This window comes from Pontibacter silvestris, assembly GCF_020907275.1.
Classification (GTDB): Bacteria; Bacteroidota; Bacteroidia; order Cytophagales; family Hymenobacteraceae; genus Pontibacter; species Pontibacter silvestris.
The window spans coordinates 57672-173014 of sequence record NZ_JAJJWI010000004.1; the positions used below are offsets into that span (position 1 = coordinate 57672).

Genomic DNA, 115343 nt, shown 5'->3' on the forward strand with positions numbered 1-115343 from the left:
ACTGGAGTGCCTTTATGTTTAATGTAGGATGAAGGCCTTGCTTTCTACATCTTAGAGTAAGGGAACTGGCGCGAGGCTTTACGCATAATAGTATTTATTACTGAGTTTGTATCGCTGCCTAAGCTTCTGGATAGCGTTTTTTCGTATTTCCAGAGAAGCTCACCTGTAAGGCCATCATAAATGTTGATACTTGCCTTACCAGAGTTGGTGGAGCCGTAAAAGCCTACTGCTAAACCTAATGCCAGAGAGGCTCCTTCAGACATAGGTTTATCCGTACTGAAAATGCCGGTAATAATTCCATCCACTTCCAATAGTTTTGCTAACTCTTCAGGAGTAAAAGATTTAATGCTTTCCGCATCAATATCGTTCTTTAGGAGCAGCGCATTAGTTTTGTTTGCATCCTGAAACGATACCGTAAAACCATCTTTGCCCTTTTCTTTAAGAAAATAAGTTTGTAAAGCACTCTGCACGGCTAAACCCTGATTTACCTCCATTTCACGGTGTTGCTCCGGCGTAATACTCTTCATCTGGTTTGGCCGTAAACCAATGCTGGCATTAAATGGAAGAATAGCCACTACCTTATGGTTTTGTGCGAGGCTACTGAAGTTGGGGTTGGTGTAGATTTCGCGTGTCTGGGCATAACCATAAACACATAACAGCAGAGCTGCCAACGTCATTAAAACGCGGTAATTTTTCATAGTTTTAAATATTTATTTGCATAATGTAATTCTATGCAAAAATTATATTATAGTAAATAAAGGTTATAACATACTTTTAGAAGAAGCTAAAACTTTTGCTTCATCCAATAGTTGATTAATAAAGTTTCTGAACCAGCAATGATATTACATCTAAAAACTACCATAACACAGAACTTTATAACTGTCTTTGAGGCGTTTGATGAGCAATTGTTTTTAAAGCTTTCTCCGCCCTATCCGCGCCTGCGCCTGCTACAGTTCGATGGAAGTGAGCCGGGAGATACGGTAGCCGTAGAAATGTTTACAGGACTTACGCGACACCGCTGGACAAGCCTTATCACAGAAAGAAAAGTTACAGCATCAGAAGCTTATTTTGTAGACGAAGGACAAGAGCTGCCCTCTCCCCTGCGGCGTTGGCGGCACAAGCACCTGATTACAAAACATGGTCATGGAGCAATCGTTCATGACATAGTTGAGTACAGTACAGGCTTGTTAATATTAGACCTGCTGCTTTACCCCCTTATGCTGGCGCAGTTCAGTATGCGTAAACCTATTTATAAAAAAGTGTTTGGGTGATTTGTCAAAATGTTGAAAACCTTTCCCCTACCTTGGCAGTTAAGTGCTCAAAAGAGAAAATAGTAATAGAATAAGAATGGCAGAAGCAGCTATAGTAGGAGCAGGTATTGGAGGAATAGCCGCAGCTATACGTCTGGCTGTGAAAGGCTATGAAGTAACTGTGTTTGAAGCCAACCATACCTTTGGAGGTAAAATGCAAGAGTTTTGGCTCGGAGATTACCGCTTCGATGCTGGCCCATCGTTGTTCACGTTGCCGCATCTGGTAGATGAGCTGTTCACACTGGCGGGCCGTACCCCTTCTGACTATTTTACCTATATTCGCCTGGACCCAGTCACACACTACTTCTGGCCCGATGGTAGCCGGTTAAAAGCCTATGCCGACGCAGCCCAATTTGCAAAGGAGGCAGAACAGCAACTGGGAGTGCCTAAGCAGGCGGTGCAAAATGCTCTAGCTAAAAGCAGCCGTTTGTACAAAGGCACTGCAGATACATTCCTGCAGAAGTCTTTGCACCGGTTGAATACTTACTTAAGTGTAGATGTGCTGAAAGCCTTGAGTTGTCTTTCAGACCTTGGCCTTATCTCCAGTATGCATAAAGTTAATGCAAGTCAGTTTACAGATCCTCGCTTTGTGCAGTTGCTGGATCGCTTTGCCACTTATAATGGGTCTGATCCTTATCAGGCACCCGGAACACTCAACATAATTCCGCACCTGGAGCACAATTTAGGAGCTTTTTACCCGAAAGGAGGTATTTACGCCATTGCCGCAAGTCTGGTGAAGTTAGCAGAGGAGCTGGGTGTAAAGTTTCGATATAATGAACAGGTAAATAGAATCACAACAGCCGGAAAGCGCATAACAGGCTTGGAAACACCTGATGGAATATATAAAGCTGATGTAGTAGTGAGCAACATGGATATCGTGCCCACCTATCGTAAGCTCTTACCTGACCAGGCTGCACCAGAGAAAACCTTGCAGCAACCACGTTCCAGCTCAGCCCTTATTTACTATTTGGGCATTAAGCGTCAATTCCCAAGCCTACACCTGCACAATATTTTTTTTAGCCAGGATTACAAGAGCGAGTTTGAGCACATATTCCAGCGCAAAACTATCAGCTCCGACCCTACTGTGTATGTGAATATCACTTCTAAAATGGAGGCAGCAGATGCTCCGGCAGGTGCAGAGAACTGGTTTGTAATGGTTAATGTACCGTATAACCAAGGGCAGGACTGGCAGCAGCTGACTGCTCATACACGCCAAGTAATGCTGCGTAAGCTAAGCCAGATGTTAGGCACAGAAATAGAGCCGCTGATAGAACAGGAACAGGTTCTTGACCCCATTATTATAGAAAGCCGTACATCATCTTATGGTGGGGCCCTTTACGGAAGTAGCTCCAACAACCGTATGGCTGCTTTTCTGCGTCACCCAAACTTCAGCTCTAAAATAAAAGGCTTGTACTTTTGCGGAGGAAGTGTACATCCGGGCGGAGGAATTCCTTTGTGCCTGTTGTCAGCAAAAATTGTTGGGGGTTTAGTGCCTTCTGCTAGTACAGGATCAAAAGCAAACACAGAAAAACAAAATGCCTGAGAAGACACAAACTATAGCAACAGGTTCAGGAAATACAACATTAACACAAGGCGGCTGGAGGAGGTATTTATTACCCTTGTCTGTAGCTGTGCTGGTTATATTCCATAGCGTAGGCTTCTATGGGTTAGCTTTTAGTGATAATCCGGAATACTTTCAGCAGCTAACCCCTATGAACCTGTTACTGACGGCGGTGCTGCTCTTTTCTTTCCATAAGCGCTGGAACGGGAGCTTTATGTTATTTGCGCTTATGGCAGCAACAGTGGGCTTTACTGCAGAAGTGCTGGGCATACACACAGGTTTACTGTTCGGCGACTACAGCTATGGTGCTGCGTTAGGTCTTAAACTTTGGGAGGTGCCATTGCTTATCGGGCTTAACTGGTTGATACTCATTTACAGTACCGGTCACATTTCTGATTTTACAAAGTTTGCCTGGCCTGTTAAGGCAGTATTAGGTTCTTTGTTGATGGTGCTTCTCGACCTGTTCTTAGAACCTGTGGCAGTAGAATATGACTTCTGGAGGTGGCATAGTAACAACATTCCTTTATCTAATTTTATAGGCTGGTTTGGTGTAGCCTTACTTTTGCAGGTGCTGTATCAGTGGTTGCCAATTGCTAAAGGCAACCCAATGGCTCCTTTTGTGTTTCTGGTGCAGCTGCTGTTTTTTGTTGGTTTGTACCTGTGCCTGTAGCAGAAGAGTAAATGCAGTCGGTTTGGTTTACTTCTTCTTGTTCTGGAATAGTGTCATCTAAATAATTAAAATTGCGTAGCTAGTAATTTCTCAGCTTAATTAATTTAAAATTTGGATGACATTTCAGGATACCGTATTAGGGGAAGTACTGCAGATTTTTAAACGTGAGGGCATAGAGGCTAATTCTGAAAAAGAATTGGTTCGAAAGTTACAAATCAGCCCATCTACCTATAGAGAGATGTTTTCTGATAAAACAGACTTGGTAAAAAAAGTACTGTTGTATGATCTGGAAGAGCAAAAGCGCGAGCATGCTGAACTTCTGGCTACAGCCCAAAACCCGGTTGAGGAAATAATGTTATTGCTGAAAGATGGTCTTGAAACCCTCAAAAATATTAATCCGCTTTTTTATGTAGATATGCAGCGGCACTACCCGGAGGTTTGGCAAATTGCTTCAGAGCATTTTAGTACTTACTCCTACCATGAGTTGTCTAATGTTATTAACAGAGGCATTATTCAGAATTTTTTCAGGAAGGATGTTAACCTACAGTTGGTCACAAAGATAATTTTGGAGCAGCTGTTTATACTGCTGAACCCAAAGGTTTTCTCTCCGGAACGATATAACATTGGAGAAGTATTCCGGAGTATGTTTCTTTATTACCTCAGGGGGATTTGTACAGAGAGAGGTGGTAAATTGGCAGAAGATTTCTTCTCGAAACATAACCTCTAAAACAGAAGCGGCCTGAAATCTATAATTTCAGGCCGCTTCTGTTTTAGAGGACTTTTACAGCTTTTGTTAGCTGATAGAGACACGTACTTTCTTAGTGTACTCCCTAAGAGCTGTTTTAAAGTCTGTGCCATTATCTTCCATATCGTTCAAAATCCAGACAGCAGCCAACACGTGCGTAAGCTGTTCTCCTTCGTCGTCGCCTCCTACTTCAATGCTTATAGGCTCTTCGTCTACAATAGCTGCCTCTGCAGCCATTAGTTCGTCCAGTGTATATGTTTCTACTAGTTTTTTTATTGCAGGTATCTTCATGTTCTTATACGTCTAGTTTGTGAATTAAACTTCTTACAGCATCTTCTTTGCTAGCTGCAATAGTATCTACTAACTGCCCTCCTTTGAACACAGCGAAGAATGGCAAATTAGTAACTCCTGCTAATTTACGAGCCTCTGGGCTGGTTTCAGCATTAACGTCTACAAAGGCAATATTAGTAAACTGTTCGTCATCAGACATGCGCTTGAATTTAGGAGAAAACAAGCGGCAGTTACCACACCAGTCTGCATAGTACTTTACTACTACGTTCTGGTTTGCATTTAAAACATCATTAAAATCGCTATCAGTTGCTTTTATAACGGCCATAGTTTTTTATTATGGTTATGAATCAAATTAATTAGGTTCAGAATATTTTTACTTGGTTCAAAAGTAAAAGTTTCAAGGCAAACTTTTGTAATAGTTCTTATAAATATAACTTATGAGCTCATAGGGTTTTTCTATAAGATCATACATAATATTGCTTTTTAAGCCACAATGTTATATTCTGTAGTAATATATAGTACGTTAAAAAAGTTACCCGGTAACAACGTTTATTTATGTAAACTATGGGTTGTACAGCTAAACTAGCAGATACGGAAACTATAGTATACACTTTAAAGTTATAATAAATAGTAAATTAGGGCTGCTAAATATTTCTTTGGCATATTAGAGGAGAAAATCTAAATGCCAAATTTGTATCTTTGCAGCTTAAAACCAGATCATAGCAATGTTAGATAAATTAGAAGCCATTAATAAGCGGTTTGAGGAAGTAAGCCAGTTGCTTATCCAGCCTGAAGTGGCCAGCGATATGAAGAAGTTTAAGTCGCTGAATAAAGAGTATAAAGATCTTGACAAAATAGTAACCGAATATAAAAAGTACCTGAACCTGCTCAGCAATATTGATAATGCCAAGCAGGTTATTGCCACCGAAAAAGACGAAGAGTTCCGTGAAATGGCGAAGGATGAGCTGGATGAGCTTATTCCGCAGCGTGAAGAAATGGAAACCCATCTGAAAGAACTGTTGATTCCGAAAGATCCGAACGACAGCAAAGACATTATTATGGAGATTCGTGCTGGTGCTGGTGGCGACGAAGCCTCTATTTTTGCCGGAGATCTGTACCGCATGTACAGCCGCCTTGCAGAAAAACAGGGCTGGCGTATGGAGCTGATTGATGCGACAGAAGGTACATCAGGTGGTTACAAAGAAATTATTGTGGGTGTATCCGGTGAAGATGTGTATGGTAAGCTAAAGTTTGAGTCGGGTGTACACCGGGTGCAGCGTGTTCCTGCTACAGAAACCCAAGGGCGTATTCATACCTCGGTTGCTTCGGTTGTAGTGCTGCCAGAGGTGGAAGAACTTGATGTAGAAATTGATATGAACGATGTTCGTAAAGACCTTTTTATGTCATCCGGGCCTGGAGGACAATCTGTAAACACCACTTACTCTGCCGTACGTCTGACGCACATTCCTACGGGTATTGTGGCGCAGTGCCAGGACCAGAAATCGCAGTTAAAGAACTTCGATAAGGCATTGGCGGTATTACGTTCACGCCTTTATGAGATAGAGCTGGCTAAGAAGCAGGAAGAGGAAGGTGCTCAACGTAAGAGTATGGTAGGTAGCGGAGACCGCTCAGACAAAATCCGTACATACAACTACCCTCAGGGGCGTGTAACAGACCATCGCATTGGCTATACAGTTTATAACCTGCCTATTGTAATGGATGGTGAGATTGGTGACTTCATTGAACAGCTTCGTATTGCTGAAAACGCTGAAAGACTAAAAGAAGGCGCTACAGCATAACTCAACTCTATTGCTGTGATCGGCAAAATATATAAGGATACAGTAAGGCCAGTACAGCCATCACTGTATCCTTTTTATTTGTAAACAAGAGCGCTTTACTGTTTTTATACTGATAGATAACAGCAAAATTCTTTTTCAACAGCACATTATAACGTTACAGAAGTAGCATATTGAAATACCTACTAACCATATTGCCCCTGCTCCTTTCTATGTTTGCCTGTGAGCCAAAAGAGGAAATCGTTACCACAGACCCTGATGCTATTCTGGAGTTTTCGGCTGATACGCTCCTGTTTGATACGGTGTTTGTAAGCCAGGGCAGTGTAACTAAGCGACTTAAAGTCTATAACCCAAACGAAAGAGCTGTGCGCATCAGCGAAATCGCTTTGGCAGGATCTGCTTCATCTTCTTATAACCTGATAATAAATGGTGTGCAAAGCTCTTTGGTAAACAGCCTGGAGCTGCGTGGCAAGGATAGTCTTTATGTGCTGGTAAAGGTGAACATTAATCCAACACAGGAGAACTTGCCTTTTCTGGTGGCTGATTCTATCCTTTTTAGAACCAATGGTAATGAGCAAAACGTAAAGATGGTTGCCTATGGGCAGAATGCGAACTTCTACCGTAAGAGCAGCATTGGTACCACCACCTGGACAAACGAAAAGCCTTATGTGCTGCTGGATACTGTACTGGTGGAAGAAGGTGCCACACTCACGATAGAAAAGGGAACACACATTTATGCCAGTACTAAAGCTGCTCTGTTGGTAAACGGGCGCTTAGTTGTGGAGGGTACACCAGATGAGCGGGTGGTATTTAGCGGCTACCGCCGCGAACCGGAATATGTAGTTGCACCTGGTCAGTGGCAAGGCATTTATGTCTTAACAAAGAGTGAGAATAATATTATCCGTTATGCTACTATCAGCAATGCTATTAATGGCCTACAGGTCGGCAACCCAGGCAAGGCTGGTACTTTAGTAGAAGGTTGTGAAATAGCCTATAGTTACCTGAATGGTATTATAGGGTTCACTTCGGATGTTAAAGTGGTGAACACGCTTATCCATAACTTTGGGCAGTATGGCTTTGGAGGCCTGGGCGGAGGTAAATACGAGGTGCTATACACGACCATTGCCAGTTACAACAGCAGGTTGGTTCGTGACACACCGGCTTTTGTTGTAACAGATTTTATACCAGATATAGAAGTAGAAGCCCAGCCTATTGAATTACGATTGGTTAACTCTATTATTTATTCTGATAGTTACAGAACCAAAGATGAGGTATTGATAGAGCCTGCCTCTGCAGCTATAGAGGTGGCAAATAATATACTACGGACAGAAAGGCACCAGGAACAGTTTAGCCAGAATGGAAATCTGATAAACGTAGAACCAAATTTTAAAGCTATAGGTAAGCTTGATTTCAGCCTAGATACTTTATCTCCGGCAAATGGAGCAGCCAAAGTGCTGCTGCAGGTGCTAAAAGACTTTAAAGGCCAGACCAGAAGCACTACAAACCCTGATATAGGAGCGCTTGAAAGAACAATAGATTGACAAATTGAGAACAACTCTCAATTTAAAAATGAAATAATATTCACTTATCCTACATTCAGTTATTTAAGATTAAACTATGAAATGGCATCAAAAAGAAATAAGGTTACCAGCAGTTAAGAGAGGCTTCCATCTTATTACAGACTTAATTGAGGCACAATTACCAGAGTTGGAAGATATTAATGTAGGGCTGGCACATGTATTTATCAAACATACTTCTGCCAGCTTAACGATAAATGAAGATGCAGACCCAACAGTACGGCAGGATTTTGAGAGCCATTTCAACCACATGGTTCCGGAGAACCAATCTTATTACCGGCATACTTTAGAAGGCTCAGATGATATGCCTGCTCACTTAAAAGCGGCTATACTGGGGGCGTCGGTTACAGTACCCATCACGAACGGAAAATTCAACCTGGGCACCTGGCAAGGCGTTTACCTGTGTGAGCACCGCAACCATGCCTCTAAACGTACTGTAGTGGTTACGCTACAAGGGAACTAGTAGCAGCAGGAACAGGAGTGGCTTCATTAGGGTGCCCTGCAAAAAAAACTTAGCTATTTACTCAATCAGTTCAAGTTAGATTCTCCTACTTTACCACACTTACTTTCTTTACAGAAGTACCGTTGGTGCTGGTGAGGCGAAGGAAGTAAATACCCGCTGCTAAATGGTGCACATCCATCTGTAGTACACGGTCCTGAACTTCTGCGTCTAAAACAACTTTGCCTACGCTGTTTACCAGTTGTACATGGTGTACATAAATGCGTGCAGGTTGTTCTATGGTAATGTAATCTGAGGCGGGGTTAGGATATATTACCAGGTCCTTGACAGTAACTTGTACGTAAGCTTCTTTTAGCTCTGTACTACTCATGCGCTCATTAGAGATCGTAAGCTTTACATTATACTCACCAGGATGAGGATAAGTAACCTTGGGATTTTGCTCAGTGGATGTAGCCGGTATGCCTCCTTCAAACTCCCAAAGCCATGCAGTTGGGCGCGCTCCCTCAGAAGAGTCTGCAAAAACAACAGTCGATCCTGCTATAGTTAGTGTGTCGCTGGCTACAGCCGTGCTGAAATCAGCACGTAGAATGCCTGAGCAGGCGAGAGAGTTGATTACAGAGTTGCGGGAAGAGTTGACAACAGCATTTATATAAGCAGCCTGCCCTTGCGTAAACATGTTCATGCAGGCATCGTTGGTGTAATCCATAAAGTTCTGGTACATGTTGCCATATGGTTCGTTATCACACGAAACAACAATGCCTTCAGGGCAATCAACGGATTCCTCCAACTGGTTGGGTGTGTCCTCAATCTCATCAGAGTCATTACAGGTGGAACCAGCTCCCCATATATGATTTAAGCCAAGCCAGTGGCCGATCTCATGGGTGGCAGTGCGGCCGAGGTTATAACTCCATTCATACCTGTTAGCAGGAGGCGAACCAACAGCGTTATAATGTATTACTACACCATCCGTATTGGCAGGTGCGCCCGGAAATGTAGCATAACCTAATATATTATTGCTAATGTTACAGATCCAGACGTTCAGGTATTGCGTAGGGTCCCAATTATCTACTCCCCCTTCACTATCCGACTTAACCTCATCTTTAATATAACTGAAAGAGGTTTTGCTGGTTTGGGTACGTGTGATGCCTGTTGTCGGGTCTCCGTTAGGGTCTATGGCTGCCAGGCAAAACTCTACTCTGGTATCAGCAGCGTAAGGTTGGAAATAAGATGGCGTATTAACAGTATCAGCATTTAACCTTCTGAAATCATTATTAAGGATTTGCAGCTGAGAAAGTATCTGCTCGTCAGAGATGTTTTCTGAGGAGGTATTGTACACAACATGAAAAACCACAGGAATAGTGACTACTTCAGTAAGCTGGCGCAGGTGTTGCTTTTGCCCCTGTTGTTTTAAGGATAGTTGTACAGTGGCTTTTATTTTCTCTTGAAGCTGTTCAAAATCCGGATTTTGCTGTTTCAGCTGCTCCATATAGGCTTCTGTGCCACACGAACGACTTCCACCCTGTAGTGGCTGTGTGTTCGTCGGGCTTTGCCCTAAGCCGACGAAACTTATAAGCAGAAAAGCAAAAAGCAAAAAGGCACGCATGTTAAAACCGTAGTAAATACATAAAGTACAGGATTAAGACATAACGGCTAAAGCTACATAATATTCTGCTTTAAAGCTTAAGAGGCAACAACTTATGTTGTTTGTAGTTGTTCAGAATTATAACCTTGCGTCTATCAGGTAGCGTAAAGAATCTCCAAATACCAGTTTTTGCACTCCTGAAATGTGGTAGCTGGAGATATCTCCACTTACAGCGTTAGCTTCTAAATTTATCCTGCGTTTTGAATAAAATAGAACATTTCTATCCTGAATAAGTGCCTCAAGATGTGTTAATTTCTTTTCAGGGCTAAGCTGAAGCTGGAGGTATGATACGGGTGCCTCTGCGTCTTCTGTTCTACTATACTTTATAAGTGTGCTGCCATCTTCCAGTACTTGCTCCTGTTTTGTGTAATAATCGCGGAGAGCAGGGCGGTTTAAGTCTACTTCGTCGAAAACAGAAAGTTCGCTCTCCCAATTCAGTTCGCGCGTTTTAATGGTTTCGGTGGGCTTGCCTTTGGTTTGAACAGATTTCAGTACCACAGGCTTTTCAGCTTGCAGGCGCTGCTCTTGTTCCTGTAGGTAGGAAGTCAGGTCGTAAGAGGTCTCCGCCTTGGCAGATACAGGCGGAGCTGGCCTCTCACAAGCTGTTGTGGCCCATAGCAGGCCGAAGAGTAATATAATTTTATACTTAGCCAATGGCTACTGTTTATCAATAAGCGAAATACCGTTCATTTCCTCTGGTTGAGGAATGCTCATCAGTTCAAGAATAGTCGGGGCAAGATCTCCCAGCTTACCTGGGTGTAAAGTTCCTTTGAAATCGCTGCTTACCAGCACACATGGTACCAAGCTAGTCGTATGCGCTGTGTTTGGTGTGCCATCTGAGTTTATCATGAAGTCAGCGTTACCATGGTCTGCTATCACAATGGTATCATATCCATTGTTCAAAGCAGTTGTAATAACTTTCTCGGCACACTGGTCTACTGTTTCGCAGGCTTTTACAGCTGCCTCAAACACTCCTGTATGACCTACCATGTCTGGGTTGGCAAAGTTAAGGCAAATAAAGTCTGCCGTCTTCTGCTCCAGTTCAGGTACAATAGCATCTCGAATGTCAAAAGCACTCATTTCTGGTTGCAGGTCATAAGTGGCTACTTTCGGAGAAGGGCAAAGCAAACGTTTCTCCCCTACAAATTCGCTTTCGCGACCTCCGGAGAAGAAGAACGTTACGTGTGGATATTTCTCCGTTTCAGCAATGCGGATCTGCTTTTTGCCAACTTTAGCCAGCACTTCGCCAAGTGTGTTATCAAGGTTTGGCTTGTCAAATATTGGCTCAACGCCTACAAAAGAGTCGTCGTAGTTGGTCATGGTAATGTAGCGCAGGTTCAGCTTATGCATGTTCTGCTCATGGAAATCCCGCTGTGTAAGTGCCTGCGTTATTTCACGGCCACGGTCTGTGCGGAAGTTGAAGCAGATCACCACATCGCCCTCTTTTATAGTAGCAATAGGCTCCTGTGCATCGTTTACCTTTACAATTGGCTGTATGAACTCATCTGTTACACCGGAATTGTAAGACTCCAGCATAGACTTAATCAGGTTTTGTGATGGAGTTCCTGTACCATTCACCAATAGGTCATAAGCCAGTTTTACACGCTCCCAGCGGTTGTCGCGGTCCATGGCATAGTAACGGCCTATAATAGAGGCAATTGCTCCGGTTGTATTCTCCAGGTGCTCCTCCAGTTCATTAATATATTTTACGCCACCTTTAGGATCCGTATCGCGTCCGTCAGTAAAAGCATGTATATACACCTCACGCAGCTCCTGGTCATTGGCTGCGGTGCACAGCGCTTTCAGGTGGTCTATGTGCGAGTGTACACCGCCGTCAGACAGTAAACCTATCAGGTGAACCGGCTTTTTCTGTTCTTTGGCATAAGCAAAAGCATTGGCTAGTGCAGGCATAGTCGCCAGCTTGCGCTCAGCAATTGTTTTGTTAATGCGTACCAGGTCCTGGTACACTACCCGGCCAGCACCGATATTCATATGGCCTACTTCAGAGTTGCCCATTTGCCCCTCTGGCAAACCTACAGCCTCGCCGGAGGCCTCTAGCTTAGTGTGTGGGTAGTTCTGTAATATTGAGTCAATGTAAGGAGTGTTGGCGGCCTGTATAGCCGAAACTTCTGGATTCGTGGCTAAGCCCCATCCATCCAAAATCACTAAAAGTACCTTTTTATCCATGTCGCAAATATAGGTATAATCTTCTAAAGCCGGATGATGATTGATATGTGTTAGTGGCTCCCGATAAATTTTAACCATAGTTATATATAAGCGCTACTCTCTTTTGCTTATTAAGGTTGTAACAACGTATCTGGAAAGCCTGTTGCACAAGTATATCAGTATTTTTTTATATTCTGGAATACTATTAACTTTATAGCTGATAAATTTTTATCTATCTCTACTTACTGGGTCTTGGCATAGTTTTAGCTACTAAACGAACAAGATCACAAACATCAGTATGAAAAAATTTAGACACGTTACAGTAGTATTTTCTTTGTTGTTAGTAGCTATGTTCTTTACAGCGGATAAAGCTGTAGCACAGGGCGATGTAATGAATAGTGTAAAATCTGCTATTAAAATTGGCTCTTCTAAAGATCTTGCACGTAATTTTAGCAGTGTAGTAGAGATCGCGCTGGAAAGTGGCGAGCCGACAAGCTACAGCAATACACAGGCTGAATTTGTGATGAAAAACTTCTTCAGTAAAAATACTCCGGTAGATTTTTCTTACAGCCACCAGGGAGCCTCTGATAAGGGTCAGAAGTATGCTATTGGCACCTATACCTCTAAAACCGGATCTTATACGGTGCTGGTAAGAATGAAAGAAGCAGATGGGAAACACCTGATACAGTCTATGAACTTTATCAGAGATTAAATAAATAATAGTGAGATTTTTAAAAAGGCCCGGAGTTTATACCGAGCCTTTTTTTATTTTTGCAGTGTGAAACCGACATACCTTACAGAACAAAGCATAAGCGAGTTTATTTCGCGGGCACTGGCCGAAGACATTGGCGATGGCGACCACTCTTCGCTGGCCTCTATTCCGGCAGATGCCCGGAAGCAGGCCCGGCTATTGGTAAAAGGCGAGGGTGTACTGGCTGGTGTTGAATTGGCTGGTTATATTTTTAATGCCGTTGACCCTGATTTGCAACTGCAGGTAACGCTGCAGGATGGAGAAATTGTGAAGTATGGTGATGTGGCTTTTACCGTAAAAGGCAAGGCGCAGTCTATACTTACCGCTGAGCGCCTGGTGCTGAACTGCATGCAGCGCATGAGCGGCATTGCTACATACACACACTACCTTACCAGGCTAATTGCAGGCACTAACGCTAAGCTGCTGGATACCCGTAAGACAACTCCAAATTTCAGAATGATGGAGAAGTGGGCTGTTTTGATTGGCGGCGGCGCGAACCATCGTTTTGGGTTGTTTGACATGATTATTCTGAAGGATAACCATGTCGACTATGCCGGAGGCATACGCGAAGCTATTACAGCTACACAAAATTATCTGAAAGAAAAAGGAAAAGACCTGCGCATTGAAGTAGAAACGCGTACACTAGAAGAAGTGCAGGAAGCTTTAGACACAGGAGGCGTTAGGCGAATAATGCTTGATAATATGAGCCCGGATATGATGCGGGAGGCTGTTACCCTGATTGGCGGACGTTATGAAACAGAGGCATCGGGTGGCATAACGGAGGAAACCATACGTGCCGTAGCAGAAAGTGGCGTAGATTTTATTTCGGTGGGTGCGCTTACGCATTCTACCAAAAGTTTAGACCTGAGTTTAAAGGCATTTTAATTTAAAGTACCTTTGCCGCAAGCCTCTAGGGTAAAGGCAGTAAATTGCCTGCCGTGTTAGCTCTGTTTGCAGGGGTTAAAAGAGGTGGTAGAATGTTAGCAGAGAAAGTTTTTTGATAGTTTAATAGTTTATGCAGCAACCAAATCAAAGAGGTTACCGGGCAGCGCAGGGGGCAAACCCTATGGCAATCCGCACAAAAAAGTATCAGTTCGATAAGAAATTATACACCAGCATGGCACTTACCCAGGTATGGAAGCACGACTGGTGGTATGCCCTCATTCCATTTGTACTGCTGTTGTTGCCTGCTGCTTTTAGCTTTTCCTGGTGGTGGGTGGCCGCCGCTGTAGTTGTAACATTGCTGTTTGTGCTGTTCCGTTCTGCTCAGGTAATGGGGGTAACGCAGGTAGAACAGGCCAACCCGTTTTTTGAAAGACTGTCTTATGAGATAGATCAGCGCCAGATACTGCTGAAGCGCAACGAGCGTGAAGGAATGAACCTGTCTTGGGACATGATAGAGAAAGCTCAACGTGATAATGATGCTTTTGTAATGTGGTTACAGGCACCGGATAAGAGCCAGATGCCTGGCGGGTTTAAAGGGTGGTTAGCCCGAACTTTTCAGGTGCCTATATTTTTGCACTTGCCTTTCCGTATATTTAACAGCCCAAATGACCTTAAGCTGATGGAGAGCCTGTTACGCCGCAAGAACCTGTTGGCTTAGCACCACAACCTGATCAGGTTAAAAGAACGTAAATAATTAATTGATAATGCTTTGTTTGCTTCTTGGCAAGCGGGCTCCTAAATGTAAAGTATAAAATCAGTTAAAAATGAATAAGAACGTATTAGCAGTCTTTGCCGCCGTATGCGGATTGTTTATGGCCTCTTGCGGTACTCCTTCTGACTATCGTCCAGATGTAAAAGTATCGGTTGACTATGTTGAGCCAGGAACACGTAACACTCATAATGTCGGTAAAGTAAACGATGTGCATGGCGAATCTGAGAAAGAAGAGTATATGCCAGGTCATATGAGAGGTGGTAACAGCATTCAGCCCGGTGACAGTGTTTCAGAGGAGGTAGAAACAAACTCTGCAGACATGGGTACCTTACAGCACTAAGCGCATTAATTTTTTATTAGCCTGCCACTGCAGTATAGCAGTGGCAGGCTTTTTTGTGCCTAACAGGCAGCTACATAGCTTCTGTAAAGGCTGTATTACTTGTGCATATACAGCAAGTTGAAATTAATCAGCTATATTTGCAACAATATTGCTTTTACAGGGTGATGTGATGGTAGTAAAACAAGGTAAGTATCTGGTGCTTGCTTCCATTTTACCTGCGGCTAATTGCTTTACAGCAGTTCTCTTAAGAAGAAGTGGTCCACCGATTGGTGAATAGCCTGCAAGTGACGTTAAGAGTGGGTTTGTTGTAAGGTGGGTTTAGGAGTTAAAGATTTCATAAGCTTTTATAAACGTGAAGAGAATAACCATATGATCTTTACAAAGAGAAATAACGGTTGCAAATGATCATTGCTATTCTTGTTTTGTTTTTTGCAGTAGTGCTTTCAGGGTTCCTGGTAAAAACCTTTCCGCCTGATAATGCAAAGTGGCTAAAGATGGCCTTATCCTTTAGTGGAGCCTATCTGTTTTCTATCACTATTATACACCTGCTGCCTGAAGTTCTTTTTAACAACAGTGACCCACACGTAGTAGGGTATTGGGTGTTGGCAGGCTTTTTTCTGCAACTGGTACTTGAGTTACTTTCTCACGGAGTGGAGCATGGGCATATTCACACGCACCCCGGACATCACGTTAGTTCTATGCCTTATCTGCTGCTGGGCTCGTTATTTGTGCACTCTTTTCTGGAAGGAAGTATACTGATAGATCGGAGTTCTCAACACTCAGCCGGGCATATTCATGCTGAAAGCAACTTTTATCTGGTGTTGCTGGGGGTAACGCTGCACCATGTGCCTGCTGCTTTTGCCCTTATGTCCGTATTGATCTCTAGGCTGCAAAACTTCAGGAAGGCCTTTTCGTGGCTGTTGATTTTTGCTGTAGGCTCCCCCCTGGGTATTATTGTAAGTAATACCTTACTGCCGCAGGAGGCACCGGATAGCATGCTTTACACAGTCCTTACCGGACTGGTGGCAGGTAACTTTCTGCACATTTCTACTACTATTCTTTTTGAGACAAGTCCTGACCACCGCTTTAACCGAAATAAACTGGTGGCTACGCTGCTAGGACTTCTGCTGGCATTGTTCGGCGACTTTATGTAAACGAAAACTTGCTGCTTTATATGCGCAACACTTTAATCAGCTTTTCGATCTGTGTTGGAATTGCTGTGTTTGATACTCTGCTTGTACTTCCTTTATACAACTGGCGCAAAGGCAGTCGGTATAAAGCTTGCTTAAGTGGTAACGCTCCTCATCATTTAACCTAACGCTACTACACTGGCAAATCAGAATAGAGCCAACCTTGCATTCAAAGGGCTGGCTACATCTGGGGCATATTTTACTTTCGTGTTGAGGCATGGCTGTAGGTTACATTGCTTTCTGAAAAGCATTTTAAGCAAGTTAATTATCCGGAATGTAGAAAGAAAGCCAACGTTAGAGTAGCTCACACTTGGTTAGTTGGTATACAGCAGGGTCTTGCTAAGCAGACAATAACGGAAACTGTGCCTAAATAATAGTGGAAAGAAGAGAGGCAACAAGCGTTTTTACAGTAAGCATTAAAGTTCTGTAATGCTCGCTTACACCGGATTCAGCTTCTTCAGCAAAGGAATCCTGAAAGAAAGACAGCGGATGATCGAGGACATCTGCATCCAAAACAGATTTCCTACCTTTCTTAGCAGGAGCTTTATCCTGTGTAGCTGTTGTTAAAACCGTCTGGGTTCTTGTGCAGGTGCAAGCCTTGATGTCCTTGCATGCAGTGGTTGCATTAGGCACAAAAGAGGAGCATAACAGCATAACTGCTATCACAGGTACCAAAAGCCGAACAGATTGCCACAGTTTTAACATGTTCCAAATTTAATTTTCTGGATTTAAAAAAACAACAAAATGTTAGGATATTTTGTATAATATAGTTTTTGCTATAAAAGCGGTAATACCCTAAGTACCAATAAGATATTATTTTAATAACATAAAGACTATTTACTGGTGCTGGCAGCCTTTATTACCTGAACTCTTACTGGTACAACACCTGCTTTTATAGAGTTTAAACGCTTTGCCGCAGCCTCAGACAGGTCTACAACCCGTCCTCTGATAAATGGGCCACGATCAGTAATTCTTACCTTTACAACCTTATTTGTTTTCAGGTTAGTGACTTTTACTTTAGTACCTAAAGGCAAAGTTTTGTGTGCAGCTGTAAGCTTACCACGCCTGTAAGGCTTTCCATTAGCCATTTTATGACCTTGAAGTTTACGGCTATAATAAGAGGCTTTACCCTCTTCTGTATAACCTCGTTCTCCGAAAGCTGGCTCAGAACTTGTGCAGGAAGCAAAACAGGCTGTTAAGGCACAGCCAAAGGCTAATTGTTTAAGATAGTCTAACATAAGGGGGTAAAAGTGGCATTAGGGATACTCACTAATATACTACAGAATATTCTTGTTAGTAGCATTTAAAGTTAACCTATTTTAGATTAAGTAGTGGTACAAAAACAAAAGCCGGAGCTAACTACAGTTGCTCCGGCTTTTGTAAATCAGGTGTTATAACTTATTGTTTTAGTTGATAATTATAAACCTCCATTGCCTGTGTCAGCTTATCTTTCTGGAACAGATTTACCACAAACTGTAAGCCTAAAACACCTGCTCCGGCATACATTGCCGGTGAAACACGGAATCCTCCTCCGTCTCCACCCTGCGAAGTATTTATAGAAGAGATAGCCCCTGCTGCCAGTAAGCCTGCTCCAACTATAGAAACTCCGGTATTAACAAGGCGCGACCTTTTATGCTTATTTAGCAGCGCCATACTTGCAGCGTTGTCAGAAAGCACTTCGCTTAGGTTATTGTAATTCAGTTCATAAAGAGGCCCGTTGTCCTTCGAAAAGAAATAGATACGGCGCCTGCTACTGCCTGCTCCAAAGCCAAAAGGTGAGTAGCCTCCGTAGCCATACCCGTATGGAGAGTAACCATAGCCGTTATCGTAAACGGTGCGGGAGGTGTAATACTTATCGATGCGTGGGCCGTCTAAAACCCGTTTGGCAAAGGCATCATAGCTGCTGCCTCTGTCTATACGGGCAAAGAACCCCTCATCATTTTCATACACGTTAACAAAGCTTGGGTTGATCTTTATGGAATCATCAAGCAAAAAGTGATTAGACTTAAATATTGGCGACTTATACTGCAGCTTATTGGCATAGTAGGTTTCGCCATTCTGTAGTTGTATAAAGTACCTGCCAGTGCGGTTCTGCTCAGGTTCGGTTTGGGCAAAGGCTGTTGTTGCGCCCATAAGGCAGAACAACAGCAAATAAATACTCCTTCTCATAAAATTATAAAAATGCTTGGCCTTTTAGTTAGCCAATTTTTAGTTAAAAAGTAAAAACAACATAACTACCATACCAATTAGTGCCAGGTATACCCATCGCATAAGGTGGTTTCGGTGTTTGCCAGGAACAAAGTTGCTTATCATCATTACAACGAACAATAAGCATAAAATGTATAAAAGAATGAATGTTACTGCTTTAACCCAGTTTGGCACTACTGTATTCTCTGGTTGGTACTGGTAGTCTACTCCCATACCTGATAGCAAATATTGGAGGCCGAAAAACACGACTACTTCAAATACAATAAAATAGAAAAGCCAGACCAGCCAGATAAATTTGCTGTTATTCATTAGTTAGATGCTCTTGTAAAAGTGGTAGCTTTTAACGTGAAACCCTTCCCGGAAGTAGAACCTATGGGCATTGCTGTTAGTAACATAAGCATCCAGCATTACAGTTTCACAACAGTGGTTTTTTGCCTCTTGTAGCATCCAGTCAGAGAGTAATTTACCCAGGCCAAGGGCACGATAAGCCTCATGTACTACAAAATTATCTACCTCCAGATACTTCCCGCTATATAATTTGGTGTTTATCCAGAACCCGGATAAGCCTATGCAGGTGCCGCTGTCGTTAAAAACACCAACCATCCTATAGCCATTTGGCAGCATGCCCTGCAGCAGCATCTCATAACGTTCTGCCGACATAGCTGGGTTTAACATCCTGATAAGTTCATACTGTGCAACCATTTGCTCTAAGGTAGTAATTTCTGCTATGGTATAAGCTGCTAAAGCTTCATCTGTTTTATTGTTCATCTTATATAATTGCACTAAAATTTATGTAGTTTTTAATTAACATTAAACTATGTATACTTCTTATGCTTATTAAGCATGAGCGTAAGCATTTTATAGTAAAGTAAATATAACCTTTAAGAGCTGTTTCATGTATATATACTATATTATATATTATGAAGCTACTTTTGTATGAATATTATAAGAAAGTAATTGAACAACTTTTATATTTGAAACAAAGTGGTTGCTTAATACCGTTAAAATACCAGAAGACAGTAGGGATATGAGGTTATTGAGGAACATAAAATTAGATAATTATAACTTTTTTCACAGAGAAAGGACACGGAAGATCTTTAGCATTGGCTATGAAGATCTGACGACGGTTATATATTATCAGGACGCCAGCAACAATTATACGCTGGTTATAGCAAAGAAAGATGATCCTCCGCTGATTCTTGAAAAAGATATATCAAGAGCGGAAGCATTCAGGATTATGAATACCCGGCCATAACAGCCGGGTATTTTTTGTACTGGCCCAAAGCGCTTGCTGAATAAAGATTTCTGTTCCGGGTATCATACATGCATGTTTGCGTATAGTAGGGTATGCTTAAAAGAAATAAATATTACAAAATAGCTGTTATTGGAGTTATAGTAAGTGTTCTGCTACAGTTAACACTGTTTGTTATAGTAGACCCTTTTATTCCTTCTGTTATAACTCCTTTTTACTCCGTCTGGTTAATTCTGTTTGTCGTGGGCTGGCGCAAAGAGCATCCACGCAGGTAACTACATAAGACCCCATTTCACCATCTCTCATCCGGTTGCTTTTGTTCTACAGCTGATACAGCTTTGTTTAACAGTTGTCGCCTCATTCAAGTACAAGCTCTTCTGAATAGACACTGATTGTTAACTGACTTCTTGTTTATGTCTAGCTTGCTCCTGCTCTACCCCTATTGCCCAATACTTCTTCCTGTTAAAGCTTACTTTACTAAAACACCTCAATAAACTGGCATTAGACTAGAATTTAAGCAATCCAAGGCTCAGTTGAAGTATGTAAAGTTTTTGCGTGGCGTGTGCCAAAATATTAGTTGAGAAGGCACTTTTTTGACTATTGTTTTGCTCTATACAAAACGCAGTAATATAGAGCCTATGTCTGAACAAGATGTAATGAAAGATGTAAACCAAGTGCAGCACATGTTTCTGCTAGTGGAAAGCAGTGACGCTGTGTGCATGCTAAACGTAGCCGGACACCCTTACCGGTTACGTGAACTCGTTTTTATGATGATTGAGAATGGGTGCCGGGTAATGCAATCCAACGCCGACGAGTACAAAACATTTACCTACGACAAAGAAACAGTAGAAGTATTTGATTATATGACATCTATCATCAAAGCAAGGTTTATAAAGCAGTAAGGTTTCGCAAGTCTGGCGCGTAAAACTAAAAAGGAGCTGCAGCAAGCAACTCCTTTTTAATTGATAGCAATAAGCTTATTCTACAGTTGTTTTATTTCGATTTCTTTAGGCTGGGTGGCAGCATCATGGTAAGGTAGTCTAACCTGCAGCTGACCATCCTGGTGTACGGCCTCAATACGGCTTAAGTCTACCTGTGGGGGCAGCATAAATATTTTGTTAAACAACGGTGCGCCCAATTGTGGGTTTTCCTGGCTTTGGAATATTGAAAATATAGTAAGCTGGTTATTGTGCAGCACTACTCTGAATGCTTCAGGGTTCACACCTGCAGACCACACTTCTATTACAGCACCTTTTTTATACTTTTTAATATCTACATAAGTCTCGCTCACGCCGCCACCTATAGTATTTAACAGGTCTATTTGCTGAGCAATGTTTCGTAACAATTCTTTATCTTTTATAAGCTTCATTTCTTTCTCCTCTTTCTTATTACAAATGGAATAATGCAAATGAAGTGCCAAGGATGATAAAGGCATTTATACGTGTAAAAATATTTAATATGTGTCAAAATGGCTTGTTTGATGCTTTTGTTAATTATTTCAGTGGCCACATTGGCATATTTTGTTAAGTGTGTAAAGTAATATTATCCAAGAACCCATTGTTTAGATAATAGCTTGGACGAGTAGTTGCGACCGAAGAAGGAGCAATTCGTTATTGAAAACATAAAGCTCTTTTTAATCTGTTGTTGAGATAGATGGGTGTTTACTGTGCTGCAACAAAAGATACAGGTGTTATAGAATGTGCTTTTGGGCTTATTTTTTACCTAATATAAAGCTTCTCTTTTAGCTGATCTATACTTTGTGGCGGGTAAAGAGATTGGTTCTTTAAATTAAAGAGAGCAACTTTTTTCTAATAAGTTGAATTTCTTAGTGTCTAAACAACGAAACTATTTTTTTATTCATATGTTATGATTAAATTGGACGAAATGGCACATTGGCTTCCTTACTAATGTTGATGTACTACTGCCCACTCTACTCTGAAAGCAAACAAAGCAAGTTTAAAATCGAGCGACATTCGCTGGCATTTTTTAAGTTTAACTATCATTCGCATGAGGAAAGTTTACTTTCAGAACGAACATACAACAATTATATATAACAAAGAGGCTTCGTTAGGCACAGTGACTTGCCACGGAGAGGTAATAGGTACTGACTTTAGAGAAGCGATACTGATTTGCCTGGACATGATAGACCGCTTTGAGCTCAAGTGCCTGATTGGGGATAATAGTAAATGTAAGGCCATAGCGTCTGCAGATCTTGAGTGGTGCCAGGAGGTACTTTTACCACAGCTAGCATTAGGTCCTGTGTTAAAAGTGGCCTTATTACTTTCACAAAGCGAAGCCAGGCATGGTGTTATTGAACTGGTGGTAGATAAAGAAAACAGTATGGGCCAGAAACTGTTTATTCGGAGCCTTCCTGATGAAACTGAGGCACTAGCCTGGTTCATGGAACCTGGTTAATGTTTTTTGAAGGTGCCTTGCCATAATGTTCAAGTTACTCGATATTTGATAGCAATAGTTACTTAATATACTGCTTTAAGTAAGCCTAAGAATATTTCTTGTCTTTAATTATGCTAACTTCTGCCATAAGTTGTAGTGCTGTTACATCGGCTTTTGTACTGTGCCTATAGTGGCACTTATCACTCAAACATAACTTAGGCTCCTGCACTTCGTACATTTTAACAGAACCAACAATGAAAAACTATGAAAAAGACGATATTAATGATTTGTGCCAGTGCAGGTATTGTATTCTTTAGTGCCTGTAACGAAACTAACAAACGAGTAGAAGACCAGCAGGATGTTGCAGAGCTAGCCTCCGCCGATACAGCTGTGATGTATGGTGATGAAAAGAGACCATTAGAAGCTGACGGTGCTGAGATAAAAGAAGTAGGAGAAGGTTTCTGGGCAAATGTTGACTTTGAGGCCCCTACCATTAACGATCCGGATTTAAGCAACTCTGGCATAGAGGCAAGAAGCGGAGAAGGCTATAATGTCTATACTATGGATGAGCGTGTTCTTTTCGATTTAGATAAAGCTACCTTACGTAGTGGTGCAGATGATAAACTTAAAAGCGTTGCAGAGTCCATCAATGAACTTGGTAACCAAGGGCAAATCCGTATCTATGGATACACAGACGCCCAGGGTAGTAAAGATTATAACAAACAACTAGCTGAGGAGCGTGCTAACACAGTAAAAGACTGGTTACAAAATAATGCAGATATTGATGCTTCCAGATTGTCTATTCAGCCAGTAGGGGAAGCTAACCCTAGAGCTACAAACGAGACTGCAGAAGGTCGCCAGAAGAACCGACGTGTAGCTATTGCAGTTGCTACTAACCAGCAACAACAGCAAGCAGCACAATAATAATAAAATAAAGTACTGTTATAAAAACAGGCGGGGCCGCTGTACTTAAGCAGCGGCTCCGCCTGTTTTTATGCATCAAGGTAAATCAACAATTTTCTTCTGGTGCCTGCTAGTGTATGTCCTGTCAACGCTTCTGCTTAAGGAGACAGTTTCAGGCATTGAGAAAGCTTTAACCTTGTACGAGTAGCTTGCTTTCTTACTCTTCTGTATCGTTGGTGGCCTTTGGTTTTGCTAAATTGTGGTATGCTGGTCCTTCCAGCACTTCGCCCTCAATCGAAAAGCGGCTACCGTGGCAAGGGCAGTCCCAGCTTTTTTCAGCGTTATTGAAATGGACGACACAGCCCATGTGCGGGCAAATTGAAGATACGACGTGTAGCTGCCCTTCTTCATCCCGGTAAGCGGCCAGCTTTTCGTCGTCTATCTCAATGGTTTTGCCCTCTCCTGCTCTTATTTCTTTTAGCTGATCAGTTTCGCCATAGAACAGGAAGTCTTTAACCAAATGGAATGCTACATCAATGTTTTCTTTCGCAAACTTTGGCGCTGAGGCTATCGGCGTAAAGCGGGTAGGGTCGTATAGCTTTGCCCATTCATTTTCTTTGCCAGCTATTATGTCACTGATAATCATTCCGGAAAGCGTACCATAAACCAGGCCGTCTGCAGCAAAACCTGTGGCAATGTAAGTATTATTCTGCAGAGGGCTGGTACCTATGTAAGGTAGGGCGTCGGCAGGTTTATAGTTTTGTGCAGCCCATTTATAAACTATATGGTCTACATCAAAATGAGCTTTTAAATATTCTTCCAGTTTAAGGAAGTTCTCCTCGTTATGCTCTTTGTGCCCTACTTTGTGTGCCTCTCCTAATATAAGCAGAAAGTTACCTTGCTCATTGCTGTACGGGCGAACCGAGTAGTGCTGCATCTGTTGTACGTGCCAGTATACGCCACCTGCCGGTGAAGCTCCCTTCAGGCGTACGGCCATGGCATATTCCCGGTAAGGCTCCATAGCTGTATGCACTGCATATATTCCTTTAGGGGAGTGAGTGGCCATTATCACCTGCTTTGCGGTTACCTTGCCCCGCTCGGTTTGTACCACGCATGGCTCACCGTCTTCCACATCCATTACTTTGGTGCCTTCAAAAAGCAGGCAGTTGTCTCCGGCTATGGCTGCGGCCAGGCCTTGTACATACTTTAGCGGGTTAAACTGTGCTTGGTGAGCAATGTTTGCCATAGATTCTACTTTAAAAGGAAAACTAGCAGGAGCCTCTCCGGTAACAGGTAAACCTGCTTTTTCAGCAGCTTCACGTTCTTTACCAACCTGTGCCATCAGGTCGTTGCCAGGTTCTGAAAACAAATACCAGGGCACCCTGTTAAATTCACAGTCTATATTAAACTCCAGCACGCGCTGCTCAATAAAATCTATGGCAGCAGTTCGCGAGGTAGCTACTGCACGCATAGTTTCTTCGCTATGCTTAGATGCTATAGTATATAAACGCTCATCTATAGGGGCATACAAGTTCCCTGTAGATGAGCCTGTTGTGCCAGAACCTACCTTTAGTGCTTCCAGCACTGCAACTTTCTTGCCTGCCTTAACCAAACTATAAGCAGTACTAATGCCGGTTATACCTGCGCCCACTATAGCCACATCTACCTCTAAGTCGCCAGATAAAGAGGGATATGTTTTAAACGCTGTGGTTGCACTCCATAGAGCTTGTGTAATGTGATCTACTGCCATACTTTTTCTGCTTTGGTGTGTGTTGCTCTTAGCTTTCGCAAAAAAGGTAGCAAAGGTTTTAGAACCTGGTGTTAAAGTGTAATTATTATCTTGTTGGTTTATAGGCTAGTACAGCAAAGATGATAGCGCAAGAACGCTATAAGCCTAAACATAAGCTACAGTACCTCTTTATAAGCTCATAACTGTTTAGCCTGCGTTACTACGAATTAAACTAATACCCTATGCTGAAAGCCCATGCCTAACTCATTTAAGAAGGGTAGTTCACTTCCCAATGGCTGTGTCTGAATAATCAGAATCTGATTATTCAGTAGTGCCTGTATTGGCCTGGCCCATGTTTCCGACATGATAACTTAAGCTCAGTTCTTTAGCCGAAAAATTGGGGAGACAGTAAAATTAGTTACAGGAGCTTTTGCAGCAAGACCTTTCCTAACATTGAGTGGGTGAACTCTACCAGTAGTGTGGTTCTGCTGCCCCATTTGGTTTCAAACTGGGCGATAGAGCCCGCATAGAAGAGCTGACTGGGCGGCAGGCAATGGCTTTTGTATTTATCCCAAAACATTAAAGCCTATGAAAAAGCAAACCACTACAAGAGAGAGTGCTATCAACATGCCGCTGGTCAACCCGAACGCGGCAGGTATTGATGTGGGAGACACCATTCACGCCGTTGCCGTACCCGAGGGCAGGGATACGCTGCAGGTCAGGTCCTTTGGGACGATGACCTGTGACCTGGAGGCCATCGCCGCCTGGCTGCTCGAGTGCGGGGTAGACACGGTGGCCATGGAGAGCACTGGCGTATACTGGAGACCCTTGTTCAACCTGCTCACCCAGCATGGACTGGAGGTGTATTTGGTCAATGCCAAACAGGTTAAAAACGTGAGCGGCAGGAAGAACGATGAGGATGATGCGCGCTGGATTCAGAAGCTGCACAGTTGCGGTCTGCTCCGCAGCAGCTATTTGCCCGACGACCAGCAGGAGGCGCTGCGCACGCTGGTTCGCCACCGCAGAACGCTCACCCAGGATAGAGGCAGATGCGTGCTGAGGATGCAGAAGGCCTTGGAGCTGATGAACGTGAAGGTGCACACGCTGTTGCGTGACATCACTGGCAAGAGCGGCCTTGCCATCATTGAGGCCATCCTGCGTGGGGAGAGGACAGCGGAGAACTTCCTTGCCTGCGTCCACTTTAAGGTGAAGGCCGACAGGGCAATCATCCTCAAATCCTTACAGGGCAACTGGCGGCCAGAGCAGCTTTACCTGCTGGAGGACTGTTACATGAGTTATAAGTACCTGACTGAACGCATAGCCTCGTGCGATGTGGCCATTGAACACCAGCTGGAGTTCTACAACAGGGAAATCCGCCCTGAAGCGGCGCCTGAGTATGAGGCCGTCTCTGCTAAGAAGGCCAACAGGAACAAGCCATCGTTCAACACCTGCTCCTACCTGAAAAAAGTGCTGGGAGTGGACGTGATGGCCATTTACGGCATCAGTGACATTGCCGCACTGGAGATTCTCTCTGAAACCGGCACAGACATGAGCAAGTGGGAAACGGCTAAGCACTTTGCCAGCTGGCTGAACCTGTGTCCCAACAACAAAGTATCAGGAGGGAAGCTTATCAGCAGTACCCTGATGAAAAAGAAGCCAAACCCAGCCAGCCAAGCTTTCCGTAACGCCGCCAATGCCGTGCAGCGAAGCGACAACTGGCTCGGTGACTACTTCAGGCGGATGAAAGCAAAGGGTGGTAACAAGTATGCCACTGTGGCCACGGCTAATAAGATTGCTACTATTTACTACAAAATGGTATCTTGCCAGCAGGAGTTTAGCCCTGTTGAACTGACTGCTTATCAGAACAAGTACAAGCAGGCGAAGATCTTATACCTAGAGCGGAGGCTCTTTGAATTAAAAAAGGAAGCCGCTTAGTGGAGTTATATAGAAGTCTCTGGTAACTTCGTTAGCGCAAATAGGCAGCGCTTAAAGTTCTGAGTCCTTCCCTTGAAATGTATTTATCAGACACAGCCTAGTTTAATATTGCTGTCTGAAAAGAAGTATCTTCCTACTAATAACTATGCTTAAACTCTTTACTATGAGAAGTACTATTTGGGTGAGTTAGGAAGAGGCTGTGCAGCTAAATGTAGGTGTATAAAACAGTTTAATAAGCAGCGATGGGTTTAGTGAAGCAACGCCTTTGTTAAATGTCTTGCAAACGAAATGAACTTTAGCCGTTGTTCTAACAGGTTCCGCAGTTCTATAACATGGCCACCAAAGTTCTTCTGCTGCTGTTGAGACAGATTCTTTCGCCTCTGAATCTTAATTTTAGCTTACTTATACAGCTGCTCTTGCCGGAGTAGGTGTGGCCGCTTTTTGATAAACAAAATACTTCTTTAAGCTCAGGAACGGCTTTTCGATAAATCTCCAGGAAAGCCAGGGCACCAGGAAGAGCAGGCTGACATTTGCAAAAACATAGAACAGATAGTTATCGGCCAAAGAAGAAATGTATGGTTTCATGTATTTAGCAAAGGCCCATACTATATAAGGCAAGGAAATGTGGTACAGGTAAAGCCCATAGCTGATTTTGCCCATAAATAACAGCAGCTTGTTATTGAACAGGAAAGAAAACCCTATTTCGTTTGTCTGGCTTTTATACATCAGATAAGTTATAACCCACAAAGCAATTACCGATACAAGCGTACGAATGGGCATAGGAACACCTATGGCACCAGATAATCTGCCTGCTAGCAACAATGCACTTAAAATAACGAGCAGATGCAGAACCTTATAGGTTTTGTTGAGCAAATGGGGCCTATAAACCATTACCCACGACAACAGTGCTCCTAAGCCAAAGGCATCAAAGCATGTGTAGGTTGGGAGATAGCCATATTCAAAATCATTTATGAAAAATTGGCTTGTGGTGCCTATCAGGATAAAAGCCAGTATAGCATGTAATAAGTATTTTTTGTTGATGTACAGAATAACCCAGGGCCACAGGAGGTAAAACTGCTCCTCAACGGCCAGAGACCAGCATTGGGCGGTTAAGTCTCCGAAATACTTTAAGTTATAAAAATGGAAATTAATGGTAAAGGTAGAAAGGTAAATAAGTTCAGAGTCGGTTTTGGGGTCTACATTGCTGCCAAAAAGATACAGCATAAAAACCATTAAGAAGTAAATAGGCAGTATGCGTAGTGCCCTTCTGAAGAAGAAATTTTTAAAAACTGTTAGCTTCGAGATACCTGATTCTTCCGCTTCATTTCTGTGTTCAAATAATATCCTTGTAATCAGAAAGCCGCTCAGTACAAAGAAAATATTTACACCAACAAACCCGCTGTACTGTATGTAAGGGATCGGTAGCCAATGTGTGAGTATGACAAGAATAGCAGCTATTGCTCTGACGGTATCGAGTTGCTTTATGTAAAGCATAACGGTAAGGTTACAGGTTTTTAAGCTAATCTATTTCGCTGGCTATTACTCCTTATTTGCTGCTGATCTGCTTTGATGTAAGCCTGATCAGTCAAAGAACAGGTGGCCGTGTTTATGTTAGGTGCTCATACTGGATTTTCAGGAACTTTGTTTTTGCGATACTGTAAGTATTTTCCCTGCTTTTAGCGGCCATACTTGTAATGTTACTATACTTCAACAACAGTTTCATAAGCTTTTACTACGACAGGAAAGCTTGTTTAGGCAAGGCCGTATGAAAGGATAACTGTAAGGGGCAGAACTGAGGGAGGCCTACCTGATAAGCCTCTGGAGCTAACAGGTCGTTTCTCACCAGCAACCGCTTCTGCGGTTGATCACGTGAATGTGACGCAGGTTTATAGTTTGAGACTTTTTCTTTAGCGTTTAGCTGAGGCCTATGCAAACACTTAATGCTACAGCTATCTTCTAAAGTCCCTTCTGCCGTTGTTGTGTGTTTTCACCAACAACGGCGGTGAATTATGCAACAGAAAGCATATCTAATTTGTCTGCCTTCAACAACTGATCAAATAGCTTGATAAATTGAGCTTCTGTTTTGACATGTGTTGTAGCTTGAGTATAAATGGGATAGTCATAACATGTTTGTAGGGAAGGAGTAACTTTGTCTGGTTGATCTGAGCAAATAATTAGACTTGTTTTAGGCCTATTAAAGTTATTCTTAATAAGTTTCTGTAGATGGGGTTCCGTTTTAAAGGAATTCCCTATTGTGATTACCTTGTCACATGTTTTAAGCTGACGTTGTAATTCTAAAAAGTTTGCTGATAATACATTGTTTTCCGCGATAGCTGCTTCTTTTCTTGCAGGATTATCATAAATCATCACAGGACTTGTGTTAAATATTTCTTTATTTAGTTTGACGGTTTCAAATGCTTTTTTTGAGTATTTATATGAACCATGTATATGAGCTATTTTAAAGTTGAAGTTCTTCAAAAGCCTCTCGTTGAATTGTCCATGTATAAATCCATCTTTAATAAGAAATTGCCTTTTAGAGTTGATTTCACAATAGTATGTTAATAGGCTATCAATTATACCATCTTAATTTGTAGTACACAAATAGAAGTCACTCACATTATTTTTCTTTAATGTGAGGCTAAAAGCTTTTCCAAAATTTGGTAGAACACTACTTATATTTGAGTAGCCTTTTTCTATTTCGAACTTTGTGAATTGCTCCCCAGTTTTTTGCATTTCTTGTTTGATGCGTGAAGCAAACATAGCTGTTGTGTTAGCTAGATCAATATCTGACTTACCAATGAATTTATTGTAAACTTTTTGAAAGCCTTCTACAGCTTCAAACAACTCCTCCCCTCTCTTAGTAGGAATATAATTGTTAAATGGAGATAAGAGAGGTTCAAACCTATACCATAGATTATTAAGTCTTTCTATTTCCTTATCTAGAGGCTTCTCGTCTTTTGTATAAGTCTTCAGTGGCTTAACTATGTCTGCTAACATATAGTTAAATCCACTTCCTACGAAGAGAACTATTTTCATTAGTTGTAAATTAGAACTTGTTCTTTTAATTTTATTAATTTAATAACATAGGATGTATGAATAGTCGGCAAAATAAAGGGAGAACTATAACCAGCTCTCCCTTTATGAGTTACCTTACGATCCGCAAGCTTCGCAAGCGTCTGGGTTATCCAGTGAGCAACTCATGTCGCTGCGGTTCTGATCCTGCTCCTGGTAGACTGGCGATAGGGTTTCGGCGGCTTGTTTCTCTACCGTAAACTTGATCGCATCAACAGCAGACTTGGTGCGCAGGTAGTACATACCTGTTTTCAGGCCCTTCTTCCAGCTATAGAAGTGCATCGAAGTCAGCTTGCCGAAGTTCACGTTTTGAACGTGCAGGTTCAGCGACTGGCTCTGGCAGATGAAAGCACCGCGGTCGGCACTCATATCAATTACCGTACGCTGGCTGATCTCCCACACAGTTTTATACAGGTCTTTGATGTGCTGCGGAATGTTCGGGATATCCTGTACCGAACCGTTGGCAGCAATAATGTCCTGCTTCATTCTGTCGTTCCAGATGCCCAGTGCAATCAGGTCTTTCAACAGGTGCTTGTTAACCACCATAAACTCACCTGAAAGTACGCGGCGCACATAAATGTTAGACGTATAAGGCTCGAATGATTCGTTGTTGCCTAATATCTGCGCAGTAGAAGCCGTAGGCATTGGAGCTAATAATAAGGAGTTGCGCACACCATGCTCCATCACCTCCTGGCGCAGCTCTTCCCAGTCCCAGCGGCCGCTGTCTGGCGTTACACCCCACAGGTCGAACTGGAATTTGCCTTCTGATAACGGAGAGCCTTTAAACGTTTCGTAGTGGCCTTGCTTCTTTGCCAGGTCTTTCGAAGCCGTCATGGCTGCAAAGTAAATCGTCTCAAAGATGTCTTTGTTCAGGCCACGTGCCTCGTCGCTTTCGAACGGCATGCGCAGGTGAATAAAGGTGTCGGCTAAACCTTGCACACCTAACCCAATCGGGCGGTGACGTATGTTAGAATTACGAGCCTCCTCTACCGGGTAGTAGTTAATATCGATAACCTTGTTCAGGTTTTTAGTAACGTGGTAAGTTACATCAAACAGCTTCTGATGGTCGAATACCTTATGGCCGTTCTCTTCTTTTACATAACGAGGCAATGCTAGCGATGCCAGGTTGCAAACCGCTACCTCGTCTGCGCTGGTGTACTCCATAATCTCGGTACACAGGTTAGAGCTCTTGATGGTACCCAGGTTCTGCTGGTTGCTCTTGCCGTTAGCAGCATCTTTGTAAAGCATGTAAGGCGTACCAGTCTCAATCTGCGACTCCAGTACGGCAAACCATAGGTCCTGTGCTTTTACTGTTTTGCGGGCACGGCCCTCGCGCTCATACTTCTCGTACAGACGCTCAAAGTCTTTGCCCCAGCAGTCGGCCAGGCCAGGTGCTTCGTGCGGACAGAACAGACTCCATTCACCGTTCTCTTCCACGCGCTTCATAAACAAGTCTGGTGTCCAGAGGGCGTAGAACAAGTCACGGGCACGGTTTTCTTCTTTACCGTGGTTCTTTCTTAAGTCAAGGAAGTCGAAGATATCAGAATGCCATGGCTCCAGATAGATAGCGAAAGCGCCTTTACGCTTACCGCCGCCCTGGTCTACATAGCGGGCTGTGTCGTTAAACACCTTCAGCATAGGTATGATACCATTCGATGTGCCGTTGGTGCCTTTAATGTAAGAACCTGTCGCACGCACATTATGGATGCTCAGGCCGATGCCGCCAGCGCTTTGCGAAATCTGAGCGCATTGCTTCAGCGTATCGTAAATGCCTGGTATGCTATCGTCTTTCATGGTAAGCAGGAAGCAGGAAGAAAGCTGTGGCTTAGGAGTACCGGCATTAAATAATGTTGGCGTGGCGTGTGTAAACCATTTTTCAGACATGAGATTATAAGTCTCAATGGCAGATTCGATGTCTTCTTTATGGATACCCACGGCAACACGCATCAACATATGCTGCGGACGCTCTATTACCTTACCATTCAGGCGCAGCAGGTAAGAACGTTCCAATGTTTTATAACCAAAGTAATCGTAATTATAGTCGCGGTCGTAAATAATGGTAGAGTCCAGCAAGGCGGCGTTCTTGCGGATAACTTCATACACATCTTTCGCTAAAAGCGAAGCATTCTCTCCTGTTTTAGGGTCCTCATAAGTATAGAGGCGTTTCATGGTATTAGAGAACGACTTGCTCGTAACCTTGTGCAGGCTCGAAATAGCGATTCGTGCAGCCAGCACAGCATAATCAGGGTGTTTAGTGGTAAGCGAAGCCGCTGTTTCTGCAGCTAGGTTATCCAGTTCTACGGTAGTCACACCATCGTAAATACCATCAATCACCTTTTTGGCCACCTCAATCGGCGACACATAATCCATATGCAAACCGTAGCACAGCTTTTCGATGCGTGCTGTAATCTTATCGAATTTGACGGATTCGCGTCTGCCGTCTCGTTTTACTACTAACATAGGCGTATACATTTAGCGGGTGTCAAGGGCCCGGGTTGTTTATTTAAGTTTATATATGATAAACCTCTGCCGATGCAGGAGGTGGAAATACTTTAGGTGAAGAATACATCAGCCCATACGTATATAGCAGTACAAGCCGTTGTAGTACAATAGATTATGAGTTAAGCCAAATGCTTTTTTTCTATATAGTAAGGCGGAAGTGCCTCTATTGGTGGCTTTATGGCCATCTTTAGTTCCTGCGGTTTAGCGGTCAACTCTATTGCTTCAACAGCCGCCCGGAAAATTTGTTTGTTGAGTTCAGGTGGGAAAGATGAAGATGCTCGCCCACCTGAATCTATAACTGATACAAATATAGTAGTAATTTTATATGCTAAAAGTCTTCGTCCAGCGAGAAAACGTTTTTGTCTTTGTCGCCCAGCACTCCTGCTTTTTGATAGTCTCCCACGCGCTTCTCGAAGAAGTTGGTTTTGCCTTGCAGCGAGATCATCTCCATAAAGTCGAACGGATTGGCAGAGCCATAGATTTTATGGCAGCCAAGCTCTCCTAATAAGCGGTCAGCCACAAACTCAATGTACTGGCTCATTAGCTTTGCGTTCATACCTATAAGGTCTACTGGCAGTGCATCTGTCACAAACTCCTGCTCAATGCTTACCGCATCTTTTATAATTTCGACTACACGTTCCTGCGGCAATTTATTCTGTAGCATTGAGTACAGCAGACAAGCAAAATCACAGTGTAAGCCTTCGTCGCGGCTGATAAGTTCGTTGGAGAAAGTAAGACCAGGCATCAGGCCACGCTTCTTCAGCCAGAAAATAGAGCAGAAAGAACCAGAGAAGAATATCCCTTCCACGGCAGCAAAGGCAATCAGGCGCTCTGCAAAGTTTTCGCTCTCAATCCAGCGTAGTGCCCACTCTCCTTTTCGACCTACAGCAGGTACTGTTTCCAAGGCATTAAACAGGTGGTCTTTTTCAGACTGCTTCTTTACATAAGTGTCTATCAGCAGAGAGTATGTTTCTGAATGAATGTTTTCCATCATAATCTGGAAGCCATAGAAGCATCGTGCTTCCGGTATTTGCACCTCATTCATGAAGTTTACAGCTAAGTTCTCGTTAACGATACCATCAGAGGCAGCGAAAAAAGCAAGCACATGGCTGATAAAGTGACGCTCCCCGTCATTCAGGTTCTCCCAGTCCTTTAGGTCCTGGCCCAAGTCAATCTCCTCGGCTGTCCAGAAACTGGCTTCAGCTTTCTTGTACATTTGCCATACTTCGTCATGCTGAATTGGGAACAAGACGAATCTGTTCGGGTTTTCTTTAAGTATTGGCTCCATAAGCACGTAGCATTTATAGTTAAAGGGCTGAACAAAAGCATGTTGTGTAGGCCCTGAATTTCGAAAGAGTATAGCGGCTACCAGAATAGTGGTTCACCGAATATTTTGAATTCAAATATAGAAATTAGAACTCGATTTTCGGTTTTAAAGTTGTTCAAGTTATACACACCGCTTAAAATCTATGTTAATATGTTGGTTGTCTGTATATTAGTTTTGTGTTAACATTGTTATCCACATTGTGGATAACCTATATAATTGCATGAAAATATTCTTGTATGGCTATAAAGGAGAGTTAAAGTGAGGGGTGTCGGGTTGCGTTAAGCTTATGGTAAATAATAGGCGGGCCTGGAGAGGAGTTACGGTGATGTGCAGTGTTTTGTAATTATTTAGTGCAGGAGAAACTGTTGATTATTTTGTTTTTTTGTGGATAAGATGGATTTGGTTTATTGGTTGTAAATGCTTGATATGTAGATTGTAATAAACATTTTTAACAGATGTGTGAAAATGTGTTAGGGTTTTAAACATCGTTTTCCACAAAAATGTGAATAACGATGTGGTTAATCAGAATTTATTAAGGGACAATGGTTTGCATGTTTAAAATAAAGTCAGTAATTTTGCGGACTAAATCTAAAAATATACATTGAAGCTGATGTACGCAATTGTAGAAATCGCAGGTCAACAGACCAAAGTAGAGAGCGGTAAGTTCATCTACGCTAACAAGCTTTCCGGCAATGAAGGTGACGCCGTAGAGTTCACCAATGTTCTTCTTACTGATGACAATGGAACCATCACTGTTGGTGCTCCGTTTGTAAATGGTGTTAAGGTAACTGGAAAAATCCTTACCAGCACTGTAAAAGGCGACAAAGTAATCGTCTTCAAAAAGAAGAGAAGAAAAGGATATCGCAAGAAGAATGGCCACCGCCAGCAATTCACGAAGGTCCTGATCGAGAGCATTGGTTAAGCAGTAAGAAGAAATTAATCGTTGAATCTTTTCAGGCATAGTTCTCTATCCTGAGTTAAATAGTTAAGAAAATGGCACACAAAAAAGGAGCTGGTAGTTCGAACAACGGTCGTGAGTCGCACTCTAAACGACTTGGTGTTAAAATTTACGGTGGCCAGGATATCATCGCTGGTAACATCATTGTAAGACAAAGAGGTACTGCGCACCACGCGGGAACAAACGTAGGTATTGGTAAAGACCATACCCTGTTTGCTTTAACTGACGGTGTAGTAGAATTCAAAAAAGGCAGAAAGAACCGTTCTTACGTTTCTGTACTTCCTAAAGTAGAAGCCGAAGCCTAAGTCATTTTGCTGTTGATTACAGCAGCAGGAACAGTAAAATAGAGAGATGCAGCACATGTATCCCTCTATTTTTTTGCATATAGTGGTATCATCTTCTGCCGGGTATTTTCTGCTCCCGCTTTAGATTCCTTTCAGGCTTGTGAGGCTAACAAAGTGCTCTGAAAAGAAAGTTTATAAGCCGGTCTGCTTTGTTGATTACTTAATAGTCTGTTGCTTGCCTACGCGGCCACCTTTAATATAAGTATTAAGAGAGATGGCAATTCCTGCCAGGTTGAACAGGTGAGCCAGTACCAGGCTATGGTTAGATAAAGAGATACTAAATAAGGCTAATATAAGCCCTGACAGCCACATCAGCCCATATTTAGCAGGTGATGTGGCTTTTGTAGGTAAGGTGTAGTTTGTGCGGAACCCTACTAAATGAAGGAGTTTAGGAGCCTCTGCTATCAAAAGGATGAGGTTAAGTAGCAGGAAGAAAGTAAGTACATAAGGAGTGCCTCTCCACTGCAAGGATATGGTTATGACTAAAGTGCTCAAGACTATAGGAAGTAGTGTAATGGAGCCTAGAGCGCGGTAACGAAGCGTCAGCAATATAAACCCAACTATTACCTGAGAATAGGCAATAAAGCGGGCAAACAAGCCAAGGTTGTACTCCGACAGCCGTTCCTCCAGCCAAGGTGGCCCCATTACACCAGGAAACTTATGCTCAAAATAAAGCTTTGCCATACCAGCCGTAAAAAATATGATTCCTAGAAACACGCTGATGCCGTTCAGGAAAAATGTCTTAAAGTTCATTGCAATAGCTTTTGATAGATGTTCTGTCACTTATCAAGTTACCTGTTTTAATGTAATAATAGAGATAAGATATATCAATAAACCTGCTTTGCAGAATACTTGCCAAGGTAAATAGCTTTCTAAGCCGAGTTGCTTAACCCGTATATTCCATAGCTGAAGTTGCAGAGTTACAATTAAACGAAACAAAATTTCATATACTGCATATATCTTTTTAACTTGCAACTTCTTATCAAGAAAGACTGAGGGACAGGGCCCAAAGACGTCTTAGCAACCTTGGGTAATGCCTAGGTGCTAACTCCCTCCTGGTAACCACAGCCAGGGAAGATAAGAAAGTCCATCCTACCCTTGGGTGTGTCTCTCTTGATAAGCGAAAGCAGATGATTTAAGAGAAGAAGACACTGTACATGAAAAATAATCCTATTTACAAGTTGCTGAAAGAGCGTGTTTTAGTGCTGGATGGTGCTATGGGTACCATGATTCAGCGGTACAAGCTGGAAGAAAGCGACTTTAGAGGAGAGCGTTTCAAGAACCATCCTACCGATCTAAAAGGAAACAACGACCTTTTATCTATCACACGTCCGGACATCATCAAGGCCATTCACCTGGAGTACCTGCAGGCTGGGGCAGATATTGTAGAAACGAATACCTTTAGTGGGACCAGCATAGCCATGGCCGATTACCAGATGGAAGACCTGGTGTATGAGCTAAACTATGAATCGGCAAGGCTGGCGCGCGAGGCGGCATCAGAAGTAACAGCACAGCAACCTGATAAACCTCGTTTTGTAGCAGGTGCTATCGGGCCAACCAACCGAACAGCTTCTCTTTCTCCGGATGTTAATAACCCTGGCTACCGCGCCATTACCTTCGACCAGTTAGTAGAGGCTTATTATGAGCAGGTACGTGGCCTGGTAGATGGTGGGGCTGATCTGCTTTTGATAGAAACTGTCTTCGATACACTGAATTGTAAAGCCGCTTTGTTTGCTGTGCAGCAGTACGTGGAAGATGGCGGTAAGGAGTTGCCTATTATGGTGTCAGGAACAATAACAGATGCCAGTGGCCGTACTTTATCAGGCCAGACAGTAGAGGCCTTCTGGAACTCCATTTCGCACGCCTCTATTATTAGTATAGGCTTTAACTGCGCCTTAGGTGCCCGCCAGTTAAAGACGCATATACAGGAATTGTCCCGCATAGCCGATGTGCATATAAGTGCTTATCCAAATGCAGGTTTACCCAATGCCTTTGGCGAATATGATGAAACTGCCCAGGAAATGGGTGCTGTGGTAGAAGAGTACCTTAAAGAAGGGCTGATAAATATATTAGGCGGCTGCTGCGGTACTACGCCGCCGCACATTGCCAGAATTGCTGAATTAGCTGCCAATTATAAGCCACGCGCTGTTCCAGAGCTTGCTCCTCTGCCACGCTATAGTGGCTTAGAACCACTTACCATTACCCCGGAAACGCTGTTTGTAAACGTTGGGGAACGCGCCAACGTGACAGGCTCCAAGAAATTTGCCCGCCTTATTGTAGAAGGTAAGTTTGAAGAAGCCTTATCTGTCGTGCAACAGCAGGTAGAGGGTGGAGCCCAGATTATAGACGTGAACATGGACGAAGGTATGCTGGACTCTGAAGAGGCCATGACTAACTTTCTGAACCTGATTGCCTCTGAGCCAGATATCGCAAAGCTGCCCATTATGATCGACTCTTCTAAGTGGAGTGTGTTGGAGGCAGGTTTGAAATGTGTACAGGGTAAGTCTATTGTTAACTCCATCAGCTTAAAAGAAGGCGAAGAAAACTTTAAGAAGCAGGCCCGCAAAGTGCGCCAGTATGGTGCCGCTGCGGTCGTAATGGCTTTCGATGAGCAGGGTCAGGCTGATACCTTAGAGCGTAGGGTTGAAATTTGCGGGCGAGCCTACCGCATCCTGACAGAGGAAGTTGGCTTTCCGCCGCAAGACATTATTTTTGACCCGAACATATTAGCCATCGCCACTGGTATAGAAGAGCATAATAACTATGCTGTAGAGTATCTGGAGTCGGTGAAGTGGATAAAGCAAAATCTGCCACATGCTCTGGTAAGTGGTGGTGTGAGTAACCTGTCGTTCTCTTTCCGGGGCAATGACCTGGTGCGGGAGGCAATGCACACGGTATTTCTGTACTATGCTGTGCAGGCGGGTATGGATATGGGTATTGTAAATGCCGGTATGTTGGGTATTTATGAAGAGGTGCCGAAGGAACTGCGGGATCTGATCGAGGATGTTATCTTCAATCGCCACCCAGATGCTACGGAGCGCCTTGTAACATATGCCGAAACCATCAAGGGTAAAGGTAAAACAGCCACGAAAGAGGATACTGCCTGGCGTGATGCTCCTGTAGAAGAACGCCTGAAGCATGCACTGGTAAAAGGTATTGTAGAGTTTATTGATCAAGATACCGAAGAAGCCCGTCAGAAGGCAGACAAGACTCTGCACGTGATTGAAGGGCCATTGATGGCTGGGATGACTGTGGTGGGAGACTTGTTTGGCGCTGGTAAAATGTTCCTGCCGCAGGTAGTAAAGAGTGCGCGTGTAATGAAGAAGTCCGTGGCTTACCTGCTGCCTTTTATGGAGCAGGAGAAGCTGGAATCAGATACAAGCTCCAAGTCAACGGCAGGTACTATTCTAATGGCTACTGTAAAAGGTGACGTGCACGACATTGGTAAAAATATTGTGGGTGTGGTACTGGCCTGCAATAATTATGAGGTAATAGACCTGGGCGTGATGGTGCCTTTGGATAAAATATTAGCGGAGGCAGAAGCACAGAAAGTAGATATCATTGGCTTGAGCGGTCTTATTACTCCGTCACTGGATGAGATGGTGTATGTAGCGCAGGAGATGGAGCGCAGAAGTATGAAGATACCACTGCTGATTGGTGGAGCTACAACATCTAGAGTGCATACTGCCGTAAAAATAGCGCCGCAGTACAGCGGGCCGGTGGTGCACGTGCACGATGCCTCCCGTAGTGTTACAGTGGTCGGCAGCCTGCTGGGCAGCAACCGCGATGAGTATGTAGCAGAAATCAAAGAACAATACGAGAAGCTTCGCACAGACCACTACGGTCGCACGAAAGATCGTGCTTTTGCAAAAATAGAAGAGGCTCGTGCCAATAAATTTAAGGTAGACTGGTCTGGCACAAACCCGGTTAAACCAAGCTTCCTGGGCAATAAAGTGTTCAATAATTATCCTTTAGCGGAGATTGTACCATACATCGACTGGACTCCTTTCTTTCATACCTGGGAGTTAAAACGCCAGTATCCAAAGATCCTGGATGATCCGGAGTTAGGAACGGAAGCACGTAAACTGTTTGCTGATGCACAGGAAATGCTGCAGCAAATTGTAGATAAAGCTTTGCTGGAAGCTCGTGCTGTTGTCGGTTTTTATCCTGCCAATACCGAAGACGATGATACCATTGTCGTGTATAAGGACGATGCCCGGAAAGAAGTGCTTACCGAGTTCCATACGCTGCGGCAACAAGGTAAGAAAGGCGATAAAGTACCAAACATGGCTTTCTCTGACTTTATCGCTCCTAAAGATACAGGCATTCAGGATTACATAGGAGGCTTTGCAGTATCAGCAGGCTTTGGTATTGAGAAGCTGTTGGAGCAGTACGAGGCCGAGCACGACGATTACCGTTCTATTATGGTAAAGGCGTTGGCCGATCGTTTAGCCGAAGCATTTGCGGAGTTAATGCATGCGAAGGTACGAAAGGAACTGTGGGGATATGCGCCAGAGGAGAGTCTGGAGAATGCTGACCTGATAAAAGAGCAGTATCAGGGTATTCGTCCTGCGCCTGGTTACCCAGGTTGCCCGGATCACACGGAAAAGATCACGCTGTTTAATTTGCTAAAAGCTGATGAACAGGCAGGAATCATTCTGACAGAAAACCTGGCCATGTATCCAGCCTCTTCGGTAAGTGGTTTGTACTTCTCGCACCCAGAGTCGCGTTACTTTGGCTTGGGCAAAATTGGCGAAGATCAGGTAGCTGACATTGCACGTCGTAAAGGTATGCCGCAGGAGGAACTGGAGCGATGGTTATCGCCTAACCTGAACTATGATCCGCAGCCTGTAGCGCAGCAAGCAGTATAAATAAAGACAGTAGGTTTTAAACATCAGATTTCCCTTTAGCAGTACTAGGTACAGAATTCTTGATGTTTAGGAACAGGAAAACAAAATGCCTAAATCTAGTGCTTAACATTTAACAGAAGCATCACCCTAAAACGATACATGAAAGTTACGGAGCATTTTAACAACGCAAATAAGACCTTATTTACTTTTGAGATACTACCACCTCTGAAAGGTGAAAATATGCGGACGCTTTTCGATCACATAGATCCGTTGATGGAGTTTAAGCCACCTTTTATTGATGTGACATATCATCGTGAAGAGTATGTGTACAAGCAGCGAGGCAATGGCCTGTTAGAAAAAATCACGACACGCAAACGCCCGGGTACGGTAGGAATCTGTGCTGCTATCCAGAACCACTATAAAGTAGATACAGTGCCGCACCTGATCTGTGGTGGCTTTAGCAAAGAGGAAACTGAAAATGCGCTTATTGATCTGCACTTTTTAGGTATTGATAATGTGCTGGTGCTGCGGGGAGATTGTGTAAAGAGCGAAGCACGTTTTGTGCCTGAGCCAGGAGGGCATGCTTATGCTACTGACCTGCTGGAGCAGGTGGTTAATATGAACAATGGCTGCTACTTAGATGATGAGCAAGCCAGTAACAACAGTACAGACTTTTGTATAGGCGTTGCAGGTTACCCGGAGAAGCATTCGGAGGCCCCTAACTTAAAAGCAGACCTGCGCTGGCTGAAGAAAAAAATAGAGTTAGGTGCGGATTATATTGTAACGCAAATGTTCTTCGATAATCAGAAGTACTTTGACTTTGTGAACCTTTGTCGTGCAGAGGGTATCAATGTGCCTATTATCCCAGGTTTGAAGCCGATAACCACAAAAAATCAGCTTACTGTATTACCAAGTATATTTCATATTGATATACCTGCTGACCTGGCAGATGCTGTAGATGCTTGTACTGATAACAAAGCCGCTGCACAAGTCGGGGTAGAGTGGGCCATCAAACAGTCTAAAGAACTCATGGAGTTTGGTGTACCGTGTCTGCATTACTATTCAATGGGTAAGTCTGGCTCTGTAAGAAAGGTAGCTGAAGCATTGTTTTAGAACTATAATTTGTACTAAATATTGAGAGCCGTAGCTGTACCAGTTGCGGCTCTCAATATTTTTTAAGCCTGTAGAGTACAGGCTTACTCGGGCTTACATCAAGCTCTAAACTGGCTATTTGGATATTCAACAGGTACAGGCCATCTTCTATTGCATCAGGTACATAAATAAGTTCTGTAATAGTCGCGTTTCGACGGGTGTTGTGCGGGTATTGCCAGAAGGCGTGGTGTGCCAGTAGCTTTCCATCGTCCTGCTCCCGGTCAACGGAGGGTAAATCCAGCAGTAGGTGCTCTGTCCCCTGCTCTGCCAGTAAACTTGCAATGCGATGATCTATATAAGGAGGATTGGTTCCAGAATAGTGGCGGCTGAGCTTTGAGTTAGTGTTAGGCAAGGTGCGAAGTATAAGGGCTTCTGGCATTTCTTCTTGATGAAGTTGCTTTTCTACATCTTCCAGCGTAATTACCTCATCTCCGTTAGCCTGCTTCTGTGGCGCTACTGTTATCAACTTTGCCGCGAACATAAAGCGGTGCAGGCAGTTATTAATGGTCGCATCTGTATCTGTTGAAATATGTCCATAGCACTCAGTGTGGGTGCCATTACCATGCGGCGTTAGATGTACTCGTTTATAGTTTGTGCTGCCTCCCGCTGCCACGCTGCCTACAAAATCACCTACACGTACTACATTAAACACGGCTGGCTCAGCCCAAAAGCACTCCGGTTGTAGCTGCCCATCGTGCAATGGCATAGAAATATCCAACGGCTCCAGCGGATTAAAGGTGTACGTTTGGTTTTGGTAGGTAACAGAGGCTGTGCTGATCATACATTATACTTTTTGGCAAGTATAAGGAAAATGCTCAAATATATTCCTCCTGCTGCAAGAGAGGCACAACCTAAAGGGCTAGGCATATAACCTGTATTAGTAGGTTGCTTTAAGAGTATGCCTTATAACAATAGATGCTACAGGTGATTTACGCAGAAAAGTTAAGTGGTGCAATGGGAACTGAACTACTACAGGTTGAATAAACCGTCAGGTTTATGAATAATATCAATGGTGGAAGATAATAAAATGGCTTTTTTTAGAAACTGAAACAGGGCTTTAAACTCGATTTTGAAGTTACTTTGGGGTGGTTTTTTTACTGAGAAATTTGTCTTTGAACAGTTGTTAGGCTGTTGAGGACTTCAGAAGGGGCTGTTCTAAATGTTACCTTTTCTTGTTTTAATTCCTTTTCTGAGAACTCAGCCTGGTTTATTTTCAGGTATTAATTAATATTCCCAACTTTTAGTGATGGTTATGGCAGAGGTATTTACTTGTATTGTGCTTTTGTTGGATGTGTTATTCCTCGGTTACATCTTATACGTAGTTTGTAAAATAGGGTTCAGAAAGTTTAAAGAATACAAAAGCTACCTAAAAGAGCAGCAGCGGCGAATCTATCTAAGGAATATAGAAATGAACAAAAGCCTAGCTTAAGCATCGCCTGCATGCGGCTATAAACAAGTTCGTTCTGCTTTTTGGTACAACATACAGCCTCGTTTAACTCCTTCGGCAACAGTAAATTTTTATAGACAAATGCATAGAAGTAGCTTTCCTTGCCCCAATAGCTGCTTCTTGTGCAGCGAAAGATTTAACCAACAAACAGATCCAGCGTAATCTGGTCAGCCAGTAGCTTGCCTTTATCGGTTAGGTACAGTACTTCTTCCTTTATAGTAGCTAAGCCTTTATGTTGTAGTTCTTGTAGGTAACTGGCGTGCGTTATGCTTAGGTCTAGGTTATTATCGAGTCGAAGCTTGTTCAAATCGCAACCCCAGGTAGTACGGAGGCTGGTTAGCAGGTAATCATTAGCTTGGTCAGCGGGAGTTAATGTTTCCAGCTCAAAGGGAACCTCGTTTTGCCGCAGGGCATCAATGTACTTCTTGTTGTTTGCTATGTTATGTTGCCTGGAGTTGCCGTTAAAAGAGTGCGCACTCGGGCCTACACCTAAATAGTGCACACCGCGCCAGTAGTTGCTGTTATGTTTAGATTCGTGGTCGGGCTGGCAGAAGTTGGAAATCTCGTACTGCACAAAACCATGTTGCTGCATCTGTTTTAATAATATTTCGAACTGCTGTGCTGTAAACTCATCTTCGGCGGGTTTAAAAGCGCCTTTCTTACTCCAGCGTCCAAACACGGTATCGGGTTCTATAGTTAAAGCATAGCAGGAAACATGCTGCACTCCCAAAGAGAACAGTGTCTGAAGGTCTTGCTGCCATATATTGTGGTCAGGGGCAGGTATGCCATAGATCAAATCTACGGTGATATTATTGAAACCAGCAATTTGGGCATCCTGCACACAACGGAGGCTTTCTTCTGCGGAGTGAGCCCGGTTCATGAGGCGCAGGTGTGGCTCATGAAATGACTGTAACCCAATGCTCAGGCGGTTTACTCCTGCTTTCCGCAATTCCTGCAGTTTAGCTGGCGTTAGGTCATCCGGGTTGGCTTCTAAGGTAATTTCAGCATCATCCGAAACTATAAATAACTCTTTTACTGTTGCCAACAGCAGTTGGAGCTCATGTTGGTTTAGCAAAGAAGGAGTGCCTCCTCCAAAGTAAATGGTATGTACAGGTTGGTCTTGCAGGTAGCCTTTGCGCAGTTCTAGCTCCTGAATAATAGCTTGCACCATTTCCTCTTTAAGCCCCATAGAGGTGCTGAAGTGGAAATCGCAGTAGTAGCAAGCTTTCTTGCAGAATGGTATATGGAGGTAAATGCCAGCCAAAGTAGTAAATTAAGTTATGGTAGAAGCCGTTTAAGGTACAGGCTATAAAAAATTTAGTTATGGTTCAGGTATCTTTGCCTGCAGACTCAGTTTTAACATTCAAGCTGATGAGCTGTATAGCTTTTATCTAACAATAAATTACCCGCAACAGATTCCTTACAAATGTATAAAATCGCTGCCTTAGTTCTGTGCTTACTTTTGTGGCTGCCACTTGTGCAGGCGCAGGAAAAAGCACAGGTGCAAACGGCTCCTCCGGTACAGGCAAAGGTGGCTGTCAGAGTTTATACATCTAAAACTGATAAGCAGGTGCTCCGGCAGTATAACTACCACTCTGTGCTTCCTGACTCTACGGAGGCTCGGGAGGAAGTAAAGGCGCTGGTATATAAGCTACAACAGAATGCTTTTTTATTAGCCTCTGCAGACAGCATGTATCTGCGCCGCGACACGCTCCACGTGAAACTACATATAGGACAACAGTTTGAGTGGGCGCAACTGCGGAATGGTAACTTAAGCGAGGGAGTGTTGATAGAGTCAGGGTTCCGGGAGAAGTTTTACCATAATACTCCTTTCAAACCAGCAGAGTATGTGCGTTTACAGGAGCGGATATTAAATTATGCTGAAAACAACGGTTATCCGTTTGCCTCGGTTTGGCTCGATTCCATCCAAATAAAGGATAATAAAATAGAAGCGGCACTGATGGTGGAGAAAGCCTTTGTCGTGACCTATGATTCGTTAGAGATAATGGGAGGTAGCAAAACAAAGGCTAAATTTTTAATGCGCTATTTACAGCTATTTCCGGGGCGGCCATACAACCACGAACAGGTGCTGGCATCGCAGCAGATGCTAACTACGTTGCCTTATATTAAAGTAACACGTCCGCCGCAGGTGCGCTTTGCCCGCGATAAGGCTCGTGTATATTATTTTTTAGAAGACAGGCAGGCTAACCAGTTGGATGGTATAATCGGCTTTCTCCCCGACCCTTCCCGTAGCGACAATAAATTACTTATAACAGGAGAGGCAAATTTAAATATCAGGAACATTAGTGGCACAGGCAAAAGCCTGGGTATACAGTGGCGGCGCGTAAACAAGGGTTCAGTTATATTGAACGGAACATACCAGCACCCGAACCTGTTTGGTACTCCTTTCGAATTAGGGGGCAACTTCAGTTTGCTTAAACAGGATTCGTCGTTCATTACAGTACAGCCTAGGCTACAGTTCAGCTACAATACTTTGAGGTACGGCAAGTTTAGCGTCTTTAGTGAATGGCGTAATTCCCGTGTACTTTCAGCGGCAAATGCACAGAGCCTGCAAAATCTTGGTCTGGCCGATGCCCGCACCACAACTTATGGCTTTAGTTACCTCTGGAACAACCTGGACGATTTTTATTTCCCCCGCAGAGGACGGCGTGTGGAGCTGCAGTTAGCTGCAGGCACAAAAAAGCTGTTACGCAATCCTAACCTGGATAAAAGTTTCTACGATACTTTGCAGATGAACACAACGCAGTTAAGTTTGGCGGCACGGTTAGAAAACTTCTTTCGCCTTGGAAAGAACAGTGCCTTATTAGCAAGGCTTAGCGCAGAAGCTTTACTTAATGATCAGATCTTCCTCAACGACATGTATCGCTTAGGAGGACTTGCTTCTTTACGAGGATTTGATGAATACTTCTTCTATGCCTCTTCTTATGCGGTGGGTACCTTAGAGTATCGCTTATTTACGGCAGAAGATTCTTACGTGCTGTTGTTTTATGACCAGGGCTACTACCGAAGTGATTTAGAAACATTATTTGTACAGGAAATGCCTTTCGGTGTAGGAGGCGGCATCAGCTTTAGTACAGGAGCAGGTATATTTCAGCTAGTGTATTCATTAGGTAAGTCTGAACAACAGCCACTATCATTTAAATATTCTAAGATTCATTTTGGAATAACCAGTAAATTTTAGAAAATACAACCTTTTTTAAGGTTTTTTGTATACTAAGCTTGCATGGTAAATATTAATAGTATACTTTTGCATCATAATAACAGTGCGGGATGGAGCAGTTGGTAGCTCGTTGGGCTCATAACCCAAAGGTCACAGGTTCGAGTCCTGTTCCCGCTACCTCAGATTAAGATAAACCCTTGTAAACGATAGTTTGCAAGGGTTTATTGGCTTTATAGGGCGACCCTATCTTCTTTTCCAACTGTAAGTTTTCTTAGGAGAAATATCTGCAAAAAATAAAATATCTAAGTGTAGCAGAAAGCGCTTGTTATACTCTACTTTTCCCCTTTTTTAATTCGCTCAATGTATGGCTGTAGCCTAAAGGTGCTTTTGTAGGCATTCCCCTCTCTTGAGCTTCTCAACGGTGACTAACATGATGTCCTGCCGTTTTCCCGCAATTGCTGAGAAATGTAAATGTCATTTACCCCAGACCTTGAAAATCTATCGGAGGTGTAGACAATAGTTTTGTTACTGTCCTTTTGCGTCTTGAGGGCTGTTCTTCTCTTTAGCGAATACCTTGAAGCTATTCAGCTTATTCATGGTTATATAATACATAGGAAACCCAAGTGGTGGGTACACTTACTTTTTGGGCAATGTCTTTCGCGAAGGCTTATCATTTTATGTGATGAAGGTTGTTCAATAGAATTTTAACTGTAATACATAATCTGCTTAATCGTTTAAATAATATTGGCTAAAAATTTTAGAGCACTGGTTGTGAAAGTTAACAGTAATGAATTCTTAATAAGATACTTATCGCTACCATTAGAAATGCTCCCATAGTATTTCTTCTTTATACAAGAAGATTAATCGATTAAGCAGAATATAATAATGATTTTTGAGGAGCCGATTAATCTGTAACTATCCCAAGTGGCTACCGTTTAAATAGCGGTAACATTTTAATAGACAGCAAGTTATATATTTAAGTTATTTAGCTATGAATGAAAATGAAGAGAACCAGTCAACGATACAGAACCCATTAGATCAGTACCCTGATCAGCCCTTTCCAGAACAGCAACAGTCGGTGCCAGGAACAGAAATTGAAATGCAGCCGAAGCCTGATCATGGGGAGGATTCCTATAAAGGCTCTGGCAAGCTCAAGGGGCGCAAGGCCATCATTACTGGGGCTGACTCGGGTATCGGTCGGGCCGTGGCTATTGCTTTCGCCCGGGAAGGAGCGGATGTGCTTATTGCTTACCTGGAGGAGCATGAGGATGCCAAAGAGACTGCAAAGTATGTGGAGGAAGCTGGGCAGAAAGCTGTTCTGGTATCCGGTGACATACGTGAGGAGGAGCACTGCAAGCAAATAATAAATCGTGCTGTAGAAGAGTTCGGCAGATTGGACATTCTGGTTAACAATGCAGCATTCCAGATGGTGCGCCAGTCGCTGCAGGAGGTTTCTACCGAGGAGTGGGACCGGACTTTCAAAACAAACATTTACCCCATGTTTTTCCTGTGCAAGGCCGCAGAGCAGTATCTTAAGCCGGGGAACACAGTGGTGAACACCACCTCAGTGAATGCTTATAAGGCTCCCCCTACGCTGGTGGCCTATTCCGCTACAAAAGCTGCTATTCAGAACTTTACGGCCAGTATGGGCCAGCTGTGGGCCGAGAAAGGTATCAGGGTCAATTGCGTGGCACCGGGGCCTATCTGGACACCGCTTATACCATCTACATTCCCATCTGAGAATATAAAGTCTTTCGGGCAGTCTGTGCCTATGAAGCGGGCTGGGCAGCCGGCTGAGCTAGCGCCTATCTATGTTTTGCTGGCTTCCCAGGACTCCAGCTATATGACGGGCTCTACCGTGCAGGTGACCGGAGGGTATCCTACTATTTAACCCTAAAGTAACTAATAGCTTTTTAATTGAAAATAGCTGTACCGGCAAAGCAAATGGAGTGCTTGCACACCTAATTGATCGAAGACAAAACAATCTTAATTATAAGAAAGGATATGGAATGGTATCCCCTGAAACTAACAACTCCCGTCCGGAACCATGTGTTTGGAGGGCAGCATATACAAGAACACCTTGGCAAAAAGAATTTACAGCCCCGACCAGTTGCCGAAACCTGGGAGGTAAGTGATGTGGAAGGCAGCGGAGCCACTGTGAAAAACGGAGACCTTGCCGGCTGTACCCTCCGGGAACTGACCCTGGAGTACCCGGATGAAGTGGTGGGGCAAGGTTGGAAAGGGCCGCATTTTCCCCTATTGACTAAGTTTATCGACGGCTCCGGTATGCTGCCTGTGCACCTGCACGCGGATGATGAAACCGCCCGACGTAAGCATAAGCAGCCGAATGGCAAGACAGAGGCTTGGTACATGCTATGGGTGGCTCCTGGCACCACTATTCTGGCTGGCGTAAAAGAGGGGATTACAAAAGATGAGCTGAGGGCTGCTCTGCTTCGCCAGGATTATGACGCGGTGATGTCCCGGGTGGAAGTGAAAATGGGAGACACGGTATACATGCCTGCGGGAGTACTGCACAGTTTCGGGCCTGATACCTTGATCTATGAGATTGAGCAGACCTCTAACATACAACAGACGGCGATGCCCTGGCAGATGGAAAATGGAGAGCCTTATCCTAAAGAAGAGTGGCATCAGAACATTGAGAACCTGTTGGATGAGATACACATGAAACCACAGCCTAAGCCCCAGCCGGGACTGTTGATCAAAGATGGCGACAACCAGCGTCTTTTCTGCTGCGCCGGTCCTTACTTTGCTCTGGAGCGTTGGAAGCTCCAGAGCTCTTACAGGCACTCTTTCCAGGGAGCCCTGATCCTTTCAAACATTGGGGAGGGAACCGAGGTAAAATATAAAGGCGGCACTGAACAGCTTGGTAAGGCAGAGTCGCTTCTTCTTCCTGCTGCTTTGGGCGAAGTGGAAATCGCCGGTGGCGAGGTGCTGGTTGGTTACCTGCCTGACCTGGAGCGTGACGTAAAAGCTCCGTTACGTGCAGCAGGTTATGCAGAGGAGGAAATAGAGGGATTTGTGCATGAGCAGAGAGTATATGAATAGAATTACAGGGGGCGGTACTTTTAACCACTTTTCTGACTTACCTTAATTAGATATAATCATGTCTCACATTACAACTAACGACGGTGTCCAGCTTTATTATGAGGAGGCCGGAGAAGGACGGCCGCTGATGATGATTCACGGCTGGACCTTCAGTGGCCGCTTCTTTGCCCGGAATGTTCCAGTGCTTGCCAAACACGCACGTGTCATTACAGTCGACTTGCGTGACCACGGCCGGTCGGGCAAGCCCGGTCATGGCTATCGTGTCGCCCGCCTCGCTGCAGACCTGCGAGACCTGCTCATCGCATTGGATTTGCAGGACACGGTGCTGCTGGGGTGGTCACTCGGAGCACCGGTCATCTGGTGTTACATGGAGCTGTACGGGCAGGAGCATGTGGCGGCAGCCGTGTTTGTGCAGCAGTCGCCGCGGCAATACTTTACCCCCGACTGGAAGCTCGGTCACAACAAGTGCTACGATGCTGAGACGCTTGCAACGATTATTGCGCAGCTCCAAAATGTTCCGGAAAAGTATGATGAGCAGAATCTCGTCAACTGTATGGAGCAGCAGCCATCGGAGGAAGAACGAAAAATGCTGCTGGACGAAATGGCAATGTCTCCGGTGGATGCTCGTATTCACATTATGGCAGACCATACTGTAAAGGATTGGCGTGACCTGCTGCTTCATCTTAATCTGCCTGCGTTGATGCTGGTTGCGCGTCAGGATAGTGTCTTCCCGCCGGAAGGCCCGGCATGGGTTGGCGAGCACATGCCAAATGCCTCAAATGTATTTTTCGAGGAGAGCAGCCACATGCTTTTTCATGACGAGCCGGAGAAGTTTGAGCAGGTCGTGTCTGGCTTCCTGGCGCGTATCTGGTCGTGAGGTGCGATGTTTTAACGCCGTGGGGCCTGTTGGCTTCTGCGGTTAATAAGTTACCACAATTGTTTTAAACAAGATGACGAAAAAGAAAGCCACTACATTACTATAGGTGAGATGCTGCAACATATCAGTAATAACAGCTGCAACAAAGATAGCAGCAGCTTTGTATGGCATCCCAGACCCCAGCTAGCAAAAGTTAAGCTTCAGGTACTATACTGCGAAATTTCATAACAACGGATGTTTCCCAATACTTTAAGAAACTGCCTGTAATGTACAGCTTGCTGTTGCTGTTAAAGTCTGCTTTTGTTCCTGAACACCTTCAAAATCTGCCTTCGGCAAGGTAACAGTAAAGACACTGCCTTTGCCTTCCTCGCTCTCGATAGCTATGCTCCCATGGAGGCTTTCAACAAACTCCTTGCAAAGCATTAGCCCCAGCCCTGTTCCTTTTTCTTTGGCAGTGCCGAGGGTTGTATAGCGCTGATCTGTAAAAAGCTTCGGGATATTGATTTCCGAAATACCTTTTCCGTAATCGCATACGGCTAATGTTACTCCGGTTTCGGAAGCTCTGGCCTTTACCATAACTTCCCCACCTTCATAAGAGAACTTGATAGCGTTCATCAATAGGTTGCGCAGCACAAAACTTAGTCTTTCTTTGTCGGCAAGGGCAACTACATGCGGCTCTACCTCCTGAGTCAGCTTTATGCTCTTCGCCTCGGCATGAGCGGCGGCTACCTGCATATTTTCGTCTATGACCGGGAGTAGTTCAAGCGGTTGCAGTTGTAGGGTGTTGGCTTCCATCTGCGCTTTGGACCACACCAACAGGTTATTAAGCATGTTAAGCGATACATCCATGTCTTTACTCAGCAAGCCGAAGATGTGCGTCACGTCTCTTTCGGACAAATTCTTTTGCTGCACCAAGCTAAGGATAGCCTTCACCGAAAGGAACGGTCCTCTCAAATCATGCGAGATAATGGTAAAAATCTTATTTTTAAAGAGGCTGTGCTTTTCCAGTTGCTCGTTCTGCATTTTAAGAATTCTGGATTGAGAAACAATTTCATCTTTCTGCCGCCCAATTTTCACGTTCTTTGCCTGCACATCACTGTTAACCTCCTTCAGTTTTAGGTGTGCTTCCTTTAAGCGTTTCCTGCTGAAGAATAGCACCAGCACTAAACCCACCATCAGGAAAAGGATTATAATGCTAGCGGCTAAAATCACCCGCTGATGCCGCATAGCTGTTGCATGGCCTACCTTCTCAGCTTTTAGCTTTTGGTTCTCCAGTTCCTTTTTTTCAGTTTCATATTTAGCCGTTGTTTCGGCTTCTATTCGTTTCTGATTCTCTAAATCCAGCATGCCGTTGTGCTCTATGTAAGCGGTGCTGTACTTGTAAGCCTGCTTATAATCCTGCAGGCTGGCATAAATCTGATGCAGTAGCTGAGCAGACTCCGATAGCTTTTTACTGGACCCTGTTTCCAGTGCCATCTTATAGCTTCGCTTACCATACTTTAATGCCTCCTGCTGCTTTCCCGTGGCCAGGTAAAGCTTAGATATGCCTTTTAAGGTAGTTACCTGGATCATCTTATTCTGAATCTCCTCATTTATGCGCAAAGCTTGAAAGAGGTAAGGCAATCCATTTGCAGGATTATCCAGGTAAAGATGCAGATCTCCTACATTAAGCAAGGCTACACCAAGCAATCGTTTATCACCCAATTCCTCCTGCAGTTTTACTGCCTTCTGAAAGTAACGTAGAGCAAGTTTGTATTCTTTTTTAGCTTGGTATAAAACGCCTATACTGTTACAGGCTCTGGCTAGCCCGTACTTGTAGTTAACCTTTTTGGCATACGCAGCTGCGTTACCACAGTACCTGAAGGCCCGTTCCACATCATTCATCTTGTGGTAAATAATGCCTAGCCCTAAATACGAATCTGCTAAGATGGTTGTGTCGGCGATTTGTTCTCCTATTTTTAAGGCATCAAAGTGAGAATTCAGCGCCATATCGTAGTTGCCCATAATAAGGAGGGAATTCCCTGTCAGATTCAGGGCTTTTGCCTCTCCTTTAGGGAAATTGATTTTTGCGGCTAACGCCCTGGCAGATGAGGCATACTCATCAGCCTTTTTTGCATCGGTAAGAACGTATTGCTTACTTAACTTACAATAAAGTTCAACTTTGGAGGTATCGTTTGCTGCTTTAGAAAGCGCAAAATCAAGGCTATCTGTGAGCTTGTTCTGTGCCTGTAAACTTCCAGACAAGAGCATAAGCACCAGCAACAATCTTTTCATCTCTTCTTAATTTGCGGCTCTGGTCTTGAAAAGATATACCGCTGAAAGTACAATTAACAAGAGGTAAATATAAGGGAATTATTATTTACTTAAAAGTTATAAATGTTGCTGACTAACAAGTAAATGTGATCTTAATTTAGTAACCAATTAAAAGAGCCGCTTTTAATTAATTTATGATATTCAACGCTGAGGACAATAACTATAAAAGCATTTTAACCCCTCCTTTCCTTCGTAAAAGGATATCAATTACACCACTAGCACAGTAACATTAATATGTTAGTGGTGAGTTTACAACAAAAATAAACATCTCCTCTAAGTGCCATAAACGCAGGATAACTTTAAGCAAAGCGCTTAAACTTTAAGTTGAAAATATGGCTCCTGATCAAAAGTCTGTACAGCCACTTAAATCAGCTTAGCAACAACACGCATAGCTACTATCAGGTACAGTATCGGCATTTTGTTAAGTACGGGATCATATTTATTATTATGAAATCACCCGACACAGCATCTAGAGCTATCCTCTGCCTTTATTGAATATAAGATTAGGTTGTGTTCTAGAATGTATGATATTGGAATAAGTATGGCAGCAAGGGTGTTTATAGGAAGTTATGTGCGAGATAACTATCCAGGTGAACTGCCCCTACTGCCAGAGTATGAAGGTAGTCAAAAACGGGGTAAAGCGCACGGGCAGGCAGAATTCTCTGTGCCGAGGCTGCGGCAAACAGTTCCAGTATGTCTACCAGAAGGCAGGCTGCCGACCTGAGGTAAAGCGGCTGGTGCTGCGCATGCTGGTGCGCAACTCCGGCATCCGCGACATTGAAAAGGTGACGGGCGTGCACCGGCAGACGGTGTTCAGGTGGCTGAACCAAAAGGCAGGCAGCCTGCAGGTCAGTCCCCGCCTCGAGGCATACACCTCCGTCCAGATAGACGAGGTGTGGACCTTTGTCGGTCAACGCAAGAAGCGCAAGCGCTGGCTTTTCTACGCCTACGCGACGGAAACAGAGGAGGTGTTGGCCTGGAGCTGGGGGAACCGCAACCAGCGCACAGTCGCAAGGCTCTACAAGCAACTGCAGGCGCTGGAAATCGGCAGGTTCTGCACTGATGACTGGCCCGCCTTCGGCAAAGTGCTGCCAGTCGAAAAGCACCTGGTGGGAAAGACTTACACCAGAAATATCGAGGGAGTGAACCTCTGCTTAAGGACCAGGAACAGGAGGATTGTCAGGAAAACCGCCTGCTTCTCTAAAAAAGAGCAGAATCACTACAACGCCATAAAGCTAATATGCTATTACCGAAACCATCATACATTGTAGACCACAACTTAAGATTTTATTCATTATTCACCATAACAGGAAATCCACCGTATCTTGATGTGTAGGTGCCTGCTGGTTGGTTTGCCTGAATATTGAGCGTGGCGCCCACGCTGAAATATAAGTCGCCCCTCCTAAAGGAGCCCATGTTGCCAGGAAGAGAAGTTACGAAATCAGTAAGTGTGATTGTACTACCCCCAGCATTCTGAAGAACGTGCTCTTTGGGGAGCGTAATAGAGAAGTGTTTCTCTTTATTACCATTGTTCTGAGGATTATAAATCCTAAAATTGGCTGCAGAGGTATAATCGCCTGCTACATAGGGTGCAATAACTCTTGAAAGTGTTCGGCTACCGTCCGGGTGTATGGTAACAGTTCCGCTAGTAATAGGGGCTATTATCGTTCCGAAGTTCAAATCTCCGTTCGCTTCGATGGCAATTTGCTGCGCAAGTACAGATGCTGTACTTGCAAACCCTAGCATCACCAATATAGCTACTTTAAAAAAAGTTTTCATATAAACCTTTGCAGTAAATATAACACATAAAGCTGCTGTCATGTGATAGCTTCTTAACTGGACTAACTTGCCGGGCAGGTAAGTACAAAGATAAGGCCTCAAACATTACCCACACTACACGGTCACAATATTTTCGTATTCCCATATTTGGAAAAGTATAAACAGACCTACTTTTTGTCTATATAAAACTCCAACCCATCAATAAAGTCCCCCTCCCTGGTTACTTTTATGGCGAAAGGTATAGCTTCTGTTAGAGATATCATTTTAGTATTGTGCATTTGTTTCTCATCAACTTTGGCTGTGTAGTGGCCGGGTCTCAGGTTAAAGTAACTGAAATAGCCATCATCTTCTGTAAAAGTGCTACCTACCAGGGTCTTACCGTTCAGGAAGAAGCTCACCTTTACCCTGCCCATTCCTTTCTGCGACCCAGCCTCAAGTACCATACCTGTCACTTCTCCAACTACAGACACAGGAACTTCAATAACCTTATGATAGTTGGGCTCTACCATCACTTTTACACTTTCATGCTCCACTCGCCAAGAGATAGATGGCAGCAGCACATGATCCAGGTTAATCAGGTAGTATGTATGCGGCGCCAAGTTTGAAACACTATAGGTGGTATCTTTTTCACTGTACTCAAAAACTCCCCCGTTGATACGAGGCTCAACACCGCTTACTTTAGGCTCATTGTCATCGTGCTTCCGATTGTTATTGATATCGAGAAAAGAAATGACAGTAATGCCACCCCGTCCCACGCCTGTGCGTGCATGCGTCTTCACAGTCTTATTGTTGTGGTTATAATACAGGCCTCCTCTGAAGTTCTGGTACAATGCTAAACTGTTACCACTGTACCTGGCCTGTGCGCTCACCTGGGAAAAAGAGAAGTCGTAGCGAAAGCCAACTTCAAAGCTCTGGTAATTTACTACAAAGTTTTTTTCAGTAGCTGCCGTAAAAGCGGCTCTGCCAGATATCTTTTTGTCTAACCCCACTTTGGAAGAACGCATTTGGTGAAGGTTATGATCATATTGATTCTGCAAGGTAAAGTTATACTGTGACCGTGTACTATAAGAGAGAGCCAGATTAGTATAATAATACGGGGAGGCTAAACTGTTTAAATAGAGATAACTGTTCAGGCTGGCACCTAAGCCTGAAAACGACCCGGATAGCATAAATTCTGCCCTGGTATTGGTAAAGGTAGGCAAAACGGTTTGGTTAAAAGACAATTGGGTGTTAAAGTAAGCCCACTTTGTTTTAAATGGTTTTGAGAGTGTTGCCTTACGCTCCTCAAGATAGTTGCTGGTGATAGCCTTTTGGTCTTTTTTATACTTGGCGTACATCAGTTCTAGTCTTACGTTGTTAGGGTGCTGATAATTTAGCACCCCCGTGGTTCTGACCTGATGCATATGCTCTGCAGAAAGTATAACCCCAGGAAATAACATAACAGATGTATTCACAAAAGGCATCAAAGGCGCTTTAGGTAGTGACGGGAAATACTCCATCCCGCCACCGACGGTAGCAAGCCTACTCAAACCATAGCTGAAATCTCCCCGGTACAACTGACGATGGGCTTCATCATCAGTTAAAGCGGCACTAACAGTGTATTCCAGTTCGTTTGGTGGGACAAGGTTATAAGGCACCTGAATCGTTTTTTCCTGAATGCGCTCCTCTCCCCAGGGGCCATAAAAGCGAAGCTGTATAGATGAGCTACCATAAACAAGGGGAACTTCAAGGCTGTAGAAGCCGTTTTTATCGGCCCGCACATAGTCTACCAGCACACTATTTATATATAGCTCCACTACCCAGTCTGCTCCTGTAACATCACTTATCTGATAGGTGCCAAATGATTGCTTGTTTATAGTGGAGGCATTGGTGAATTGTATGCCGTTTACAGGGGAAAAAACAGACGACACGGCATTAGTGTTGATCCGGCCAACTTTCACCTGCCGCAGCAGCGGGTTTTCATTACGCACATGACTCCACAGATAATATTGGTTCCGAAGGGGAAAAGGGCTTCCCTTGGCGTAGTTTAAACTTATATCTGCTTCTCCCCCGGCAAGTGCCGCCCCTAAAGAAAGGTTTAGCATCGTGTGCTGCCAGCTCTGCTGTTGGGTTTCATTTTCCTGACTTTGTGTGCTAAAAGTATTTGAATTAAATATAGACCAGTCTGCAGCCCCAAGCCGAAACAACTGTGGTGTTCTTGCTATGGTCGAATCAGCCTCTATGTCACCAGCCAGTTTTTTAATGTTAAGGCGCATCTGCTCCAGCCGTTTCTCCCGGACAATGGGTAGCTCCTTATCCGTTTTTATAATAATAGAAAGGCCTCTGAAATTAAAGCTGCAGTTTAAACCGAATACCTTGTCGAGGTAGTCAGTTCTTAAATAAAGATCGAACTCAGTTGCAATAAGACCACCCGACTCTAGGGGGAAAACATTATTCTGGTAAACGATGGACTGCTCTACTAAACTGATCTGGTATACGGCAGCCTCACTGATAAAAAAACCAGAGATAGATTCCAGGTCAGGAGATAATGTGTTTTTGATTTTCAAAAAATCAAAAAGCTCTTTAACAGGTAGGTACGCGTCCTTATCTTTTACCATAGCCAAAAGCTCAACACTTCCTGTACCCTGAATGTTGACTAATAAAGGTACTTCATCGTAATCAGCTTCCTTCTGAGCCAGGGCTTGGGCTGGGCACAGGGCTAAAAGAAGCAAAAGACAAAGAACAATGAAGCCAGAGGCATCAAAGAAGTGAACGATAAAGCCTTTAAGGTTGCAGTTCATAGAACAATCCTGCTGTATAGCGCAGGATAAGAGCTCTCGGTGAGTTTAATATACAGCCGCAAAGATTAATTGCCTGACTCCAGCTGTAGTGCTGCCTGAGCCAGTACTGTTTCTTTATTACCCTCCATATCTCTGTAAACAACGAGCAGCTTGCCTGCCTGATAATTAGTGACCGCTTCTTGAGCTAAGCTAAGCAAAAAAGTACGTGCTGTGTTTGGCGTATAAACAGCGACTCCTTTTACAAGCCCAACTTGCGTTTTCTCTCCTGTAGGTGCGATATGCTGTACCTCTAGTTTGCCGTAAACTGATTTGTTACCTGTTCTGTTAAGCTTCAGGTTCAACAGGCTATTACCTTTCTCGTCTCTTACGAGCGACAAATCTGATAATTCTACTTGGGCAGACGCCGCTCCTGCCCGGATAATGACAGGAATCGTGATACCAAAAACCGGTACTATCTGCATCGATATACCTTCACTTTCAGTTTGATCTGCCTGGTCCGTTATTGTGCCAAAAGGAGCTTCATCCATCTCTTTTTTAAAGTACAGGTGAGAACGGTACTCCCCTGGTGCCAGTTGGCTGGCTCTGTAGACCTGAACTTTTACAGCCTGTGCTTCGCCGGGGGCAAGTCTTACTTTACGGGGAAAGTACCTTATGTTCTTGTCTGCAAACTGCTGCCCGGAGTCAGGTGCTGTAATGCTTTCCATAGCTCCATTTTCCGTCATTCTGTACTGGATAAATGAAATACTATAGGTAGATGTGTCAGCCCCGGAGTTGATCACGTTTAGTACTTCTACTTGATTAGAACCTTCAAACACTACCCTCATGGGGAGAAGCTGCAGGTCCTGCGCATTAACGCTGTAAAATGTAGGCAGGAGGAGTGAAAGGGAAAGTGTGAATAGCTTTAGAAAGCCCCTTGAATTAGAAAACATTTGCTTGAAACTTAATAAATTAGATAACCTTGAAAGGTTGAAGCAAAAGTAATAAGCTATTTCCTTAAAATAAGCACAGCCACTGTACAATTTTTCAGAGATGATGACCTCTTTCAATTGCTACAATGGCTGTGCAGTTATCTGCGAAGAATATTACTCTCCGAAGATCTCCTATTAGTTATAGTTCACGCTTATCTGGAATCCAGTTTCGTTGGCATACTTGCCTGGCTTTTGGTCGTTTTCCACTATCAAAGTAGCGCCAATCTTCACCATGGCTTTGCCATCGCTGCCAAGCGTGCCTGACTGTAAATTTGATTTAAAGTTATTAATTTTCAGGTTTCCACCTGCAGAGGTGTTGGTGTTTTGCAACACAAGCTCACCAGTAGGCAGTGTTACAGAGTAGCTATATCCTGCCTGGCCAGCTACCTGAAAAACAGCTGCAGATGCTTGCTCAGTACCAGCTTTTGTGAATGCTTTCACCGTTCCCGCCTCTTGAAGCGTTCCCTCAGGGTTTAACGTCACATTACCACCTTGATTGTTTTGTACTATAAGTGTTCCAAAATTTAAGTCCTGGGTATTAGTGATAGATATGGGCGTCACGATGGTAGCAAAGGCTCTTGCTGAGGCTGAAGCTGAGTTGCTTTGAGCGTTAGTGTTGATTGTAAAGCCAAGAATAGCAAAAAAGAATAACGTAATTTTGGGAGAGATTTTCATTGTATTAGAGTCTTGTTGTTGTTTGGTCTTAATTATAAACTTATATATAGTACTAAGTCTATTATGATGCCAAAAACAAAAAACAGCTTTAGGAGCTTAATTTGAGGCTTTTCATAAAGCTCCAATGCCACTTATAATCCCTTTATGGGAAAATTCCTCCCATAAAGGGATTATAAGTGGCATTGGATAGCATTAAATTAAACCACAATGCAGTGTTCATATAGCTTTGTTGANAAATTCCTCCCATAAAGGGATTATAAGTGGCATTGGATAGCATTAAATTAAACCACAATGCAGTGTTCATATAGCTTTGTTGAATTCATCTTATAGAACCCGGAGGGCTTCCCCTCAATTATTATTGTACTGGCTGACCCGGTGATGCAAGCCTTTGACGACGTTAAAGATTCCCCTTAAACAAGACGATGGGGTTAGAGCTAGGTGCTGTGCATAAAGGATAGACTGGCACTTATTGAAATCGTGCGGGCGTAGCAGTAAAAATACTAACAGGCCTCTACCCCTTAAGTGATATGGTGGCCGTATTGCCTATCTGAAAAAAGTGGTGCCCGTAGAATTGAATCTCATTAAGTTGTGCCTGACAGATGTACCTCTAGTTATAGTTTACCTTTACCTCAAAACCTGCTGAGTTGGTATATTCACCTGGTTCCTGGTTGGCGTTGATGTTTAAGGTGGCGCCCACTTTCAGAATCTGGGTACCTGAATCATCAAGCTTGCCTGCACCCTGGTTAACTTCCGAAGGTATGGTCACAAAATTATCAATGGTCATGTCGCCTCCGCCTTCTCTCATATTTGTTATTGTATGAGACGCTGGTAATGTAATGCTGTAAGAGTAATTGGGCAGGCCTGCTACTTTAAAAGTGGCCACAGCAGGCGCTTGCCCTGCTGAAGCGAGGCTTACTCCTTCTGGAGATGGAGTGCCTTCAGGATTTAAAACTACTTTACCATTACTTCCCTCTAGAATAACACTGCCAAAGTTCATGTCTGTCTCTTTTTGGATAGAGATGGGTTCAACAATAGTTGCAAAAGCTTTTGCTTTGGCTGATGCACCTGAACTATCCTGTGCGCTGGCAGTGCTTGTAAAAGCTAATATGGCAGCAAAAAAAAGAGTTATCTGATAAGTCGTTTTCATTTACTAAGTATATCTGGGCTGTTATACAGGATAATTAAGCACGTGCAATAATTTAACTTTACCATGAGTGACACAAAGCTTAAATATAGCTTATTTATATTAAAAACAGATAGGGTTGAGGTTCTAAAAGAAACAGTTTTTTGATTAAGTGAAGCCTTATTTATTGCTTTTGCCCAGCTTCTTTATTTCTGCACAAACTCATCCAGCAACTGAATAAGAACAGGCATGCACTCTAAGTTTAAAGTGTGGCCAACGCGAGGCAGCACTTTTAGCTGTGCATTAGGCAAGGAGGTAGACATCGCTTCTCCTAATTCCGGCGGGCAAACAATGTCCTCGGCACCATGTACGAGCAGTACGGGAACCTGTATAGTCTTTAGTTCCTGCAGATAGTTGCCGCTGGCTTTCATGGTTTCTATCAACTTCAGCAGGCTATCAGTGGTAAGATTCGGAGCGCCTTTACTTTTCTTCAGGTTTTCGATACTGATGACAGGCTTAGAGAAGTAGTTGCGGCTAAACACGAAAGGGAGCATCACCTCCAGCATCAGGGGGTAACCACCTGTAAGCAATGCTTTTTCCCAGCTGTTGATAATAGCTTCCAGATAAGCATCTTTATAAGGGAAAGTAGACAAGAGTACCGCTTTTTGTACGAGTTCCGGATTGTTAACCATAAGCCGCTGTACTACTGCTCCACCAAATGAGATTCCCACTACTGTTGTTTCGGATAACCGTAGTTCCTGTAATAAATGTGCCAGGTCAGCGGCATGCTCCTCAAAGCTACGGAATTCAGATGCAGCACCTGCTTTGCCCTGAAACAACAGATCAACCAGCACCAGTTTATATCTCTTTCCTAAATAGTATACCATGCCAGCCCATACTGCTGTAGACTGTGACAGGCCATTCAGGAAAACCAGCGTCTGCTTTGCATCAGTATCTCCATACAATTCATAGTATAGTTCCAGGCCGTCAGGTAGTCGGTGCCTCATAATGTGCTTTTTATTTGAAATTACTTAGGTTATGGTGCCTGATTCTTATTAAACTTTAATACTGGTTAATGAATCATAACTTCCTGTTTTGCAATGTTTCTCTGTTAAGATACGAGTGCCTAAAACAAAACTGCCTGCAAAGGTATGGTCTCTGCAGGCAGTTTATTATGTCTTGCTTAAGTTACCAGATCCACTGCGGACACACAATACGGCGATTGTTCAGAAGCTTAAAGCCTAATACGATTTCGTGAGTTCCGGCGCTTACCTGGTTCAGTTCAGATGTGGTAATATCATAAGAGTAAGAAAGGTCTAGGAGCGGACTGATATATAAGCCTACCATGGCTGCTAATGCATCTTTGTTTCGGTAAGATGCGCCAACCCAGAAACGCTCATCATACATAACCCGCACATTGGCATCGAAAGTGGTGGGACCTGAATTAGTAAGCTTGAACATCACAGAAGGAATCACATCCAGTTCTTCGGTAGGTTCAAAGCGATAAGCACCGGTAATAAAGTAATGCCGTTGCAATTCAAGTGTTGCCTCTCCTTCCTGGTCGTTTTGAACAGTACCGGCATTTTCCAGTAACTGAGCACCAGACACACCTACTGAGAAGTTCTGTGCATATACCCAAAGCCCCAGGTTCAGGTCAAAAAGGTTCCTGTTGATATTACCGCCACTTACTAATGGGTCATTCGGATTGGTGAACTCTAGTTGGGTATTGTCTACAGTGCTTCTGATAAGCCCTGCCGACACACCTGCCGATACGTTTATAGTTCTGGTAACAGGCATATGGTAGGCATAGGATCCTAAAAGGCTTGTATTACGCAGTGGCCCTGTTTTATCAGTATGTATGGTAGCGCCAACCCCGTGGTGCGCCAGCCCTTTGTGGTATCTTGTTCCGGAAGTACCTTTATTGAGTGGGGTATGCGCTGTGGCATAATAACTGATAGGAGCGCCGTCCAGACCTACCCATTGCCGCCTAGTGCTCAACCTTATATCTGCATAATCTTCTATACCTGTAACGGCAGGGTTAAGTATATAATTGTTGAGCATGTATTGGCTGTATTGTGGCCTTTGCTGTGCCACAGCACGCACCGAAACACCCAGCACAATTATGAAAAATAAGAGGAGCAGCTTCTTCATATACATCATCTGATAATAGTTACATTACCCGAAATCGGCTTCTCTGAGCTGTTAAGGTAAATTATATAGTAATAAGTGGCTACAGGTAAATCTTTGCCATTAAAGGTTCCGTCCCAAGGTATGTTATAGCCACTATTGTTAGAATAAATAATATTACCCCAACGGTTAAATATATCGACACGAGCATTCGGGTATTCCTCTATGTTGCCTAACTCCCATATTTCATTAACACCATCGCGGTTCGGAGAGAAAGCATTTGGTATAGACAGTGCCGGAACAACTGTAACTGTAACTTCGTCAGTAGCTACGCAACCTTCGGCAGTAGTAACTGTTACTGTATAAGTAGTAGTTACCTCAGGTCTGGCTACAGGCCGTGCAACATTAGCATCACTCAGCCCCTCGGCAGGTTCCCACACATAAGTTTCTCCGCCAGTAGCATGCAGCTCTATTGTTCGTCCTTGTATAATGGTGACATCGTCTCCGGCATTTGCCTCAGGGGTTACAACTGTTACTGTCGCTTCGGTACGGGTAGAGCTAGCACAACTATTGCTATTAATAGCCTCTACATAGTAAGTAACAGACTGTGTAAGCTCTGGTGTGGTGAAATCAGGACCTTCAAAAACCATATTCCCACCTGCCGGAGTAGTGTACCACCTGTATGTGTTTCCGCTTACTGGGTTAGCTACAGATAAAGTGGTTGCCCCCCCTGTACAGGCAGTTGCATTACTTATTGTAAGCGTAGGAGGTAACGGCACCGGAGTTACCATAATGGCTACCGGGTCAGAAGTGCTCGAGCAGCCAGCAGAGGTTATCACCCTTCTATACCATGTATTTCGGGTAACAACTCCCGGAGAGTAGTTCTGAGCATTGTTAGTGCCGGCAGCAGGGGCAAAACCTATATCAGGGCCACTGATGCTGCTTTCCCACACATATTCAAAAGATCCATTTCCTCCACTTGGTGTGCTGCCGTTAAGTTCATTCGGAGTACCGCCAGCACATACGGTTTGATCTGCAGAGATACTATTGTTTATTACTCCCGGATTTACTGTTATCTCTACGGCATCGCTAGTAGCTGTATCGCAGGCGGCAGTGCTAACCTTACGACGGAACCAGGTCGTACGGCTTAGGTTACCTGGGGTGTAGCTTTGCCCATTGTTTGTACCGGCAGCAGGAGCAAAACCAGCTGTCGCACTCGATGTGCTGCTCTCCCATAAGTAGTTATAACTACCAGAACCGCCTGTAGGAGCAGATCCTGTTAATGGTACGGGGGCAGTACCTGTACAAATCTCCTGAGGTCCTTCAATCGTATTGTTGGCCAGTTCAGGAAATACACTGATTTGAATTACATTTGACACCACGCTACAACCACCAGATGTAACTCTGCGTCTGAACCAGGAATCCTGCGTTAGCACATCAGGGCTATAGTTCTCTGTGTTGCTGGTTCCAGGAGCAGTTACAAAGCCTGTTGTGGCACTTTCTGTACTAACCTCCCAAACATACTCGTAATCAGTGCCGTCACCTCCTGTAGGTCGGGTGCCAGTAAGCATTGCAGGCACTTCATTTGCACATATTTCCTGTGCCTCACTAATAGTGTTATTCTCTACTCGTGGTACAACCTCTATGCTTATGGCATCACTGGTATCTGGAGAACAGCTACCCACAGTGCTTACCACACGCCGAAACCAGGTAGTAGCATTTATCCTGTCTGGCGTATAGTTAATGTTGCTGTTAACACCAGAAGCCGGTGTAAAACCTTCTGTTGGGCCGGTTGTACTCACTAACCAGGTATAATTGTCGGCACTACCAGTTCCTCCGGTTGGAGTAGAACCTTCTAGAGTACCAGGAGCATCGCCTGCACAAATGCTTAGGGTGGGAGCTGTTATGGTGTTATCGGCTATAGCAGGTACTACTGTTACTGTTACGGCTATCCGTTCGCTAGGGCATCCTTGGGAGCTGATTGTCTGCACATAATAAGTAGTGTTCTGCGTGAGCGCCTGTGTAGTAAAAGATGTACCCGTGAACAAAGGTGTACCGCCATTTGCCTGTGCAAAAAACTGGTAAGCCGGACCTGGGCCTGTTGGTCTGATAGTAGCAGTATTTCCCTCACAAACTGTAACACCCTGCACTACTGGATTGCTTGGAAGAGGATTAACTGTAACAGTCTGAGGCTGAGGAGGGCCTATGTCGTCGCTGGAACCACACTCATTCGTTATTCTGGCATTAACAGTATAAGTACCTGGGCTGGTGAAATTAAGCGAAGGATATTGCTCTGTTGAGACGAGAGAGCCATTTATAAACCACTCATATGTAACTGTGTTTCCAAAATTGGCATCATAAAATACATTTTGTGCATCGTAGCTAATGGTTGTATCACCACAAGCTGTAACATCCCCCGGGAGCTGCACTTGTGGCCACCCAACAATTACACTTTGTGATGCCGTATCGCTGCTACAACCATTCGTCACCACCAATTGAATTTGGAAAACCCCGGAATTCTCAAACCTTATCTGCAGCGAATCCTGATCTAAAGCACCATAGATTATCTCGTAGCCGCCAATATTATTCTGGTCCTGGATTTCCCACTGGTAAGTAAGGTTGGCTCCATTAAAATCTTCTGCCAAACTAGAACTGTCTCCTAGCGATACTATAATAGGCGTACAACTGGATGGTGTTTCTGCTGGTTCTTTACTGAAGTTGATGCTTGCCTCCGGTTCCCGGCTAACGCTGTAAGTTTGTTCAAATATTTCATCGCATCCGTTACCTGTAACAGCTCTAATGATAATAGGATAGTCGCCAACTTCGGTATAAGGGTTCGGGCTCGATATAGGGAAATCTGCAGCCGTATACTGCACCTCACCATTTCCATCACCCCAGTCTACAAAATAACTTCTGATATCGGTTAAATATGGTTCTTCTGTTGTGTTGGTTATTTCGGCAGTTACTTCAATTTCGTCATCCTCAATAGTGTCGTTAAGGCAGGTTATAAATTCGCTCACTTCAGTAAAGGAAATCTCTGCTCTTGGCCTTACCTGTATATCCCGCGTAACTACCTCAGACTCACAGGAGGTGGCTGTACTGGTTGCAACCAAACTAACAGTATACGTTCTGGTACCTGTTCCTCTGTCTGTATAAGTATAGGTTACTGTCGCTCCTCTACGGGTACTACCATCACCAAAATCCCAGGTGTAAATTTCATCTGTCTGTGGTGCATTTACAGAAAATGTTAATTCTGTGTCGGCACATGCCACTGTAGTAGGGTCTATGGTAAAGTTAGGCCTGTTAGGTCTTGGGTTAACTGTTATGATTGTTTCGGAGGATGTATTTGTCAGGCAGGAACCGCCTGAAACACGAACCTGGTAACTACCAGCAGTACTGACCTGCAGCGTTTCGCCTGTCGATGCCAGCACGATACCGTCTCTTATCCACTCATAAGTTAAACCTGTTCCTGTATTGGCTCTTAACGTAGTTGTTTCACCCTGGCACAATACGGTGCGGCCTTCTACTGCTATAGTAGCAGCACATGTTGGTGTTGTTTGTGCCAAAACGGCCTGAGAATATGCCAAGAATATGCACAATAACAATAAACTAGTATATATGTGCCTTGGTAGAAGAAGATGCATTTAATTTGAGTATGGTGAAATATTCAGCTAAACCAACTAGTAAACGTAATTTAATGCCCGTATAATATATATCAGCGAATTTCTATTTGTATTTTAAACTATCAGAAATAAAAGATAGTCAGTGCCTTTGCCTCAGAAGCTTAATTTAGCAAATTCATTGGAAAACGGGCCTGAATTACTGCCTATACCTCTATTGCTATTACACTAAAAAGGTTACACAAAGGATAGAATATTCCTGAATAGATATAATATAATACCAGTTGAAATTTTGGATTAAAGTACTTAATTTTAGTACAATAATAAAATAATATTAGGCTAAAATGCCTGGCCGTTACAATTACAGGCTATCATAAATCCATGCGTTAGCCTAACGCACTTATTGCCCCACTTTTAGGCTTCTTCGTTCCAATAAAATGGTATTGCGCCAAACACCATTCAGTTGTGCTATTTTTTCTCTGTAACCAACTTCCCGAAACCCAAATTGCTTTTGCAAAGTAATACTGGCGGTGTTTTCCTGTAATGTAGCAGAATATAGCGACCAGATGCCGTTAGCCTCGCTTTCTTCGATTAGGTTTTTTAGTAATAAAGCACCTACCCCTCTGCCACGGTTTGCAGCACCAATGTATATGCTAAACTCTGCTACTCCGCGATAACAATGTCTGGACGAAACAGGAGATAAAGCCACCCAACCTAACACCTCATCATTTTCTACAGCCACTAAACGGCTATGTACATGATGCTCTTTATCCCATTCTTCCCATAACGGCACCCTGGTGTTAAACGTAGCGTTCCCTGTTTGCAAGCCTTCTTTATATATTCTTAAGACAGCCTCTGCATGGGCAGGCAGCATTGAAATTATTTCTATCATCTCTTAAGCTTTATTTCCAGATCAATATAAAAGTACCTGTCAGTATCGTCGCCATTCCTATTAATAATCTTGGTGTAAGTGGCTCTTTCAGTAAGAAGTAAGACAACAGCACTGTTACCAGAATTCCGGCTTTGTCTATAGTAGCCACTACCGATACATCTGCCGTTTTAATAGCCTTAAAGTATAGTATCCAGTAAATGGCTGTACAGGCTCCGGCTAACATAAACCAGAATAAGGTTTTATTATCTACAGCCCTTATGGTCTTTAGGCCCCCTGCATACCAGGCATTTGCTACCACCATAGCAAATAACACCCCGGTCCTGATAACCAAGGCAACATGCTCATTTGTACCTCCCATGCCCATTTTAGCAAAAACCATTGCCACACCCCCTGTTAGCATGGCAGCTAATGTGTAGACGAGCCAAGACTCCATATATTTATGCCTGTTTCTGAGACTGCAATATTACAATACCTTTCTTTCGCTACAGATAACTACTTTTAAAATATATTAATGAAGTAAGGTCAAAAGAGAGGTAGTAGAGTTTTGGTTGATTGCAGATAACACTTTTGGAGAAGCCGCCTTAGGTTGAACTATGAAACATTAAACCTGACCTTGATCATTCACCTGGCCCTATAAGTGTTTATTGCCTAAAAGTTACACGTTGATAGACAAGCAAAGGTGTCCAAAGTAGTTAGTATTATTATACAGTTTCTATAAACTCAGTTCTATGACTACTCTTACTGCATATTAGTAACTGCAGCAACTTACTATATACCTGCAGGTAGTTAGCCATAAATGAACAAATATCTCAGGTTAGCAAGTTATTAGCTCATACAAGTTAACAAGTGTCTTAGATAACAGGTTGATATAGAATAATAATTTTATTTGTATTATTTCTTTATATATTATGCTTTTAATATTTATTTTTAATTGTTGCCTATAAAATTAAAGTACAATTTACATTGCGCTATTGTATTTCATAAAAGAATGCATAATATTGCTCCACAACTCTTTTAAATGATCTTTTATGAACACAAGTTTAAAGTCAAGCACACAGTTAAATGAAGAAAGAAGAGCTAAGTGTAAGCTCTTGTTATTTCAGCATTTTGCTAATTTGTCTACAGAAGAGCAGGATTATCTGATTGTGGAACTCAAAAAAATTAATGAGGAAACAAAACAGATGATGATGTTCTATCAATATCTTGAGAAAAGAGTACCTGCAGTACAGGAAATGAGCGCTGAAATGCACGAGCTTTTTGAAACAGCGTCAATCTAATTAAACTCAAGCTTAAGAGGACAAAAGATAAATTAATCCGAAGAATTCTTAAACTCTGTGTATGATGCACAAATACTATGTAATAGCAACGGGGTTCTAGTTAGTTCATCTTCACTAGCTCCGTTGCTCTATACATTCCGATAAACCACCTTGCAAAGGATAAAATGTGCTTTAAATAATAAGCATGCCCTGCAAGGCAGGTAATGAGTAATTAGCTATATGTTTTTTCCTTGCAAAGCTTATTTGAAGGTTAGCAGGGGAGGTAAAAGTGTTACTTCTTTTTACTCATTAGCCAGTTTACAGCTTCCCTTTCATTATTAAAGTTTTGAAACTTAGCTGTTGGTTTTACTTCTGCTATAAACTCACTCAAGAACTTATCTACTTTCTTTTCTTTCACTGTATCGTTGGAAGTAAGGCGGGCTACTTTTTCTAAACGAGTAGCTATTAAGTCATGGCAAAACTTTGTCATTACCATTTTATACTCATCCTCGCTTACGTTTACAATTGTTTTGGTAGAGTCTAACAGAAGCTTTCTTACATCGTGGTGTTTAACAGCCTCTGTAATAACGGCAAAAGACTTACAAACCTCGGTTAATATAATAGACTCAAAATCTGGAAGTTCAGCATGTAAGATAAAAGTGGCAGGGTCTAAATAAAGGCTAACCAGGCCATTGTTATAGATTTCCATTCAGATTGTATCAGACGGTAAATAGTAGAAGTTTCTTCTTAAACTAAAATTATTTACTAATTTAATGCAATATTTTAGAAATGCATAAAATCCTTAATGTAAATTAGCTCACCTTAGGAACTTGGCTTGTCCCTTGAAAGGACTACTACTGTATGAGCATCTTTTTAAGGATGAAGGTGGCATTAGTAGATTTTTTTAACGATTTAATACCCCCTCTGTTAAGCTTGCTACAGCTTGATAAAAGTGTACTAACCTATTCCTGAATTAATCCTGAAGCTTTTGCAAGAAGGTTAAATAGTAGGAACTTCTGGCACTAGAGCAGCTACAGAACAGTGGTGAAGCCCCTTGAAAACCTGAAATAGTAAATCCTGCTTACTAATAAATATAGGTTAAAAGATATGTTCTTGCAATTTTCCTCCTTCACTACAGGAATTGTATATTAGTTTTATAAACATAGTCCTATTATATTTTTGTATATCCGATATTTATCGGATTGTGCTCACTTTGCAATTGAAGTAGTTTTGCCAAAAGTTAAGTAGCGCACTTTTATTGCCTTCATATCAGTAAAGCAGCTGCACTATACTTAATAATTAGAGAATAGTTTTTAAGATAAAAAGTCTTTTAAAATGTTAATAAGGGGCAGATAATTAGGTGATTATAAAAATTACATAGCAAAGGTAAGTTATGTACAAGGCACTATTACATACATTGTGCAGAAAGAAATAGAACTGTGCTGAACCACTTTTACTTATCTGCTTCTATATAACTGATATCTTCCTGTTTAGCTTGCGATGCATCTTGGTAGAATTGCTGCGAGTAATTTAATAACAAGTTATTTTTATAATTCATAGATAGGAAAAATGCGGTAGAACTAAAGCAGAAGCTTAGTTCAGGTACACGTTTATAAACGCAGGAAAGCATTAAGTCCTTTCACACACTCTCTTACTATACCAGCCTTTCAGGAATATCCCGAGGGAAAATATCCATAGAACCAGAACAAACTCATTTCACATAAAGCAACACCATTTACTTATTTCAATTCTAGCCGAATGAATAAACTTTACTTATTGCCCCTTTTATTTTTATGCTCATATTTATCCTTTGGTCAGACGAAAGGCTTAATCTATAAACCGGCATCTACAGCAGAGGGTAGGGCTGTGCTTGACCCCAATAATGATGGCTACACGTCTAAAACAACGGCTGGGTTTAAAAACAATGACCGTGGAGGAGGCGAGAGCGAAATCAATTACAAAGCTATTCCTATCTTAGATAATGAGCCAATAGAGGACCCGTTACGTGGACCAGGCTGTGGTTTTACAGATATGGTGGACTCTGGTATAGGTGACCCGGTGATGTTTTTCTTCGACGGCACTAACTTTCTTGTTCGTTTCCGGCTTAACAAGACATCTCCTAACTCTAAAGGGTACAGTGTTCTGATTGACACAGATCAGAAGTTCGGATTTAGCGGACCTAACGCAGACCCCAACGCTGTAGCAGGTAACCCGGGCTTTGAAATGGAGTTAGTATTAAAATCTAACCATGGAGTTGGCCTGTACGCTATTGATGGCTCTACTACTCCTACGCTTATTGCTGAGAGAGAATATGAATCTCATGCTCAGAAGTCTATTGCTTTTACCGAAGAATGTGGTGATATGGACTTCTTCTACGACTTTTATATTCCATGGTCTGATTTCAGGCTGCCCCTGGATACTAAGCTCAGAATGGCGGCACTTACAGTAATGAACCCGCATGCCTCCACCGGTAACAACGCAAAATCGGATGTGGGTGGTATAGATGACAGAAAGTATGGCGACAACTATGATAAGCTTTTTGAAGATTTTATTCAAAATGCCAATCCAACGTCGCCGCAGGATATCAATGCAGGTTTTAAAGCAAGAACCCTTTGCCCTTCTATCAATGCCTCTATAGAGGTTACCTCGACAAGTATAACAGGTGCCTCTAAAGAGGCTGCGGGAACAATAATCACTGTTTATAAAAATAATGCAGTATTAGGAACAACTACTACCTCAGGCGGCACCTGGTCGCTTGCCGTTTCAGGGTTAACGGAGGGAGACGTGATTACGGCTTCGGCCAAGGCCGCAGAAAAAGAAGAATCGGAGAGCAACTGTAGCGGCGTATTGGTTGGGCAAGTTTGTAGCAGGCCAGCTACTCCTACTTTGAGCACCTCTAGTGGAAACAGCAATAAGTATGTAGCTGTTACACTACCAGCAGGCTATACAACTGGTAGGATAGATATCTTTTTAGGGACTACTCTTAAAATATCTCAGGAAGTAACGGGAGCAGGACCTTACTATTATTGCTTAGGTTCTACCTCATTCGCTAACAAAGCATGTTCAGGTGGTAACAACTTAGAAGCAGGTGTGTATCGCGCGACACTGACGATAGGTGGCTGTACATCTAACTCTGTTTTTTTATGTGTAAATGGTGTTGAAGCATCAGCTATACCTGTTATCAACGCTCCTATCACTACCGCATCCAAGCTTATTGCAGGTACTGCGGTACCAAATGCGCAGGTTATACTTAAAATAAATGGTGCTGAGAAAGTAATAGTAACGGCTGATGCTGTGGGTAAATGGTCTGTTCCAGCATCTTCTCTTGGTTTAAAAGATACAGACAAAGTATCGGCTTATGCTCTGGAAGTAGGCAAATGTCAATCTTCAGAAACGACACAGGTAACTGTAACCAAGCCACTTTCTGTGGCGCCTACTTTAACAGGTTCTTACTGCGGTACTACAAACACAGTAACAGGTACCTCCGCCGAGGCTGCCGGAACTACTATTAAATTATTTATAGGAGCCTCTACCACGCCTATAGCTACAACTACAACCGATGCAGCCGGATACTGGGTAATTTCAGGACTTTCTCTTACGCCGGGAACAGAACTTACAGCAAAAGCTACAGCACTTGACAAAACAGAAAGTGCCGCCTCTGCTACAGTTACCGTTAAGACTGTGTCAAGCAGTGCTAATATCACCATAGATGGCACTACAGATTCTGCCACATCGGAAAAACATATCATGGAGAACGCAGATGTCATCTCAGGCACCGGATCAGGTGAAACAGGCACAGTAAGTTTATATTTAGATGAAATGTTTATAGGCTCAGGTACTTTAGAAGGTGGCGTATGGAAAGTTAAGAAAGCAAGCTTTCCGAACGATTTCTACCTCTTTGCCGGAGCTAACTTAACGGCAACCTTTACCGCAACAGGCGGTTGCGAAAGCAATCATACTCCTGTAACGGTGGCCATACGCTGTGCGCCTCCAACGGATAAAGCTATCACTCCTACTAACCTTACGCTATGTACAGGTGCAACGCCAGAGGTAACTGTTAAGGAGTCGGAGGCATTCCTGATTTACCAGGTTTATAACGAAGGTACTCCTGTAAGTTCCTCTATTTTAGGTACAGGCGGAGACATTCTGTTAAAATCATTATCGCCATTAACAACCACAACTCCTAATACAATAATAAATCTGAAGGTAATAGCTTCAAAGATACCATATGTCAAGGGCATAAACTGTGAACTGCCTTTGTCAGAACAGGTTGTCGTAACTGTAAACCCTGAAATAAAAGATAACACGATTAGCCTGGCTGGTACTACTTCGCAGTTCTGCGGGCCCACAGAAATTGGAACCATAATAGGCTCAACGCCAACAGGCGGTAATAACAGGTATACTTACCAATGGCAGATAAGTACTGATAACGCTTCCTGGACAAACATTAACGGTGCGACTGAAAGAGATTATGACCCAGGTATCGTATCAGGTAATACTTATTACAGAAGAGAGGTGTTTAGCGGGGAGTGCTCTAATGTAGATGCAAGTGCTTCTGTGCAAGTTACAATACATGAAGCACTTAATAACACAGTAACCTATAGTGGACAAGCATCCTTTTGCGCAAGTGGAGATCCTGCAGAGATACAAGGGAATGAAGATGCTTCTTTTGTAAGCTATCAATGGCAGAGCAGCCTGAACGGCGAAACCTTTTTTGACATTGATGGGGCTACAGCAGCAAGTTACAGCCCTGGTAACCTTAGCCAGACAACCACTTTTAGAAGACTCGTAAGCAACGGAACCTGCGATAGCTACAGCATACTGGTAAAAATAAGTATATACCCTACGACAATAGAAAACAACCGGTTAACTGCACCGGGCCAAAGTCTGCTTTGCGGTCCGGGCAGTGTAGGCCAGATAATAGGCACGGTTCTTACAGATGAAGGTAATACCTACACTTACAGATGGCAGAAGAGTACCGATAATGGCATAAGCTTCAGTGATATATATCCTGCAGTAACTACCGAGAACTACACACCAGGTACAGTTGCTTCTACCACTTACTTCAGAAGAATAGTAGAAAGTGGAGCTTGTGCTTACTCTGAAAGCGATATGGTAAAAGTCACAGTTGTATCCTTGATAAAAAGTTCTATTACCACTGATGCAAGCATATTAGCAGCCGATGGCACTAGCAGTACAACTATTAGAGTTGAACTGAAGGATGATTTTGAGAACAACATAACAGCTGATGTCTGCAACCTAGAGTTGGCTACTGACAAAGGAGCAATTACCAACATGTTGCCTACAGGTAATGGTACTTATACCGCTACTTTAACGGCAGGTAACACGGCAGGTGATGCCAGAGTTAGAGCAACAATCAACGGTGCCTTAATCTCAGATGACGCAGTAGTGTCCTTTGTTCCTGCATTAAAGTTAGCAGCTACTTCTGTCTCTGCTAACCCGACTGCTCTATATGCAGATGGCACGAGCACATCTTTGGCTACAGTTGTTTTTAAAGATTATGCCGGAAACCCAATAGCAGTAGAGGCCTCTAGGGTAGAGCTATTACTAGATGGGGTTGCAATAATAGCAGAGGGCAAAGGAAACGGCACGTTTACAGCTACTATACCAGCCAGAACGACAGCTGCAAATGTTATCGTTACCGCAAAATATAATGGAACAAAAGCAGGAGGAGAGGCTATTGTAAACTTTGAGGCGATACCAGCAACACCAAGCTTAGCTACCGCCAACATTACAGCCAGTCCGGCACATATTAATGCCGACGGCATGAGTACTGCTGTTGCTACGGTTCAGTTTAAAGATGAAGATGGCGAGAACATAGCTGTTGACGCAGCAAAAGTTCAGATTCTGCTAGATCATGTAGTAGTAAGTTTTTCAGATAAAGGCAATGGCTTGTTCGAAATAGAAGTGCCTGCCCGTACCACTGCTGCCACTGTAGATGTTACAACCATGTATGACGGTGCTTCTATGGGTAATACGGCATCTGTGGAGTTTGTGCCTGTTATAAATCCGGCTGCTACACTTGTTTCGGCTAACCCTGCTGTTGTTAATGCTGATGGCACGAGCACTTCCACAGCCAAAGTAGAATTTAAAGATTATGCAGGTAATCCAATAGACGCAGATTTTAACAAAGCCAGTATGTTATTAGATGGCACAATTACGGCAGTTCAATCAGGCTTAACCGGTATATTCACGGCAGTTGTGCCAGCCAGAACGACGGCCGCTACAGTGCAAATCACAGTTAAGTACGATGGTACCCTGGTAAACAGCAAGGCAGAGGTGGAGTTTGTGCCAGTAGTAACCCCGCAACTAAGCTTACAGCTTTCTACAGTTGCCTTAAGCTCAACCACAGTAATAGCTGATGGTGTCAGCAGTTCTTTGATTGCAGTATTGTTAGAAGATACAGATGGACACTATTTCATTACGGATAAACCTGTGGCGATCTTCAGTGATTTCGGAACAGTGGGGGCTACAGCAAACAATGGAAACGGCAGGTACACAGCCAGACTTACCTCCTCTGTTACCGGTACAGCTAACATAACAGTACAGATAGGAACAGAAAAGCTGCCTACTAACCTAGCTGTAACCTTTGTGGCAGGAAGTGCAAGTAGTGTAACTTCTACTATGGCTGCCTCAGCAGCTGTTATCCCTGCTGATGGGGTTAGTAGTTCGACTATTACCATAACGCTTTTCGATGCACAAGGTAATCGTGTCACAACCGGTGGTAACAACCTTGTGCTAACTACTACATCAGGTACATTAGGGGCAGTTATTGATAACAATGATGGCACTTATACAGCTGTGCTTACATCGGGTACAGCAAGCAGAACGGCAAGGGTAAGTGGTACTATAGACGGTGCTGCTATCAACAATACTGTAAACATCATGTTCACAGACGTGCCTGTTGCAAACCTCACGCCAGTAGCGGTTAGCGACAGCTTTACCATGAACAACAATGAGAAGCTTACTGGGAATGTGCTTTTAAACGATATCGATTCCGATGGGAATCAATTGAGTGTGAAAACAGCACTGTTACGTCAGCCGCTTTTTGGAACCATTGTAATGCAGGCAAACGGCAGCTTCACCTATACCCCTAACAAGGGCTATACAGGAGAAGATAGCTTTAGCTATGAAGCATGCGATAATGGAAGCCTTTCTATGTGCGCGCAGGCTACCGTAACTATCCAGGTGAAGCAAGGCCAGGTGTTTATTCCAGAAGGCTTCTCGCCTGATGGGGATGGAGAAAACGATTTGTTCAAGATTTACGGAGCAGAACAGTACAAAGTGTCGCTTAAAGTGTTTAACCGTTGGGGAGATGTAGTGTATGAGAACAAGATTTATAAAAACGATTGGAACGGTACTGCTAATAAAGGCTTCATAATAGGAGATAAGCTGCCGGATGGCACTTACTTTTCCATTGTTGACCTGAATAATGGAGAGAAACCTAAAGCTCACTCACTCATCATCAAAAGAAAGTAAATAAATAACATACAGCACAGTTGGCAGGATGCGAAGAAGGTACCTGCCAGCTGATGCTGCCAGACTTTATACCTTATGAGAAATTTTTTACATAAGTTTAGCCTCGTTGCTGTATTCCTGCTAATGATTTCAGGAGCAGCTTTTGCTCAGCAAGAGGCCATGTACTCACAGTACATGTTCAACGGTCTTGTCTTAAACCCTGCTTATGCCGGAAGCAACGAAGGCTTAAGTGCAGCAGCACTTTACAGAAACCAATGGGTGGGAGTAGAAGGAGCACCTGTAACACAAACTCTGTCCGTGCATGCTCCGCTCCAGAATAATAGAGTTGGCCTTGGTTTTTCTGTTGTGAACGATGAGATTGGCGTGACCAACACATTAAGCATGAACGGCATTTATGCCTTCCGCATCAGAACAGAGTCGGGAGTGTTTTCTATGGGATTACAGGCAGGATTTACAAAGATTCATGCTGACTACACTAAGGTAGCGTTAAACCCACAGAGTGGTACGGATGTACAGTTTAATGACGTGCAGAACTTCCTGTCGTTTAACGTTGGGAACGGGCTTTACTATTACACTGATAAGTTTTATGCCGGAGTTTCTGTCCCTAATTTATTCAGAACCAGGATATCCGGCGCAAACGACAACTCGGCGTATCCAGGACACGCACGGCATTATTTCCTGAGCACAGGCTACGTTTTCACCTTAAATGAAAATGTACAGATAAAGCCGTCCACTATCATCAAAGCAGCAGAGGGAGCCCCAGTGCAGTTCGATATCAACACCAATGTGTGGCTACATAACTTTATAGGCTTAGGAGCTTCTTATCGTTCCAGTAATGCACTTGTTGGCTTAGTAGAACTTCAGGTGTCCAGGCAGTTTAGGGTGGGCTATGCTTACGATCATCCTGTATCAAGCCTAAACAGGTACACGACCAATACGCACGAGGTAATGCTGCGTTTTGACCTGTTTTCAGAGGGCGAGCGCTATGTGTCGCCACGGTTATTCTAATACATAACAGCTCACTTAGTTAAAAAAAGGTTTATCAGGCTCTCCCCTCAGAGGGCAGCTTAAAAGTACAAGAATGAAAAAACGTTACCTGTTACCTGCATTGTTGTTGATGGCTTACTCTGTAGTAGGGCAAGCGCCGAAATATAAGAAGGCAGATAAATATTTTAAGGCTTATCAATTTGCAGAAGCAGCACAAGCTTATGAAAAGGCGCTGAAGTCTGAGCCTGATAATGCTATTGTTATGGCAAAGCTGGTTCAATGTTATGTAAAGCTTGAGAACACCGAAAGAGCAGAGTTTTGGCTTAACAAAGCAATGGATGCCCCTCTGACAGATGCCAGTTACTATAGAGAACTGGCTGCTTTGCTGGCAGTAAATGGCCGATACACAGAGGCCGGCTTGCTCTATGAGAAAGCTGTTACCGCAAACGATGAAGAAAGTGTAAAGTGGTTGCAGGCCTACAAAAACTTAAACACTTTTTACGAAGATTCGCTCCTGTATAAAGTAAATAAAGTTTCGTTCAACTCAGGTTTCTCTGATTTCAGCCCAGCATTCTACGATAATGGTATCGTGTTCAGCTCATCGCGCAGCAACAAAGGGAAGGGCAACAAACCTGAGAAGAACTACACAGGGTTCATAGACTTGTTTTATGCTGCCGCTGATGCGGTCAGACCAATCCCTTTCAGTACAGAATTAAATTCAAAGTACCATGAGGGACCACTTTCTTTCAATGCAACACAAGACACAGTATACTTTACAAGAAGCAACTTCCATAAAAAGCCCATATTTAACAGGGAAGGTGTAAACAATCTTAAAATTTACTATGCTGTACTAAAAGACGAAAAGTGGCAAAATATACAGGCACTCCCGTTGAACAACGAGCACTATTCGGTTGGGCATCCTGCCTTAGCTGATAGCCACACCTTATACTTTGCGTCAGACAAGCCTGGTGGTTACGGAGGCACAGATTTATATAAAATAATAAAAGTCGGAGGTGTGTGGCAACCTCCGGTTAACCTTGGCCCTGAAGTTAACACCATCGGAAATGAGGTGTTTCCATTTGTAGATGAAAAAGGAGAATTGTTTTTTGCTTCAACGGGACATCCCGGGCTGGGCGGCCTGGACATTTTTTATGCACCCAAAGAGGGAGACAATTTTAAAAAAGCAGAAAATGTAGGTTATCCTGTTAACACTCCCGGTGATGATTTCGGCTTGATTGTTAAAGGTGATGCCGGATATTATAGCTCTAACTACAAGTCAGCTTATGATGATATTTATACTTTTAAAGCTACCCGTAATAAGCAGCTGGTATTATTGGCTGTAAACCAGGAGGGAAAGCCATTAAGCAATGTACAGCTTAATATAAGTTTAGCGGATGCAGTACCTGGCAAAACAGTTACTTTAGAAAGCTCTCCATCTACTATTGATTGGGCGTACGGTGAAATGAGCAGATTAACAGTAAGCAAAAGGGGGTATGTAACAAGTGAGGTGAACTTTGCTAAAGAAGATTTCTTCCGGTACAAAGCACTTGACACCGTACGTATAGTAATGCCTGAAAAAGTAGCTCCGAACGGCGATAGGCTGGTACAAGTGACACTAATAGATGAGGAAGGAGTAGCTATTCTGGGCGGTAAGGTTGAGCTAACTGATGTAAATACTGGCTCGAAGGAAGTGCATGTAGTAAGAGGAGATGGTTCTGTGGCAGCTGTCCTTCACTCGGGTAAAAGCTACAGGCTCAGAGGTATAAGACAAGGGTACAATGATGCTGTGCTAAACATTAGTGGTCACCGGATGAATGAAATCATAGCAGAGAATGAACTTAATCTAAGACTGAAGGCGAAAGAGTTGTTTGCATCTTTGAAAGTTGGCGAAACAATAGAACTGGAGATAGAATATGACTTAGACAAGGCTGATATCAGGCCAGACGCGGTTCAGCTTCTCGATAATCTGGTGGCCTATATGCAAAAGTATCCAGGTGTACAAGTAGAGTTAGGTGCTCATACTGACAGCCGTGGCACAAGTGTATATAACCACGCTCTCTCGCAACGCAGAGCAGAGGCTGCTGTTGCATATGTAGCCTCTAAAGGAGTTGGGCAAAATAGAATGGTTGCAGTTGGTTATGGCGAAAGTCAACTAAAGGTATCAAATGCTAAGGCAGAAGCACAGCACCAGGTAAACCGTAGAACTACTGTTACAATACTTTCTAACAGCGGCTTATAGCTATCAGAACATAGGTAAAGCTTACTAAGACACTAAAGCATCGCTAAAGGAAAACCCTCCAAAGATAAAGAAATCTTCTATAGCAGTTGTAATATACACGGCACCAGGCAACAAGGCATTTAAGCGGGAACAGGAGTTCTTTAGTTAGAAGAAGATAAGTCCTTGAAAGACTTAAGTAAACTTCACTGATAAATTACTACCTTTAACTCAGAAGTATTCTATAAAGACAACATTTCCTTAACTATGCCAACCTCAAACACAGACATTGTAAGCCTACAGTTTTTAGCCAACAATACGAAACAGGCAATCTTTGTCTATGAGGTGGAACATAATCAATTCACGTACCTGAACCCGGCTTTTGAAGCGGCTTTTAAAATCATTAAAGAAGAAGCCATAGACGCTGATGCTTTACTCAGGATGGTCCATACAGAAGACCAACAGTATGTGATAGAAATGTACCAGAGGCTATTGAACGAGAAAAGCAGTAAGGAAATAGAGTTTCGCATAACTCTGCCTGAGCAGGAAGAACGGTGGATATGCCTGACATCTTTTTTGATGAACGATACGCCAGAGAAAGAGCACATTGTAGGTTACCTGGAGGATGTTACCGCCTCAAAGCAATATAACGACTACCTGAAGAAGTTTGGCAACAAAAAAGATTCTGTTCTGCACATTCTTACTCATGACTTATCTGGCCCAATCGGCATAGTTCAGAGCCTGTCCGAAATATTGGCTGAAGAGGCAAAGCAATACAACAACCAGCAGATTGACAGGCTCATTGGGGTAATTGAAAGAACCAACGCATATGCGACTTCATTGATTCAAAGCTTTATTAATCATGAGTTTCTGGAAGCTACTGGAGTAGACCTGATTAAGCGAAGGGTAAACATAGTGGAGAGGTTTGAAGAGATAATTGAACAGTACAGGCAATCTGAAGCAGAAATAGCCAAAACATTTCAGTTCTTTACCTCCAGTAGGAATATTTTTATAGAACTGGATGATGTTAAGTTCATACAGGCAGTTAATAACCTTATTTCAAACGCTATTAAATTTACCCCGGATGGCGGCATAATTACTGTAAGCCTGGAAGAGAGGCAACAGCATGTTCTGGTGAAAGTGGAGGATAATGGCGTGGGCATACCAAAGAAATATCATGCCACTCTGTTCGACAAGTTCACCAATGCCCGTAGACCCGGCTTAAAGGGAGAGTCATCCATAGGTTTGGGTATGTCCATTGTCAAAACGATTGTGGAGTGGCACCAGGGGCAGATATGGTTTGAGAGCGAGGAAGGTAAAGGCACAACTTTTTATATAGAGGTTCCAAAAGAGTAATATCTGGACTTAAGCTTCTCTAAGTTTAAACCAACAATGTTGTTATGTGCTTACAATATACCTTAACCTTGCTTCCGCTAACATCGCTCCTAAAGAAGTGTAAGGAGAGGTAGAAATATTTTGTAGAAAAGGAGGTGCCGGTTTATAAACTGTATCTCCTTTTTTTTTATGTCAGAATTTATAAGCAACCTCGACTTTCCCAATGCATATTCCGAAAGCAGAACCAACTATTAGGTTCAACTAAGCTGCGGCTCATAAAATTTTTCATCTTAGCACATCTACCTTTTGTCTTGCTTACCATAAGTGATTGCTTTTTGAAGTTTAACATGGAACTCTAGTGTGGTGCCGAAAGCAGTTGGTAGCCTTCAGGCCATTGCAGGTTTTCTTGAGGTGACACCGAGGTAGTGGGTAACCTCAGTGACAGACTGTCCTGTTCCATTAATGTACTATCTGGCCACTTAAAGCTTTCTGCAATCCGGTACGTTAATGTCCTGCATCAAACACATGCAAGGTAGCCAGCATAAGCCTGATCTTGTGCAGATGCGCGGACTGCAATTTAGTACAGCAGGAGGTTATACTGCCTTAATATTTGGTGGGGCAGTTCAGGTTATAAATACCCTGTGGTAACATTTCACGCTTTGTATCGTCCAACCTATAGTAGGTTTATACAGATAACTGTTACTATTCCAACTATACGATTAGATGCATAGAATAATTTTACTCTTTACTATCTTGTTAACCAGCACACTGTGCTATGCCCAATACCCGGAAGATAAGCTTGATGAAAAGCCGACTTTAAAGTTAGGTGGTGCCGTGCGTTTTAACTATAACCTATCTACCTGGAAAAAGGACCAGTTAGAGCGCGGCGGTGACTTTGGCTATGATCTGTTCCGCATCAATGTAGAATCAGAATACAAAGGCATCAAACTGAACGCAGAGTTTCGGCATTATTCTGAGGCTTTTGGAGGCGGGTTTCTGAAGCAGGCGTGGTTCCAGCACGACTTCTCCGAAAAGGCACAGATACAGGTAGGGCTTAATCAGGTGCCTTTCGGCATTCAACAGTATAACTCCAACAACTGGTTTTTTAACATGACCTATTATATAGGCTTTGAGGATGACCATGACATGGGGGTAAAGTACTTACACGACTCAGGCAAATGGCAATGGCAGGCAGCTTACTATAAAAGCGCTGAAGAGTTTGTGTTTGGTCAGGCAGAGCCTAGCCCAAACCGATATTCCTATGATATTACCGGGCGTAACAAAGAAAATAACCAACTGGATTTTAAACTGGTTAGGCGTTTGGGCGATAGTTTAGAGCATGAACTAGGTGCCTCTGTGCAGGGTGGCCTGATTTACAACATTGATACAGAACGTAACGGCACAAAGTATGCTGCCGCTGTGCATTACGAATACCAGGCGGAACATAGCCCATGGAATGTAAAGCTACAGGCAATGCTGTATCGCATTAACCCAGAATATGCAGCCGGGCAAGATCTTGATTTTGTCGAAATGGGTGCCTATGGGGCAAACTATAACGTGGCTAGCAAAGGCGAAGTTTATACGGCAGGCTTATCCTATCATTTGCCTGTAGACTCCCGCCTGTTGCAGGGCATTACCTTTTACGATAACTACGGCTATTATAATAAGCGCATAAGTGGCTTCGAAAATTCCCACATGAACGTACTGGGCGCTTTATGGACCGCAGGGCCGATGTACATCTACACAGATGCTGCCTTCGGTTACAACCAACCCTGGTTAGGTCCTGAATGGGAAAACGCGCTAGCCGCCGGCACCCCTGGCGAAACTGACTGGCACATGCGCTTTAATATTAACATGGGATACTATTTCTGATTATTTTAAGATATTTTTGATGAGTAAAGTAGCAAGAAGTGATACAAAGAAGTCTCTGGGTCTGGAAGTGAACGGCCCTGTTTTCTGGTCTTCCATCATCATACTGATTATTTCTATAGCTTTGGTTCTTACCTTCAGGGAAGGGGCAGAGGCTTTCTTCAGTGATATTCAAGCTAGCGTCACCTCCAGCATGGGTTGGCTGTTTATCCTGAGTGTAAACATATTCGTGGGCTTCTGCCTGTATATGGCCTTTGGCAAATTCGGCAGCATCAGGCTGGGCGGCAAGGAGGCTAAGCCGGAGTTCAGCACCTCCTCCTGGTTTGCCATGCTGTTCAGTGCCGGTATGGGGATAGGGCTGCTCTTCTGGAGTATAGCAGAGCCTGTTAATCATTTCCAGACGCCTCCCATGGGAGAGCCAGGCACACCGGCTGCAGCCAGACAAGCCATGAACTTCACCTTTCTGCACTGGGGCTTTCATGCCTGGGCCATCTATGCGCTGGTGGGTCTTTCTTTAGCTTACTTTACCTATAGCCGTAAACTTCCCTTAACTGTTCGTTCCGTATTTTACCCTTTCCTGGGTGAGCGCATTCACGGGATAATCGGTGATATCATTGATATTCTGGCTGTGCTGGCCACACTTTTTGGTTTGGCCACGTCGCTGGGCCTGGGGGTAAAACAGGTGGCTGCGGGCCTGCATCATGTGTTTCCGGCTATTTCAAGTGATATTAATACACAAGTAATGCTTATTGCGGGTATTACAGCTATAGCTACGGTTTCTGTTGTGACAGGGGTAGATAAGGGTGTGCGTATCCTGAGTGAGTGGAACATACGCATTGCTCTGCTGGTATTAGTGGCCGTGTTGCTCTTGGGCCCAACTGTGTTTATACTGGGGTCCTATGTGCAGAATACCGGATCCTACATCGGAAATTTTCTGCAGCTTTCCTTTTGGAACGAGGCCTACTCTACACGTAACTGGCAGGGCGGCTGGACAGTTTTTTACTGGGCCTGGTGGATCTCCTGGGCACCGTTTGTCGGCATCTTCATCGCGCGCGTGTCGAAAGGACGAACCATCCGGGAGTTTGTGCTAGGTGTGCTGATAGTACCATCCTTGCTTTCGTTCCTGTGGATGACAGCCTTTGGCAGCACAGCTCTGCGGGATGTGCTGACAGGTGGAACGGCTATTTCCGAAGCGGTGGCTACGGACATATCCACGGCGCTCTTTGTCTTCTTTGAGCAGCTTCCATTTTCCACGGTTCTCTCCATCATAGGCATCATACTGGTGGCGGGCTTTTTCGTGACTTCTTCTGATTCAGGTTCTTTGGTTGTAGACAGCCTTACTTCGGGAGGAAGAGCCGATTCTCCGGTAGGAATACGCATTTTCTGGGCCCTGGCAGAAGGAGCCGTAGCAGCCGTGTTGCTGGTCGGCGGTGGCTTACAGGCGCTGCAGACTGCCGTGATTATTACAGGCCTCCCCTTTGCATTAATTTTGCTGGTGATGTGCTATAGCCTGTACAGAGGCCTTAGTGAGGAATTAGAAGAGGATACTAAGCTGAGCACAACGCAACAGCGCAAAGACTATCAACAGCTGGTGGCGGAGGTGCTGGCTAAGCGTGCTACTAAACAGGAAGCAGGGGCTTCTGACAAAGGAAAAGATGTACCACCCACTAATAGTGAACCAAACCTATGATTGCAATCGACTCCATGATGGTCTGCCTTGACCTAAGCGAAATAGATGAGAAGCTGGTCGCTTTTACCCGTTCTATATGCCAGCGCCTGCCGGTAAAAAAAGTGTACTTTGTACACAACATCAAAGCCAACGAGCTAAGCGAGGATTTCCAGAAAGTTTTTGGAGATGTAGATCTGGGTAGCGAAATAGAAGGCAACATTGCCGACATAGTAGCAGAACAGTTTGCCCATGCCGCTGACTATGAGATCTTGGTCAGCGAGGAGCCAAACACAGAAGTTATACTGGCTGACATTGTCAAAAGGTATGAAGTGAAGCTTACACTGCTGGGTAAGCGCACGAGTGACAAAAGTACCGGCGCTTTGGGAACTAAGTTACTCCGCATCCTGCCGTGCAGCGTGCTTGTGCTTCCTGAGAAAGCTAACTTTGAAACAGCCAGAGTCCTGACACCGATAGATTTCTCTGATGCCTCTGTGCATGCGCTCAGACTTAGCAAAAGCCTGGTTGACCAACTAAATCTCAACTTAGAGATTATGCACGTCTATAAGCTGCCGACTCAATACTTTCCGCTTATCTCAGAAGAGAAAGCAGTCAGAAAAGCCGAGGAAGTGGTAAAAGCAAAGTTCACTGACCTTCAGAAGAGGCATAGGGAAATACAAGGTGTGCCTTATTCGCTGATTCGAGCCGCTGGCAAAAGTATAGCCGAACGTATTTGCCTGCAGTTGCAGAACGGAAAGCACGACCTGCTTGTCCTTGGTCTGAAAGGAAACAACCCAATCCCGTCCCTGAGCCTTGGCAGTGTGCCTACTGAGCTTTACAACATGGATATAGATATTCCTATCTGGCTGGTGTATTCTGAGGCTGTGATAAAGTAAAAAGTGGAATTAAGATGTTGTAGCCTCTCTCACACCTGACCTGATGTGGTTAGAAGGTTACTGATTCCTGCCACAACCATGTCTATACCGATAGCACCCAGGAAAAAACCATTAATGCGTAGCAGCAGCTCCATGTTCTTATCGAAAGCCGTTTTTACTTTTTTAGAGCGCATACTGCTGCGTACTTGTTTCATACCCATAATAAAGATAAAGTTAACCAGCATGATGGTGGCTAATGACAGTACCCCCTGCCATAACTGCAACTGCTCAGACATTAGCACTGTGAGGGAGATAGTGCCCGCGCCAACCATAAAAGGAAGTGCTATTTCAGAAGCCAGATCGTGCAGGTCGCCTTTTATCTGGATAAAGGCTTTTTTGCCCTGTACGATAAAAATATAGGCAAAGGAGAAGAGTACAATGCCGCCAAAAATCCGGAAAGACTCAAAGTTTATGCGGAATACTTTCTGAAATACAACATCCCCAAACAGAAGAAAAGCCAGGAAGATAAAAAAAGAAATCAGGGATGCCTTTAAAAAAACCGACCGGAAGTCAGCATCAGTGAGGTCCTGCATGACAGGCTTCAGGTAAAGAAAAAGGGCAAATGGGTTCAACATCACCAGGAAGCTAAGAATGGCTGCTATCATAAATTGGGAAAGTCTAGATTAAGTGTTTTATTAGTTACGAGACACTGTTGGGGTAGCGTTTTATTTTTCCCTTGTCTTGCTTTTTAGGATGCGCATAACAAGTTGTATTATAAAGAGTTCTGCTTATACCTGCATCTGAATGCAGAAAGATGTTGGCAACACTGTTTGTTATTTATCAGAGGGGTACCCTTGGGTAGTTTCGAACTTCTACCTCCTGACCATTTTTGCTGTTCAGCAGGCGGCTGGGGCGGTTGTTTTGGGCTACCTCATGGGCTTTCGCCAGTGCCTGTTCCTCCTCGGTGAAAGCCTGAACTAAATTTTGATTATGATCCAGTACGCACCACTGTTTCTTCTCCTCACTCCAATGGATACGGTATATTGTTTCCCTTTCAACTCCTCGGTATAGGATTAAGTCCAGGATAATCTTACCATCGCTATAGGTGCCGTCCGGGTAAGGCATGGGAAGTAGGGCAAAGAAGATATAGTACATTGAAAAGTAGGTGAACTGGTAGGTGAACAAACTGGGATCCAGCTGTTTTTCTTCTATCCAGTAAATCACTATCAATGCAGCGATAGCGTTGAAAAGGGCTCCTCCTAAAAAAATAAGAATATTTGAAAAGCGCTTGTTGCGTTTAAGGTTGTCAAATGTGCAGAGGCCATACCAGAAATAATATTTACGAACCTCCAGTATGCCGGCACGAAATAATATGTTCCCGGAACCCACAGTCACTTTAATGTTTTTACCACCCATTAGCCAGGCAAAAAACACATGCCCGGCCTCGTGCAGTATAGAGATTATCGGGAGCACGAGGAAAAAGGCCAGAAAGAATTTCGGAATGTCATTTAGTCCAAACATACCTATAGGGTACGGATTCTAAGCAATGAGATACAAACTTCCATAGCTATTTTACCAGTGTGCTAAATGCTATTATAGGTTTATCTCGAATTGCCTTAGCCTCCAGCACTCAAGGAGAAACACCACACTACACATGGGGACTTTATAATTATACTTTGCTGCATAACTCATTGTAAAATACATAAATAAGAGAAATAGAATTCTCTGTCAGAACTTCCATCCTAAGTCTTTAAAAGCTGTTAATGTACAACTTAAAGCAAACGGAATAGCTTTATAAACAGCTAAGCTGTGACTGCTACAGTTTCTCTTCCAGCCACAAAAAGCCACTGGCCATAACAAACAAGGCAAAAAACCAAATAGCAGGTACTTGTTCTTCCTCATAAGTAACAGTTTCATGAGAAGAGACTAAGTTTTGTTTAGCTATATGTGTTTGCGTTGCCTGCCTTTTCTCCTGTATACTTGCAAAAGACCAGTCGGTAGAGTCCTGCACATAGAAGTAAAAAGGAGGAGCATGAGGAGGAGTTTGTATGTGGTGCCAGCCTGTGCGTTGGGGCCAGAAAGTACCGCTAAATTGCTCGGGTTGCATAAGGTTTTGCTGAAGCGGCACCGTAGTATTTGTTGAGTCAATTGTACTGCTTACTGTGGCGGTAGGAATGGCATCTGAAGTAAAGCCTGAACTATAATTGGTGTAAGTAAGTATAGCAGGCTTGTTTGGTTGTGGAACCTGTGGCGAAGTAAGTTGCCAGAACTTATCCTGTACTTCTGGTCGGGCGATAGCTGTGAGTAAGTTTGCCCAGTAGCTCGCATAAACCTGCTCTTTGCCTTCCAGCAACCATGGAAATGTCTGTGGTACCATCGTAATAGCTACTTTACCCCAACCCGCTTTCTTTGCTCCTACTAAAATGTTATGGCCCTGCTCTCCTATTATGCCTGTTACAGCGGCAGTACTGGCTATAGTATAAGGCAATGCTGTGGCTGTGGCTGTTTCACTGGCACCGTCTGCCCAGGTTGCCTGTACGTTACGGCTTTCCTGCTGCGACAGGCGCTTCGTCTGGAAAGAAGTAAAGAAAGCCGTGTTTCGACTATTAACTGGTGCTGTGGCGACTGTTAATATACCCAATCCCTCTTCGGTTACAGCACGCTCTAACGAGGCTCTTTCAGCTGTGCTTAGCTCCTGTAGCACCTGTGGTTCTGTAATCACCACATCAAACTGCTGTAGTAGCTTTGGCGTAATGCGGTTCAGTGCAACCTTCGGCATATTCACCCACTCATCCTGGCTAATGTCTTTGCTTACCTTCGTGTGTAGTGCTACCCTGTGTTGCTGCTCTGCCAAGTGGTTTTTAAGAAACTTAAATTCAAACAGTGGCGACGAAGCCAACAATAATACTCCTAACTCTTGTGCCGGCTTTACCTGCACAGGCACTGCACCTAAAGTATCTGTTTTAGCGCCTGCCTTGGAAAGAATATGGTAAGTAAAACGACCTTGCTGCTTTGGGCTGTACTTTAGCTTAAAAGTGTGATTTCCTGTATTTTTTATCTCAACAGAATCCTGCTTCTGCCCTGCTGCCTGTAAGTAAAGCCATAATGCCTGATCATTATCAGTAGTGTATTTCCCGGCTATTTCAACGGACTCTCCTGTTCTTACGCTGCTTGGCCAGTGTGCTGCTGTTACGCCAGTGGGTGCAGCGGACAGGTGCGGCACAAGCCGAATACCCTCCAATGCCTCCAACTCCTGCGCTTCCAGCCCATAACCTAGTATATGAACTTTAGTTAAACTTAGGTGTTCCTGCCGCCATGTGTACAAATCTGAAACAGGTGTAGCATCAGAGGCCTTAGTACCATAGCTAAACACAAGCTGTTCTGCTTGCTTCTGACCTAACAGGGCTTCCAGGGTATCAGCATTGTAACCAGCTGTTAAAAGCACAGCGGTGCCAGGGTCTACAGGGCGCTGGAAAGTCGGCGGGGAAAAAAATAAGATTAAGCTAACTCCTGCTGCGACACTTGCCACTAAACGCCAAACCAGTCGCTGTCGGTTACGACGTCGCCATGCCAGCCACATAAGCAGCAGCGAAGCTAAGACAGCTAATAGCCAGGGCAGGTAATCCATATTCAAATTTTTTACTATTAAGTCTAAATATCTCTTGCTTTAACTATCGGTTTAAGCGCTCCATATACTCCCGCGACAGCCTGCTTCGCACTGATGCCTGCTTCTGTGCTGTCTGCCTTGCCAAAGGTAATAGCTCCTGCCATGCCCGTTCCACAGTAAGTAAACAAGGTTGGCACAAAGGCTTTTGGCTGTTCATGTCTGCTATTAAGGTGCGCAAGTCTTGCATGGCATGCAGGTAACGGCCCGGTGTAGCCAAAGCCTGTTTTGCCAGTTCCTGCCCCGCCCGCTCTAATAGTTGTGCATCAGTTTGGCTATATCTTCTGTTTTGTTTCTGATGCTCCAGCCATTGTAAAGCAGCTCTGGTGTTCGGCAGTCTCTCTTCCTCTTTTATAGTGCTTTTATCAGATGGAGGAGTTATTTTGTCCAACTCACCTGTCAGGCGGAGTTCCGGTTCCTTGAGTGGTGGCGCTTCAAAGCCTGTTTTTGCAACATAGGCACGTGTGCTTTGCTGTACCTCTTTTAGCAGGCGAAGTGCTTTGTATTCGAACGGCAGCGCTTCTTTGGGCCTGTTTGTACGAAGCCGTAGTTCGGCCTCCCACATTTGTGCCAGTGAACCCTGAAGCTTTGTTTTTACTTCGGGATCAAAAATAGTCGCCTCTCCCTCCTGGTCATGCTTATGCATATAAGGGTCTAGCAATGCTTCGGGGCTGCTTTGGTTTTCAAATTCCTGATGGTTGTGCCCGTCATCGGCAGAGTGTTCTTCGTGTCCTTTTTCACCTTCTGGTATGCCACCTCCAGGCCCAATGCCAGACTCTGCTTCTTCGCCCAAAAACTTACCATAGCGCAAACGCAGTAGTTTCTGGTCTATACCTATGGTGTTAGATCGTTCTTCAAAAACAGCCTGGGTTAAGTTTTTCTGTTCCGCAATAAGTTTTTCTGTATCAATAATAATCTGGCGCTGACTGCGGAAATACTCTGGCACCGGGTTTACGCCCATCGACATATCAAATGCTGCCTCCACAATGGTGGTGTCTTCTATCTGTACCAGATATATTTCGGACCGGGTATAACCACGGTGGTTGTCCCAGGCCTGTATATAAAAGTACAGTTCATCGCCGTAGGTCATGCCAAGCTTCTGCAGGTCTATGGCTTTGTTTAGCTGATGGCTGCGCTGCCTGTTGCTGAAGTTGATGCCCAGGTCCAGTTTTGCTTCACTGAACTTAACGGCCTCGCCAGAGCCTTTGGCTACGGTGGCAATCAGGTTTGCATCCCGGATGCCATAATCATCAGAAAGTTGCCCCTGCAGCACAACACGCTGCGGATCGCCAAATAATATCTCGGTGTACTGTTTTGGCTTGTCTACCCGAATGGCCGGAACTTCGTCAGGAATAATTTCTATGGTATAATAAGCTGATTTTTGCCCGTTTAGGTTGATGTGATATAAGGTAGGTGCTGTAAAGCTTTGTGAAAGCGAGTAACTTTTATTTGTTTTTTTGAAGTTTAAGTAAGAAGAAGCATCGTTCAGAACCAGTTGCAGCTTAGTAGCTGGTTTGTTGGTGGTAACATGCCAGTTTACTGTGGCGCCCTCTTCTACACGTATGTTTGGCTGCTCTGCCCGGTATGCCTGTTTGGCTGTATAAGCTGGAGGTGTAACGGTAATCTCTATTTTCTGAATGGAAGCCGCGGTATCGGTATCTGTTTCTGGAGCATCCGGGAAAGTAACTTTAACCTCTTTAGGAGCAGAAAAAGCCTTTAGCGGGGCTGCAGGTAAATATAGAATACCAGCAGATATAACCAAAGCAAGGCCAAGGGCTGCGCGAGTATAGGTGCTGCTTAGGCTAAAGACTTTTTCTTTTTCAGGATGGATGGCCTGCAGTGCCTGTATTACCTTTTGCTGTTGCAGGCGCTGTAACAGGTTTAGCTCTTCCTGAGGCTGAAGCAGTAGCTCTGTACTATCCTCCAGTTGTGGATAGTTGCGGTTCAGGTGCCTTGCCACTTGCCGGAGCGTTGTTTTCATTACCTGACTAAGCGCAAACACAAAGTAAATAACAGCACCTAAAACAATGGATAAAGCTACGATGGCTAGTACAGGTATCTCGAACTTCCATTTCAAGAGTATAGCCCCGCCTACCAAAGCTGCCGCCAATGCCTGTTGTGCGTACAGTAGCCCCTTCTCCTGAACATACTTCTGGCGGATGCGCCGGAGGGTATATATGCTTTCCTGTGTTGCCATATTATACTTTTGCCCGCTTATTGGCGATCAATCTTTCTGCTAAAAATAATAAGAATGCTGCCAGCACTACCCACGGAAGCAACTGGTAACGTTGTGCCTCTGGTTCGGAGCCGGCGACAGTAATGCGTTTTGTTGGCCTGAGTTGCTGCTCGTCCAAAGCCCGTGCATCCATAGCAATTGCCTGTTCCTGTTTAAACAGAACAGGTAGTAGCAGCTCCGGTAGCTGGCTATTCTGGCCTAAGTCGCTCCACTCAGGGCTAAAACCGCTTTGGAAATGGTAAACACTGCCTTTGCCTAACTGCTGTGTTGTTAGTAGTGGCTCTCCGGTAGTTGTCTCCCAGACAGAAGTAAAGGCTGTTGTCGTACTGTCAGAAGTAAGCTGGTTTACCTGTATAGCAGTGGCTTCTGTAGGAAGTATAGTTTTAATTACTTTTGGTTTAGCCCCTTGTTGTACCCAAAGCTTTGCACCTTGCTTTACCTGTGCCAGTAGTTGCTCCGGCACCTCCTGCTGGTGCAGCCAGAATACCCAACTTGCAGTAGTGGTGTCTGTTGCAGTAGGGTTGTTTATAAGGTTGAGCGGTTGGCCTGTGTAGCTACTAATAGCCTGCAGAGCCGCTTGCAGGTAACGCAGCTCCGGTTGCAGTTTTTCTTCTGAGTACAGAACCACCTGAAGCGGTTCTCGCTGTAGCTTTACTTTACCTTGTGGTTGATTATCTAAAGTAGCCAGTAGCGTATCGCCTTGCCGCTGTAGCTGTATTTGCTTCCCGTTAACTAAAGCAACACTTGTGGCAGACGAAGATGTACGGTAGCGGGTAAAAGTGGTGCCTTCGCGATTACTGTTGCCTATTATTAACTGCAGGCTATCCTCGGATAACTGATTTGCCGCCTGCAGCCAGGTAGTTTTGTTTTCTATAGCCACAGGTATCCAGCGAATATTTTGCGCTAAGGCTGTTTTTCTTCCTCTAAAGTAGCGTTGCAGGTCAGAAGTAAAAAGCCATACACTATCCTGTGCTTGTGGGTAACGTTGTGCCAGGGCAGGTAACAAACTCCAGTAGTTACCCTTAGCTTGAACTACAGAGTCTTTGGAACTGCTGTTGATCTGCTGCCACTGCTCCTGTACTACAGGTTCGAAGTGGGAAGTGTAGCTGTAAAGGTTGTAACCATGCTGCAGTAGCGAATCGATGGTTGGTTTTATGCTGGCAAGTGAGCTGCTGTAAAGTAACTCGGGGCTTACATAAACGGCTTTTCTGCCTGTTGCTTCTTTGGGTGTTCCCGTCCAGATAGGTTGTGCCAGTGCTATAGCCAGTAGGATAAATATAAGGCAACGCAGTAAAAGGAGACCAACATCGTTTAGCTTAATGCTGCTCCAACGCTTGCTGGCAGAGGCTTCTAACCAGCGAAGGCTGCCTACCTTCACGGTTTTCCCCTGCCGTTTATTCCATAAATGTATGGCAATCGGAACAAGTATTGCCGATGCTGCTAAAAGCCAGTATGGATATAAAAAAGTCAACTATAGTTTCTGATTTAAAGTATGTATCCTGTTAATGAGAGGGATTAAGCTTTTATGGACTCACTCTCTTTTGCTCCTTTTCAGAGCTTACCCGTATAGCAATCGCTTCTGCAGGAAAGTCCGTAGAGCTTTGTCCAGCGGTTCGTCTGTTGCAAATAAGTTATAAGCTATTTGCCTGTTGCTCATGTCCCGCTCTGTTTTTTGTAACCATTCCTGTAGCCGTTCCAGGTAAGCTTTTCTTTGTTGAGCCGTGCTTACCTGTAGCGTCTGTCCTGTTTCCAGGTCCTCAAACGTCAGGGTGCCTTCATAACTAAACCCTAGCTCGTTGCGGGACATCAGGTGGAACAACATTAATTCGTGGCGTTGCGCGCCAAGCATAAACAGCAAATCAGTTATTTCGCTGTCGTACTCGTACATATCCGTTAGAAAAACCGTTAGCTCTTTCTGTCTTCTTTCCGCAAGTAAATTAGCCGCAGTTTGTGCGCCCGGAAATTTTCCTTTTGCACTAAGCTCAGTGAGTTGGTGCCAGAAGCGCTGCAGGTGCATGTTATCGGAGCGTGGCGTTAAGTTGATAAGCTGCTGCTCGTACAGCACATATAATCCAATGGCATCGCCTTGTGTGGTAGCCAAATAAGCCAGTGCTGCCACTAAATAGCGGGCATAGTCCAGCTTGCTTAAGCCATTAACATCCTCATGCGCCATAGAGGCGCTGCCATCAATAATAAACCTGACCGTAATGTTTGTGTCTACCTCTGACTCCCGGATGTAATAGCGGTCTGAGCGTGCAAACATCTTCCAGTCTAGTTGCCGTAGGTCATCTCCCGGTTGATAGCTTCTGTACTGGCTAAACTCCAACCCTGCTCCACGGCGCAAACTCTGGTTTTGCCCTGCCAAAAAGCCCTCCACTACTGTTCTGGCTAATAGTGACAGGTCTTTTATGGTTGCCAATACCTTTGGATTGATGAACTTATTGGTGTTATATGCCATACTTTAACGCCAGGGAAATAATCTTGTATCTGGGATGTGTCTCTTTGTTACACTAATACTTCTTTCTGCAGTCTGATACTCTTTAACAGCTCTTTTACTACACGATCTGGCGTGATGCGTTCGGCTTCAGCATTAAAGCTTACCAGTACGCGGTGGCGCAGCACCGAGAAAGCCATTGTTTGCACATCTTCAGCGGTAACAGCAAAGCGGGCATGAAGTAAAGCGCGTGCTTTTGATGTTAATATAAGCGCTTGCCCTGCTCTAGGGCCAGCGCCCCAGCGGCAATAGGTCTTTACAAAGTCTACAGAGGTAGTGTCGGGGCGCGTGGCGCGTACAAGTTGGTTCACGTAAGTCAGTAGTTCTTCGCTGATGCTTACCTCCCGAACCAGTTGTCGCAACACCAGTACCTCCTGACCTGTGATAGCCGGCTGCACTTGCTCTTTTTTTGTGCCGGTGGTATTAGCCAGTATATTTAACTCTTCCTGCTCTGTCGGGTATTTTATTTTGATATACAGCAGGAAACGGTCGAGCTGAGCCTCTGGTAGTGGATAAGTACCGGCTTGCTCAATGGGGTTTTGTGTCGCTAACAGGAAAAAAGGCTGAGGCAGCGGGTAGGTTTTACCTGCATATGTTACCTCATGCTCCTGCATAGCCTCCAGTAAGGCTGCCTGCGTTTTGGGCGGCGTACGGTTTATTTCATCTGCCAGTACAATGTTGGAGAAAATAGGCCCCTCGTTAAATTTAAAAAAGCGCTTGCCAGTCACATGGTCTTCCTCAAGTACCTCGGTACCTAATATATCAGTAGGCATCAGGTCTGGCGTAAACTGAATACGTCGGAAATCTAATTCCATGGCGCTGGATAAAGTCCGCACCAGCAGGGTTTTGGCTAATCCTGGAACGCCTTCTAATAACCCGTGGCCGCCGGCCAGCAAGGTAATCAGCACCTCGTCCAGTACTTCCTCCTGCCCTACAATTACTTTCTGTATCTCCTGTTTTAGCTGTGGCAGTTTGCTTAGTAGTTGTTGTATGTCTTTTTCAGTCACTTCTTTAGTTAGTTAGAGGCTAAATATAATGTGCGCTTGTGAAGTAGCAGTGTTTGCTTACCTTCAACTACACTTTCGGTCTAGATTTTAGTAAAGGCTATCATAATTGTGACTATAGAATATAGCTTCTATTTCTTAGCTGATACACTTTCATCTAAAAGCTAACTTACTGAAAGAATTCAAGTTCGTTTGGTGGTAACTTATTATAGCCATTTTTTAGCTCTTCTTGTGTCCTCCTTTTTTTATCCCCATTATCATATAGAACAACAGAGCTAACAGCTTTGCCATCAGGCCCATAAATCGTTATACATTTTGGGCGTGCTTTTTTTCCATTCTTTTCTTTCTTCTCAGTTTCTATTCTTTTTTCTGCCCAATCTAGAAATCTATCAATTAATTTATCTAATATTTTGCCACTTAAATAAATGCCACCTGCTGGCATCCAAACATTTATAACTTCCCACCAAGTAACTGCATAACCTCTTTGACTATATATCCCAAATTTAACTTCTAAGTTTAACTCTTGTTTCAATGTATAAGCAAGGTCTGAAAGATCTTGCTTAGCAGTCTCGCTTATGTATTGGGCTCCTATTATAAGTGTATTCATGTTTGAAGATTTGTACAACGGCTAATATGCTTGTTCCGTGTAGTTGTGGTTAACTCATTAGTGCATACATAATAATGTTAACACCAAACTTTGTGTTGTCCTCTGCTAGCCAGCGCTTGTTTCTAAAGTCGTAGTCCCACTCGCAACCATAATCTTTATTGCTGTAGAGCACGCCAATACGCCCATTTATTTCTACTGCTTTTAAGTAATCATGCACCAAGTCATCGCCCCAGCCATTAAGCTCAAAAGAGGTAGTAGGTGGGCCTTCCTCAAAGGGGAAGAAGCTGCTATACAGCTTATGGTTGTTGGGGAGCTTCTTCAATGCGCTTTGCCCGAAAATCTGCCGCATCTGCTCTTCAAAAGAGCGGGCAAAAAGGCCATCAATGTCGTGGTTACAGTCATCTACAAACACAAAGCCGCCATTGCGGACATACATTTCGAAGTTCTGCCGCTCTTTCTGGTTAAACTGCACCAGCTTATGGCCGCTTAAGTAACAGAAAGGGTGGTTAAATAACTCAGGGCTGTCTAACGCTACAACCTTCTCCTGCTCGCTTACCTGCACAGTAGTGTACTGGATGAGCGAGTGAAGCAGGTTGCTGGGCATACGAGGGTCTGTATCCCAGTTGCCGGAGCGGTATTGCAGTCGGACGAAGGTGAAAGGTGGCACTGTTGCGAATACTTTATGTAAGCTAATTTTAGATTGGTGCTAATGGCATAGGTAAGATTTCTTATACTGCATCGGACAAACTAGTGAACGTAAAGTCGCGGATACGCATTGGCGGAATCAGGTTGCCGCTGATGCGTTGCGGTTTGCCAAGTGCATCCAGGTTATTAAGCATGATAACAGGACTTTCGTTGAAACGGAAATTCTTGACCGGATACATGATCTTGCCGTTCTCAATGTAGAATGTACCGTCTCGGGTAAGGCCTGTGTTGAGCAATGTTTGCGGGTCTACGGAGCGGATGTACCAGAAACGAGTTACCAATATGCCTCGTTGAGTACCTTTGATCAGTTCTTCCAGCGATTGATCACCGCCTTCCATGATAAAGTTACCTGGTCTTGGCACAGGTTTAACACCTTTTAAAGAGGCCCAATAACGTGTATTCGGCATATTTTTCATAACACCTTTCTCAATCCAGGTAATCTTCTCCTGCGGAAGGCCATCGCCTGAAAACGGTGCAGATGGAACGTCAGGGTTTGTCGGATCAGAGTAAACCGTTACACGTTCATCCACCAGTTTTTCACCAAGTTTTGTTTTACCACCTGCTTTGCTAAGGAAGCTACGGCCTTCTTCGGCATTACGAAGATCCATGCTGCGGAACATGATCTGTAGCAGATCGGCGGCAGCCGTTGGCTCCAGCACTACCGTATACTTTCCGGGCTCCAGGGCTTTGGCATTGCGAGAGTTGGCAGCTTTGGTGGCGGCTATTTGTGATAGCTTTCCTGTGTCAAGCTTGCTGGCATCGCTGTAGTCCTGCGTTACATAACCTGAGCCTGTTCCATCTTTGGTGCGGGTGGTTACCGAAAAGTCTATGACAGTAGAAGGATGGTAAGCAAACAAACCTTTGGAGTTCATTAGCGCCATAAAGCTGGTATAGTGCTCCAAGAAGCCGGCAGCTTCTAGATCTTTTGCTGCGGCAGCCTCTATGCTTTTTTCAGCAGCATCAGCACGGTAAGCTGGGTCTATTTTAGCTGTAGAATCAAAATATTCTTTGGAGGTGATATATTTCTGTGGGCCCAGTAGCTCAATATACTCCGGGCTTTCCGGAGCAATGCGTGCAGTCTCTTCCGCACGACGCACTACTTTCTCCAGAGATTTATCATCGAACTCGTTGATAGTAGCTGTGCCGGATCGCCTGCCAAAGCGTGACTCTACCGACATAGCCAAATTCTCTTCGGCACCGCTGGTAGATACTTCATTTCCGGCATAGCGAATGTTGCCGCCATTGTTGCCTGTGAGCGTAATTTCACACTCATCAGCCTTCGAAAAGCTCAGAGCCTTTTTTAGTATTGCCTGTGCTTCTTCTCTTGTAAGTATAGCCATTTTAATTAATGCTCAATTAGGTAGAAGGTGAAAGTTTAGATCTTGCGGGCTGTATTGATTACGTTAACTCCATTGAACCGAGTAGTGGCAGAGCCATGCGAAACAGCACTAATCTGGCTCGGCTGGCCTTTCCCGTCGAAGAAAGTACCAAATAAGCGGTAATCACTCTCGTCGCACATATCAGCGCAGGAATTCCAGAACTCTTGTGTGTTGCTCTGATAAGCCACATCCTCCAACATTCCTACTATTTTGCCACCTTTGATTTCATGAAACGTTTGCCCGCCAAACTGGAAGTTGTAGCGCTGCTGATCTATTGAGTATGAGCCACGGCCAGCAATATAAATACCCCTGTCTATACCGCTGATAAGCTGATCTACAGTTTTTTTCTCTTTGCCCGGAGCCAGCGATACGTTTGGCATACGCAGGAACTGTACTGAACTCCAGCTATCGGCATAACAACAGCCAGAAGATGCTCTTTCTCCAATAATATGAGCTTGGTCACGAATAGTTGAATAATTTACCAGTACCCCATTTTTTATCAGATCCCACTGCTTCGTTTTCACGCCTTCATCATCCCAGCCTACATAGCCAAGAGAGCCTTTCTGCGTTTTGTCGGCAATGATGTTAACTTTATCAGAACCATACTTAAAGTTCTTGCCTTTCCACTTATCCAATGTGGCAAAGGAGGTACCCGCATAATTAGCTTCGTAACCCAGCACACGGTCCAGTTCGGTTGCGTGTCCTACAGATTCGTGTATCGTCAGGCCAAGGTGATTCGGGTCCAGCACCAGATCATATTTGCCTGCCATCACTGACTTGGCTGTAAGCTTGGCTTTGGCTTGTTTGGCAGCCAGAGCCGCATCTTCTAATATGTCGTAAGCATTGCGGTAGCCAACTAAACCAGTACCCTCAGGGCCTTTGATTTTTTCCGCAGCCTTTGGGATCATATATTCATAACCCATACCCATTGGGGAACTAAGTGCGTCACGGGTTCTGAACTTACCAGTGGCTTTGTCTACAGCTGTAACAGTAAAGTTTGGCCAGATGCGGTGAACATCCTGATCTATATAAGAGCCTTCTGTGGAGGCAAAATACTTTTGCTCGTTTACCTGGAAGAGAGCCGAGTTAACGAAGTTTGCTCCATTTTCTGTTGCCTTTGCGTTGGCAGCTAACAAAAGCTCTGCTTTCTCACCTACAGGTACCTCAAAGGCATTTTTCTCAAGGGGAGTGCGCCAGCTTACTTCGCCGTAGCTTTGCACAGGAGCTAGCTGTACAGGCTCTTTCTGCAGCTTCGCATTGGCTTTGGCGATGGACACAGCTTGCTCTGCTGCTTTGGCAATGCCTTTGTCGGTTACATCGGAAGTGGCGGCAAAACCCCAGGTGCCGTTTGCCAGCACACGTACGCCTACACCATAAGACTCAGCGTTTACAATATTCTGTACCTGCTGCTCACGGGTAAAAATGTACTGTTGCAGGTAGCGGCCAATGCGTACATCGGCATAAGAAGCGCCTTTCGACTTAGCTGCGTTCAATGCTACATCTGCCAGACGCTTTTTCAGGGCTGGGTCAACCTGCTCCAGTGCTCTTTCTGGTGCAATAATATCACCGAACACAGGAATGGATGGCATCATTAGCCCTCCAAAGCCCAGCGCCGATAACTCTAGAAAGTTTCGTCGTTTCAAGGGAATAAGCTAGTTAAAGTTTGATTAGTTTATATTTCGGTAGCTAAGTTTAACTATATTAAATTTTCTATCAAAATTAGATGCCTCTAAAATCCGGTAGAAGTAGCAATTTTATAGACAAACAGCGTTTAAGCTTCTATTAAAAGGACAGCCTTTTTATGAATTTTTTAAATATGGGGTTAAAGTAGGAGAGCCTTCCACGCCTGTTGCTTTAAATTTGTCAATAAATGGGAAGATACTTATACACTTGTGGACAGGAGATTATTTTTGAGCAGAAGCGTGGTAAAGGAATAGGAGGTGCATACATCTTATGAACTGCGGTAGGTACACAACATAATAAAAGAAGCTGTACATAAAGCTTACCTCCTATAAGCTTTATGTACAGCTTCTTTTATTGCAGGCAAAAGAGGCACGAAGCATCCTTCCGAGGGATACTCAAAGCCACTTTTACAATAAAATTAGTGCTAGCTAACTTTAAAAGAATGTTTAGCTTCTAAAGGAAAACAGTTTTGCCAGTAATAAGCCCGCAGAAGAACGCTCTGCAGCAAGCGGGCTTTCTTCTACCTCTACTTTAGACAGCGTTTTTTGGAAAGCTACAATTGGGGCAGGGGTTTGCTCAAGTGATGCTTCAAGCATTGGTAGTTTCTCCACCAAGGCAATCTCAGAGCCTGGTTCTAATATTTCTATCTTTACTTTTGCAACTCCTTGGCTGCGCAGGCGGATCTTACGTGCTGCTGCCTCTGATACATCAATAATGCGGTGGCCTACAAAAGGGCCTCTGTCGTTTATACGAACAATAACAGACTTGTTGTTCGCCAGGTTTGTTACTTTAACTTTAGTGCCGAAAGGGAGCGTTTTATGGGCGGCAGTCATCTCGTTCTTATTGTAACGTTCGCCGCTGCTAGTCTTTCTGCCGTGATATTTGCTGCCGTACCACGAGGCGGCCCCGGTTTGGGTTTGGTCGTCGTTGCTATTTGCAAACGCCTGTTGGCTTTCAAGGCCCAAAAACATGAAAAAAATCAAACTAAAAATGAAGCACTTTCTATTAATGTTCATATTGTTAATAGTTGGTGAAACCGCTAAGTTAAAGGAAAATTTTCAAAATAAAGCCTTTTACGGCTACTTAGCACAAATGGTGTAGGGGGATATGCTTCTTTAGTTAGAATTGCTATAAGTGATTTATGAAAAAAAAGTGCATCTAGAGCGCATAAGGGCTATTCTAAATTTATCTGCATATGAATATAATAACATGTGTTTTTTTAAAAAAAAGTAAGTCTGGTCTTTAATAAGTGGGGCTGTAGCTGGTAAAGAAGATAAAAAGGTATACTTTGCCAGAAAACGACAGTAGTTGCTTAACTTGAAAAAGTACCGTATAATGTAGCCAAAGAATAAACAATGGATTTCGGAAAGCTAAACGACATAAGCCGGGTAGATTTTACACTTCCCCCTAACAACCCTGATTCACTCCCGCTGCTGCAGCGTTACCAGAAAGCTGTAAAGCCCAGAGTATATGTAGGGCTGCCAGTGTGGGTGAATAAAGCATGGGTAGGATCTTACTACCCAAAGGGGATGCGCGAGAAAGATTCGCTACTGTGGTATAGTAAGCAATTTAATACAATTGAGCTTAATAGTACCCATTACCACATACCGAACTTAAGTAGTATTGAGCGCTGGAAACAAACGGTGCCACAAGGTTTTACCTTTTGCCCAAAGTTCCCTCAACTCATTAGCCATGAATCGCTCCTTAGTCGTTCTTTAGATGTAACAGCAACTTTTTGTGAGGCTATTGCAGGATTGGAGGAGAGCTTAGGAGATTCTTTTCTGCAGTTACCTCCTTCCTTTAGCCCACGACAGCTGCCTGACCTGGAGGTGTTTTGCCGTTATGTGCCAGAAACTGTTCCTTTTGCTGTAGAATTACGCCATCCGGATTGGTTTACAGATAATGTGGCCCCGTTAGAGCTGTTTGAGGTGCTGGAAAAATTTAACGTTGGTACCGTGATAACAGACGTTGCAGGAAGAAGAGATGTGTTGCACATGCGCCTGACGACACCCTCCGCCATGATTCGTTTTGTCGGTAATGCCCTTCACTCTACTGATTACAGCCGGATAGATGCCTGGGTAGAGCGACTGAAAGAATGGTTTAATAACGGACTACAGCAGCTGTACTTTTTTGTACATGAGCCGGATAATACTTTAGCACCAGAGCTGGCGACATATCTTATAGAAAAGCTAAACACAGTATGTGGTTTTAACTTAAAGCCCCCTAAGAAATTTGTACAGCCTGTACAGGGCGAGTTGTTTTGAGAATAGAAATAAAACAAAAAGAGGGCTACCAGTTGTAGGTAACCCTCTTTTTAAATAACAAACACTCTTTTTAGAGCTTAAGACTACAGCTTAAATGTATCGTCGCTGATGCCTTTGTTAACTTCAATGTTCTGAACCTCAGCTTTAATAACCTGTGGCCCGACAGAAGTCTCCACTAAGTAAGGGAACTTTACTCCGTTTACTTCTTTGTAATTCTTGTAATTCTTGGTTTGTGTTATAATACCCTGAGGACCTTGCAGGTTACTTACTTTCTTTAACAGTAAACCGCTCTCCTTGTCGAAGTAGTGACTGGCTTTCTGGCCATTAGGTAGAGCTATTTCTACTACGTAGGCATCATTGCCGTCTACTTTCTCCATACCTGTAAGCTTTGTGTTGATGCCCAGTTGATCATAGCGAAGCTCTGGGAACATGGCTGCATCAAGCTTTTGTGTGGCTAAGTCTTCCTGCTTAATCTCCTGGTTAATTCCTTGCATAGGAGCCTCCATTTTGCCTTGGTCTCCATTAATGACAACACGCTGTATCGGGCTGTCATTCATAAGAATTTGTACGGCAAACTTATCGTTGCCTTTTTGCTGCTGCACTACTATAAGAGGCATGCCTTGTACGGTGGCATTGCTGGTAATGGTAACATCTTGCAGCTTTTCGACATTAGCCTTGCCGCCAATTGCTTTAATATAATTAGATACAACCTGTTCTGCTGTTACATCGGTAGGTACTGCGTTGGCAGAACGCTCTACTTTCTCACCTGTAGGGCTGTAATATGCAATGCTATTATCGTCTTTGTCGAAAGGTTGTAGTTTGTCAGCAATTTCTGAGGCGTTACCAACGGCCACAATGTACATCTTATCCGGGTTAATGTATCTCTGTGCTGCCCGCTCTACGTCTTCCGGCGTTACAGCTTCCACCTTTTTAAGATAGTTGGCATAATAGTCTTTAGGCAAGCCATAGCGAGCTGTGTTGATAGCATAAAAAGCTACCGTGCTGGGATTTTCCAGGCCACGGCCAAAGCTACCCATTACATATGCCTTCGCATGCTGTAGTTCATCATTTTCAACACGTTCCTCTCGTATCTTGCTTAGCTCGTTCATAAACTCCATGGCGGCGCTATCTGTTACAGCGTTCCGAACATTGGCATAAGCGTTGAAGCGTCCTAAAATCTCATCTGTAGAAATAGAAGAATAAGCTCCGTACGTGTAGCCATGCTTCTCACGCAGGTTTTCGAACAGGCGGGCGCTCATGCCAGATCCCAGAATTGTGTTCATCAGGGTAGATGGAATAGCATCTTCAGCGCCTGGCTTTAAATCAGCAGGATTCGTAAATGAAAGTACACTTTGTACTGCATTTGGCCGATCTACCACTACCACCTGAGTCGCTTCGGGGCGCTGTGGCAATGGGTAAGTCATTTCTTTAACATCACCTTTTTCCCATTTCCCAAACTGCTTCTTCAGGAGCTTTTTCATTTCCTTTGGCGTTACATCGCCTACTACAGCAAGGTAGCCGATATTTGGCTTATAATAGGTGTTGTAGTAGTTCTTGATATCCTCCAGTGTGATGCTCTCTACCGTCTCTTCGGTCATCAGTTCACCATAAGGGTGGTTTTTGCCATACAGCAACATACTGCGGGTTTTACTGGCAATGGCTTCCGGAGATTCTTTTTCCTGCGCCAGGTTCGCTTGCATCTGTTTCTTTATCTTGTCCAGCTCTTCCTGCTTAAACTCTGGATTAAGCAAGGCATCTGTCGTCAGCTCAAGCAATACTGGCAGGTGGCGCTTTAGTGCTGAGGCATAAAAACCTGTAGAGGAAAAAGAAAGATCAGCTCCTATAAAGTCTACCTGCTCATCGAACTGATCTTTGCTGCGGGTTTTAGTACCTGTGCGCATCATCTGACCTGCAGCCTCTACATAACCTGCTTTGTCGCCCTCTAATATCGGGTCACGGTCCAGCACCAACTGCATAGACACCACAGGCTGTTTGTGGTTTTCTACCACATATACTTTCAGGCCATTTTTAAGCGTGAAGTGCTCATAATCGCCAAGCTCAATTTTAGGAGCAGGACCCGGTGGTGGTGGAGATTGTTTGTCTTGTGCCTGAGCTACATAACCAAGCGCCAATGCCAGCGCCATGGTACTAAATATTTTCTTGATCATGATTGCTAAATATCTTGAGTTAATAAGCCATAAAACAAAAGCTTTTGCTGCCATCCAATAAAAGATAATTGACGAAAGCCTTTTGTTTTGTGGCTAACATTCTTGCGTCTATTGCTTAGGTTGAGCTGATTTTGGCAGATAGTGTAGTACCACACGGTTTTCTTTTGTCAGGTACTCATTTGCCACACGCTTAATATCTGCCTTGGTAACTTTCATAAATCGCTCCAGCTCTGTGTTGATCAGGTTGGCATCGCCATAGTATACGTGGTAGTTCGCAAGGTTCTCAGCGCGGCCAGCTACAGTGCTGTTTTGCTGCACAAAGCTGCTCTCCATCTGGTTTCTCAGTTTCTGAAACTCTCTGTCGCTTAGCTCTTCTGTCTTTACTCGGTTAATTTCTGTATCCATTGCCTGCTCCAGCTTATCTGCCTCTACGCCCATGTTGGCAACAGCAAAAACAAGGAACAAGCCCGGGTCCTCTGTCGGGAACGGAATAGATTGTGCGGCTACTGCTATTTGTTGTTTGTCTACGAGTGCTTTAGGCAAGCGAGCACTCTCCCCGCCAGATAGCAAGGTGGTTAACATAGAAAGGGCATAGTGATCTTCAGTGCCTTGTGCCGGAATATGATAAGCCTCTACAACTGCCGGAAGCTGGATGTTATCATAAACTGTTTTACGACGCTCTTCTGTTTGCTTTGGCTCTGTTACATCAGGTCTTGGTATTTCCTGGGTGCCTTTCGGAATATCAGCGAAATACTTCTCAATCATTTTTCGGGTTTCATCTACATCAATATCGCCGGCAATGGAGAGAGTGGCGTTGTTCGGTACATAGAACGTTTTGTAGAAATCTCTGAACTCTTCAATCTTTGCATTGTTAAGATCCTTAAAAGTACCGATTGGAGTTGTTTTGTAAGGATGCTCCGTGTAAGCTAAAGCAAAGGTATTCTCCAGGATAGAACCGTACGGTTGGTTGTCGATGCGTTCACGTTTTTCTTCCTGTACTACTTTACGCTGTGTTTCAACACCAGTCTGATCAACTTTGGCATGCCTCATGCGTTCTGCTTCCAACCACAGGCCCAAAGCCAGTTGGTTTGATGGTAATAGCTCATAATAGTAAGTACGGTCAAAAGAAGTATTGGCGTTCAGAGCACCTCCTGCGTTTTGCACTAAAGAGCTGTACTCTCCTCGGTCGATGTTTTCAGTGCCTTCAAACATCAGGTGTTCGAAGAAATGTGCGAAACCTGTTCGTCCCTCCTGCTCATTTTTAGAGCCAACATGGTATAGTACCGACACTGCCACGTTTGGTGTAGAATTATCCTGATGAAGGATTACATGCAGTCCATTGGGAAGCGTGTATTCTGTGAACTCAATTTTGTTGCTCTTGCTTTGTGCCAGTGCAGCCAGGCCAGTAGCACACCACAAAAGACAGATTAAAAATTTGCGTTTCATGCAGATATGATTGGTTGATAAATATTTAGGTCAACAGTGCTTGTGCAGCTGTTGTTATAACAAGTATAAAATTAATCTAAAGTTTCAGGGTTTGCTAGTTATAGCAGGAGTTGCTTAGGGTTATTCTGCTAACATAGCATGTTTGTGTACAAACACAGTTATTTCATCGACTAAGATAAAAGCATATATTGCACTCTCTTTTTCCTTAAAAGGCGGCGAAGCAATGTGTTTAATGCTAAAAGCTTAATGCTATCAATACATTCTTGGCAGTTCAATACCCTTGATTTTGCGGTAAAGCCCAAGGGCGGCCTGATCAGTGAGGCTACTTACAAAATCAGCAATATGAATGATACGCTCATAATCAGTGGCACCGTTCGGTAATTTTAAATACTGGGGAGGTATTAAGTCAGCAATTTTGCGGTGGCGCTTTGATGCCGGTTTAAATACAGCCATCATACAGGCATCTAATAGCCCTCCCAGCACCTCAAAACCAGCAGCTTCGATTTCCAGCACAGGGCGGTTCCGGTATATCAGGTTGATCGAAAGGTTTTTTATTTCATCCAGAACAGGTTTGCAGTCGAGCAGGTTTATAAGAGGTGTGTCAAATCTGCCTGCTAAGATTTCTTTTTCGTGTTGCAGAAAAACTTTAGTTGTTTCCTCTATCAGCTTGCCTATAATGCGGGCTCGCAGATAGCCGATTTCTTCGCGCCAGTCATAAAATGTAAGACTGGATATACGGTTAGGATCGTCGTTTAAAATTTTGCGGAGCAGGCTTATTCCTTGTTCATGTGGCACAAGCCCTAGTTTCAGGCCGTCCTCAAAGTCAATAATGCGGTAGCAGATATCATCGGCTGCTTCTACCAGAAAGGCTAGGGGGTGGCGGTGGTAGAATACTTCGCACTCTTCTCCTTTCTTTAAAAGGCCAAGTTCTTCTGCTATTGTTTTAAACCAGGCTTTTTCTGTTTGAAAGTAGCCGTACTTCTTTTCGCTGGTGCTTTGGGTGTTCATTATAATAGGTAGCGACTCCTTTGGGTATTTTGTAAAAGTAGCCAGAGTGGTATAAGTCAGGCTGAGGCCACCGGGTAAATTATTGTGAGCATGATAGGTGTGTGTTAGTACCCTGAAACCTGCTGCATTGCCCTCATAGCGGGTAAGGTCAGCTTTCTCTTCCTCTGTTAAGTTCGCTAACAGTGGCTGTGCTTCCTCGTTTAGGAAGTAAGCAGAAATCGCATCTTCGCCCGAGTGCCCGAAAGGAGGGTTGCCAATGTCGTGGGCCAGGCAGGCGGCTGCCACTATATCTCCAAAATCAGCCTCTTGTATGTTTTTTTCTTCTGCCAGCTCCGGGTGTCGTTCCAGTATACTTTTGCCGACAATGCGCCCCAAAGAGCGGCCTACCACCGATGCTTCTAAGCTATGGGTAAGGCGTGTATGCACAAAGTCACTTTCAGGCATAGGCATTACCTGTGTTTTGTTCTGTAGTCGTCTAAATGCGGAGGAAAATACAATCCGGTCGTAGTCACGCTGGAACTCTCCTCTTACCGATTCATCAGCTTCGTATTCTTTAGAAGTAGTCTCATATCTTTTTTTAGATATTAATTTAGTCCAGGTAGAAGCAGGCTTGATAGTAGTCATTTGTAAAGTAACTTAACACATGATAACATAGATACATTAAAATAGAAAATAGCTTTCTGATAAGCTTAGGCTAAATTTCATAATATCTATCTAAAAAAGAAGCAAAAGCTGTTGGTTAAACATGGGACTTACAGCTTTTAGATGTTACTTATTGCACTAATTTAAATTGATTTTGTTGTTTCAATTGCCTCTATTGGCCTTTAATGATGCGTTTTGTGGACACAAGTTAGTGTAAATGCATGTTACTTTTATGAGTTAAAATACCTTGTGTTATAGCCGTGAGAGGTACAATTTTGTATAAATACGCGACTTTCCAAGCTAGAAAACTTACTGTTCCTATTCCTGCTTACGAGCAAGAGTAGGATTGACTCTCACTACAGCCCTCTCCCAAAAGGGAGAGGGAACTGCTTCTTTTGCCTTTAAGCTGCTACTAAATTCTCAAGTATAAAAAATAAACTTTCATACCTTTTACTTTGCCTGATGTGATAGGCTTCCTTAGTTAGGAACTATGACGGCTGGATCGAAGCTTTACTGCTTAATTATTTTAACAGATCCACTGTTGTCAGATTCTTCCCATCTTAAGATATATAAGCCCGCTGCAAGACCGTCTAAAGAAAGCTCTGTTAAAGAATTTGTTCTGCTAAATAGGGCGCTGCTTTTATATAACAGCTTACCTAAGCTGTTATATAAATGAAACGTCATAACTGTGTTAGCACTTGTTATGTACTCTAACTGAATTACATTGCCTGTTGCTGAATTAATCGGGTTAGGATATGCTACAACCTCACTTGGTGAGAGATTGCAATCTGTCCTCAGGACAAGAGGACCAAAGCTTCGCCCGTCGTCATCTGTGCAGCTTGTTGCCAGAGCTACTGTGGCAGGGTCGAAGCTGTTGCTGATAACAAGATCAGCACCTTCTATGTCGGCCTCGCTTAAATCGCGGTAAGATCGCCTTCTTTCTACTGCATAATGCATAACAGCTTCATTGGCTAAAATAACATGCCCGAGCTGGTGCGCATGGCCAAGTTCATGCAGCACAACGGTTTCAAAATCATATTGTGACAGGCTCGGAGCGTCAGGGCCGTACTGCCATGAAATATTAGAATTAATTTGCATATCGAACTCCTCAACTCCCCAGGCAATTTCTCCGGTGGAGGATGACTGGCAGCCAGAATATCTGCTAATGGTGCTTGCCAGAACACCTTCGCCTACTACAGAGCCAGGCGCAAACATTATAACATTTGTATTATCATCGGCTGATTTGCTTATTGTTGTACTGGAACCTAACTCCCAGTTTACATTTGTGCTACAAATCCAGTTGTTCATGGCCCTGGTGAAGCCTTCCTGTGCCGGAGTGTTACTTTGCAGGTTAGGCGCAAGCTGTATCATATAGCCGCCCCTTGAGTTTGTTCCTACTAAAATAGGCTGATAAGAAATGCCATCAGGACTGATGTTAGAATAGGCAAAAGGTATAGTTAGTAACGTAGCGCTGGAAACAGTGGTGCCACCTGAAGTAGTAACTCTTACTTCGCCAGTACCGGCTGTGCCACCATCAATGCCTATAGAAGGAATCCTTACCTGAATCTGTGTGCTATTCCAGGAGACATAGTCGCTATCCAAAGGCCGAACAAAAGTTTCTCCCCCGTCGTCAGCATTGCGAAACTCTACATAACCATTGCCACGACTGCTACCAAAGTCAGTACCATTTATTGTAAGAACGGTGTTTGTGCCAGCACTGGCTTCAGTAGGAGAAAAGCTTGTTATGTTTACTGCAAGTAAAGCATTTTGCTCCTTGTCTTGTTTCAAGGCCAAGGTACTAAGACGTTTGTTCTCGGTAATGGTTCGGTAACTGCTGCCTGTGCTTTTAGCAATGGCATTATGCACTTCCTGAATAGAACTAAAAGAATTGAACACATCTGCTGCCGTGTTCTGCTCTAAGTTATACCTTACAAAGCCTTGCTTATTTCCGTAAGCTTTGGCTACAACACTTGCATTAGTAAGAACCTTTCTTAGTTCTTCTTCTTGCTTGTTTAAAAAGAAAACCCCCTGCTGGCCTTCCCGAAGCTGCAGTGCTGAAGAGAACACGTGCATCTTTAGCCCTATACTACCTCCTTCTGTAATTATTTCTACCTCTGCTGCCGGTAAATTTCCTTTAAATAGCTTATAAACTTTGATGATGTTGGAGGTGTAGATGTTTTCATGGCGGGCATCCCAGAAAGAGTTTTTAGAAACAACCTCTCCTTCTAAAACTATCTCAGCGTTTTTGATACGGTCTTCCAGCGATATAGGCACCATATGGTTGCCTGCATCAGCGAAAGCGGTTAAGCCAAAGACTAGCAGAGCGAGTAGCAGATATAAGCGGACGGACAAAGAACGTAGCGTATAGCGTGAGGTCATATAGATAGAGTTGTAAAGCTTAATACTTAATTTTAACAATAAGTAAGTAAAGAAATGTAGTCAGTGTTTTTTATTACGCAAAATAACTATGTTTAGTATATGTAGCTTCCATGATGGTTATCTTATAGCATTAAAAATAAAATGCCTGCTCGGTTTAATGGGCAGGCATTTTATTTTTAATGCTATTTTGTTCAGTTACTATTAATCTATGATGGCTTTATTTACAAATGCCTGTTTTAGAAAACTGTTCAAATAGTTTGTTCAGAATCGTAAAGATTAAGAATAAAGCCATACTTCAAGTTTAGTTATTCAAGCTTAAGGCTGGTTGATTTGTTCTTTACGGTATAGTGAAGACTCTTCCTCCCTTCAAGATCCATCATTTTAGAGTACTTTTCATATATTTCCTGAGGCTGTTTCTGACCGTTTACAGTCATACCTGCAGCATCTATCTTTAGCTCAAACTCCTTTGTCTTCGCCTCCAGCAGGCCATCTTTTACAAGCTCCTTACGAATAGCCTGCATTGTCGCCACGCTTTTTTCGTGGCGCCTCATGCTCTCTGAGTGGTTTGCCATACTTTCCTGGCGCAGCTGTATAGCCTCTTCATGTTGTTGCATTGCTTTTTCTCTTAAAGTTGAGGCAGCAGCATGGGCTATCTCTGTATTTTGCCCCGCTCTAATATTTATAGCGTTGCGTTGACGAACTGCAGCTTGATAGCCTAATTGTCTTAGCTCCTCAGCATATTCTTCCATTGCTTTTTCATACTGCTTCAGTTCGTTCTTATACTGTTCTTGCTCTTTCTTATATTCTTTTACCTCCTTCTTATAGTTTTCATGTTCTTTTTCATCTGAAAGAGGTGCTACCGGAGGCATAGGCGGAGCAGGTGGAGCCGGAGTAATGGGTGGCATAGGGGGAGCTGGCGGCGGCGGCGGAACCTTAAAGTTAAAGTCAGTGCTATCAGAGTCGTAGGTGAAGTTGAAGTTATAGCGGTAGGCTTCTGTATCTTTTGCTTTGGCTGCCGAAGCGCGAAGTACTTCCATGGCAGCCTGCACTTCTTCCTTCGAAGCCTTAGGTGCTTGTTCTATGGCAGATAGGCGCTGGTTGAGAAGATCGTTATAACTGGAGATATCTTTCTTGGGTATGCGTTTACCATCTACATACAGTTCTGTGACAGCTCCTTTTTTATTTTTGATGATAACAACATCCTGTTCCTGACCGGCTGTGTCTTGTATGGTATAAACAAAAGCATTGGTGGCATCGTTTAAGCTTTCAATGGGTTTTCGTTCAGCAACAGAATCTGTCTCGGTTTCTGTAGTGTCGGGATTAAGACCGGCTACAGCTCCAAACGAGAATAGCAATAAGCCTCCCATTAACACTACAGCAGCCATAAAGCCTTCAGAGAAAGTTGGTCGTAGTGACTGTTGTCCTACTAAGCGCTTAATACGGTTGATCAGAGAACCTTTTTTTCCAGAAAAGGCAACGGCCATCGCAGGAGCAGTTGGCAACCTCATCGCTTCCAGCTCGGCAAGTGCACGCGCATAAACCAGTGGGTTTCCGCAGTAAGCTACAGCAAGGTCGTCGCAGCAGTTTTCACGCTCTGTGCGCACCATACCAGAAATCCACCACATAGCAGGATGATAGAAGAACAATATGTCTACTACAGACTGCAGCATGTTCAGCAGGTAATCCTTGCGCAGGATATGTGCCAGTTCGTGTGCCAGTATGGCTTCTACTTGGGCCTGTGTCAGACCGGTAACTGTGCCCATTGGCAGCAGAATAACAGGCTTTACATAGCCAATTACCATTGGTACCTGTACCAGAGCCGACTCTACTAACTTAACTGACTGCTTTACCCCAATGCGGTGGCTTAAATCAGAAAGCATGTGCTGCCAGTTTAGTGCTAGAGGTGATGTCTTATAGTTTCTGAGGCGTTGCGTTAAAGCCACACCACCAAGGAAACGGAGTATCATGGCTAACAGTCCAAGAAGCCACAGTGTTACCAACAGAGGTAGATGCTGTTCAAAGTAATATTGAGCTGTACCCATTGCCTCGTGCAAGGAATAGGCGCGTAAGGTTGCTGTATTTTCAGTTGGTACAGCATGTTCTGTAGCTGAGTTTAGCATTTGTGATGCAGTACCTCCAGAAGAAGTATAATAATGAACAAATGTAACGAGAGAAAATAAGAGCTGCAGGAGCATGGCTATTCCTGACACCGTGTAGCGGGCACGTGCGGTATGGTGGTTCAGTAGTATGAGCAAAACGCCTAATACCAGGGCTGTCAGGGCTCCCTGCCAGAGCGAATGCAGTAAAGTCCAACCTAGCGCGCTGACTAAGGTTTCGGACAGCAAATGTGTGATCTGGTTCATTTGTTACCTCCTTCCATTTTATCTATTAGGTTTCTGATTTCATTTAGCTCTTCCTGGGATGTTGTGCGGTTGCCGAGTGCCTGCATCACCAGTTTCATGGCTGAGCCCCTGAACGTGGAGTCCAGAAAACGATCCAGTAGCTGGCGCTGAGTATGTTCTTCTTCCAGCAGCGGACGGTACACGTGAGAACGATTCGACTTATCAGCCGCCAGCATGCCTTTCTCTCCCATGATCTGCATTAGCTTTAAGGTAGTGGTATAACCCACTTCTTTAGTCTTACTAAGCTCTTCATGCACGAACCTGACAGTAGATGGCCCATGTTGCCAAAGTACCTGTAGTATCTCCAGTTCTGACTCTGTTGGTTTTAAATTCTTTTCTAAACTCATAGTTAACAGATAGTTAATGATGGATGATAGTTGCATTACAAGTATATACGAATAATTTCGTAAAATGAAATTTAAGTACGATTTTTTTCGTATAATATTTCAAAAGCTTAAAAGACATGAGCATAAATAAAGCCTGAAGGCTGTGTAAAGGAAGAAAGCAATAAAGAGAAGTGAGACACAACCAGAACGCTGGAGTTTCAGTCAAAGCGGGTTCTTCCCGTTCGGGTTAGCTTAAACCTGTTTCTGAATCGGCATGTGTTCCAGCTGTGACTAAAGTAAATATTATGATTGCGTTAAAGAAAAGGCCTGCCTCTGTTAAGCAAGAAACAAAGCTACAGGTTTTCTTTAGCTTTGTTTTTAGGGTGAAGTCTGAACCAGCGGTAAGCATAAGGGTCAAGTTTTACTTGCCCTTGCTGTGGCAGTTCATAGTTATTGTTGCTGAACACCTCCAGTATGGTTGCGTCTTGCTCTATGAGGTCAGGAATAGTAACCGTGCAGGCTGTTTCTCCCATATTGTGTACTGCAATCAAAGTGTACTGAAGGCCGCAGCTGTGTGCAAATACCTGCTCGTTACCTGTTTCTATAATATCACATTTCCCATCTCCAAGTTCCGGACATTGCCGGCGGAGGCGTATTACCCGTTCCATCCAGTTTAGCAGGGAGTTTGTTTGGCGTTGCTGCCCCCAAACGTTTACGTGTTGGTAGGCAAAATCTCCTTTATCTATTACGGGGCGCGGCCACTGCACAGGTGGCGCATCGGAAAAACCAGCATTCTCTTCCGGAGACCATTGCATAACTGTGCGTACGCTATTACGTTCTGGCAAAGAAAGGTCGTCTCCCATGCCTATTTCGGCACCATATTGTATAACTGGTGTACCAGGCAAACTAAACAAAAGGCTGTAAGCCAGTTCTATCCTGTGGCGATCTCCGTGAAGCATGGGGGCAAGCCGGCGCCTGATGCCCCGCTCAAAAATGCGCATGTTCTCTTCCGGCGCAAATTTTTCGAATACATCCTGTTGCTCCTCCTTCTTCAGATCCTCGAGGTTAAGTTCATCGTGATGGCGTAAAAAGTTAAGCCATTGAGAAGTATAAGCCTTACCGGGAAGTATGCGAAGCCCCTCTGCAATAGCAGTGCCCTTTTTTTGTGCAAGCCCCAGGAAGAGGTGCTGGTTCAAAAGGAAATTAAACATCATGTGCATTCTGTCTTTTCCTTTAAAGAACTTACCAACTACTTCCGGAGGGCCGGAGGCCTCAGCCAGTAATATGGCATCCCGGCTGTGCATGCTAATAAATTCACGCATGTCTTCAATAAAGCCCATATACACATCACTATCCGAATCGCGATCACTCTGCACGAGTATGTGTGCCGCATCCAGCCGGAAGCCCGAAACTCCTAAAGCAAGCCAGAACCCCATGATATGATGTATTTCTTTTCTTACCTCAGAATTAGATAAGTTCAGGTCAGGCTGATGGCTGTAGAACCTATGGAGATAATATTCTTTTGCTATCTCATCATAAGACCAGATGCCAGCCTGTTCACCAGCAAAAGCAGGTTGTGCAATAGGTTCTTTAGGCTTCTCTTTGCTCCAGACATAGTAGTCGTAATATTTAGAGTTTTTATGGTGGCGTGCCTGCTGAAACCAGGGGTGCTGGTCTGAAGTGTGGTTTACTACAAGATCTACCAGTACCCGAATGCCACGCTCCTTAGCTTCGTGTATAAAGGCTGCAAAGTCCCCTAGTGTACCCAGTCGGCTGTCTACATTGTAGTAGTCCATCACATCATAACCATTGTCGCGGTTAGGAGACGGGTAGAAAGGGAGTAACCAGATACATGAAATGCCAAGAGTAGCCAGATAATCCAACCGGCCTATAAGCCCCTGAAAGTCCCCGATTCCGTCGTCATTGCTATCCTGAAAAGTTTCTACATCAAGGGCATACATCACTGCCCGTTTATACCATAAATCACGTTCTCTCATTTGGTTTGGGTGCTGTTTTTTAATATTGCAGAAGAATTAATACGCCTGCTGTAATTCTTACAATTTTATTGTTATTGGGTTGTTTGTGCGTTTTACAATCTGAGCCATGGGAACTTTACGAAACAAACGCCAGCGCTTTTTCACTGGAATCAGGATAGTTGTACGTTCTTTACTTAAAAGTTTAACTGGCTCAGGTAAGTTGGGGTTAAACTTTCGAGTTAGTAAATTAACTGGGCTTGTTTAATCTGTCAGCAGTGGGGGCTGAGGATGTGCTATATCCTTCATTAAACAGGGCTTAAATGGCTACTGGGTAAGCAATAGTACTTATTAAAGCATTCTCTGCCTGGCGCGAATCCAGGCGTGTGTGTTGTACGACTATCGGCACATCAGACTCTATTACACTGGCATAGTCTGTATCAAGAGGTACTGGTTCCGGTTCTTTTAGATTATTAAAGCGCAGGTGCTTGGTGCGTTTGGCTTGCACTGTTTCCTGGTAAGGGCCTATCGGGTCCCGGTCTTCAAAGTATATCCAGATCTTTATATGAGCATCCAGATCAGAAGTGTTTAAAATGCAGGCTGTTTCGTGGCTGGTAAAAGCTGGCTCAGGCCCATTACCATAAGAGGGAATATAGCCTTCTGCTATAGCCCAGCGTTTATGTCCTATTGCTTGGTTCATAGTTTTTTATTTAGCTGATTTTTAGAATAATGATACAGAGATAGTACGCTATTGACTTAAATTATGGTTACAAAGGAGGCAGCCCTTCAAATGAAGGGGGAAAGGGGGGATCATAGCCTGTTTTATGTCGTTACACTACCTGTACGTACTTCTGTTACTGTATAGGCTTACTTTTGAGCGGCAGAGTAGGCTGATAAGCCTAGAGGAACATGGCTCAATCATTATGAAATTATAACGTAGACCATAACAGCAAATGGGGCAGAGTAGTAAAGATTTTATTGTGCCTGTCCTGTCTTACAATAAACAGGTTAAGGGTAACAAAGAGTAAGTGTAAGAACAGGTTTTGTATAGCCTGGGGATGTTGTATGACTATCAGGAAAAACACAGAATATAAGATGGACGATATTAAGCAGCGAGGCATAGAGAGTGAACTGGAATTTTCTGCCTCACGTAGTGGCGGAGCCGGAGGCCAAAATGTAAATAAAGTGGCAACTAAGGTAGAGTTGCGGTTTCAGGTAGCACAATCACTGTTACTTACAGAAGAGGAAAAGCAATTGGTGCAGGAGCGATTGGCAAACCGGATAAACAGCGATGGCTACTTGCAGCTTGTTTGCCAGACAGAGCGGAGCCAACTTCGGAATAAAGAGGCATGTGTAAGCCGGTTCTACGAACTACTGCGGCAGGCGCTTACAAAGCAGAAGAAACGCAAGAGCACAAAGCCGACACGGGCTTCTGTAAAACAAAGGTTGGAGAGTAAACGGCGGCAGAGCGATAAGAAGGCTAACCGGGGGTATAAAAGAGATTACTAACTTTTACGAATGATCTTGCGTAAGCAGTTTTCATTTTTTTCAAGCACTCATGCTTCAGGCGGTGCGTTAGGTAAGGTATTTGTTACTGGAGCAGGAAAGCTCTTCATGTTTATGATTAAGAAATTACTTTTTGTTTTTGGACTTACCTGTGGCATTGCTGTTGCCAGCCAGGCGCAAGTGTATCGTACCGCGGCTGGAGTAAGGTTAGATGGTGATGTGTTTGGTGTAACAGTGCAGCAGAAGCTGCATGAAAAAGGCACATTGGAGGGTATTTTTGCGGTTAGTGCACGAGAGTATAGCGGAACAGCTCTTTATGAATGGCATCGCCGCATACTTGGTAAGCGCTTTAACTATTACCTGGGAGCAGGCGGGCATGTGGGCAACCTGAAAGACCACGGCGCGTTTGGTGGCTTAGACCTGATCGGTGGGATAGAGTATAAGGTAAATGGACTACCTTTTCTGTTATCAACAGATATCAAGCCAGCCGTACATTTTAACCACGAAGACTGGACTGATTTTTCCACAGGTATCTCCATCCGCTATGTTATTGTAAAGGAGAAGAAGAAAAAGAAAAGTATCTGGCCTTTCAATAAAAAAGAAGATGACGCCACGAAGAAAGGGAAAGAAGAAGGAAAAGGCAGTATCCTTGATATCTTCAAACGTAAGGAAAACTAATCTGTAATTTCTTTAGGCCTTAAGGAAGTATTTGCCCAGGCTACAAAGGTGTAGCCTGGGCAAACCTGTCTCTTTCAGCAGACAACGTGGTACATTCTCATGCTCAGTACTTTTGTGTAAGGCATGCAGGGGGAGAGCAGTTCTCATAGCTTTATCTTGCACTAACGGTTACGGCAGTACAACAGTGGGTCGGTCGTATTGGGCAGAGGGTTACAGGCTTTGGGCCACTATCTCCACCTCAGACATGAGCTTGGCAAGTACAGACACTTGCCAAGCTCATGTCTGGTGCTGATTTCTTTCACTTCATCAACTGATCTCTTAACAGTTGCCCCGAAGCCGAACAGGCATAGCGAGTAAAAGAATAACGATTTTCATAGTTTTTGGATTACAATTAGTGCATAAAAATCTTAGTTTATGAGCACTCCAGTGCCAGACATCAGATAATAGGAGCCACTATCTCCACTTCAGGTAGCATGTTAGGCAGGTGCTTGTACTGGTTAAGCTCATGACGAGCGCTGATTTCTTTTACCTCATCAACAGAGTTTTTAACTGTGGCCCCAAAGCCGAACAGCATGGCGAACAAAAGGATAATAATTTTCATAGCTTTGGATGTTTAGTAGCAGGTTCCGGTTTTATTTTCCTATGATTAATAGATAGCGCCAAAGAGTGAAAGGTTGCTTGGGTAGCTATAATTATTTTTAGTCTTATTTGCCTTATTACATTTTGCATGTCAACATTTTAAATTCTTTACATGGATTACTGTTGCCTTGTTTAGCGAAGCGTTGTCCGCTGTCGGACAGCCAGCTATTCGACAGCGGATAGAGAAGATACTGTGGGAGCAAGATTAACTATAAAGCTCTTATGAATTAACAGATAGCCATTGTAACCCAACCTGCTGTTCGGAGGTAGCTATTTCTGATGAAGATATTGTTTCCTAAGTTTGATAAAATAGGCATGCCATTGTTGAGTGTAGCTGTATCAGCCTTATTTGTGCTGGAGGCAAAGCGGCAGTTACGTAAACGGACAAGGCCAAAGCTGGAGCGCCTGGTGCGCAATGGTAGTGTAGCAGCTGTAGCAATGCCTGCCTTACGCCTGCTGTTAGTACCTGGTATGTACGCGGCAGCACGATATGCTGAAAAAAATAAGCTTGGGTTGCTTTCACAAAGGCACACACCGCAGTGGTTGCGTTACATGGCAGGCTTCCTGTTGCTAGATTATAGTAACTATCTGTGGCATGTGCTGTTACATAAATCTTCCTTGCTGTGGCGTTTCCATAACGTGCACCACATCGATTTAGACCTTGACCTTTCCACTGCCTGGCGATTTCATATAGGTGAGAACGTAGCTTCAGTACCTTATAGAGGAGGGGCCGTTTTTCTGCTTGGTGTACCAGCTCCACTGGTACTAGTTTACGAGCTGCTTTTTGAAGGGTGTACTGCTTTTCAC

At 43.8% G+C, this 115343-nt stretch carries 94 protein-coding genes, 1 tRNA gene and 1 riboswitch (1 of these 96 only partly in view); of the genes, 39 read left to right on the forward strand and 56 right to left on the reverse strand.

Annotation, left to right across the window (positions count from 1 at the left end):
* Positions 1–44: 44 nt before the first annotated feature.
* Complete coding sequence (locus LN995_RS04750) at positions 45–698, reverse strand: hypothetical protein (RefSeq protein ID WP_229958898.1); 654 nt, start codon at positions 696–698, stop codon at positions 45–47.
* Positions 699–836: 138 nt separating this feature from the next.
* Here LN995_RS04750 and LN995_RS04755 point away from each other — a divergent pair, with 138 nt between their 5' ends.
* The 4 genes from LN995_RS04755 to LN995_RS04770 all read left to right on the forward strand — a co-directional run bounded on the left by LN995_RS04755 (position 837) and on the right by LN995_RS04770 (position 4268).
* Positions 837–1271, forward strand: a complete 435-nt coding sequence (locus tag LN995_RS04755) for an SRPBCC family protein (protein ID WP_229958901.1) — start codon at positions 837–839, stop codon at positions 1269–1271.
* A 76-nt stretch (positions 1272–1347) separates the two neighbouring features.
* Complete coding sequence (gene crtD / locus LN995_RS04760; protein WP_229958903.1) at positions 1348–2853, forward strand: 1-hydroxycarotenoid 3,4-desaturase CrtD; 1506 nt, start codon at positions 1348–1350, stop codon at positions 2851–2853.
* The gene (locus LN995_RS04765; RefSeq protein WP_229958904.1) at positions 2846–3541 is read left to right on the forward strand and encodes a carotenoid biosynthesis protein; all 696 of its coding nucleotides are present in this window, start codon (positions 2846–2848) and stop codon (positions 3539–3541) included. The genes crtD and LN995_RS04765 overlap by 8 nt, the downstream gene beginning before the upstream one ends.
* 115 nt (positions 3542–3656) lie before the next feature.
* The gene (locus LN995_RS04770; protein ID WP_229958906.1) at positions 3657–4268 is read left to right on the forward strand and encodes a TetR/AcrR family transcriptional regulator; all 612 of its coding nucleotides are present in this window, start codon (positions 3657–3659) and stop codon (positions 4266–4268) included.
* Between the two features lie 66 nt (positions 4269–4334).
* Here the strand turns inward: LN995_RS04770 and LN995_RS04775 are convergent, their stop codons facing one another.
* Entirely contained in the window at positions 4335–4577 is a 243-nt protein-coding gene (locus tag LN995_RS04775) for a DUF6952 family protein (RefSeq protein WP_229958908.1), read from the reverse strand.
* A 4-nt stretch (positions 4578–4581) separates the two neighbouring features.
* Complete coding sequence (locus LN995_RS04780) at positions 4582–4902, reverse strand: thioredoxin family protein (protein WP_229958910.1); 321 nt, start codon at positions 4900–4902, stop codon at positions 4582–4584.
* A gap of 400 nt (positions 4903–5302) precedes the next feature.
* Between LN995_RS04780 and prfA the strand changes: the two genes are divergently transcribed.
* From prfA to LN995_RS04795, 3 genes are all read left to right on the forward strand, one after another.
* Entirely contained in the window at positions 5303–6376 is a 1074-nt protein-coding gene (prfA, locus tag LN995_RS04785; protein WP_229958913.1) for a peptide chain release factor 1, read from the forward strand.
* A gap of 170 nt (positions 6377–6546) precedes the next feature.
* The gene (locus LN995_RS04790; RefSeq protein WP_229958915.1) at positions 6547–7914 is read left to right on the forward strand and encodes a hypothetical protein; all 1368 of its coding nucleotides are present in this window, start codon (positions 6547–6549) and stop codon (positions 7912–7914) included.
* Positions 7915–7990: 76 nt separating this feature from the next.
* Positions 7991–8413 (forward strand): secondary thiamine-phosphate synthase enzyme YjbQ, encoded by a 423-nt coding sequence (locus LN995_RS04795; protein WP_229958917.1) that lies wholly within the window; start codon positions 7991–7993, stop codon positions 8411–8413.
* Positions 8414–8498: 85 nt separating this feature from the next.
* Here the strand turns inward: LN995_RS04795 and LN995_RS04800 are convergent, their stop codons facing one another.
* From LN995_RS04800 to gpmI, 3 genes are all read right to left on the reverse strand, one after another.
* On the reverse strand, positions 8499–10013 hold the full coding sequence (locus LN995_RS04800; protein WP_229958919.1) for a M43 family zinc metalloprotease: 1515 nt from the start codon (positions 10011–10013) through the stop codon (positions 8499–8501).
* Between the two features lie 117 nt (positions 10014–10130).
* Positions 10131–10706, reverse strand: coding sequence for a hypothetical protein (locus LN995_RS04805; RefSeq protein WP_229958921.1), 576 nt, complete (start codon positions 10704–10706; stop codon positions 10131–10133).
* Between the two features lie 3 nt (positions 10707–10709).
* Complete coding sequence (gene gpmI, locus LN995_RS04810) at positions 10710–12239, reverse strand: 2,3-bisphosphoglycerate-independent phosphoglycerate mutase (protein WP_229959276.1); 1530 nt, start codon at positions 12237–12239, stop codon at positions 10710–10712.
* 277 nt (positions 12240–12516) lie between these two features.
* Here gpmI and LN995_RS04815 point away from each other — a divergent pair, with 277 nt between their 5' ends.
* The 5 genes from LN995_RS04815 (at position 12517) to LN995_RS04835 (ending at position 16120) form a co-directional block, all read left to right on the forward strand.
* The gene (locus LN995_RS04815; protein WP_229958923.1) at positions 12517–12930 is read left to right on the forward strand and encodes a DUF4783 domain-containing protein; all 414 of its coding nucleotides are present in this window, start codon (positions 12517–12519) and stop codon (positions 12928–12930) included.
* A 66-nt stretch (positions 12931–12996) separates the two neighbouring features.
* A complete protein-coding gene (gene nadC / locus LN995_RS04820) occupies positions 12997–13854 on the forward strand; it encodes a carboxylating nicotinate-nucleotide diphosphorylase (RefSeq protein ID WP_229958926.1) in 858 nt (285 codons plus the stop codon).
* A 130-nt stretch (positions 13855–13984) separates the two neighbouring features.
* Positions 13985–14572 carry a hypothetical protein gene (locus tag LN995_RS04825; RefSeq protein WP_229958927.1) on the forward strand — a complete coding sequence of 196 codons (588 nt, stop codon included), beginning with the start codon at positions 13985–13987 and terminating at the stop codon, positions 14570–14572.
* A 106-nt stretch (positions 14573–14678) separates the two neighbouring features.
* Complete coding sequence (locus LN995_RS04830) at positions 14679–14966, forward strand: hypothetical protein (protein WP_229958928.1); 288 nt, start codon at positions 14679–14681, stop codon at positions 14964–14966.
* A gap of 401 nt (positions 14967–15367) precedes the next feature.
* The gene (locus LN995_RS04835) at positions 15368–16120 is read left to right on the forward strand and encodes a ZIP family metal transporter (protein WP_229958929.1); all 753 of its coding nucleotides are present in this window, start codon (positions 15368–15370) and stop codon (positions 16118–16120) included.
* Between the two features lie 36 nt (positions 16121–16156).
* Here LN995_RS04835 and LN995_RS04840 read toward each other — a convergent pair whose 3' ends face one another.
* The 6 genes from LN995_RS04840 to LN995_RS04865 form a co-directional block, all read right to left on the reverse strand.
* Positions 16157–16375 (reverse strand): cysteine-rich CWC family protein, encoded by a 219-nt coding sequence (locus tag LN995_RS04840; protein ID WP_229958930.1) that lies wholly within the window; start codon positions 16373–16375, stop codon positions 16157–16159.
* Between the two features lie 147 nt (positions 16376–16522).
* Positions 16523–16861, reverse strand: coding sequence for a hypothetical protein (locus LN995_RS04845; RefSeq protein WP_229958931.1), 339 nt, complete (start codon positions 16859–16861; stop codon positions 16523–16525).
* A gap of 128 nt (positions 16862–16989) precedes the next feature.
* A complete protein-coding gene (locus tag LN995_RS21850) occupies positions 16990–17394 on the reverse strand; it encodes a septal ring lytic transglycosylase RlpA family protein (protein ID WP_262910409.1) in 405 nt (134 codons plus the stop codon).
* Positions 17395–17554: 160 nt separating this feature from the next.
* Positions 17555–18325 carry a hypothetical protein gene (locus LN995_RS04855; protein ID WP_229958932.1) on the reverse strand — a complete coding sequence of 257 codons (771 nt, stop codon included), beginning with the start codon at positions 18323–18325 and terminating at the stop codon, positions 17555–17557.
* Positions 18326–18364: 39 nt separating this feature from the next.
* Entirely contained in the window at positions 18365–18673 is a 309-nt protein-coding gene (locus tag LN995_RS04860) for a hypothetical protein (RefSeq protein ID WP_229958933.1), read from the reverse strand.
* Positions 18674–18676: 3 nt separating this feature from the next.
* Entirely contained in the window at positions 18677–19132 is a 456-nt protein-coding gene (locus LN995_RS04865; RefSeq protein WP_229958935.1) for a GNAT family N-acetyltransferase, read from the reverse strand.
* Positions 19133–19711: 579 nt separating this feature from the next.
* On the opposite strand from LN995_RS04865, the gene LN995_RS04870 reads away from it, so the two are divergent.
* Both LN995_RS04870 and LN995_RS04875 read left to right on the forward strand, forming a co-directional pair.
* Complete coding sequence (locus LN995_RS04870; RefSeq protein ID WP_229958937.1) at positions 19712–19891, forward strand: hypothetical protein; 180 nt, start codon at positions 19712–19714, stop codon at positions 19889–19891.
* Between the two features lie 363 nt (positions 19892–20254).
* On the forward strand, positions 20255–20518 hold the full coding sequence (locus LN995_RS04875) for a hypothetical protein (protein ID WP_229958938.1): 264 nt from the start codon (positions 20255–20257) through the stop codon (positions 20516–20518).
* 80 nt (positions 20519–20598) lie between these two features.
* Here the strand turns inward: LN995_RS04875 and LN995_RS04880 are convergent, their stop codons facing one another.
* Complete coding sequence (locus tag LN995_RS04880; RefSeq protein ID WP_229958940.1) at positions 20599–20985, reverse strand: Hsp20/alpha crystallin family protein; 387 nt, start codon at positions 20983–20985, stop codon at positions 20599–20601.
* 638 nt (positions 20986–21623) lie between these two features.
* Between LN995_RS04880 and LN995_RS04885 the strand changes: the two genes are divergently transcribed.
* The gene (locus tag LN995_RS04885) at positions 21624–22031 is read left to right on the forward strand and encodes a hypothetical protein (protein WP_229958942.1); all 408 of its coding nucleotides are present in this window, start codon (positions 21624–21626) and stop codon (positions 22029–22031) included.
* A 243-nt stretch (positions 22032–22274) separates the two neighbouring features.
* On the forward strand, positions 22275–22934 hold the full coding sequence (locus LN995_RS04890) for an OmpA family protein (protein ID WP_229958944.1): 660 nt from the start codon (positions 22275–22277) through the stop codon (positions 22932–22934).
* A 196-nt stretch (positions 22935–23130) separates the two neighbouring features.
* On the opposite strand, the gene LN995_RS04895 is transcribed toward LN995_RS04890, so the two are convergent.
* Complete coding sequence (locus LN995_RS04895) at positions 23131–24663, reverse strand: FAD-dependent oxidoreductase (protein WP_229958946.1); 1533 nt, start codon at positions 24661–24663, stop codon at positions 23131–23133.
* Positions 24664–24869: 206 nt separating this feature from the next.
* The gene (locus LN995_RS04900) at positions 24870–25007 is read right to left on the reverse strand and encodes a hypothetical protein (RefSeq protein WP_229958948.1); all 138 of its coding nucleotides are present in this window, start codon (positions 25005–25007) and stop codon (positions 24870–24872) included.
* Positions 25008–25230: 223 nt separating this feature from the next.
* Between LN995_RS04900 and LN995_RS04905 the strand changes: the two genes are divergently transcribed.
* Positions 25231–26577 carry an IS110 family RNA-guided transposase gene (locus tag LN995_RS04905; RefSeq protein ID WP_229958950.1) on the forward strand — a complete coding sequence of 449 codons (1347 nt, stop codon included), beginning with the start codon at positions 25231–25233 and terminating at the stop codon, positions 26575–26577.
* Positions 26578–26979: 402 nt separating this feature from the next.
* On the opposite strand, the gene LN995_RS04910 is transcribed toward LN995_RS04905, so the two are convergent.
* The 5 genes from LN995_RS04910 to LN995_RS04930 form a co-directional block, all read right to left on the reverse strand.
* A complete protein-coding gene (locus LN995_RS04910; RefSeq protein ID WP_229958952.1) occupies positions 26980–28071 on the reverse strand; it encodes an acyltransferase family protein in 1092 nt (363 codons plus the stop codon).
* Positions 28072–28584: 513 nt separating this feature from the next.
* A complete protein-coding gene (locus tag LN995_RS04915) occupies positions 28585–29055 on the reverse strand; it encodes a hypothetical protein (RefSeq protein WP_229958954.1) in 471 nt (156 codons plus the stop codon).
* Between the two features lie 105 nt (positions 29056–29160).
* Positions 29161–29613: a hypothetical protein gene (locus LN995_RS04920; protein ID WP_229958956.1), complete on the reverse strand. Its 453-nt coding sequence runs from the start codon at positions 29611–29613 to the stop codon at positions 29161–29163.
* A gap of 114 nt (positions 29614–29727) precedes the next feature.
* Positions 29728–32109, reverse strand: a complete 2382-nt coding sequence (locus LN995_RS04925) for a ribonucleoside-diphosphate reductase subunit alpha (RefSeq protein ID WP_229958957.1) — start codon at positions 32107–32109, stop codon at positions 29728–29730.
* Positions 32110–32479: 370 nt separating this feature from the next.
* Complete coding sequence (locus LN995_RS04930) at positions 32480–33439, reverse strand: ribonucleoside-diphosphate reductase small subunit (protein ID WP_229958958.1); 960 nt, start codon at positions 33437–33439, stop codon at positions 32480–32482.
* Between the two features lie 649 nt (positions 33440–34088).
* On the opposite strand from LN995_RS04930, the gene rplU reads away from it, so the two are divergent.
* Both rplU and rpmA read left to right on the forward strand, forming a co-directional pair.
* Positions 34089–34400 (forward strand): 50S ribosomal protein L21, encoded by a 312-nt coding sequence (rplU, locus tag LN995_RS04935; protein ID WP_229958960.1) that lies wholly within the window; start codon positions 34089–34091, stop codon positions 34398–34400.
* 71 nt (positions 34401–34471) lie between these two features.
* On the forward strand, positions 34472–34741 hold the full coding sequence (rpmA, locus tag LN995_RS04940; RefSeq protein ID WP_229958963.1) for a 50S ribosomal protein L27: 270 nt from the start codon (positions 34472–34474) through the stop codon (positions 34739–34741).
* Between the two features lie 195 nt (positions 34742–34936).
* Here rpmA and LN995_RS04945 read toward each other — a convergent pair whose 3' ends face one another.
* On the reverse strand, positions 34937–35533 hold the full coding sequence (locus LN995_RS04945) for a hypothetical protein (RefSeq protein ID WP_229958965.1): 597 nt from the start codon (positions 35531–35533) through the stop codon (positions 34937–34939).
* 223 nt (positions 35534–35756) lie between these two features.
* Positions 35757–35864: riboswitch (SAM riboswitch) on the forward strand.
* A gap of 73 nt (positions 35865–35937) precedes the next feature.
* Here LN995_RS04945 and metH point away from each other — a divergent pair.
* Positions 35938–39651 carry a methionine synthase gene (gene metH / locus LN995_RS04950; protein WP_229958967.1) on the forward strand — a complete coding sequence of 1238 codons (3714 nt, stop codon included), beginning with the start codon at positions 35938–35940 and terminating at the stop codon, positions 39649–39651.
* Between the two features lie 138 nt (positions 39652–39789).
* On the forward strand, positions 39790–40743 hold the full coding sequence (gene metF, locus LN995_RS04955; protein WP_229958969.1) for a methylenetetrahydrofolate reductase [NAD(P)H]: 954 nt from the start codon (positions 39790–39792) through the stop codon (positions 40741–40743).
* Positions 40744–40795: 52 nt separating this feature from the next.
* Here metF and LN995_RS04960 read toward each other — a convergent pair whose 3' ends face one another.
* Together LN995_RS04960 and hemW are read right to left on the reverse strand one after the other, a co-directional pair.
* On the reverse strand, positions 40796–41563 hold the full coding sequence (locus tag LN995_RS04960) for a cyclase family protein (RefSeq protein WP_229958971.1): 768 nt from the start codon (positions 41561–41563) through the stop codon (positions 40796–40798).
* An 802-nt stretch (positions 41564–42365) separates the two neighbouring features.
* On the reverse strand, positions 42366–43493 hold the full coding sequence (hemW, locus tag LN995_RS04965) for a radical SAM family heme chaperone HemW (protein WP_229958973.1): 1128 nt from the start codon (positions 43491–43493) through the stop codon (positions 42366–42368).
* Between the two features lie 162 nt (positions 43494–43655).
* On the opposite strand from hemW, the gene LN995_RS04970 reads away from it, so the two are divergent.
* The 5 genes from LN995_RS04970 to LN995_RS04990 all read left to right on the forward strand — a co-directional run bounded on the left by LN995_RS04970 (position 43656) and on the right by LN995_RS04990 (position 49353).
* Positions 43656–45431: a BamA/TamA family outer membrane protein gene (locus LN995_RS04970; protein WP_229958975.1), complete on the forward strand. Its 1776-nt coding sequence runs from the start codon at positions 43656–43658 to the stop codon at positions 45429–45431.
* Positions 45432–45514: 83 nt separating this feature from the next.
* A tRNA-Met gene (locus LN995_RS04975) sits at positions 45515–45587 on the forward strand.
* Between the two features lie 814 nt (positions 45588–46401).
* The gene (locus LN995_RS04980; protein WP_229958978.1) at positions 46402–47301 is read left to right on the forward strand and encodes an SDR family oxidoreductase; all 900 of its coding nucleotides are present in this window, start codon (positions 46402–46404) and stop codon (positions 47299–47301) included.
* A 113-nt stretch (positions 47302–47414) separates the two neighbouring features.
* Positions 47415–48476, forward strand: coding sequence for a type I phosphomannose isomerase catalytic subunit (locus tag LN995_RS04985; RefSeq protein ID WP_229958980.1), 1062 nt, complete (start codon positions 47415–47417; stop codon positions 48474–48476).
* 58 nt (positions 48477–48534) lie between these two features.
* The gene (locus LN995_RS04990; RefSeq protein WP_229958982.1) at positions 48535–49353 is read left to right on the forward strand and encodes an alpha/beta fold hydrolase; all 819 of its coding nucleotides are present in this window, start codon (positions 48535–48537) and stop codon (positions 49351–49353) included.
* 249 nt (positions 49354–49602) lie between these two features.
* Here the strand turns inward: LN995_RS04990 and LN995_RS04995 are convergent, their stop codons facing one another.
* A complete protein-coding gene (locus LN995_RS04995) occupies positions 49603–51627 on the reverse strand; it encodes a tetratricopeptide repeat-containing sensor histidine kinase (RefSeq protein WP_229958984.1) in 2025 nt (674 codons plus the stop codon).
* A gap of 608 nt (positions 51628–52235) precedes the next feature.
* Here LN995_RS04995 and LN995_RS05000 point away from each other — a divergent pair.
* Entirely contained in the window at positions 52236–52937 is a 702-nt protein-coding gene (locus LN995_RS05000; protein WP_262910410.1) for an IS1 family transposase, read from the forward strand.
* Positions 52938–52953: 16 nt separating this feature from the next.
* Here the strand turns inward: LN995_RS05000 and LN995_RS05005 are convergent, their stop codons facing one another.
* From LN995_RS05005 to LN995_RS05050, 10 genes are all read right to left on the reverse strand, one after another.
* Positions 52954–53445, reverse strand: coding sequence for a DUF4402 domain-containing protein (locus LN995_RS05005; protein WP_229958987.1), 492 nt, complete (start codon positions 53443–53445; stop codon positions 52954–52956).
* 167 nt (positions 53446–53612) lie between these two features.
* Complete coding sequence (locus tag LN995_RS05010; RefSeq protein WP_229958989.1) at positions 53613–56225, reverse strand: carboxypeptidase-like regulatory domain-containing protein; 2613 nt, start codon at positions 56223–56225, stop codon at positions 53613–53615.
* 65 nt (positions 56226–56290) lie between these two features.
* Positions 56291–57154, reverse strand: a complete 864-nt coding sequence (locus LN995_RS05015) for a fimbrial biogenesis chaperone (RefSeq protein ID WP_229958991.1) — start codon at positions 57152–57154, stop codon at positions 56291–56293.
* 174 nt (positions 57155–57328) lie between these two features.
* On the reverse strand, positions 57329–57868 hold the full coding sequence (locus tag LN995_RS05020; RefSeq protein WP_229958993.1) for a DUF4402 domain-containing protein: 540 nt from the start codon (positions 57866–57868) through the stop codon (positions 57329–57331).
* 607 nt (positions 57869–58475) lie between these two features.
* Positions 58476–59015 (reverse strand): DUF4402 domain-containing protein, encoded by a 540-nt coding sequence (locus LN995_RS05025; protein ID WP_229958995.1) that lies wholly within the window; start codon positions 59013–59015, stop codon positions 58476–58478.
* 182 nt (positions 59016–59197) lie between these two features.
* Positions 59198–59998 (reverse strand): alpha/beta fold hydrolase, encoded by an 801-nt coding sequence (locus tag LN995_RS05030; RefSeq protein WP_229958997.1) that lies wholly within the window; start codon positions 59996–59998, stop codon positions 59198–59200.
* Positions 59999–60179: 181 nt separating this feature from the next.
* The gene (locus LN995_RS05035) at positions 60180–61142 is read right to left on the reverse strand and encodes a PorP/SprF family type IX secretion system membrane protein (RefSeq protein WP_229958999.1); all 963 of its coding nucleotides are present in this window, start codon (positions 61140–61142) and stop codon (positions 60180–60182) included.
* Positions 61143–61147: 5 nt separating this feature from the next.
* Complete coding sequence (locus LN995_RS05040; protein ID WP_229959001.1) at positions 61148–64684, reverse strand: Ig-like domain-containing protein; 3537 nt, start codon at positions 64682–64684, stop codon at positions 61148–61150.
* A 454-nt stretch (positions 64685–65138) separates the two neighbouring features.
* Positions 65139–65630 carry a GNAT family N-acetyltransferase gene (locus tag LN995_RS05045; RefSeq protein ID WP_229959003.1) on the reverse strand — a complete coding sequence of 164 codons (492 nt, stop codon included), beginning with the start codon at positions 65628–65630 and terminating at the stop codon, positions 65139–65141.
* Between the two features lie 10 nt (positions 65631–65640).
* The gene (locus tag LN995_RS05050; RefSeq protein WP_229959006.1) at positions 65641–66063 is read right to left on the reverse strand and encodes an EamA family transporter; all 423 of its coding nucleotides are present in this window, start codon (positions 66061–66063) and stop codon (positions 65641–65643) included.
* 595 nt (positions 66064–66658) lie between these two features.
* Between LN995_RS05050 and LN995_RS05055 the strand changes: the two genes are divergently transcribed.
* Positions 66659–66907: a hypothetical protein gene (locus LN995_RS05055; protein WP_229959008.1), complete on the forward strand. Its 249-nt coding sequence runs from the start codon at positions 66659–66661 to the stop codon at positions 66905–66907.
* A 271-nt stretch (positions 66908–67178) separates the two neighbouring features.
* Here the strand turns inward: LN995_RS05055 and LN995_RS05060 are convergent, their stop codons facing one another.
* Positions 67179–67595 (reverse strand): hypothetical protein, encoded by a 417-nt coding sequence (locus LN995_RS05060; RefSeq protein ID WP_229959010.1) that lies wholly within the window; start codon positions 67593–67595, stop codon positions 67179–67181.
* A gap of 1157 nt (positions 67596–68752) precedes the next feature.
* Between LN995_RS05060 and LN995_RS22020 the strand changes: the two genes are divergently transcribed.
* The 7 genes from LN995_RS22020 (at position 68753) to LN995_RS05095 (ending at position 83354) form a co-directional block, all read left to right on the forward strand.
* Positions 68753–74386 (forward strand): invasin domain 3-containing protein, encoded by a 5634-nt coding sequence (locus LN995_RS22020; RefSeq protein WP_229959012.1) that lies wholly within the window; start codon positions 68753–68755, stop codon positions 74384–74386.
* Positions 74387–74461: 75 nt separating this feature from the next.
* A complete protein-coding gene (locus LN995_RS05070; protein WP_229959015.1) occupies positions 74462–75394 on the forward strand; it encodes a PorP/SprF family type IX secretion system membrane protein in 933 nt (310 codons plus the stop codon).
* 73 nt (positions 75395–75467) lie between these two features.
* A complete protein-coding gene (locus LN995_RS05075; RefSeq protein ID WP_229959017.1) occupies positions 75468–77612 on the forward strand; it encodes an OmpA family protein in 2145 nt (714 codons plus the stop codon).
* Positions 77613–77855: 243 nt separating this feature from the next.
* Positions 77856–78944, forward strand: a complete 1089-nt coding sequence (locus LN995_RS05080) for a PAS domain-containing sensor histidine kinase (protein WP_229959019.1) — start codon at positions 77856–77858, stop codon at positions 78942–78944.
* A 702-nt stretch (positions 78945–79646) separates the two neighbouring features.
* A complete protein-coding gene (locus LN995_RS05085) occupies positions 79647–80795 on the forward strand; it encodes a hypothetical protein (protein WP_229959022.1) in 1149 nt (382 codons plus the stop codon).
* 19 nt (positions 80796–80814) lie between these two features.
* Positions 80815–82482 carry a BCCT family transporter gene (locus LN995_RS05090; RefSeq protein ID WP_229959024.1) on the forward strand — a complete coding sequence of 556 codons (1668 nt, stop codon included), beginning with the start codon at positions 80815–80817 and terminating at the stop codon, positions 82480–82482.
* Entirely contained in the window at positions 82479–83354 is an 876-nt protein-coding gene (locus LN995_RS05095) for a universal stress protein (protein ID WP_229959026.1), read from the forward strand. Before LN995_RS05090 ends, LN995_RS05095 begins: the two co-directional genes overlap by 4 nt.
* A gap of 29 nt (positions 83355–83383) precedes the next feature.
* On the opposite strand, the gene LN995_RS05100 is transcribed toward LN995_RS05095, so the two are convergent.
* The 12 genes from LN995_RS05100 to LN995_RS05155 form a co-directional block, all read right to left on the reverse strand.
* Positions 83384–83998, reverse strand: coding sequence for a MarC family protein (locus LN995_RS05100; protein ID WP_229959028.1), 615 nt, complete (start codon positions 83996–83998; stop codon positions 83384–83386).
* Between the two features lie 175 nt (positions 83999–84173).
* Positions 84174–84854, reverse strand: coding sequence for a M50 family metallopeptidase (locus tag LN995_RS05105; RefSeq protein ID WP_229959030.1), 681 nt, complete (start codon positions 84852–84854; stop codon positions 84174–84176).
* A gap of 295 nt (positions 84855–85149) precedes the next feature.
* Positions 85150–86961, reverse strand: a complete 1812-nt coding sequence (locus LN995_RS05110) for a hypothetical protein (RefSeq protein ID WP_229959032.1) — start codon at positions 86959–86961, stop codon at positions 85150–85152.
* A 43-nt stretch (positions 86962–87004) separates the two neighbouring features.
* Positions 87005–89194 (reverse strand): DUF4175 family protein, encoded by a 2190-nt coding sequence (locus LN995_RS05115; protein ID WP_229959034.1) that lies wholly within the window; start codon positions 89192–89194, stop codon positions 87005–87007.
* Position 89195: 1 nt separating this feature from the next.
* Positions 89196–90704 carry a BatA domain-containing protein gene (locus tag LN995_RS05120; protein WP_229959036.1) on the reverse strand — a complete coding sequence of 503 codons (1509 nt, stop codon included), beginning with the start codon at positions 90702–90704 and terminating at the stop codon, positions 89196–89198.
* 87 nt (positions 90705–90791) lie between these two features.
* Complete coding sequence (locus LN995_RS05125; protein WP_229959037.1) at positions 90792–91691, reverse strand: DUF58 domain-containing protein; 900 nt, start codon at positions 91689–91691, stop codon at positions 90792–90794.
* A gap of 47 nt (positions 91692–91738) precedes the next feature.
* Positions 91739–92734, reverse strand: a complete 996-nt coding sequence (locus LN995_RS05130; RefSeq protein ID WP_229959039.1) for an AAA family ATPase — start codon at positions 92732–92734, stop codon at positions 91739–91741.
* A gap of 166 nt (positions 92735–92900) precedes the next feature.
* Positions 92901–93338 carry a hypothetical protein gene (locus LN995_RS05135; RefSeq protein WP_229959042.1) on the reverse strand — a complete coding sequence of 146 codons (438 nt, stop codon included), beginning with the start codon at positions 93336–93338 and terminating at the stop codon, positions 92901–92903.
* A gap of 49 nt (positions 93339–93387) precedes the next feature.
* Complete coding sequence (locus LN995_RS05140; protein WP_229959044.1) at positions 93388–94005, reverse strand: DUF4159 domain-containing protein; 618 nt, start codon at positions 94003–94005, stop codon at positions 93388–93390.
* A gap of 61 nt (positions 94006–94066) precedes the next feature.
* Positions 94067–95383, reverse strand: a complete 1317-nt coding sequence (locus LN995_RS05145; protein ID WP_229959046.1) for a TldD/PmbA family protein — start codon at positions 95381–95383, stop codon at positions 94067–94069.
* Between the two features lie 35 nt (positions 95384–95418).
* Positions 95419–97065 (reverse strand): TldD/PmbA family protein, encoded by a 1647-nt coding sequence (locus LN995_RS05150; protein WP_229959048.1) that lies wholly within the window; start codon positions 97063–97065, stop codon positions 95419–95421.
* Between the two features lie 486 nt (positions 97066–97551).
* Positions 97552–98076 carry a septal ring lytic transglycosylase RlpA family protein gene (locus tag LN995_RS05155; RefSeq protein WP_229959050.1) on the reverse strand — a complete coding sequence of 175 codons (525 nt, stop codon included), beginning with the start codon at positions 98074–98076 and terminating at the stop codon, positions 97552–97554.
* A 384-nt stretch (positions 98077–98460) separates the two neighbouring features.
* Between LN995_RS05155 and LN995_RS05160 the strand changes: the two genes are divergently transcribed.
* Entirely contained in the window at positions 98461–99369 is a 909-nt protein-coding gene (locus LN995_RS05160; RefSeq protein ID WP_229959052.1) for a DUF72 domain-containing protein, read from the forward strand.
* Between the two features lie 83 nt (positions 99370–99452).
* On the opposite strand, the gene LN995_RS05165 is transcribed toward LN995_RS05160, so the two are convergent.
* From LN995_RS05165 to LN995_RS05200, 8 genes are all read right to left on the reverse strand, one after another.
* Positions 99453–101537 carry an insulinase family protein gene (locus LN995_RS05165; RefSeq protein WP_229959054.1) on the reverse strand — a complete coding sequence of 695 codons (2085 nt, stop codon included), beginning with the start codon at positions 101535–101537 and terminating at the stop codon, positions 99453–99455.
* A 108-nt stretch (positions 101538–101645) separates the two neighbouring features.
* Positions 101646–102983, reverse strand: coding sequence for a M16 family metallopeptidase (locus LN995_RS05170; protein ID WP_229959056.1), 1338 nt, complete (start codon positions 102981–102983; stop codon positions 101646–101648).
* Positions 102984–103235: 252 nt separating this feature from the next.
* Complete coding sequence (dgt, locus tag LN995_RS05175) at positions 103236–104615, reverse strand: dGTP triphosphohydrolase (protein WP_229959058.1); 1380 nt, start codon at positions 104613–104615, stop codon at positions 103236–103238.
* A gap of 528 nt (positions 104616–105143) precedes the next feature.
* Positions 105144–107012, reverse strand: a complete 1869-nt coding sequence (locus LN995_RS05180; protein ID WP_229959060.1) for a T9SS type A sorting domain-containing protein — start codon at positions 107010–107012, stop codon at positions 105144–105146.
* A 305-nt stretch (positions 107013–107317) separates the two neighbouring features.
* Positions 107318–109375, reverse strand: a complete 2058-nt coding sequence (locus LN995_RS05185; protein ID WP_229959062.1) for a M56 family metallopeptidase — start codon at positions 109373–109375, stop codon at positions 107318–107320.
* Complete coding sequence (locus LN995_RS05190) at positions 109372–109761, reverse strand: BlaI/MecI/CopY family transcriptional regulator (protein ID WP_229959064.1); 390 nt, start codon at positions 109759–109761, stop codon at positions 109372–109374. The genes LN995_RS05185 and LN995_RS05190 overlap by 4 nt, the downstream gene beginning before the upstream one ends.
* Before the next feature lie 332 nt (positions 109762–110093).
* Positions 110094–111737: an alpha-amylase family protein gene (locus LN995_RS05195; RefSeq protein ID WP_229959066.1), complete on the reverse strand. Its 1644-nt coding sequence runs from the start codon at positions 111735–111737 to the stop codon at positions 110094–110096.
* A gap of 295 nt (positions 111738–112032) precedes the next feature.
* Positions 112033–112413 (reverse strand): sensory rhodopsin transducer, encoded by a 381-nt coding sequence (locus tag LN995_RS05200; RefSeq protein ID WP_229959068.1) that lies wholly within the window; start codon positions 112411–112413, stop codon positions 112033–112035.
* 365 nt (positions 112414–112778) lie between these two features.
* Between LN995_RS05200 and arfB the strand changes: the two genes are divergently transcribed.
* Positions 112779–113222 (forward strand): alternative ribosome rescue aminoacyl-tRNA hydrolase ArfB, encoded by a 444-nt coding sequence (arfB, locus tag LN995_RS05205; RefSeq protein ID WP_317206929.1) that lies wholly within the window; start codon positions 112779–112781, stop codon positions 113220–113222.
* 111 nt (positions 113223–113333) lie between these two features.
* Positions 113334–113897: a hypothetical protein gene (locus tag LN995_RS05210; protein WP_229959070.1), complete on the forward strand. Its 564-nt coding sequence runs from the start codon at positions 113334–113336 to the stop codon at positions 113895–113897.
* 436 nt (positions 113898–114333) lie between these two features.
* Here LN995_RS05210 and LN995_RS05215 read toward each other — a convergent pair whose 3' ends face one another.
* The gene (locus tag LN995_RS05215; RefSeq protein ID WP_229959072.1) at positions 114334–114498 is read right to left on the reverse strand and encodes a hypothetical protein; all 165 of its coding nucleotides are present in this window, start codon (positions 114496–114498) and stop codon (positions 114334–114336) included.
* A gap of 317 nt (positions 114499–114815) precedes the next feature.
* Here LN995_RS05215 and LN995_RS05220 point away from each other — a divergent pair, with 317 nt between their 5' ends.
* Positions 114816–115343, forward strand: partial view of a sterol desaturase family protein gene (locus tag LN995_RS05220; RefSeq protein WP_229959075.1) — the 5' portion only. 339 nt of this gene lie beyond the right edge of the window; 528 of the gene's 867 nt are visible here — the first part of the coding sequence; the start codon lies at positions 114816–114818; the stop codon falls past the right edge of the window.

Coding starts and splice junctions, on each gene's coding strand:
- LN995_RS05070 (WP_229959015.1), top strand. CDS start 74,462: ATGAGAAATTTTTTACATAAGTTTAGCCTCGTTGCTGTATTCCTGCTA.
- LN995_RS04880 (WP_229958940.1), bottom strand. CDS start 20,985: ATGAAGCTTATAAAAGATAAAGAATTGTTACGAAACATTGCTCAGCAA.
- LN995_RS05090 (WP_229959024.1), top strand. CDS start 80,815: ATGAGTAAAGTAGCAAGAAGTGATACAAAGAAGTCTCTGGGTCTGGAA.
- LN995_RS04900 (WP_229958948.1), bottom strand. CDS start 25,007: ATGTCGGAAACATGGGCCAGGCCAATACAGGCACTACTGAATAATCAG.
- LN995_RS04855 (WP_229958932.1), bottom strand. CDS start 18,325: ATGAGAAGGAGTATTTATTTGCTGTTGTTCTGCCTTATGGGCGCAACA.
- LN995_RS05015 (WP_229958991.1), bottom strand. CDS start 57,154: ATGTTTTCTAATTCAAGGGGCTTTCTAAAGCTATTCACACTTTCCCTT.
- metF (WP_229958969.1), top strand. CDS start 39,790: ATGAAAGTTACGGAGCATTTTAACAACGCAAATAAGACCTTATTTACT.
- metH (WP_229958967.1), top strand. CDS start 35,938: ATGAAAAATAATCCTATTTACAAGTTGCTGAAAGAGCGTGTTTTAGTG.
- arfB (WP_317206929.1), top strand. CDS start 112,779: ATGACTATCAGGAAAAACACAGAATATAAGATGGACGATATTAAGCAG.
- LN995_RS04865 (WP_229958935.1), bottom strand. CDS start 19,132: ATGAACAATAAAACAGATGAAGCTTTAGCAGCTTATACCATAGCAGAA.
- dgt (WP_229959058.1), bottom strand. CDS start 104,615: ATGACTACTATCAAGCCTGCTTCTACCTGGACTAAATTAATATCTAAA.
- LN995_RS04800 (WP_229958919.1), bottom strand. CDS start 10,013: ATGCGTGCCTTTTTGCTTTTTGCTTTTCTGCTTATAAGTTTCGTCGGC.
- LN995_RS05100 (WP_229959028.1), bottom strand. CDS start 83,998: ATGATAGCAGCCATTCTTAGCTTCCTGGTGATGTTGAACCCATTTGCC.
- LN995_RS04770 (WP_229958906.1), top strand. CDS start 3,657: ATGACATTTCAGGATACCGTATTAGGGGAAGTACTGCAGATTTTTAAA.
- LN995_RS04920 (WP_229958956.1), bottom strand. CDS start 29,613: ATGAAAATAGTTCTCTTCGTAGGAAGTGGATTTAACTATATGTTAGCA.
- LN995_RS21850 (WP_262910409.1), bottom strand. CDS start 17,394: ATGTTAGACTATCTTAAACAATTAGCCTTTGGCTGTGCCTTAACAGCC.
- LN995_RS04970 (WP_229958975.1), top strand. CDS start 43,656: ATGTATAAAATCGCTGCCTTAGTTCTGTGCTTACTTTTGTGGCTGCCA.
- LN995_RS05035 (WP_229958999.1), bottom strand. CDS start 61,142: ATGAAGAAGCTGCTCCTCTTATTTTTCATAATTGTGCTGGGTGTTTCG.
- LN995_RS04835 (WP_229958929.1), top strand. CDS start 15,368: ATGATCATTGCTATTCTTGTTTTGTTTTTTGCAGTAGTGCTTTCAGGG.
- rplU (WP_229958960.1), top strand. CDS start 34,089: ATGTACGCAATTGTAGAAATCGCAGGTCAACAGACCAAAGTAGAGAGC.
- LN995_RS04885 (WP_229958942.1), top strand. CDS start 21,624: ATGAGGAAAGTTTACTTTCAGAACGAACATACAACAATTATATATAAC.
- LN995_RS05165 (WP_229959054.1), bottom strand. CDS start 101,537: ATGATCAAGAAAATATTTAGTACCATGGCGCTGGCATTGGCGCTTGGT.
- LN995_RS04755 (WP_229958901.1), top strand. CDS start 837: ATGATATTACATCTAAAAACTACCATAACACAGAACTTTATAACTGTC.
- LN995_RS04775 (WP_229958908.1), bottom strand. CDS start 4,577: ATGAAGATACCTGCAATAAAAAAACTAGTAGAAACATATACACTGGAC.
- prfA (WP_229958913.1), top strand. CDS start 5,303: ATGTTAGATAAATTAGAAGCCATTAATAAGCGGTTTGAGGAAGTAAGC.
- LN995_RS05215 (WP_229959072.1), bottom strand. CDS start 114,498: ATGAAAATTATTATCCTTTTGTTCGCCATGCTGTTCGGCTTTGGGGCC.
- crtD (WP_229958903.1), top strand. CDS start 1,348: ATGGCAGAAGCAGCTATAGTAGGAGCAGGTATTGGAGGAATAGCCGCA.
- LN995_RS05095 (WP_229959026.1), top strand. CDS start 82,479: ATGATTGCAATCGACTCCATGATGGTCTGCCTTGACCTAAGCGAAATA.
- LN995_RS04765 (WP_229958904.1), top strand. CDS start 2,846: ATGCCTGAGAAGACACAAACTATAGCAACAGGTTCAGGAAATACAACA.
- LN995_RS04990 (WP_229958982.1), top strand. CDS start 48,535: ATGTCTCACATTACAACTAACGACGGTGTCCAGCTTTATTATGAGGAG.
- LN995_RS05115 (WP_229959034.1), bottom strand. CDS start 89,194: ATGGCAACACAGGAAAGCATATATACCCTCCGGCGCATCCGCCAGAAG.
- LN995_RS04780 (WP_229958910.1), bottom strand. CDS start 4,902: ATGGCCGTTATAAAAGCAACTGATAGCGATTTTAATGATGTTTTAAAT.
- LN995_RS05125 (WP_229959037.1), bottom strand. CDS start 91,691: ATGGCATATAACACCAATAAGTTCATCAATCCAAAGGTATTGGCAACC.
- LN995_RS04905 (WP_229958950.1), top strand. CDS start 25,231: ATGAAAAAGCAAACCACTACAAGAGAGAGTGCTATCAACATGCCGCTG.
- LN995_RS05155 (WP_229959050.1), bottom strand. CDS start 98,076: ATGTTTTTGGGCCTTGAAAGCCAACAGGCGTTTGCAAATAGCAACGAC.
- LN995_RS04875 (WP_229958938.1), top strand. CDS start 20,255: ATGTCTGAACAAGATGTAATGAAAGATGTAAACCAAGTGCAGCACATG.
- LN995_RS04750 (WP_229958898.1), bottom strand. CDS start 698: ATGAAAAATTACCGCGTTTTAATGACGTTGGCAGCTCTGCTGTTATGT.
- LN995_RS04930 (WP_229958958.1), bottom strand. CDS start 33,439: ATGGAGCCAATACTTAAAGAAAACCCGAACAGATTCGTCTTGTTCCCA.
- LN995_RS04795 (WP_229958917.1), top strand. CDS start 7,991: ATGAAATGGCATCAAAAAGAAATAAGGTTACCAGCAGTTAAGAGAGGC.
- LN995_RS05055 (WP_229959008.1), top strand. CDS start 66,659: ATGAACACAAGTTTAAAGTCAAGCACACAGTTAAATGAAGAAAGAAGA.
- LN995_RS05180 (WP_229959060.1), bottom strand. CDS start 107,012: ATGACCTCACGCTATACGCTACGTTCTTTGTCCGTCCGCTTATATCTG.
- LN995_RS05050 (WP_229959006.1), bottom strand. CDS start 66,063: ATGGAGTCTTGGCTCGTCTACACATTAGCTGCCATGCTAACAGGGGGT.
- LN995_RS04960 (WP_229958971.1), bottom strand. CDS start 41,563: ATGATCAGCACAGCCTCTGTTACCTACCAAAACCAAACGTACACCTTT.
- LN995_RS04840 (WP_229958930.1), bottom strand. CDS start 16,375: ATGCCTCAACACGAAAGTAAAATATGCCCCAGATGTAGCCAGCCCTTT.
- LN995_RS05030 (WP_229958997.1), bottom strand. CDS start 59,998: ATGAGGCACCGACTACCTGACGGCCTGGAACTATACTATGAATTGTAT.
- LN995_RS05060 (WP_229959010.1), bottom strand. CDS start 67,595: ATGGAAATCTATAACAATGGCCTGGTTAGCCTTTATTTAGACCCTGCC.
- LN995_RS05210 (WP_229959070.1), top strand. CDS start 113,334: ATGATTAAGAAATTACTTTTTGTTTTTGGACTTACCTGTGGCATTGCT.
- LN995_RS05000 (WP_262910410.1), top strand. CDS start 52,236: ATGTGCGAGATAACTATCCAGGTGAACTGCCCCTACTGCCAGAGTATG.
- LN995_RS05195 (WP_229959066.1), bottom strand. CDS start 111,737: ATGAGAGAACGTGATTTATGGTATAAACGGGCAGTGATGTATGCCCTT.
- LN995_RS05020 (WP_229958993.1), bottom strand. CDS start 57,868: ATGAAAATCTCTCCCAAAATTACGTTATTCTTTTTTGCTATTCTTGGC.
- LN995_RS05075 (WP_229959017.1), top strand. CDS start 75,468: ATGAAAAAACGTTACCTGTTACCTGCATTGTTGTTGATGGCTTACTCT.
- LN995_RS05045 (WP_229959003.1), bottom strand. CDS start 65,630: ATGATAGAAATAATTTCAATGCTGCCTGCCCATGCAGAGGCTGTCTTA.
- rpmA (WP_229958963.1), top strand. CDS start 34,472: ATGGCACACAAAAAAGGAGCTGGTAGTTCGAACAACGGTCGTGAGTCG.
- LN995_RS04870 (WP_229958937.1), top strand. CDS start 19,712: ATGCTTAAAAGAAATAAATATTACAAAATAGCTGTTATTGGAGTTATA.
- LN995_RS05010 (WP_229958989.1), bottom strand. CDS start 56,225: ATGAACTGCAACCTTAAAGGCTTTATCGTTCACTTCTTTGATGCCTCT.
- LN995_RS04995 (WP_229958984.1), bottom strand. CDS start 51,627: ATGAAAAGATTGTTGCTGGTGCTTATGCTCTTGTCTGGAAGTTTACAG.
- LN995_RS05185 (WP_229959062.1), bottom strand. CDS start 109,375: ATGAACCAGATCACACATTTGCTGTCCGAAACCTTAGTCAGCGCGCTA.
- LN995_RS05200 (WP_229959068.1), bottom strand. CDS start 112,413: ATGAACCAAGCAATAGGACATAAACGCTGGGCTATAGCAGAAGGCTAT.
- LN995_RS05085 (WP_229959022.1), top strand. CDS start 79,647: ATGCATAGAATAATTTTACTCTTTACTATCTTGTTAACCAGCACACTG.
- LN995_RS05170 (WP_229959056.1), bottom strand. CDS start 102,983: ATGAAACGCAAATTTTTAATCTGTCTTTTGTGGTGTGCTACTGGCCTG.
- LN995_RS04980 (WP_229958978.1), top strand. CDS start 46,402: ATGAATGAAAATGAAGAGAACCAGTCAACGATACAGAACCCATTAGAT.
- LN995_RS04945 (WP_229958965.1), bottom strand. CDS start 35,533: ATGAACTTTAAGACATTTTTCCTGAACGGCATCAGCGTGTTTCTAGGA.
- LN995_RS05005 (WP_229958987.1), bottom strand. CDS start 53,445: ATGAAAACTTTTTTTAAAGTAGCTATATTGGTGATGCTAGGGTTTGCA.
- LN995_RS04830 (WP_229958928.1), top strand. CDS start 14,679: ATGAATAAGAACGTATTAGCAGTCTTTGCCGCCGTATGCGGATTGTTT.
- gpmI (WP_229959276.1), bottom strand. CDS start 12,239: ATGGATAAAAAGGTACTTTTAGTGATTTTGGATGGATGGGGCTTAGCC.
- LN995_RS05105 (WP_229959030.1), bottom strand. CDS start 84,854: ATGTTTGGACTAAATGACATTCCGAAATTCTTTCTGGCCTTTTTCCTC.
- LN995_RS05110 (WP_229959032.1), bottom strand. CDS start 86,961: ATGGATTACCTGCCCTGGCTATTAGCTGTCTTAGCTTCGCTGCTGCTT.
- LN995_RS04910 (WP_229958952.1), bottom strand. CDS start 28,071: ATGCTTTACATAAAGCAACTCGATACCGTCAGAGCAATAGCTGCTATT.
- LN995_RS04925 (WP_229958957.1), bottom strand. CDS start 32,109: ATGTTAGTAGTAAAACGAGACGGCAGACGCGAATCCGTCAAATTCGAT.
- LN995_RS04985 (WP_229958980.1), top strand. CDS start 47,415: ATGGAATGGTATCCCCTGAAACTAACAACTCCCGTCCGGAACCATGTG.
- LN995_RS05160 (WP_229959052.1), top strand. CDS start 98,461: ATGGATTTCGGAAAGCTAAACGACATAAGCCGGGTAGATTTTACACTT.
- LN995_RS05190 (WP_229959064.1), bottom strand. CDS start 109,761: ATGAGTTTAGAAAAGAATTTAAAACCAACAGAGTCAGAACTGGAGATA.
- LN995_RS04860 (WP_229958933.1), bottom strand. CDS start 18,673: ATGAATAACAGCAAATTTATCTGGCTGGTCTGGCTTTTCTATTTTATT.
- LN995_RS05145 (WP_229959046.1), bottom strand. CDS start 95,383: ATGGCTATACTTACAAGAGAAGAAGCACAGGCAATACTAAAAAAGGCT.
- LN995_RS04845 (WP_229958931.1), bottom strand. CDS start 16,861: ATGTTAAAACTGTGGCAATCTGTTCGGCTTTTGGTACCTGTGATAGCA.
- LN995_RS04890 (WP_229958944.1), top strand. CDS start 22,275: ATGAAAAAGACGATATTAATGATTTGTGCCAGTGCAGGTATTGTATTC.
- LN995_RS04825 (WP_229958927.1), top strand. CDS start 13,985: ATGCAGCAACCAAATCAAAGAGGTTACCGGGCAGCGCAGGGGGCAAAC.
- LN995_RS05080 (WP_229959019.1), top strand. CDS start 77,856: ATGCCAACCTCAAACACAGACATTGTAAGCCTACAGTTTTTAGCCAAC.
- LN995_RS04895 (WP_229958946.1), bottom strand. CDS start 24,663: ATGGCAGTAGATCACATTACACAAGCTCTATGGAGTGCAACCACAGCG.
- LN995_RS04815 (WP_229958923.1), top strand. CDS start 12,517: ATGAAAAAATTTAGACACGTTACAGTAGTATTTTCTTTGTTGTTAGTA.
- LN995_RS05025 (WP_229958995.1), bottom strand. CDS start 59,015: ATGAAAACGACTTATCAGATAACTCTTTTTTTTGCTGCCATATTAGCT.
- LN995_RS05135 (WP_229959042.1), bottom strand. CDS start 93,338: ATGAATACACTTATAATAGGAGCCCAATACATAAGCGAGACTGCTAAG.